The sequence below is a fragment of the Eleftheria terrae genome, from assembly GCF_030419005.1.
GTDB classification, from domain to species: Bacteria; Pseudomonadota; Gammaproteobacteria; order Burkholderiales; family Burkholderiaceae_C; genus Caldimonas; species Caldimonas terrae.
The window spans coordinates 857885-971252 of record NZ_CP106951.1 but is presented as its reverse complement, the minus strand read 5'-3'; the positions used below and the strand labels follow the sequence as shown (position 1 = coordinate 971252).

General features: G+C 71.5%; 93 protein-coding genes, 2 pseudogenes and 2 riboswitches (2 of these 97 cut by a window edge). Of the genes and pseudogenes, 33 read left to right on the top strand and 62 right to left on the bottom strand.

Annotated elements, in window-relative coordinates; genetic code table 11:
* From clpB to N7L95_RS04320, 3 genes are all read left to right on the top strand, one after another.
* A protein-coding gene (gene clpB / locus N7L95_RS04330; protein WP_301258592.1) for an ATP-dependent chaperone ClpB crosses the window boundary here: on the top strand, positions 1-79 show its 3' portion. It extends 2522 nt beyond the left edge of the window; only the last 79 of its 2601 coding nucleotides appear in the window; the start codon falls outside the window, past its left edge; it ends in the stop codon at positions 77-79.
* Positions 80-375: 296 nt separating this feature from the next.
* Positions 376-2013, top strand: a complete 1638-nt coding sequence (gene nadB / locus N7L95_RS04325) for an L-aspartate oxidase (RefSeq protein ID WP_301258591.1) — start codon at positions 376-378, stop codon at positions 2011-2013.
* 312 nt (positions 2014-2325) lie between these two features.
* On the top strand, positions 2326-4596 hold the full coding sequence (locus tag N7L95_RS04320; RefSeq protein ID WP_301258590.1) for an ATP-binding protein: 2271 nt from the start codon (positions 2326-2328) through the stop codon (positions 4594-4596).
* Positions 4597-4611: 15 nt separating this feature from the next.
* On the opposite strand, the gene N7L95_RS04315 is transcribed toward N7L95_RS04320, so the two are convergent.
* Positions 4612-4902, bottom strand: coding sequence for a late competence development ComFB family protein (locus tag N7L95_RS04315; protein WP_301258589.1), 291 nt, complete (start codon positions 4900-4902; stop codon positions 4612-4614).
* A 155-nt stretch (positions 4903-5057) separates the two neighbouring features.
* Here N7L95_RS04315 and N7L95_RS04310 point away from each other — a divergent pair, with 155 nt between their 5' ends.
* From N7L95_RS04310 to N7L95_RS04300, 3 genes are all read left to right on the top strand, one after another.
* A complete protein-coding gene (locus N7L95_RS04310; protein ID WP_301258588.1) occupies positions 5058-6260 on the top strand; it encodes a GGDEF domain-containing protein in 1203 nt (400 codons plus the stop codon).
* An 84-nt stretch (positions 6261-6344) separates the two neighbouring features.
* Entirely contained in the window at positions 6345-7148 is an 804-nt protein-coding gene (locus N7L95_RS04305) for an alpha/beta fold hydrolase (protein WP_301258587.1), read from the top strand.
* 3 nt (positions 7149-7151) lie between these two features.
* Positions 7152-8774: a hybrid sensor histidine kinase/response regulator gene (locus tag N7L95_RS04300; protein ID WP_301258586.1), complete on the top strand. Its 1623-nt coding sequence runs from the start codon at positions 7152-7154 to the stop codon at positions 8772-8774.
* 10 nt (positions 8775-8784) lie between these two features.
* Here N7L95_RS04300 and hutI read toward each other — a convergent pair whose 3' ends face one another.
* From hutI to hutC, 5 genes are read right to left on the bottom strand one after another with little or no spacing between them, the layout of a single operon-like run.
* Positions 8785-10005 (bottom strand): imidazolonepropionase, encoded by a 1221-nt coding sequence (gene hutI, locus N7L95_RS04295; protein ID WP_301258585.1) that lies wholly within the window; start codon positions 10003-10005, stop codon positions 8785-8787.
* The gene (gene hutG / locus N7L95_RS04290; protein WP_301258584.1) at positions 10002-10970 is read right to left on the bottom strand and encodes a formimidoylglutamase; all 969 of its coding nucleotides are present in this window, start codon (positions 10968-10970) and stop codon (positions 10002-10004) included. The genes hutI and hutG overlap by 4 nt, the downstream gene beginning before the upstream one ends.
* Positions 10967-12514, bottom strand: coding sequence for a histidine ammonia-lyase (gene hutH / locus N7L95_RS04285; RefSeq protein WP_301258583.1), 1548 nt, complete (start codon positions 12512-12514; stop codon positions 10967-10969). Before hutH ends, hutG begins: the two co-directional genes overlap by 4 nt.
* Complete coding sequence (hutU, locus tag N7L95_RS04280; RefSeq protein WP_301258582.1) at positions 12511-14199, bottom strand: urocanate hydratase; 1689 nt, start codon at positions 14197-14199, stop codon at positions 12511-12513. Before hutU ends, hutH begins: the two co-directional genes overlap by 4 nt.
* A gap of 27 nt (positions 14200-14226) precedes the next feature.
* A complete protein-coding gene (hutC, locus tag N7L95_RS04275; protein ID WP_301258581.1) occupies positions 14227-14958 on the bottom strand; it encodes a histidine utilization transcriptional repressor HutC in 732 nt (243 codons plus the stop codon).
* A 280-nt stretch (positions 14959-15238) separates the two neighbouring features.
* On the opposite strand from hutC, the gene N7L95_RS04270 reads away from it, so the two are divergent.
* Entirely contained in the window at positions 15239-15697 is a 459-nt protein-coding gene (locus tag N7L95_RS04270; protein WP_301258580.1) for a DUF4304 domain-containing protein, read from the top strand.
* Positions 15698-15733: 36 nt separating this feature from the next.
* On the opposite strand, the gene N7L95_RS04265 is transcribed toward N7L95_RS04270, so the two are convergent.
* From N7L95_RS04265 to N7L95_RS04225, 9 genes are all read right to left on the bottom strand, one after another.
* Positions 15734-17872 (bottom strand): FUSC family protein, encoded by a 2139-nt coding sequence (locus tag N7L95_RS04265; RefSeq protein ID WP_301258579.1) that lies wholly within the window; start codon positions 17870-17872, stop codon positions 15734-15736.
* Positions 17873-17983: 111 nt separating this feature from the next.
* Complete coding sequence (locus N7L95_RS04260) at positions 17984-18532, bottom strand: hypothetical protein (protein ID WP_301258578.1); 549 nt, start codon at positions 18530-18532, stop codon at positions 17984-17986.
* A gap of 9 nt (positions 18533-18541) precedes the next feature.
* Complete coding sequence (locus N7L95_RS04255; protein WP_301258577.1) at positions 18542-19177, bottom strand: YbhB/YbcL family Raf kinase inhibitor-like protein; 636 nt, start codon at positions 19175-19177, stop codon at positions 18542-18544.
* 131 nt (positions 19178-19308) lie between these two features.
* Positions 19309-19434 carry a hypothetical protein gene (locus tag N7L95_RS04250; protein WP_301258576.1) on the bottom strand — a complete coding sequence of 42 codons (126 nt, stop codon included), beginning with the start codon at positions 19432-19434 and terminating at the stop codon, positions 19309-19311.
* 80 nt (positions 19435-19514) lie between these two features.
* Positions 19515-20894 (bottom strand): sensor histidine kinase, encoded by a 1380-nt coding sequence (locus N7L95_RS04245; RefSeq protein WP_301258575.1) that lies wholly within the window; start codon positions 20892-20894, stop codon positions 19515-19517.
* Entirely contained in the window at positions 20891-21556 is a 666-nt protein-coding gene (locus N7L95_RS04240) for a response regulator (RefSeq protein WP_301258574.1), read from the bottom strand. Before N7L95_RS04240 ends, N7L95_RS04245 begins: the two co-directional genes overlap by 4 nt.
* 49 nt (positions 21557-21605) lie before the next feature.
* Positions 21606-22328 carry a phytanoyl-CoA dioxygenase family protein gene (locus N7L95_RS04235; RefSeq protein WP_301258573.1) on the bottom strand — a complete coding sequence of 241 codons (723 nt, stop codon included), beginning with the start codon at positions 22326-22328 and terminating at the stop codon, positions 21606-21608.
* Positions 22329-22335: 7 nt separating this feature from the next.
* Positions 22336-22896: a hypothetical protein gene (locus N7L95_RS04230; protein WP_301258572.1), complete on the bottom strand. Its 561-nt coding sequence runs from the start codon at positions 22894-22896 to the stop codon at positions 22336-22338.
* Positions 22896-23276 carry a YfeK family protein gene (locus N7L95_RS04225; protein ID WP_301258571.1) on the bottom strand — a complete coding sequence of 127 codons (381 nt, stop codon included), beginning with the start codon at positions 23274-23276 and terminating at the stop codon, positions 22896-22898. The genes N7L95_RS04230 and N7L95_RS04225 overlap by 1 nt, the downstream gene beginning before the upstream one ends.
* A 104-nt stretch (positions 23277-23380) precedes the next feature.
* Between N7L95_RS04225 and N7L95_RS04220 the strand changes: the two genes are divergently transcribed.
* A complete protein-coding gene (locus tag N7L95_RS04220) occupies positions 23381-24184 on the top strand; it encodes a substrate-binding periplasmic protein (protein ID WP_301258570.1) in 804 nt (267 codons plus the stop codon).
* A 32-nt stretch (positions 24185-24216) separates the two neighbouring features.
* On the opposite strand, the gene N7L95_RS04215 is transcribed toward N7L95_RS04220, so the two are convergent.
* On the bottom strand, positions 24217-26100 hold the full coding sequence (locus N7L95_RS04215) for a sensor histidine kinase (RefSeq protein ID WP_301258569.1): 1884 nt from the start codon (positions 26098-26100) through the stop codon (positions 24217-24219).
* A gap of 275 nt (positions 26101-26375) precedes the next feature.
* On the opposite strand from N7L95_RS04215, the gene N7L95_RS04210 reads away from it, so the two are divergent.
* On the top strand, positions 26376-28889 hold the full coding sequence (locus tag N7L95_RS04210) for a PAS domain S-box protein (protein WP_301258568.1): 2514 nt from the start codon (positions 26376-26378) through the stop codon (positions 28887-28889).
* Positions 28890-28987: 98 nt separating this feature from the next.
* On the opposite strand, the gene N7L95_RS04205 is transcribed toward N7L95_RS04210, so the two are convergent.
* From N7L95_RS04205 to N7L95_RS04190, 4 genes are all read right to left on the bottom strand, one after another.
* Positions 28988-29410 carry a GFA family protein gene (locus tag N7L95_RS04205; protein ID WP_301258567.1) on the bottom strand — a complete coding sequence of 141 codons (423 nt, stop codon included), beginning with the start codon at positions 29408-29410 and terminating at the stop codon, positions 28988-28990.
* An 88-nt stretch (positions 29411-29498) separates the two neighbouring features.
* Positions 29499-31742 carry a xanthine dehydrogenase family protein molybdopterin-binding subunit gene (locus N7L95_RS04200; protein WP_301258566.1) on the bottom strand — a complete coding sequence of 748 codons (2244 nt, stop codon included), beginning with the start codon at positions 31740-31742 and terminating at the stop codon, positions 29499-29501.
* 11 nt (positions 31743-31753) lie between these two features.
* On the bottom strand, positions 31754-32755 hold the full coding sequence (locus tag N7L95_RS04195) for an FAD binding domain-containing protein (protein ID WP_301258565.1): 1002 nt from the start codon (positions 32753-32755) through the stop codon (positions 31754-31756).
* 10 nt (positions 32756-32765) lie between these two features.
* Positions 32766-33326 (bottom strand): 2Fe-2S iron-sulfur cluster-binding protein, encoded by a 561-nt coding sequence (locus N7L95_RS04190; protein ID WP_301258564.1) that lies wholly within the window; start codon positions 33324-33326, stop codon positions 32766-32768.
* Between the two features lie 259 nt (positions 33327-33585).
* Here N7L95_RS04190 and N7L95_RS04185 point away from each other — a divergent pair, with 259 nt between their 5' ends.
* Complete coding sequence (locus N7L95_RS04185; RefSeq protein WP_301258563.1) at positions 33586-34401, top strand: hypothetical protein; 816 nt, start codon at positions 33586-33588, stop codon at positions 34399-34401.
* Positions 34402-34574: 173 nt separating this feature from the next.
* Positions 34575-36728: a PAS domain-containing protein gene (locus N7L95_RS04180; protein ID WP_301258562.1), complete on the top strand. Its 2154-nt coding sequence runs from the start codon at positions 34575-34577 to the stop codon at positions 36726-36728.
* A 542-nt stretch (positions 36729-37270) separates the two neighbouring features.
* Here N7L95_RS04180 and N7L95_RS04175 read toward each other — a convergent pair.
* On the bottom strand, positions 37271-39283 hold the full coding sequence (locus N7L95_RS04175) for a DUF1266 domain-containing protein (protein ID WP_301258561.1): 2013 nt from the start codon (positions 39281-39283) through the stop codon (positions 37271-37273).
* Positions 39284-39442: 159 nt separating this feature from the next.
* On the opposite strand from N7L95_RS04175, the gene N7L95_RS04170 reads away from it, so the two are divergent.
* Positions 39443-39778 (top strand): metalloregulator ArsR/SmtB family transcription factor, encoded by a 336-nt coding sequence (locus N7L95_RS04170; RefSeq protein WP_301258560.1) that lies wholly within the window; start codon positions 39443-39445, stop codon positions 39776-39778.
* Positions 39779-39800: 22 nt separating this feature from the next.
* On the top strand, positions 39801-42104 hold the full coding sequence (locus N7L95_RS04165) for an ATP-dependent DNA helicase (RefSeq protein WP_301258559.1): 2304 nt from the start codon (positions 39801-39803) through the stop codon (positions 42102-42104).
* A gap of 111 nt (positions 42105-42215) precedes the next feature.
* Here N7L95_RS04165 and N7L95_RS04160 read toward each other — a convergent pair whose 3' ends face one another.
* The 4 genes from N7L95_RS04160 to N7L95_RS04145 all read right to left on the bottom strand — a co-directional run bounded on the left by N7L95_RS04160 (position 42216) and on the right by N7L95_RS04145 (position 47248).
* Positions 42216-43010: an APH(3') family aminoglycoside O-phosphotransferase gene (locus N7L95_RS04160; RefSeq protein ID WP_301258558.1), complete on the bottom strand. Its 795-nt coding sequence runs from the start codon at positions 43008-43010 to the stop codon at positions 42216-42218.
* Between the two features lie 452 nt (positions 43011-43462).
* Complete coding sequence (locus N7L95_RS04155; protein WP_301260063.1) at positions 43463-44497, bottom strand: DUF1338 domain-containing protein; 1035 nt, start codon at positions 44495-44497, stop codon at positions 43463-43465.
* 132 nt (positions 44498-44629) lie between these two features.
* Complete coding sequence (gene amaB / locus N7L95_RS04150; RefSeq protein ID WP_301258557.1) at positions 44630-46135, bottom strand: L-piperidine-6-carboxylate dehydrogenase; 1506 nt, start codon at positions 46133-46135, stop codon at positions 44630-44632.
* An 18-nt stretch (positions 46136-46153) separates the two neighbouring features.
* The gene (locus tag N7L95_RS04145; protein WP_301258556.1) at positions 46154-47248 is read right to left on the bottom strand and encodes a saccharopine dehydrogenase family protein; all 1095 of its coding nucleotides are present in this window, start codon (positions 47246-47248) and stop codon (positions 46154-46156) included.
* A 163-nt stretch (positions 47249-47411) separates the two neighbouring features.
* Between N7L95_RS04145 and N7L95_RS04140 the strand changes: the two genes are divergently transcribed.
* Both N7L95_RS04140 and N7L95_RS04135 read left to right on the top strand, forming a co-directional pair.
* Complete coding sequence (locus N7L95_RS04140) at positions 47412-47888, top strand: Lrp/AsnC family transcriptional regulator (protein ID WP_301260062.1); 477 nt, start codon at positions 47412-47414, stop codon at positions 47886-47888.
* Positions 47889-48042: 154 nt separating this feature from the next.
* Entirely contained in the window at positions 48043-48564 is a 522-nt protein-coding gene (locus N7L95_RS04135) for a cupin domain-containing protein (protein ID WP_301258555.1), read from the top strand.
* A 16-nt stretch (positions 48565-48580) separates the two neighbouring features.
* Here N7L95_RS04135 and N7L95_RS04130 read toward each other — a convergent pair whose 3' ends face one another.
* The 9 genes and pseudogenes from N7L95_RS04130 to N7L95_RS04085 all read right to left on the bottom strand — a co-directional run bounded on the left by N7L95_RS04130 (position 48581) and on the right by N7L95_RS04085 (position 61809).
* Positions 48581-49249: a hypothetical protein gene (locus N7L95_RS04130; RefSeq protein ID WP_301258554.1), complete on the bottom strand. Its 669-nt coding sequence runs from the start codon at positions 49247-49249 to the stop codon at positions 48581-48583.
* Between the two features lie 369 nt (positions 49250-49618).
* On the bottom strand, positions 49619-50101 hold the full coding sequence (locus N7L95_RS04125; protein ID WP_301258553.1) for a DUF3597 domain-containing protein: 483 nt from the start codon (positions 50099-50101) through the stop codon (positions 49619-49621).
* Positions 50098-51305: pseudogene (locus N7L95_RS04115) on the bottom strand (methyl-accepting chemotaxis protein); the annotation flags it as partial. The gene N7L95_RS04125 and the pseudogene N7L95_RS04115, both read right to left, overlap by 4 nt.
* A gap of 296 nt (positions 51306-51601) precedes the next feature.
* On the bottom strand, positions 51602-52897 hold the full coding sequence (locus N7L95_RS04110; protein ID WP_301258552.1) for a phospholipase D-like domain-containing protein: 1296 nt from the start codon (positions 52895-52897) through the stop codon (positions 51602-51604).
* A gap of 580 nt (positions 52898-53477) precedes the next feature.
* Positions 53478-55835, bottom strand: coding sequence for a penicillin acylase family protein (locus tag N7L95_RS04105; protein ID WP_301258551.1), 2358 nt, complete (start codon positions 55833-55835; stop codon positions 53478-53480).
* A gap of 11 nt (positions 55836-55846) precedes the next feature.
* Positions 55847-56497, bottom strand: a complete 651-nt coding sequence (locus N7L95_RS04100) for an outer membrane beta-barrel protein (protein ID WP_301258550.1) — start codon at positions 56495-56497, stop codon at positions 55847-55849.
* Positions 56498-56593: 96 nt separating this feature from the next.
* Entirely contained in the window at positions 56594-58249 is a 1656-nt protein-coding gene (locus tag N7L95_RS04095; RefSeq protein WP_301258549.1) for a PepSY domain-containing protein, read from the bottom strand.
* Between the two features lie 8 nt (positions 58250-58257).
* Positions 58258-60435 (bottom strand): TonB-dependent receptor, encoded by a 2178-nt coding sequence (locus N7L95_RS04090; protein WP_301258548.1) that lies wholly within the window; start codon positions 60433-60435, stop codon positions 58258-58260.
* A gap of 155 nt (positions 60436-60590) precedes the next feature.
* Positions 60591-60836: riboswitch (cobalamin riboswitch) on the bottom strand.
* Between the two features lie 85 nt (positions 60837-60921).
* Complete coding sequence (locus N7L95_RS04085) at positions 60922-61809, bottom strand: LysR family transcriptional regulator (RefSeq protein ID WP_301258547.1); 888 nt, start codon at positions 61807-61809, stop codon at positions 60922-60924.
* 68 nt (positions 61810-61877) lie between these two features.
* On the opposite strand from N7L95_RS04085, the gene N7L95_RS04080 reads away from it, so the two are divergent.
* Both N7L95_RS04080 and N7L95_RS04075 read left to right on the top strand, forming a co-directional pair.
* Complete coding sequence (locus N7L95_RS04080) at positions 61878-63128, top strand: YbfB/YjiJ family MFS transporter (RefSeq protein WP_301258546.1); 1251 nt, start codon at positions 61878-61880, stop codon at positions 63126-63128.
* Positions 63129-63138: 10 nt separating this feature from the next.
* Positions 63139-63726 (top strand): carboxymuconolactone decarboxylase family protein, encoded by a 588-nt coding sequence (locus N7L95_RS04075; protein ID WP_301258545.1) that lies wholly within the window; start codon positions 63139-63141, stop codon positions 63724-63726.
* A 445-nt stretch (positions 63727-64171) separates the two neighbouring features.
* On the opposite strand, the gene N7L95_RS04070 is transcribed toward N7L95_RS04075, so the two are convergent.
* The 15 genes and pseudogenes from N7L95_RS04070 to N7L95_RS04000 all read right to left on the bottom strand — a co-directional run bounded on the left by N7L95_RS04070 (position 64172) and on the right by N7L95_RS04000 (position 78854).
* The gene (locus tag N7L95_RS04070; RefSeq protein WP_301258544.1) at positions 64172-66373 is read right to left on the bottom strand and encodes a hypothetical protein; all 2202 of its coding nucleotides are present in this window, start codon (positions 66371-66373) and stop codon (positions 64172-64174) included.
* A gap of 240 nt (positions 66374-66613) precedes the next feature.
* Positions 66614-67249, bottom strand: a complete 636-nt coding sequence (bluB, locus tag N7L95_RS29720; protein ID WP_301260061.1) for a 5,6-dimethylbenzimidazole synthase — start codon at positions 67247-67249, stop codon at positions 66614-66616.
* A 201-nt stretch (positions 67250-67450) separates the two neighbouring features.
* Positions 67451-68143, bottom strand: a pseudogene (cobA, locus tag N7L95_RS29715) (uroporphyrinogen-III C-methyltransferase); the annotation flags it as partial.
* On the bottom strand, positions 68133-68507 hold the full coding sequence (locus tag N7L95_RS04055; RefSeq protein WP_301258543.1) for a (2Fe-2S) ferredoxin domain-containing protein: 375 nt from the start codon (positions 68505-68507) through the stop codon (positions 68133-68135). The gene N7L95_RS04055 and the pseudogene cobA, both read right to left, overlap by 11 nt.
* Complete coding sequence (gene cobJ / locus N7L95_RS04050) at positions 68504-69463, bottom strand: precorrin-3B C(17)-methyltransferase (protein WP_301260060.1); 960 nt, start codon at positions 69461-69463, stop codon at positions 68504-68506. Before cobJ ends, N7L95_RS04055 begins: the two co-directional genes overlap by 4 nt.
* Before the next feature lie 35 nt (positions 69464-69498).
* Positions 69499-69939 carry a cobalamin biosynthesis protein gene (locus N7L95_RS04045; protein ID WP_301258542.1) on the bottom strand — a complete coding sequence of 147 codons (441 nt, stop codon included), beginning with the start codon at positions 69937-69939 and terminating at the stop codon, positions 69499-69501.
* Positions 69936-70691, bottom strand: a complete 756-nt coding sequence (locus N7L95_RS04040) for a cobalamin biosynthesis central domain-containing protein (protein WP_301258541.1) — start codon at positions 70689-70691, stop codon at positions 69936-69938. The genes N7L95_RS04045 and N7L95_RS04040 overlap by 4 nt, the downstream gene beginning before the upstream one ends.
* Complete coding sequence (cobI, locus tag N7L95_RS04035; RefSeq protein ID WP_301258540.1) at positions 70675-71487, bottom strand: precorrin-2 C(20)-methyltransferase; 813 nt, start codon at positions 71485-71487, stop codon at positions 70675-70677. Before cobI ends, N7L95_RS04040 begins: the two co-directional genes overlap by 17 nt.
* Positions 71480-72805, bottom strand: coding sequence for a precorrin-6y C5,15-methyltransferase (decarboxylating) subunit CbiE (cbiE, locus tag N7L95_RS04030; RefSeq protein WP_301258539.1), 1326 nt, complete (start codon positions 72803-72805; stop codon positions 71480-71482). Before cbiE ends, cobI begins: the two co-directional genes overlap by 8 nt.
* Positions 72802-73920 (bottom strand): cobalt-precorrin-5B (C(1))-methyltransferase, encoded by a 1119-nt coding sequence (locus N7L95_RS04025; RefSeq protein WP_301258538.1) that lies wholly within the window; start codon positions 73918-73920, stop codon positions 72802-72804. The genes cbiE and N7L95_RS04025 overlap by 4 nt, the downstream gene beginning before the upstream one ends.
* Before the next feature lie 27 nt (positions 73921-73947).
* Positions 73948-74634 carry a precorrin-8X methylmutase gene (locus N7L95_RS04020; protein ID WP_301258537.1) on the bottom strand — a complete coding sequence of 229 codons (687 nt, stop codon included), beginning with the start codon at positions 74632-74634 and terminating at the stop codon, positions 73948-73950.
* Positions 74631-75686 carry a sirohydrochlorin chelatase gene (locus tag N7L95_RS04015; RefSeq protein WP_301258536.1) on the bottom strand — a complete coding sequence of 352 codons (1056 nt, stop codon included), beginning with the start codon at positions 75684-75686 and terminating at the stop codon, positions 74631-74633. Before N7L95_RS04015 ends, N7L95_RS04020 begins: the two co-directional genes overlap by 4 nt.
* A complete protein-coding gene (gene cobM / locus N7L95_RS04010; protein ID WP_301258535.1) occupies positions 75683-76480 on the bottom strand; it encodes a precorrin-4 C(11)-methyltransferase in 798 nt (265 codons plus the stop codon). Before cobM ends, N7L95_RS04015 begins: the two co-directional genes overlap by 4 nt.
* Positions 76481-76484: 4 nt before the next feature.
* A complete protein-coding gene (locus N7L95_RS04005; RefSeq protein WP_301258534.1) occupies positions 76485-77114 on the bottom strand; it encodes an energy-coupling factor ABC transporter permease in 630 nt (209 codons plus the stop codon).
* A gap of 242 nt (positions 77115-77356) precedes the next feature.
* Positions 77357-77589, bottom strand: a riboswitch (cobalamin riboswitch).
* 77 nt (positions 77590-77666) lie between these two features.
* Positions 77667-78854, bottom strand: coding sequence for a calcium-binding protein (locus tag N7L95_RS04000; RefSeq protein WP_301258533.1), 1188 nt, complete (start codon positions 78852-78854; stop codon positions 77667-77669).
* A 500-nt stretch (positions 78855-79354) separates the two neighbouring features.
* Here N7L95_RS04000 and N7L95_RS03995 point away from each other — a divergent pair, with 500 nt between their 5' ends.
* Genes N7L95_RS03995 through N7L95_RS03985 form a run of 3 tightly spaced genes read left to right on the top strand, consistent with a single transcriptional unit; the run spans position 79355 to position 85093 of the window.
* On the top strand, positions 79355-80788 hold the full coding sequence (locus N7L95_RS03995; RefSeq protein ID WP_301258532.1) for a Wadjet anti-phage system protein JetA family protein: 1434 nt from the start codon (positions 79355-79357) through the stop codon (positions 80786-80788).
* A 4-nt stretch (positions 80789-80792) separates the two neighbouring features.
* Entirely contained in the window at positions 80793-81470 is a 678-nt protein-coding gene (locus N7L95_RS03990; RefSeq protein ID WP_301258531.1) for a DUF4194 domain-containing protein, read from the top strand.
* Entirely contained in the window at positions 81467-85093 is a 3627-nt protein-coding gene (locus N7L95_RS03985) for an ATP-binding protein (RefSeq protein ID WP_301258530.1), read from the top strand. The genes N7L95_RS03990 and N7L95_RS03985 overlap by 4 nt, the downstream gene beginning before the upstream one ends.
* Before the next feature lie 19 nt (positions 85094-85112).
* Here N7L95_RS03985 and N7L95_RS03980 read toward each other — a convergent pair whose 3' ends face one another.
* Positions 85113-85910: a flagellar brake protein gene (locus N7L95_RS03980; RefSeq protein ID WP_301258529.1), complete on the bottom strand. Its 798-nt coding sequence runs from the start codon at positions 85908-85910 to the stop codon at positions 85113-85115.
* A 115-nt stretch (positions 85911-86025) separates the two neighbouring features.
* Positions 86026-87030 carry a chemotaxis protein CheB gene (locus N7L95_RS03975; RefSeq protein ID WP_301258528.1) on the bottom strand — a complete coding sequence of 335 codons (1005 nt, stop codon included), beginning with the start codon at positions 87028-87030 and terminating at the stop codon, positions 86026-86028.
* Positions 87031-87491: 461 nt separating this feature from the next.
* Here N7L95_RS03975 and N7L95_RS03970 point away from each other — a divergent pair, with 461 nt between their 5' ends.
* The 3 genes from N7L95_RS03970 to N7L95_RS03960 all read left to right on the top strand — a co-directional run bounded on the left by N7L95_RS03970 (position 87492) and on the right by N7L95_RS03960 (position 89192).
* Complete coding sequence (locus N7L95_RS03970) at positions 87492-87797, top strand: HU family DNA-binding protein (RefSeq protein ID WP_301258527.1); 306 nt, start codon at positions 87492-87494, stop codon at positions 87795-87797.
* Between the two features lie 138 nt (positions 87798-87935).
* On the top strand, positions 87936-88754 hold the full coding sequence (locus N7L95_RS03965; RefSeq protein WP_301258526.1) for an NYN domain-containing protein: 819 nt from the start codon (positions 87936-87938) through the stop codon (positions 88752-88754).
* A gap of 207 nt (positions 88755-88961) precedes the next feature.
* On the top strand, positions 88962-89192 hold the full coding sequence (locus N7L95_RS03960; protein ID WP_301258525.1) for a hypothetical protein: 231 nt from the start codon (positions 88962-88964) through the stop codon (positions 89190-89192).
* Between the two features lie 72 nt (positions 89193-89264).
* On the opposite strand, the gene N7L95_RS03955 is transcribed toward N7L95_RS03960, so the two are convergent.
* The 6 genes from N7L95_RS03955 to N7L95_RS03930 are packed head-to-tail and all read right to left on the bottom strand — an operon-like array spanning position 89265 to position 95159.
* Positions 89265-90455 (bottom strand): sterol desaturase family protein, encoded by a 1191-nt coding sequence (locus N7L95_RS03955; protein WP_301258524.1) that lies wholly within the window; start codon positions 90453-90455, stop codon positions 89265-89267.
* Entirely contained in the window at positions 90452-91093 is a 642-nt protein-coding gene (locus N7L95_RS03950) for a phosphatase PAP2 family protein (protein ID WP_301258523.1), read from the bottom strand. Before N7L95_RS03950 ends, N7L95_RS03955 begins: the two co-directional genes overlap by 4 nt.
* A complete protein-coding gene (locus tag N7L95_RS03945; protein ID WP_301258522.1) occupies positions 91090-92385 on the bottom strand; it encodes a F390 synthetase-related protein in 1296 nt (431 codons plus the stop codon). Before N7L95_RS03945 ends, N7L95_RS03950 begins: the two co-directional genes overlap by 4 nt.
* Positions 92382-93188: an MBL fold metallo-hydrolase gene (locus tag N7L95_RS03940; protein WP_301258521.1), complete on the bottom strand. Its 807-nt coding sequence runs from the start codon at positions 93186-93188 to the stop codon at positions 92382-92384. Before N7L95_RS03940 ends, N7L95_RS03945 begins: the two co-directional genes overlap by 4 nt.
* Entirely contained in the window at positions 93166-94182 is a 1017-nt protein-coding gene (locus N7L95_RS03935; RefSeq protein WP_301258520.1) for an NAD-dependent epimerase/dehydratase family protein, read from the bottom strand. The genes N7L95_RS03940 and N7L95_RS03935 overlap by 23 nt, the downstream gene beginning before the upstream one ends.
* Positions 94179-95159, bottom strand: a complete 981-nt coding sequence (locus N7L95_RS03930; RefSeq protein WP_301258519.1) for a 3-oxoacyl-[acyl-carrier-protein] synthase III C-terminal domain-containing protein — start codon at positions 95157-95159, stop codon at positions 94179-94181. The genes N7L95_RS03935 and N7L95_RS03930 overlap by 4 nt, the downstream gene beginning before the upstream one ends.
* 698 nt (positions 95160-95857) lie before the next feature.
* Here N7L95_RS03930 and N7L95_RS03925 point away from each other — a divergent pair.
* Both N7L95_RS03925 and N7L95_RS03920 read left to right on the top strand, forming a co-directional pair.
* Positions 95858-96889: an endonuclease/exonuclease/phosphatase family protein gene (locus N7L95_RS03925; protein WP_301258518.1), complete on the top strand. Its 1032-nt coding sequence runs from the start codon at positions 95858-95860 to the stop codon at positions 96887-96889.
* A 105-nt stretch (positions 96890-96994) separates the two neighbouring features.
* On the top strand, positions 96995-97339 hold the full coding sequence (locus tag N7L95_RS03920) for a hypothetical protein (protein ID WP_301258517.1): 345 nt from the start codon (positions 96995-96997) through the stop codon (positions 97337-97339).
* 31 nt (positions 97340-97370) lie between these two features.
* On the opposite strand, the gene N7L95_RS03915 is transcribed toward N7L95_RS03920, so the two are convergent.
* Positions 97371-97892, bottom strand: coding sequence for a hypothetical protein (locus tag N7L95_RS03915; RefSeq protein WP_301258516.1), 522 nt, complete (start codon positions 97890-97892; stop codon positions 97371-97373).
* A gap of 459 nt (positions 97893-98351) precedes the next feature.
* Between N7L95_RS03915 and N7L95_RS03910 the strand changes: the two genes are divergently transcribed.
* Positions 98352-99734: a sigma-54-dependent transcriptional regulator gene (locus N7L95_RS03910; protein ID WP_301258515.1), complete on the top strand. Its 1383-nt coding sequence runs from the start codon at positions 98352-98354 to the stop codon at positions 99732-99734.
* Between the two features lie 98 nt (positions 99735-99832).
* Positions 99833-100072 (top strand): hypothetical protein, encoded by a 240-nt coding sequence (locus tag N7L95_RS03905; RefSeq protein WP_301258514.1) that lies wholly within the window; start codon positions 99833-99835, stop codon positions 100070-100072.
* Positions 100073-100095: 23 nt separating this feature from the next.
* Here N7L95_RS03905 and N7L95_RS03900 read toward each other — a convergent pair whose 3' ends face one another.
* Both N7L95_RS03900 and N7L95_RS03895 read right to left on the bottom strand, forming a co-directional pair.
* The gene (locus tag N7L95_RS03900) at positions 100096-101829 is read right to left on the bottom strand and encodes a chitosanase (protein WP_301258513.1); all 1734 of its coding nucleotides are present in this window, start codon (positions 101827-101829) and stop codon (positions 100096-100098) included.
* 222 nt (positions 101830-102051) lie between these two features.
* Positions 102052-103164: an AAA family ATPase gene (locus N7L95_RS03895; protein WP_301258512.1), complete on the bottom strand. Its 1113-nt coding sequence runs from the start codon at positions 103162-103164 to the stop codon at positions 102052-102054.
* 368 nt (positions 103165-103532) lie between these two features.
* Here N7L95_RS03895 and N7L95_RS03890 point away from each other — a divergent pair, with 368 nt between their 5' ends.
* From N7L95_RS03890 to N7L95_RS03875, 4 genes are all read left to right on the top strand, one after another.
* On the top strand, positions 103533-104906 hold the full coding sequence (locus tag N7L95_RS03890; protein ID WP_301258511.1) for a pyridoxal-phosphate dependent enzyme: 1374 nt from the start codon (positions 103533-103535) through the stop codon (positions 104904-104906).
* Complete coding sequence (locus N7L95_RS03885; protein WP_301258509.1) at positions 104903-106096, top strand: trans-sulfuration enzyme family protein; 1194 nt, start codon at positions 104903-104905, stop codon at positions 106094-106096. The genes N7L95_RS03890 and N7L95_RS03885 overlap by 4 nt, the downstream gene beginning before the upstream one ends.
* A 302-nt stretch (positions 106097-106398) precedes the next feature.
* Positions 106399-107904, top strand: a complete 1506-nt coding sequence (locus N7L95_RS03880) for a S8 family serine peptidase (protein WP_301258508.1) — start codon at positions 106399-106401, stop codon at positions 107902-107904.
* A 47-nt stretch (positions 107905-107951) separates the two neighbouring features.
* Positions 107952-108365 (top strand): hypothetical protein, encoded by a 414-nt coding sequence (locus tag N7L95_RS03875; RefSeq protein WP_301258507.1) that lies wholly within the window; start codon positions 107952-107954, stop codon positions 108363-108365.
* A gap of 170 nt (positions 108366-108535) precedes the next feature.
* Here N7L95_RS03875 and N7L95_RS03870 read toward each other — a convergent pair whose 3' ends face one another.
* Entirely contained in the window at positions 108536-109741 is a 1206-nt protein-coding gene (locus N7L95_RS03870; RefSeq protein ID WP_301258506.1) for an acyltransferase family protein, read from the bottom strand.
* Between the two features lie 401 nt (positions 109742-110142).
* Positions 110143-111675 (bottom strand): TolC family outer membrane protein, encoded by a 1533-nt coding sequence (locus N7L95_RS03865; RefSeq protein ID WP_301258505.1) that lies wholly within the window; start codon positions 111673-111675, stop codon positions 110143-110145.
* Between the two features lie 369 nt (positions 111676-112044).
* Between N7L95_RS03865 and N7L95_RS03860 the strand changes: the two genes are divergently transcribed.
* The gene (locus N7L95_RS03860; protein WP_301258504.1) at positions 112045-112680 is read left to right on the top strand and encodes a transglutaminase-like cysteine peptidase; all 636 of its coding nucleotides are present in this window, start codon (positions 112045-112047) and stop codon (positions 112678-112680) included.
* Positions 112681-112699: 19 nt separating this feature from the next.
* Positions 112700-113368: the start of a bifunctional diguanylate cyclase/phosphodiesterase gene (locus N7L95_RS03855; RefSeq protein WP_301258503.1), read on the top strand. It continues 1260 nt past the right edge of the window; only the first 669 of its 1929 coding nucleotides appear in the window; the start codon lies at positions 112700-112702; its stop codon lies off the right edge, out of view.

Below are 113368 nucleotides of genomic sequence, written 5' to 3'. Positions count from 1 at the left end.
CGCCAAGGACGTCATCCCGGTGGATGTCGAGCTGGGCGAGCAGGGGCCGAGCTTCTCCTTCGAGCGCGTGGTGCACTGAGCCGCGCCGGGCCTTCGCGTGCCAGCCGCCGCGCCTCCTGGGGCCCGGCGGCTTTTTCATGCTGCCGATAGAATCGACCGGCGACTGCCCGGGGGGAGGGCGAGGCCGCACCCGGGCCCTTTTCGTCCTGCCGCGGCAAGGGCAGGGGCGCGGCGGCCGAACAGGAAACGCAAGGACCTGAAGGACCTCTGCGGCCTTGGCGTCTGTGCGTGCCTCCCTGCGTTCCCCGCCTGCAGCGCGAGAAGGATTCGGCAGACGTCCGGGTGGACCCGGCAGCATCGAGCAACAGGACAGGCATGCAAGCGAACACTGAAGCGCCCGTGGTGATCATCGGAGCCGGCCTGGCCGGCCTCACCGTGGCGCTGCACCTGGCCGAGCACCGCCCGGTGGTGGTGCTGGCCAAGCGCAACTTCGAGGAGGCGGCGACCGCCTGGGCACAGGGCGGCATCGTCGGTGTGCTGGGCACCGACGACAGCATCGACAGCCATGTGCGCGACACGCAGGACGCCGGCGCCGGCATCGTCGACGAGCACACCGCCCGCTTCATCGCCGAGCACAGCGCCGACGCGGTCGAGTGGCTGGTGCAGCGCGGCGTGCCGTTCTCGCCCGACCCGAGCGGCCCGCTGGGCCTGCACTTGACGCGCGAAGGCGGCCATGCGGTGCGCCGCATCGCGCATGCGGCCGATGCCACCGGCAAGGCCATCCACGACGTGCTGCTGGCCGAGGTGAGGGCGAACCGCAACATCCGGCTGCTGGAGCGCTGGATGGCGGTGGATTTGATCACCTCCCGCCACCTCAAGCGCGACGAGCCGCCGCGCTGCTACGGCGTCTATGCGCTGGACATCGATGCCGGCCGCGTCGAGACGCTGGCGGCCGCCTCGGTGGTGCTGGCCACCGGCGGCGTCGGCAAGGTCTATCGCTACACCAGCAACCCCGACACGGCCACTGGCGACGGCATCGCGATGGCCTGGCGGGCCGGCTGCCGGGTGGGCAACATGGAGTTCATCCAGTTCCACCCGACCTGCCTCTACCACCCGCAGGAGCGCAGCTTCCTCATCACCGAGGCCTTGCGCGGCGAAGGGGCCCACCTGAAGCTGCCCGACGGCACCCGCTTCATGGCCGCCCACGACCCGCGCGGCGAGCTGGCGCCGCGCGACATCGTGGCCCGCGCGATCGACTTCGAGATGAAGAAGCACGGCGTGGACCACGTGTGGCTGGACGCCACCCACCTGGGCGCCGAGTTCCTGAAGGAGCACTTCCCGACCATCCATGCCCGCTGCCTGCGGCTGGGCATCGACATCACGCGCCAACCCATCCCGGTGGTGCCGGCAGCCCACTACACCTGCGGCGGGGTGGTCACCGACCTGCACGGGCGCACCGACCTGCCGGGCCTCTACGCGGCCGGCGAGGCCACCTACACCGGCCTGCACGGGGCCAACCGGCTGGCCAGCAACTCGCTGCTCGAATGCGTGGTGCTCGGCCGCACGGTGGCCGAGCACATCCGGAGCCATGCGGCGGTGCAGGCCACCACGCTGCCACCCTGGGACGAAAGCCAGGTGGAGGACGCCGACGAGCAGGTGGTGATCGCGCACAACTGGGACGAACTGCGGCTCTTGATGTGGAACTATGTCGGCATCGTGCGCACCACCCGCCGGCTGGAGCGGGCCTTGCACCGCATCAAGCTGCTGCGCACCGAGATTGACGACTACTACGCCAACTTCCGCGTCAGCCGCGACCTGCTGGAGCTGCGCAACCTGGTCGACTGCGCCGAGCTGATCGTGCGCTCGGCCCTGGTGCGGCACGAGAGCCGGGGCCTGCACTACAGCCGCGACTTCCCGCAAACCCTGCCGGTGAGTTTCCCGACCATCCTCGTGCGGCCGGCCGTTCGGCGTGGCGGCAACGGTGCCCCGGCACCCAGCTTCCCCGGCTTCTAGTCGGCGCGTCGAACCGGGCCCGGCCTTCATCTTCATCAAGGCAGTCGGGCCTCGTGCCGCCGGGCTCGCCATCCTCCGTGAAGGGGCGATGTTGTCAACGCCCCTGCACTTGCATGTAATCCAGAGCGAAGGCTGCCGGCGGTGGGCGTTGCCCGACGACCGCTCCAACCGCCGGCTTCAAGCAGGTGCCGCGAGGTACCCAGGGAGGCACAGTGATGCGACCAGGCGAGCCGGAGGCCATGTCCTTCGCCCGATATGGGCAGCGGTGGCTGCAACTGCCCATGGCCAGACGGCTTCAGGGAGGCTGATGCCATGACGGATTTCCTCGACAGTCGCCTGTCCCCCGTCGATCTCGCGCGCTGTGCGACGGAGCCCATCCATGTGCCGGGGGCCATACAGCCGCACGGGCACTTGCTGGCGTGTTCCGAGCCGGACCTGCTGCTGCGGCATGCCAGCGCCGCGCTCGGCCCGCTGCTCGGGCAGCCGCTCGCAGGGCTGCTTGGGCGCGCGCTGGAGGACGTGCTGGGCACCGATGCCGCCGCCGCAGTGCGCGCCGCGCTGATGGACCTGCCTGCCGGGCAGACCTGTGTCGCGAAGATCAAGGTGGCCACTCGGGCCTTCGATGCGACGGTGCATCGCTGGGACGGGCTGGCCATCGTCGAGCTCGAAGATCCGGCTGGCGACCGCCTCGACGCAGGCCTGCTGAACCGGGTGCTCGCGCGCCTGCGGACGGCCAGGACGCTGACCGCGTTGCAGCAGGCAGCGGTGACGGGCCTCAGGGAAATGACCGGCTTCGATCGCGTGATGCTCTACCGCTTCCACCCGGACGAGCATGGCGAAGTGGTGGCCGAGGCCAAGGCCGACGATATCGAACCCTTCCTGGGCCTGCACTATCCGGCGTCGGACATCCCGCGCCAGGCGCGCCAGCTGTACCGCATGAACTGGCTCCGGGTGATTCCCGACGCCAGCTACGAGCCGGTGGCGCTCGAGCCGCCGTTGCGGCCGGATACCGGCGCGCCGGTGGACCTGAGCCACTCGGTGTTGCGCAGTGTCTCGCCGGTGCACCGCGAGTACCTGCGCAACATGGGCCTGCGGGCTTCGATGAGCATCTCCCTGCTGCAGGAAGAACGCTTGTGGGGCCTGGTCGCCTGCGGACATCGCACGCCGCGGCGGCTGTCGGTGGAAGACCGGCTGGCTTGCGAGGCGGTCGGCCGCATGCTCTCCCTGTCGATCGGCGCCTGCGAGACGGTCGAAAACCGCCAGCGCCGCGCCGCCAAGGCGGAGGTGGTCACGGGCGTTTGCGCCGGCATGCGCATGTGCAACGAGAACGCCTGGCAGGCCATGATGCGCTGGCCGCAGGACCTGCTGTCACTGCTCTCGGCCGACGGGGTGGCGGCGCTGGTGGACGGCCATGTCGTGCGGTACGGCCGCTGCCCGGGCGCGGACACCCTGCGGCGCCTGGGCCAGTGGGTGCATGCAGACGCCTTCAGCGAGGAGCCGCTGCAGCTGACGCGGCTGCAGGGCTCATGGCCGGCGGCGGCGGACGCGGCCGACGACACTGGCGGCTGCTGCGGATTGCTTGCGATCACGCTGCCGCGGCCGGAGGCGAACGCGCTGATGTGGTTCCGGCCGGAGGTGGGCAGCACCGTGAACTGGGCCGGCGACCCGTCCAAGAGCGCCCAGCCCGCCAGCGGGGCGCCCGAGGGCATCCTTCGCCCGCGCACTTCCTTCGCCTTGTGGAAGGAGCAGGTGCGAGGCCATAGCGCGCCGTGGCGCGACGACGAGGTCTGGGTCGCGAGCGAACTGCGGCGTTGCGCGGTGGAGCACGACCTGGAGCGGCAGGTGCGGCTGGCCGCTGCGGCGATGGCCGCGCGTGAACGCACGCTCGCCGCCGTCTCGCATGACCTGGTCAACCCGGTGTCGGCGGTCCTGATGAACACCACCCTGGTGCAGCGGGTGGTGAGGCAGGGGGCGCAGCTGTCCAGCGAATCCGTGGCCACCGCCCTGGACGGCATCCTGTACGCGGCCAACCGCATGAAGGTGCTGCTGGGCGATCTGCGCGACTTCGGCAAGCTCGAGGGCGGCGAGTTCGATGCGCGTCCGCAGGCGGTGGACGTGGGGCCGCTGCTGCAGGACGTCTGCCAGATGCACCGGCCGATGGCCACCGGGCAAGGCCAGGCGCTGTCGTGCTCGGCCGAGCCCGGCCTGGTCGCGCATGCCGACCCGGAATGCCTGTTCCGCGTCTTGACCAACCTGATCGGCAACGCCATCAAGTTCTCGCCGCCTGGCGGGCTGGTGCGGGTGTCTGCCGTCCGCCATGGCGCCAGTGTGCGGTTCGACGTCAAGGACACGGGCCGGGGCATCGCCGCTGACCAGTTGCCGCATGTCTTCGAGCTGCACTGGCAGCACGAGGAGACCGCCGCGCAGGGAAGCGGGCTGGGCCTCTACATTGCCCGCGGCATCGTGGAAGCGCATGGCGGGCGGATCTGGGCCAGCAGCGAGCCTGGCCGGGGCAGCGTCTTCAGCTTCACCCTGCCGCTGGGCATGCCGTTGCCGGCCAGCGGGCCCGGCGCGGTGCCCTGACAGCGGCCGCCCGGTTCAGCGCCGCGCCCGCATCGCGACGCGGGCCTGCACGAACTCGTAGGCGAAGCTCACCGCCTCGGCCATGGCCGTCTCCATCTCGGCGCGCTCGCGCTCGGTCAGATAGAAGACCAGATCCACTTCATGGCGGATGTAGCGCGGCGGCAGGCGGTTGAGGGCCACGCATACCACGTCGGGCAGCAAGGCGCTGCCGACATTGGGATATTGCGGGCTGGCCTCGGCCACCGCTTCCATCACCGGGCGCTCGTAGTAGTTGCGGATCGATTCGAAATCGTCGGCACTGCTCATCTGGACTCCTCGACTGCCCCCGCAGTATCGCCCGCCATGCGGGGCCGTCAACCACGGGTAAGCCCATGGCGAGCGCCGGGTGGCTGGTTTGCTTCATTCGCTCCGGGGCCGCTGCCTGCTGGGCCCGCCACCTTCCCACTGCCCAACTGCCTTCCGTGGATTTCCAGGACTACGCCTCCACTTTTGCCGATTGCACGCTCGCCCTGGCGCTGCTGGGCCTGCTGGTCTACCTGAGCCGCATTGCGCCCGGCCTGCGCGGCGTGGCGGGCTGGGGCTGGGGCCATTTCGGCTACACCGTGGGCGCTGCGCTGCGCGGCATCGCCTCTGCCGACCTGCAGCTGGGGCCCGCTCCGCAGAGCGTGGAGCTGCTTGTGCTGGCCGGTGCCGTGCTGGCCTGCTGCTGCCTGGCGACGCTGGCCTGGTCGGCCGCGACCTTCGTGCGGCAGCGCGCGCTGGCGCCGCGCCACCGCCTGGCCCTGTGTGCGGTGGCGGCGGCAGCGGTCAGCGCCACGCTGGCGGCCCACCTCAGCCGCAACTGGGTGCTGCCGCAGGCGGTGCAGACCGCCACCGAGATGGTGATGCTGAGCTGGATCGCCTGGGAGCTGAGGCGGCTGCAGCGGCATCCCTGGCGGGTGCCCGCCCGCACGATGCAGGCCGCCGCGCTGGCACTGACCCTGCTGTATGCCCTGGAATGGCTGGCCAACTCGCGCCAGTTGCCGGAGCAGTTCCTGGTCAACTCGTTCTGGCTGCACCTGGATGTGAGCCTGTGGTTCCTGCTCAACTTCTGCATGCTGATGCTGGGCAGCTTCCGTGCGATCGAGTCCTACCAGCGCACCGCCAATGTCGACCCGCTCACCGGGCTGCTCAACCGCCGCGGCCTGCAGGCGGCGCTGGGGGCGCATGCGGACGGCCGCCCGCGCGTGCGCGGCGAGCCGGACGGCCTGGCGATGCTGGCCTTCGACCTCGATCATTTCAAGCGCATCAACGACAGCCTGGGCCACGAGGCGGGCGACCGGGTGCTGCGCGGTGTCGCGCGCTGCCTGGGTGGCTGCGTGCGCAGCGACGACCTGGTGGCCCGGCTGGGTGGCGAGGAATTCCTGGTGGTCTGCGCCGAGATCGAGCTCGCCGCGGCACTGCAACTGGCCGAACGGGTACGCAGCCAGGTGGCTGCCTTGCAGTTCGCCGGCCTGCCGCCGCAGTTGCAGGTGACGGTCAGTGTCGGCGTGGCGCGCGGTGTGCGCGGCGAGTGGAACGCGGTGCTGCGGAGCGCCGACGCCGCGCTCTACCAGGCCAAGAAGCAGGGCCGCAACCGGGTGGAGGCGGCCGCCGATCCAGAGCCAGCGTTGCGAAAGCCCTGATACAGCGCCTCACCTTCGCCGACCGACTGCGTTGTTCAGCTGTGAAACAATGCGTTCGATATTGACTGATTTCAAGGAATCTGCATGAGCGTAGCACGACGCAACCATGTGCACGTGGCCGGCCAGGGGGCTGTGACCATGGTGTTCGCCCATGGCTTCGGCTGCGACCAGAACATGTGGCGCTACTTGGCCCCCGCCTTCCAGGACCGCTACAGGACCGTGCTGTTCGACCTGGTGGGCAGCGGCTCCTCCGACCTGCAGGCCTACGACCGGGAGAAGTACTCCACGCTGCACGGCCATGCCGCCGACGTGCTGGAGATCGTCGAGGAGTTCGCCGAAGGGCCGGTGGTCTTCGTCGGGCATTCGGTCAGCGCGATGATCGGCCTGCTGGCCTCCATCCGGGCGCCACAGCGCTTCGCCGCCCAGGTGATGGTGGGACCGTCGCCGTGCTACATCAACGACGGCGACTATGTCGGTGGCTTTACCCGTCAGGACATCGAGGGCCTGTTGGACACGCTGGAGAGCAACTACCTGGGCTGGTCGAGCACCATGGCACCGGCCATCATGGGCGCGCCAGAGCAACCGGAGCTAGGGGTCGAACTTACCAACAGCTTCTGCCGTACCGATCCGGAGATCGCTAAGCATTTTGCGCGGGTCACCTTTCTGTCGGACCACCGTGCCGACCTGGCGCGCTCCAGCGTGCCGGCGCTCATCCTGCAGTGTAGCGATGACCTGATCGCGCCCTGCGCGGTAGGCGAGTACATGCAACGGACGATGCCGAACAGCACCCTCCACATCATCGACAACGTCGGCCATTGTCCGCACATGAGCGCGCCCGACGCAAGCACCGTCGCCATGCGCGAGTTCTTTCAACGGCTGGGCATTTGAGGCATGCAGTACGCGGACGACGGGCTGCCGGCGGCCGAGGTACTGTTTGAGCAGGCGGCGTGTGGACTGCTGCTGAGCGCGGCGGACGGGCGCATCCTTCGCGCTAATGCAACCTGCTGCCGCTGGCTCGGTTACCACGCCAGCGAACTGTCGGGCGGCATGCGCGTGCAAGACCTGCTCACCATGGGCGGCCGCGTCTTCCATCAGACCCACTGGGCACCGCTGCTGCAGATGCAGGGCTCGGTTGCCGAGGTGAAGCTGGACCTGCTGCACCGAGATGGCCACACAGTGCCGATGCTGCTGAACGCGGTTCGTCGCGAGCACGCCGGCACGGTCTGCCACGAGCTGGCGCTGATGGTGGTGAACGATCGGCACCGGTACGAGCGCGAGCTGTTGCAGGCCCGCAAGAATGCCGAATCGGCTCTGGCAGCGCATCGCGAGGCGGAGAAGGCACTGCAGGAAAGTCGCGACGTGCTGGCGCAGGCTGACCGACGCAAGGACGAATTCTTGGCCACCTTGGCGCATGAGCTGCGCAACCCGCTCGCGCCGATGCGTAACGTGCTGGAGATCCTCCGCCGCAAGCAGCTCGCAGACGCGCAGCTACTCTGGTGCCGTGACGTGCTGGAGCGCCAGCTGCGGCATATGACCCACTTGGTGGACGACCTGCTGGAGGTGTCACGCATCACTCAGGGCAAGCTGGCTCTGCGTCGCCAGCCGGTGGAGCTGGCGACCGCGGTGCAGGGCGCAGTGGAGGCGGCCCGCCCGATGATCGAGGCGGCCTCGCATCAGCTGCAGCTGGAGATGCCCGACGAGACCCTCGTGCTCGATGCGGATCCTACGCGGCTGACCCAGGTCATCCTGAACCTGCTGACCAATGCTGCCAAGTACACCCCAGCGGGCGGGCACATCAGCTTGCGGGTCTGGCGCGAGGGGGGCGAGGTGGTGCTGTCCGTGCGCGACTCCGGCATCGGCATTCCGCGCCAGCACCTGGCGAGCGTCTTCGAGATGTTCTCGCAGCTCGCGCCGGCGCTGGAGCGCTCGCAGGGAGGCCTGGGCATCGGCCTGGCGCTGGTGCGCGGGCTGGTCCAGCTGCACGGTGGCACCATCCATGCGGAGAGCGAGGGGCCAGGTCGGGGCAGCGAGTTTCTTGTGCGCCTGCCACTGAGTCCGCAAGCGAGTCCTCCGCCGCAAAGCGCGCAGGCTGCGCGCTTTGCGGCGGAGGCGCGCCGACGGGTGCTGGTGGTGGACGACAACGAGGACGCCGCCCGCAGCCTGGCCATGGTGCTGGAGCTGCAGGGGCACCACGTCTGCACCGCCAACGACGGCGCCGACGCCATACGCATGGTGCGCAGCTTCTCGCCCGAGCTGGTGCTGCTGGACATTGGCCTGCCGCAGCTCAATGGCTACGAGGTGGCGCGCCACCTGCGCCGCCAGGACTGGGGGCGCAGCCTGTGCCTGGTTGCGCTGACCGGTTGGGGCCAGCAGCAGGACAAGCGGCTGGCGGCGGAGGCCGGCTTCGACCAGCATCTGACCAAACCGGTGGAACCAGATGCGCTGGCTGCCATCCTCGCACAGCTGCCATCGCAGGGGGGGCCGGCTGGTGCACCGGACACGCCCCTGGGCTGAATTGCGGCGCTCAGCCCGCCACGGCCTGCCCGCCGGCCCAGGACGCCAGCCGCGGCTGGAAGCCGAACTGGCAGGCCAGGTCGCGCGGGTGGTCGACCGCCCACAGCGCCAGGTCGGCCCGCAGGCCGACGCTCAGCCGTCCGCATTCGTCCTGCAGGCCGAGGGCCCGCGCAGCATGCCGCGTGACGCCGTGCAGCGCTTCGGCCGGCGTCAGCCCGAACAGGGTGCAGCCCATGTGCAGCATCAACAGCAGCGAGGTGCAGGGGCTGGTGCCCGGGTTGCAGTCGGTCGACAAGGCCATCGGCACGCCGTGCCGGCGCAGCGCCTCGACCGGCGGGCGCCGGGTCTCGCGCAGGCAGTAGTAGGCGCCCGGGAGCAGCACGGCCACCGTGCCGGCCCGCGCCATCGCCTGGACCGAAGCCTCGCTGGTGTACTCGACGTGGTCGGCCGACAGGCCACCGAACTCCGCCGCCAGCGCGGCACCGCCCAGGTCGGACAACTGGTCGGCGTGCAGCTTCACCGGCAGGCCCAGCGCGCGTGCCGCCTCGAACACCCGGCGGGTCTGCGCCGGGCTGAAGCCGATGCCTTCGCAGAAGGCGTCCACCGCGTCGACCAGGCCTTGGGCATGGGCCGCGGGCAGCATCTCGCGGCACACCAGCTCGATGTAGTCGTCGCCGCGGCCGCGGTATTCCGGCGGCAGGGCATGGGCTGCTAGGAAAGTGGTGCGCACCTGCACGCCGGCCTGCTGGCCCAGGCGGCGCGCCACCCGTAGCAGGCGCAGCTCGGTCTCGGTGTCCAGGCCGTAGCCGGACTTGATCTCGACGGTGGTCACGCCGTCACGCAGCAGGGCCTGCAGGCGCGGCCGGCTGGCCGCGAGCAGGGCCGCCTCGTCGGCCGCACGGGTCGCCTGCACGGTGGAGACGATGCCGCCGCCACTGCGGGCGATCTCCTCATAGCTGGCACCCTGCCAGCGGCGCTCGATCTCGGCCGCGCGACTGCCGGCCCACACCAGGTGGGTGTGGCAGTCGAGCAGGCCGGGCGTCAGCCAGCCGCCCTGGCCGTCGTGCTCGCGGGCCGCCTGCAGGCCGGCGGGCAGGGCGCTGCGCGGGCCCAGCCAGGCAATGCGGCCGGCCTGCACCAGCAGGGCGGCGTCGCGCAGCTCGCCCCAGCCGCCGGCGGGGTCGTCCAGCGTGGCCAGGTGCACATGGTGGATCAACAGGTCGGCCTTCATGCGGCGGGCCCTCCGTCGCGGGCGGCCTGCCAGGCCGAGACGATCTGCCAGGCCAGCCGGGCCGCGGTGCGGGCGGTGCGATGGTCGATGTCATGCGGTGGGCACAGCTCGGCGATGTCGGCCACCCGCAGGCGGCCGCAGCCGGCCACCGCCTTCACCAGCGGCTCCAGCACCTCGAGCCCCACACCGCGTGCGGCCGGCGCGCTCACGCCGGGTGCCACCGGCGCTGGCAGCACGTCCAGGCACAGCGTCAGGTAGACGTGGTCGAAGCCTTGCAGCCACTGGGCAAGTGCCTCGGCATGCTGCGGCAGGGTGTGCGCGGCCAGCGTGTCGTCGGCCAGCCAGCGCACGCCGCGGCTTTCGGCATGGCTGAACAGGGCGCGGGTGTTGGCGGCGGCGCTGATGCCCACGCAGTGGTAGGCCACCGTGCGGCCGCCGGCCTCGGCATGGTCGAGCGCCTGCCGGAACGGGGTGCCCGAGCTGGCCTGGGGCGCCAGGCGCAGGTCGAAATGCGCGTCGAAGTTGACGATGGCCAGCGAGCCGCCGGCGGCCCAGGCCGCGCTGCGGCTGAACGCCTGGTAGCTGGCCCAGCCGATTTCGTGGCCGCCGCCCAGGCCCAGCAGCAGCTGGCCGTCGTCCAGCACGGCGGCACCCTGGCGGGCGTAGGTGTCCTGGGCGGCTTCGAGCTGGCCGTCGGTGCAGGGCACGTCGCCGGCGTCGTACAGCGGCAGCGGGCGGTGCACCGGCAGGTTGGCCAGCATGCGGCGCAGGGCCTGCGGCCCCAGGGCCGCGCCGGGGCGGCCCTGGTTGCGGCGCACCCCCTCGTCGCTGGCCAGGCCCAGCAGCGCGACACCGGGGCGGCCGCCCGCCTGCCAGGGCTCCACCACCTGGTGCCAGCGCCAGCCGGCCTCGCCGTCGAGCGCATCGACGCGGCCCTGCCAGGGCAGGCGCCAGTCGGGCGTCACTGCTCGCTCCAGGACGGCAGCACGCTGCCGGCGTAGCGGGTCAGGGTGCCGGCCTCGATGAGCTGCTCGGCTGCCGCGATGTCGGGCGCGAAGTAGCGGTCCTGCGCATAGTGCGGCACCTTGGCGCGGATGGCCGCATGTGCTTCCTCCAGCGCGCTGGAGCTGCGCAGCGGGCGGTGGAAGTCGATGCCCTGGGCCGCGGCCAGCAGCTCGATGGCGATGATGTGGCGCACGTTGGTCGCCATGTCGGCCAGCTTGCGCGCGGCGAAGGTGGCCATGCTGACATGGTCTTCCTGGTTGGCCGAGGTGGGCAGCGAATCGACGCTGGCCGGGTGGGCCAGGGTCTTGTTCTCGCTGGCCAGGGCGGCGGCCGTGACGTGCGCGATCATGAAGCCGGAGTTGAGCCCTGGCTCGGCCACCAGGAAGGGCGGCAGGCCCGACAGCGTCGCGTCGATCAGCAGCGCGATGCGGCGCTCCGACAGCGCGCCCACTTCGGCGATGGCCAGCGCCAGCGTGTCGGCTGCAAAGGCCACCGGCTCCGCGTGGAAGTTGCCGCCCGACAGCACCTCGCCGGTGTCAGCGAACACCAGCGGGTTGTCCGACACGGCGTTGGCCTCGGTCACCAAGGTGCGGGCGGCGTTGCGGATCAGCTCCAGGCAGGCGCCCATGACCTGCGGCTGGCAGCGCAGCGAATAGGGGTCTTGCACGCGGTCGTCGCCAACCCGGTGCGAGGCGCGGATCTCGCTGCCCGCGAGCAGGTCGCGGTAGAGCTTGGCCACGTCCATCTGGCCGGCATGGCCGCGCACTTCATGGATGCGGGCGTCGAACGGCGAGTCGGAGCCCTTGGCCGCATCGACGCTCAGGGCGCCGGCCACCACCGCGGCGGCAAACACCTGCTCGGCCCGCAGCAGGCCCATCAGCGCGATGCCGGTCGACACCTGGGTGCCGTTGAGCAGCGCCAGGCCTTCCTTGGCGGCGAATTGCAGCGGCCGCAGGCCAGCGCGCTGCAGTGCGACGGCGGCGTCCATCACCTGGCCGTCGAAGCGCACCTGGCCTTCGCCCATCAGCGGCAGGCTCAGGTGGGCCAGCGGCGCCAGGTCGCCGGAGGCGCCGACCGAGCCCTGGCTGGGAATGCAGGGCCAGATCTGCGCGTTGTACATGGCCACCGCGGCGTCGATCACCTCGGGCCGCACGCCCGAGTAGCCACGCGCCAGCGAGGCGATCTTGAGCGCAAGGATCAGGCGCACCGTGTCGTCGTCCAGCAGCGGGCCGACGCCCACGGCATGCGAGCGCACCAGGTTGGCCTGCAGCTCGGCCAGCTGGTGGCCGGGGATCTGCACCTTGGCCAGCAGGCCAAAGCCGGTGTTGATGCCGTAGGCCGGCTGGTTGCCCGCCGAGATGCGCTGCACGGCGGCAGCGCTGGCGGCGATGCCGGCGCGGCATTCCAGGTCCAGCTCGATCGGCTGGAAGCCGGCGGCAATGGCGCGCAGGTCGAGCAGGCCCAGGCGGCCGGGATGCAGGGTGAAGGTGGAAGCGGGCGTCACTGCGCGTCTCCTTGGACAGCGATGGAGGGGATCTTCACGCCCTGTCGGCGGGCGGTCTCGATGGCGAGTTCGTAGCCGGCATCGGCATGCCGCACCACGCCCATCGCCGGGTCGTTCCAGAGCACGCGGGCCAGGCGGGCATCGGCCTCGGCCGTGCCATCGCAGACGATGACGACGCCGGAGTGCTGCGAATACCCCATGCCGACGCCGCCGCCATGGTGCAGGCTGACCCAGGTGGCACCGCCGGCGGTGGCCGACAGCGCGTTCAGCAGCGGCCAGTCGCTCACCGCGTCGGAGCCGTCGCGCATGGCTTCGGTCTCGCGGTTGGGGCTGGCGACCGAGCCGCAGTCGAGGTGGTCGCGGCCGATCACGATGGGCGCCTTCAGCTCGCCGCGGCGCACCATCTCGTTGAAGGCCAGCGCCGCCTTGTGGCGCTCGCCCAGGCCCAGCCAGCAGATGCGCGCAGGCAGGCCTTGGAAGGCGATGCGCTCGCGCGCCTGGTCGAGCCAGCGGTGCAGGTGCGCGTTGTCGGGGAACAGCTCCTTGACCTTCGCGTCAGTCTTGTAGATGTCTTCCGGGTCGCCCGACAGCGCCACCCAGCGGAAGGGGCCCTTGCCCTCGCAGAACAGCGGCCGGATGCAGGCCGGCACGAAACCGGGGAAGGCGAAGGCGTCCGCCACGCCCTGGTCGAGCGCGACCTGGCGGATGTTATTGCCGTAGTCGATCGTCGGCACGCCCATGCGGTGGAAGTCCAGCATGGCCTGCACATGCTCGGCGCAGGACGCGGCGGCCGCCTCGGCCAGCCGCAGCCGCTCGGCGTCGCCGCTGGCGCGTGCGGCTTCCCACTGCGCCACGCTCCAGCCGCGCGGCAGGTAGCCGTTGACTAGGTCGTGGGCCGAGGTCTGGTCGGTCACCGCTGCGGGACGGGGGCCGCCTTGGCGGGCCCGCTCGACGAACTGCGGCAGCAGCTCGGCCGCATTGCCCAGCAGGCCCACCGAGGTGGGCTTATCGGCGCGGCGGATGATCTCCAGTGCCTCATCGATGCTGTGGGCCTTGTGGTCCACATAGCGGGTGCGCAGGCGGAAGTCGATGCGCGACTCCTGGCACTCCACCACGATGCAGTGCGCGCCGGCCAGCACCGCCGCCAGCGGCTGGGCGCCGCCCATGCCGCCCAGGCCGGCGGTCAGGATGAACTTGCCGGACCAGTCGCCGCCGTAGTGCTGGCGGCCCAGCTCGACGAAGGTCTCGTAGGTGCCCTGCACGATGCCCTGCGTGCCGATGTAGATCCAGGAGCCGGCCGTCATCTGGCCGTACATCATCAGGCCCTGGCGGTCGAGTTCGTGGAAGTGCTCCCAGGTGGCCCACTTGGGCACCAGGTTGGAGTTGGCCAGCAGCACGCGCGGCGCATCCGCATGGGTGCGGAACACCGCCACCGGCTTGCCGGACTGCACGATCAGGGTCTGGTCGGCCTCCAGCTCGCGCAGCGCCTGCAGGATGGCGTCGAAGGCCGGCCAGTTGCGGGCCGCCTTGCCGATGCCGCCGTAGACCACCAGGTCGTCCGGCCGCTCGGCCACCTCGGGGTCGAGGTTGTTCTGGATCATGCGGTAGGCCGCCTCGATCAGCCAGTTCTTGCAATGCAGCTGGCTGCCGCGCGGTGCACGGACGGTGCGTGCGGTCGAAGTCATGGGGTGGTCTCCTCGGGGTCGGGGCGTTCAGCCGTGCTGCGGCTGGGCGAATGAAAAACGGCCGCTCAGCCGGTAGCGGCGAGCCGGGTGGATGAGGCGGGCGACGCTGACGACCCGGCCATGCGACCAGGTGCGCCGGTTCAGGATCAGCACCGGGTCGTCAGGCTGCAGCTGCAGCTGGCGGGCTACCTCGTCGGAGGCGGCATCGGCCTCGATGATGTGCTCGGCCTGCTCCAGCGGCGCCACCCGCGACAGGTAGTGGTGCGGCGTGTCGGCGGTGAAGTCCTGCTGCAGGTAGTCGGGCGCGCTGGGCGGGTGCACATGGCGGTCTTCCAGCTGCAGCGGCTGGCCGTCGGCAAAGTGCAGCAGCCGCGAGTGGAACAGCGGGCTGCCCGGCGCCACGCCGAAGGCGGTGGCCAGCAGGGCGTCGGCCGTCACTGCCTCGAGCCGCAGCACCTGGGCATGGTGGGCCTGGCCGCGCTGGCGGATCTCGTCGCGGATGCCGTGCACCTCGACCAGGGTCGACTCGGCCTTGGGGCCGGCGACGAAGGAGCCCACGCCCTGCACCCGCGTGATGGCGCCGCTGGCCGCCAGCTCGCGCAGCGCGCGGTTGACCGTCATGCGCGACAGGCCGAACTCGCGCGTCAGCTCGCCTTCGCTGGGGATGCGGTCGCCGGCGCGCCAGTCGCCGGCGGCGATGCGGGCCAGGATGTGGCGCTTGATCTTCAGGTATTCGGGCGCGGCGGCCGGGGTGGTCATGAGCAGGGCGGGGCGGCTGGAATGTTTCGCATCATAGTCAGTTGTCTATACAGGTCAATACAGCCATGGCGTGGAGGCTGGAATCCCAGGGTTTTCCCTGGAAATGCAGCCTGCCGGGCGGGCCGGCGTGCGGGCCCGGCTGGTGTTGAGGCAGCATGCGGGCCTTGGCGCCCTGGGTCGCTGCCGGTGGTCTGCAGCGGCGGCGCGGGTGGCGCCCTGTGCCGGCGCCGCGGCCTGCCGCGGGCGGCGTCCGTTGTCGTTCCACCTTGTCGGCTCATCGATGTCTCGCGAAGGCGATCTGATGCGGCGGGCGTTCAAGCGCCTGCTCCTTCCTGCGCTGCAGGACCTTGGCTTCCACGGCCGCGGCTCGACGTTCCAGCGGGCGCTGCCGCAATCCCTCGACCTGCTGTCGATCCAGTACTGGAAGTACGGCGGCGAGTTCCTGCTCGAATGCGCCCGGCGGGAGCGCGGGCCCCTGCACACGAGCTGGGGTGAGGTGGTGCCCGAGGAGAAGCTGGACGTTGCCTATGTCGATCCACGCCAGCGCGCCCGCCTGGAGCAGCGCGGTCCCACGGCCGGCCCGGGGTTCCAGGGCTTCTGCTTCGCCGGCTTCGGCGAGGACGTGGCCCGCTACGAGGGCCTCGCGGCCCAGGTGGTGGCGCTGCTGCCGGAAGTGGATGCCTGGCTGGCGCACGGCCGGGCTGGCACGCACCTGCGGCCGTATTTCAATGCAAGCTGAGCCCGGAGGCCCGGGCGCGAAGCCGCCGGCCCTGCGTCAGCCGGCCTGCAGCCGCTGCCGCGCGGCCCGGGCGGCGCCGGCCACCTGGGAGGCGTCGAACACGCTCACTTGCAGCCGGCGCACCAGCCAGGGCAGGGCGGCGCTGGCCAGGTCCTCCGCGGGCAGCTGGTCGAGGCCGTGCGCCGGTGGCGGCTGGCCGCCGTCGGGCGGCGGGGCGTCCAGGTCCAGCCAGGCCTGCACCGCGTCGCTGGCCTGCCGCAGGGCGGCTGTGGCGGGCTCTCCCCGCAGGTCGTCGCTGCGGTGCCTGATCATCAGGCGAATCACCGACAGGTGGGCCATCAGCCGCAGGCCATGGTCGAGCAGGGCCATCAGCTCGCCGGTGGGCAGGCGGACGTGGCGGGGTTCCACCTCGCTGCGCTGCACGGCGGCCGCCAGTGCGGCCAGCGTGTCGTAGGCCTGGCGGCGCGCCAGCCGCTGCGCCAGCGGGGCCGTGGCGTCGCCGGCCAGCGCCAGGCCGGCATAGCTGCGCAGCGCCTGCACCACCCGCTCGACCGCCTGCGGCACGCTGCGGCGCTCCCAACTGGGCAACACGTAGCTGAACAGCCAGCCCAGCCCGGCGCCCAGCAGCGTGTCGGCCATGCGCTCGGCCACCGCGAAGCCGGCCGCCGGGTCGGCCGCATGGGACTGCAGCAGCGCCATCACCGCGCCGGCGGCCGCCGTGACGGCATAGCGCACGTTCACGAAGCCATGCGCCAGCCCCACCGCCACGGTGAACGCCAGGCCCAGCAGCAGTGGCGAGGCCAGCGGTGCCAGCAGCAGCACCAGGGCGCAGCCGGCCAGCGTGCCGAGCACCCGCGCGTTGCGCCGCTGCAGTGTCTGTTCCAGGTTGCCGCGCAGCACCACCGCCACGCTCAGCACCACCCACCAGGGATGCGAGGCCCATGGCAAGGCCCGCGCGGCCAGGTAGGCGCAGCCCAGGGCCAGGCCGGTCCGCAGCGCGTGGCGCAAGGCCGGCGCGCGCAACGAGAGCTGCTGCCGCAGCACCGCCAGTGGCCAGCCCTCGGGGCCGACGAAGGCGCGCAGCTCGCCGTGCTGCAGTGGCAGGGCGGGTGGCGGGCCGCCAGACAGCAGGGCGTCGATCTCGGCCACCTCCGCCGCCAGCCGTTGCAGCCGGCTGGTCAAGGCCGGCTGCAGGCGCAGGCGGGCGTCGCCGGCAGGCAAGCGCGATGCGCCGAGCACGTCGCCCTGCAGCAGCGCGGCAAGCCGGTCGGCCGGCATGGCCTTGCCGCTGCTGACCGCCAGGCCGGCCAGCTCCAGCGTCGAGGCCATGTGCCGGAGGCTGGCGGCGATGCCGCGGCGCATCGCCGTGCCGGCCGCATCGTTGCCGAGCAGGTCGAGGTCCAGCCGGGTGGCAAGGAACAGGTCGCGCAGGTCGACCAGGCGCAGCAGGATGGCGATGTCACGCTGCATGCCGGCGCGCCGTGCCGCTGGGAACAACAGGTCGCGGGCCGCCTGCAGCCGCTCGGCCAAACTGGCTTCGCCCTGGGTCCAGTCGCGCATCGAGGCGGTGTCGCCCGGCCCCGGCGGTGGCGCCTCGATGTCGCCGGCACGCAGGCTCAGCAGCCGGGCTGCCGCCGTCAGCGCCGATGCCAGCGCGAGCCGGCCGTAGTGGCGCTGCAGCAGCGTGGCGCTGGCGATGGACCACGGCAGGTAGCACAAGGCGCCCAGCAGGTTCCAGCCGAGGCGCACCGGAGGCGGCGCTGCCTCGGCCGGCACGCCCATGGCGAACACCAGGGCCAGCACCGCCGCGAAGGACACCGGTGCGGCGCGCGGCCCCCAGGCCAGCGCCAGCGTTGCGGCAAAGCCGATGCCGACCACGCCCAGGCCGAGGGCCGCCGGATGCGGCTGCAGCCAGGCCACCAGTGCCGCCGCCAGCACGCCCAGCAGGCCGGCTGCCAGCACACGGTGCCAGCCACGCCGCACGGTGGCGGGTAGGTCGGCCAGGCTGGCGCAGACGGCGCCTGCCATGGCCAGCTGGGCCGCATGCGGCCCGGCCAGGGCCTGGAAGACGGCATGCAGCACGCCGATGCCCAGCGCCACCGACAAGCCGTTGACGACATGGGCCGGCAGGCTGCGCAGCCAGCGCAGCGGCAGCGAAGGCGGGGCGCTGCCCATCAGGCAGGAAGGCAAGTCAGCAGGAGTGGCACGCGCCGGAGCATACCGCGGCGCTGAGCCGGCTGCAGGCCGCGGGGCGGCGGCGTTGTGCTGGCCGGCCGGCACGGGGGCTCAAGCCAGGCAGGCGTCGCCGTCGCCGGCCAGCAGCCGCTGCGGCAGCTGGCGCAGTGCCGGCGGGTGCATGCCGGGCGTGAGGAGCCAGGTGATGTCGAAGCGGTCCTCGGGCCACTCCGGCACCTGGCACTGCCCGCCGAGCAGTGCCCTCGCCAGCGGCGGCAGCTCCCGGTGGCGCCAGCACACCAGCACCGGGCCCGGCGCCGCGAGCAGGCGGGCGGCGGTCTGCTCCGGCGGGTCTTCGCTGGCGCAATCGAGGCACACCGGCAGCTGCAACCGGCGGGCCAGCGGTGCCAGGGTCAGCGCGGGGCGCCGGCTCGGGCGGCGGGCCGAGTGCGCGGCGGCGAACAGGCTGGCGGGCGCCGGCAGGCCGCTGCCCGCTGCCGGGCCCGCGAAGAAGCGCACCAGCGCCCCGGCACGCTGCCAGCCGGGCACGCTGAGGGCGTGCGCATCCTCCCGCCCGTTGTCGTCCACGCCGCCGCAGCCGGGCAGCGGCTTCTCCGCATGACGGATCAGCACGATGGTGGCAGCACCGGTGCCGGCCATGCAGTCCGCTCAGGCGGTGCCGCCAGGCAGGTCGGGGGCGCGGCCGGCGCTGCCGACCTTCTGCAGGCCGTCCGGCCGCTCATAGACGCCGATCAGGCAGCCGCAGGCGACCGCGCTGTCTTCGATGGCCTGCAGCACCTCCTCCCGCCCCGGCTTGCCGGAGAAGTCCGGCGCGCCGGCCAGGGCGAAGACCTGGAAGGCGTAGCGGTGCTGGCCATGGCCGGGCGGTGGGTCGGGTGGCAGCCAGCCGGTCTGCAAGTAGGAGTTGCGGCCGAGGTGCAGCGCCGGTTCGGTGCCGGGCGCGCGTTGCAGCGCGCCGGCCGGCAGCGAGCCGTCGCCCGGTTCCAGGCCGACCGCGATGGCATGCACTAGCGGGCGCGGCGTCGGGGAGTCGGCGTCCTCCACCAGGACGACCACCGAGGTGGCCGAGGCCGGCACGCCGGTCCACTGCAGCGGCGGCGACAGGCCGGCGCCATCGGCGGTGTACTCGGCCGGGATGGATTCCTGGTCGGCAAAGGCCAGGCTGCGCACGTCCAGCGTGGTGGCGGAGCGGCTGGCACCGGTGCGATGCATGGCCAGCTGGGCCAGGCCGGCGCGCTGCTCGCGCAAGGCATGGCCCACGGCTTCGGGAAGTTTTTCAAGCATGGCGATGGTCCGGTAGCGGCGGGATCCCTGCTGTGCAGCAGGAGCCGTACCTGGCGCCGTCCTGCCCCGCTGTCCAGGGCAACGGCCGGGCCACCGGGCACCCCGCGATACGGGGCAGCGTCGTCAGAACGTCAGTGGAACAACAGCACCAGCGTGCCATAGCCGACGGCGAGGCACAGCAGCGCGCGGCCGAGCGCCAGCGGCAGGCGGCGCAGGCGCGGAGGCAGGGAAGTCGGACGAAGGGCAAGCGACAGCATGGCGGCGACACCGGTGATGGACGGGAAGCACACCTTAAGAGCCCGGCACTTAAGCCACACTTAAGCGGCGCAGCTACCCGTCAGCCCGGGAAGCGCACCTCGACCAGCAGGCCCGGGCCGCCGCCTGGAGGATCGAGCAGGGCCACCTCGGCACCGTGGCGCTGCGCGACGGCCCGCACGATGGCCAGGCCCAGGCCGCTGCCCGCGGCGTCGCTGCCCGCCTGCACGCCGGCGCCGCGGTAGAAGCGGTCGAACACCCGCTCCCGCTCGGCCGGTGGAATGCCGGGGCCGTTGTCCTGCACCTGCAGCCGCAGGCCATGGACGTCGGCACCTGCCCGCACATCGACCACGCTGCCGGCCGGCGAGTAGCGGATGGCGTTTTCCACCAGGTTGCCAAGCAGCACCCGCAGCTGCTCACGGTCGCCGGGCAGGCAGGCGGGTTCGGCGGCGTCGGCGCCCAGGTCGATGCCGCGGTGCTCGGCCCGCACGCTCGCCTCGGCCACCACTTCACGTGCCAGCTCGGCCAGGTCGACCGTTTCCCGGCCGGGCGCCGGCGCATCGGGCTCGACCCGCGAGAGCTGCAACAACTGCTGCACCAGGTGCTGCGAGCGCTCGATGCCGGCACGCAGCTGCGCCAGCGCGGCGGCGCGCTGCACCTCGTCCCGGCTGCGTTCCAGCAACTGCAGCTGCAGCCGCAGGGCAGTGATCGGCGTGCGCAGCTCGTGGGCGGCATCGGCAACGAACTGGCCCTGGGTGCGGAAGGCCTGCGAGAGCCGCTGCATCAGGCCGTCGATGGCGCGCACCAGCGGATGGATCTCGCGCGGGAAGCCGGCAGTGCCAATGGCTTCGAGCGATCGTTCGCTGCGCGCGGCCACCGAGTCGGCCGCCCGCTGCAGCGGCTGCAGGCCGCGGCGCAGTGCCACCACGAGCAGGGCGCCAGTGAGCAGGATGACCAGCGCTGCCGGCAGCAGCATGTGCACCGTGGTCTCCACCGCGAGCAGGTGGCGCGAGGCGACCCGCTGCGCGGCCTGCGCGATGCCCCGTGGCGTGGCCACCGTGTACACATGCCACGACTCGCCCGAGGCCTCCAGCACGGACAGCCCGTTGCGCTGCAGGACGGGGATCTGCACCGTCGGGTCGGAGGCGAAGCGGCGCTCGCCCGCGGCGGTCCAGGCCTGCGTCACGTAGTCGAACTTGGCGCGCCGGCGCACCGGCTCGGGCAGCGGTGGCAGCTCGTAGCGCTCGGGCAGGGCGGGCAGCTCGCCGCGTGTGCGGGGCGTGTAGTCGACCCCGAAGGCATGGTGGCTGGCCACGGCCAGGGCCACCTGCTTGAGGTTCTCGTCGAACACCTCGTCCAGCTCCTCCAGCGTCACGAGGTAGGAAGCGCCCAGCAGCACGGCAGCGCCGGCGCTGAGGGCGCCCAGGGCCCACAGCAGCAGGTGGCGGCGGATGGACTTCATGGCAGCTCGCCGGCGAGCCGGTAGCCCACGCCCCGCACGTTGCGGATGGTGTGCGCGCCGAGCTTCTTGCGCAGGTGGTGCAGGTGCACCTCGATCGCGTTGCTGCCGACTTCCTGCGACCAGCCGTACACCGCCTCTTCCAGGCGCTGGCGGGACAGTACCGCGCCGGGCTTGATCATCAGCGCCTCCAGCAGCGAGAACTCGCGCGCTGACAGCGCCACCGGCTCGCCGCGCAGCCGCACCTCCTTGCGCACCGGGTCGAGCACGATCTCGCCACAACGGTAGACGGGCGAGGCGCTGCCCGCATGCCGGCGCAGCAGGGCGCGGATGCGGGCGGCCAGCTCGTCGAGGTCGAAGGGCTTGAGCACATAGTCGTCGGCGCCGGCGTTCAGCCCGGCGATGCGGTCGCTCACCGCGTCGCGTGCGGTGGCGATCAGTACCGGCAGCATGTCGCCGCGGCTGCGCAGGTCCTGCAGCACCGCCATGCCGTCCTTGCGCGGCAGGCCCAGGTCGAGCACCGCCAGGTCATAGACGCCATTGGCCAGCGACAGCTCGGCGGCTCGGCCGTCGCGCACCCAGTCGACCGAGAAGCCGGCGTCGCCCAGCCCCTGGCGCACGGCCTTGCCAATCATGGTGTCGTCTTCGATCAGGAGGATGCGCATGCGCCAGGCAGGAGAAGGCGGCGGCTTGGCCGGTGGCGCGGATTATCGGCTAGGCCCTGCGGCGCCACTGCAGCCCGTGCGGTGCGATGGGCGGGGCAAACAGGAAATGCAGCACGCGGCGCGCTCCATGCCCGGTGGCCTTGGACGAGGCATGCAGCAGCAGCGGCCGCATCAGCATCACGCCGCCCCGCGGCACGGGGCACTCAGCCTCGGGCCCGTCGCGCCGGGCGGCACTGGCGGCCGCTGGCGCCAGCAGCCCGCCGAGGTGGGAGGCCGCCACGACGCGCAGCGGCCCGTCCTCCAGCCCGCAGGCATCCAGGTGCAGCCGCACCGCCACCATCTGCTCCAGCAGATCGCGCGGCGCCTGCACGAAACACTCGCCTTCCTTCTCCGACCAGCCCTGCAGCGCCGGATGGTCGACGCGGCCGGCCACCGGCACGCTGAGGTCCTGGTGCACCGGCACGAGCCAGTTGCGGGCCAGCGACTTCTGGAAGTAGGAGCACTGCACCGCCACCAGCCCGCGGTCCAGCACCGGCGCGAGCAGGGCATGCCGGCGCAGGCGCCGGGCCAGGGTGCGGCACCATGGCTGCGCCAGCAGGCAGCGGCTGCCGGTGGTGCTGCCGGGGGCGGGCAGGCGGCGGCTCAGCGCCGCACAGTCGGCCGCCGGCAACAGGCGCGGCAGCACGGCGTAGCCGTCGGCGTCAAGGCGGGCCAGGGCAGGGGCCGAGGGGCTGCAGGAAGGGCCAGAGCCGGACGGCGGGTGCGTCCGCATGGCCGCCTCAGGCCCGGCCGGCCAGCGCGGCGCGCGGGCGCTGCCCGGGCGCCGCCTGGCGCAGGCGCTCCACCATCGCCTGGTAGCGCGGCTCGGACACCTGCAGGCAGCGCAGCCAGTTCGCGAAGTAGCGCACCAGGGTGGCGCTGTTCGGATGGTGGCCCAGGTGGTGGGCCTCGAAGTCCTTGCGGTTCTGCACCTTGTCGGCCACGAGCAGCTGGTTCACCTCGGGCAGCGGGCTGAGCGCGATGGCGTCGTCATCGCCGCGGCAGTGCTGCGAGAGGTAGGCATTGGCGACGGCGCGGTATTCCATTGCCAGCAGCAGCGCTTGCGGGTCGGGCCGGTGCTGCCACCAGGGCGCATCGGCGGCCAGGGCGGCCTGCAGGCTGGTGTCGTCCTGCAGCAGCGGATGCAGGCACCAGGCCTGGCGGGCGCGCAACGAGGCGCCGAGCAGGTCGAGCAGGTACAGGCCCTCGTCGATGTGCCGCATCAGCGGCACCCCCGAGCGCGCGGCGGTTCGGTTCCCGTAGTGCTGCGCGATGGCCGCGTAGTGCCGGTCGTCCTGCATCAGGGCCTGGCGGCGTTGCTGCGGCGGCGGTTCAGCGCCTGGCCGAGCCAGGCCGCGCTTTCCTGTGGCGGGGCGTTGCCGCACTGCACCAGGTAGGGCTGGCCACTCGCACTGCTGCGGCTGGCAGCGCGCTCGATGAAGGACTCGGTGCTGCTGACCAGCTTGCGGTCCTGCAGGTAACGGTACTTCTTCTGCAGGTGCTCCTGTGCTTCGGCGGCGCTGTACCAGCTGCCGTTGCGGTTGAAACGGCAGCCGGACTGGCCGAGGTGGCTCAACAGGCCGGCCACCTCGGCAGCGACGGCGGCGGAAGGCTCGTCGGCGGAGGCGGCGAGGGGCGCTGCCAGGGCCAGCGCCAGGGCCCAGGATGTCAGGTATCGCATGACAGTCATTTTCTTGCATTTGCCGGCGGTCGTTGTTCCCCCGCGAGGGGGGGCGCCCGGGGCCTTGATGGCTATGATGCCCTTCAACAATTGCCAGTAGACGGATGCACGGACACCTATTCTCCATTCTGGCCGCCGTCTTGCTGCTGGCCGGCCGGGCGGGCGGTGCGGCGGCCGCGGGCGAGCCCGTGCTGCGCATCGCCACCGGCGAGCTGCCGCCCTATGCCACCGCCTCGCGCGCCGACCAGGGCGTGGCACTGGCCATCGTGAGGCGCGCCTTCGAACTGCAGGGCTGGCGGGTGCACTACACCTTCCTGCCATGGTCCCGCGCGCTGCGCGAGAGCCGGGCTGGCCGCTGGGACGGCACCGCCTACTGGGGGCGCGCGGCGGAGCGGGAACAGGGCTTCCTGCTCAGCGATGTGGTGTTGACGGAGGAATGGGTGTTCCTCTACCGGCAGGACTCCGGCTTCGACTGGCAGGTGCCGGCCGACCTGCGGCGCTGGCGCATGGCGCTGATCCGCGACTACACCTACACCCCTGAGATGCGCGGCCTGATCGAGGCCGGCGAGCTGAAGGGCGATGCGACGCCCGACGACCTGACCGCCTTGCGCAAGCTGGTGCGCGGGCGGGTGGACGTGGTGCCGGTCGAGCGCCACGTGGCCTGCGAGCTGGTGCAGCGCCACTTCAGCCAGGCCCAGGCCGAGGGCCTGCGCGCGCATCCCCGGCCGATGACGCCGCGGTTCACGACCCACCTGATGCTGCCGCGCCAGCTGCCGGACAGCGCGCGTCGCCTGGCCGCCTTCAACCGCGGGCTGGGCCAGCTGCGCAACAGCGGGGAATACGAGCGGCTGCGCCAGGCGCCGCGCTGCCCCTATGCGTGGGGCAGGGCGCCAGCCGGCGGGCAGTGAAGTGACCCGCCCGGGCACCGGCCGCGCCGCACTCAAGGTGCCAGCGGCAGGGTGATGCTCACGACGGTGCCTTCGCCGGGCGTGCTGAGGAAGTCGAGCGTGCCATCCATCATCGTGACCAGCTGGCGTGTCAGTGCCAGGCCCAGGCCCACGCCTTCGATGGGGCCCTTCTCCTGCCCCAGCCGGTTGAAGGGCTCGAACACCTGGGCCAGGCGGTCGGGCGACACGCCGACGCCGGTGTCCTTCACCGCGATCGTCGCGGTGCCGGCCCGCAGGCACTGCACCGCGATCTCGACCCGGCCCTGCGGGCGGTTGTACTTGATGGCGTTGGTCAGCAGGTTCACCAGGCTCTGGCGCAGCCGGGTCGCGTCGGCCAGCACCGCTGGAGGCGGATCAGGCCAGGGCTGCACTTCGACGCTCACCTCCTTCTGCGCCGCCAGCGCATCGATCAGCGGCAGGCATTCGGCCACCAGCCCCCGCAGCGGGACTGGCCGCAAGTCCACCTGCAGCCGGCCGGCCTCGATCAGGCTCTTGTCGAGCAGGTCGCGGATCAGGGACAGCAGGTGCTGCCCGGCGTCGAAGATCAGCGAGGCGTGCTTGCGCTGGGCTTCGGTCAGGGTCTTGCCGGTGTCGATCAGCAGCAGCTGCGAGAAGCCGAGGATCGCATTGAGCGGTGTGCGCAGCTCATGGCTCATGCGCGACAGGAAGGCCGTCTTGGCCCGGTCGGCGGCTTCGGCCGCGGCGCGCTGGCGGCGCGCTTCCTCCAGGGCCACCCAGTCCGACACATCGCGCAGCAGCAGCACCCGCAGCGGCTGGCCGTTGGCCACGCTGCGGGTGTCGGAGATCTCGACCAGCACGCGGCTGCCGTCGGCCCGCAGGGCGCGGGTGGTTCCATGGCGGGCCGCGCCGTCGGCGGCGCGCGTCGGGCCATAGACCGGCGGCCCGGGCGCTTCGCCATGGGCCAGCTCGGGCAGCAGCTCGGCCAGCGGGCGGCCTTCCAGCTCACCGGGCGCACGGCCGAACAGCTGCCCGGCGGCCGGGTTGGCGCTCAGCACACGGTCGGCGGCGTCGAGCGTGACGATGCCTTCGAGCAGCGATTCGATCAGCGCCGAGATGCGGGCCTCGTTCGCCGCCAGGTCCTGCCCGGCCTGCTGCACCTTGGCTTCGGCCTCGCGCACGCGCTCGACATGCCGCCCGAACTGGCAGAACAGGGCGCCGATCTCGCTGTGCTCGTGGCCGGGCGGCGGCTGCAAGGTGTCGCCCAGCTCGGCGCCGGACAAGGTCTGTGCGGCACGCACCAGCGGCCGGGTGATGGTGTAGTAGAAGACCGCCGCCACCACACCGATCAACACCGCCAGCATCAGCATCGACATCAGCAGGGCCAGCAGCAGGCGTTCGAAGAAGTCGATCTCGATGCTGCGCAGATCCAGCTCGACCCACAGCACGCCCACCCGCTGGCGGTCGTGCGGGTCCAGCAGCGGCCGCTCGTCGGCCGCCAGGGGGCCGAGCAGGTGCACCAGGGCGGCGCCCAGCACCGGCGGGCGGGCCGGGCGTTGCGCCTGGGCCAGGGGCCGGCCCTCATCGTCGAGCAGGCTCACCCTGGCGTAGCGGTGCGAGGCCCACAGCCCCGCCACCACCACCTGGGCCAGCTCCGGGTTGAGTTCGTAAGCCGCCTGGCGGGCCGGGCCGGTGGCGGCGTCCAGCGACTGGCGCAGCGTGAGGCGCAGTTGCTCGCCCTCGACCCGTGCCTGGCCCAGCACCAGCATCACCGACAGCAGCAGCACCGCCGCGACGCCGGCCAGCAGCAGGCTGCGCAGCTGCCGCCAGAGGATGGAGTTGCGCCAATGGACCGATGCGGGCGCGGTGGAGACCGCCGGGCCGGGGCCGGCAGCGGGGCGAGAGGGCGGTGCAGGCATGAGGGCTGGTGTGATGCAAGGCAAGAAGACATCCGCAGGGGGACGCTCGGAAGACGACACGTCCTGCCGCGCCGCACGGGCCGGACACTGCCTGCCCGCGAGCCAACGCGGGGCCGACAGCTTCCGGCAGGGCACCCGCCACCGGGGGCGGCGCATGGGCCCTGGCCGAACGCAAGCCGGGACCGACTATAGGGGAAGGACCGGCCACCGCAAAACGCGGGGCAGGGCGCTGGCCGGGCACGCGCCCTGCTGATCCTCGTCAATTCCGTCCCGCAATGTCCAGCCCGTCCCCGCCCCTGCCGCCGGACGCCGAGTTCGGCGCCGCCGTAGCGCGCCTGCAGGCGCACTACCTGCGGGCGGCCGAGCCGCGCACCGTGTTCGACGCGCTGCTGCCCGACCTGCTCCAGCTGACCGGCAGCGAGTACGGCTTCATTGCCGAAGTCTGGACCGATGCCGACGGGCAGCCCTACCTCAAGCTGTTCACCCTGACCGACATCGCCTGGGACGAGGCCAGCCGCCGGATGCTCGACGAACACCGCGACAGCGGGCTGGAGTTCCGCAACCTGCGGTCGCTGCTGGGCGTGCCCTTGACCACCGGCGAGCCGGTGATTTCCAACCAGCCGGCCGCGGACCCGCGCCGTGGTGGCATGCCGCCCGGGCATCCGGCGCTGCGTGCCTACCTGGGCATGCCGGTGCGCCATGGCGGCGCGCTGGTGGGCGTGGTGGGGCTGGCCAACCGACCCGGCGGCTATGACAGCGACCTGCTGCGCCGGCTCGATCCCCTGTTTTCGGCGGTCGGCGCCGTCATGGGCCAGGTGCAGCTGGAGCGCGAGCGCCGGCAGGCCGAGGAAGCCTTGCGGCGCAGCGAGGCCCTGTACCGCACCATCTTCGAAAGCAGCCAGGTCGGCATTGCGCACGTCGACCTGCAGGGCCGGCTGCTGGATGCCAACCCGCGGCTGTGCCAGATGCTGGGCCGCCCGGCCGAGGAGCTGCGCCAGCTGCGCTTCCACGAGATCTCGCATGCCGACGACCTGCCGCGCGACCTGGCCCTGCTGGAGGAACTGCTGGCCGGCCAGCGGGCCAGCTATGCGCTGGACAAGCGCTTCCTGCGGCCCGACGGCAGCGTGGTGTGGACGCTGCTCACCGTCGGCCTGGTGCGTGATGCGGCCGGCCGGCCGTTGCACCTGGTGTCGTCGCTGCAGGACATCGGCGAGCGCAAGCAGGCCGAAGCGGCCTTGCGTGAAAGCCGGGAACGGCTGCGCAAGCTCACCGACGGCATCGATGGCGCGATCTTCATGGTGCAGCTGGAGGCCGACGGCGCGATGCGGCTGCTGCATGCCAGCCGCGGCATCCGGCGCCTGTTCCGCCTGCCTGAGGATGCGGCCGGCGAGCCGCCCGACCTGGGCCTGCTGATGCAGCGGGTGGAGCCCGAGGACCTGGCGCAGGTGTTGCAGCAATTGCGGGCGGTGTACCAGAGCCTGGAGCCGCTGCACGAGGTGTACCGCGTGCACCTGGAGGACGGCCTGCACTGGCACGAGACGCGGGCCACCGCCGAACGTGATGCCGATGGCCGGGTGCTGTTGTACGGCTTCACCTTCGACGTGACCGAGCGCAAGCAATACGAGCAGGCCCTGATGGCGGCGGAAGCCGCCGAGCGGGCCAACCGTGCGAAGACGGAATTCCTCTCGCGCATGAGCCATGAGCTGCGCACCCCGCTGAACGCGGTGCTCGGTTTCTCGCAGCTGCTGCAGCTGGACGTGCAGCTGCCCCTCACCGCCACCCAGCGCAGCCGCGTGGAGCACATCGAGCGGGCTGGCCAGCACCTGCTGGCGATGATCAACGACGTGCTCGACCTGTCGCGCATCGAGCAGGGCGCCCTGGCCTTGCACCCGGAGGTGCTCCCGGTGGCGCAGAGCGTGCAGGAGGCCAGTGAGCTGCTCGAGACCCTGGCGCGCGACACCGGCATCCGCCTGCTGCCGCCTTGCGGCGATGCCGCGGCCACCGTGCGGGGCGACCGGCTGCGCCTGCGCCAGGCGCTGGTCAACCTGCTCAGCAATGCGATCAAGTACAACCGGCCGGGCGGCGAGGTGGGCGTGTCCTGGCAGGACGATGCACAGCGCCCCGGCTGGCTGCGCATCAGCGTGCGCGACACCGGGCGAGGCCTGAGCGAAGCGCAGCGCGGGCGGCTGTTCGAGCCCTTCAACCGGCTCGGGGCCGAGCGCACCGCGGTGCAGGGCACGGGCATCGGCCTGTTGATCACGCAGCGGCTGGTGCAGCTGATGAACGGCGAGCTGCAGGTCGACAGCACGGCGGGCGTCGGTTCCTGCTTCACCATCGTGCTGCCGCTGGCTGACGCGGCGGCCACCGCCCCGCTGCCACTGGCCAGCGAGCCCGACCCGCCTCCGCCGGCCCACGCGAGCACCGTGCTGTACGCCGAAGACAACCTGCACAACGCCGCGCTGGTGCGGGAGCTGATGCGGTTGCGGCCGCAGGTGCGCCTGCTGGTGGTGCCGAAGGGCCACGATGTGCTGCGGCTGGCCCGGGAACAGCCCCCCTGCCTGTTGCTGATCGACTGGCACCTGGGGGATGCAGCGGCCCAGGCGCTGTGCCGGCAGCTCGATGCCGACCCCGCGCTGGCGCGCTGCCCGCGGGTGGCCCTGTCGGCCGACGCAACGCCCGAGCGGGCGGGGGCGGCCGGCTGCGGCTTCGTCGCCTACCTCACCAAGCCGCTGGAGATGCGGCCGTTCCTGGAGTGCCTCGACCGGTTCGCCGGGCCGGCGGCGGGCTGAGGCGGCTTCGACCGGGCACCGCCGGGTCGTTACCACCGGCTGGTCGTTCCCGGGGCAAGCGGTGGCGCTGGCCGGTTTCCAGCCCGGGCAGCGCCACGCTAGTCGAACTCCGCGTGCTGTGGCAGCCCGTCGGTGATCTCGAACCACGGTGCCTTCGAGCCGACGAAGATGTGGGCGGTGGGCCGGATCCCCGGCGCATCGGCCAGGCTGCCGAGCGCAAGGTGCAGCCATTCCCCGTTGCGCACCACCGAGTACAGAAAGGAGCCGCAGGACCGGCAGCGCACGTCATGGGCGGCGGCGTCGCCGAAGGTCAGCAAGCGGTCCTGGCCCTGCGTGATCGCCAGCTCCGTGCGGCGAATGCCGGCGAAGGCCTTGAAGGCCGAGCCGGTGGCTCGCCGGCACATCGAGCAATGGCAGTTCAAGGCGTACTCGAAGCGGTCGGCCACCCGGTAGCGCACTTCGCCGCACAGGCAGCCGCCGTCGAGCAGGCGGGCATCGGGAGGGGGGGCGGGCTGGTCCATGGGCAAGCGCTCCTGCGGTGGGGAAGGACACCGGCTCTTGTGGCAATGCGCTGGCAGTATGCGCCCGCGCCGGGTCCACGGCGCTGCGCTACAGCAGGTGCTCCACCCGTATCGGCAGTTCCCTCACGCGCTTGCCGGTGGCATGCCAGACCGCGTTCGCCACCGCGGCTGCCACGCCGGTGATGCCGATCTCGCCCACGCCCTTGGCGCCCAGCGGGTTCACATGGACATCGTCCTCGGGCACCACGATGACCTCGATGTCGGCCACGTCGGCATTCACCGGCAGGTGGTATTCGGCCAGGTTGGCGTTGGCGATGCGCCCGTAGCGCGGGTCGCGCAGGCTGTGCTCGTGCAGCGCCATCGAGACGCCCCAGACGATGCCACCCATCAGCTGGCTGCGCCCGGTCTTGGCGTTCAACAGCCGGCCCACCGCATAGGCGCCGACGATGCGCGGCACGCGGATCTCACCCAGCGTGCGGTCGATGCGCACCTCGGCGAACACCGCGCCAAACGCCTGCCTGGCGTGGCGCTCGTCGGCGGGCGCCGATCGGCTCTGGGCACGGGCTTCCAGCGGCCGGCCGCCGTGGCGTGCCAGCAGCGCCTCCACCGGCTCGCCGCGGCCGGCTGCGCCGCAGGCCTGCAGGCGGCCGCCGCCGAGTGCCACCTGCTCATGCGGCAGTTGGTACACCGGGGAGTCGGCATCGGCCACGGCCAATGCCACCAGCCGCTCGCGCAGTGCCAGGCAGGCCGCCTGCACCGCCGATCCCACGCTGGCCACCGTCATCGAACCGCCGGACACCGGCGCCCGCGGCAGGTCGCTGTCGCCAATCTCCACCGTCACGCGCTGCGGCGGCAGGCCCAGCGTGTCGGCCGCCACCTGGGTCAGCACGGTGTAGGTGCCGGTGCCCAGGTCGTGGCTGGCGCATTGCACCCGCAGCCGCCCGTTTGGCTCCCAGCGGGCCAGCGCTTCGGCCGGCATGCGGTTGGCAGGGTAGGTGGCGGTCGCCATGCCCCAGCCCACCTGCCAGTCGCCATCGGTCCATGGCCGGGGCGCCTGGGGCCGGCGCTGCCAGCCGAAGCGCTCGGCCGCCTGCCGATAGCAGGCGACGAGTGATTTGCTCGAGTACGGCAGGCCCTTGTCGGCATCCTCAGCGGCATGGTTGCGCAGGCGGAACTCCAGCGGGTCGAGGCCGGCGGCCACGGCCAGCTCGTCGATGGCGCATTCCAGCGCGAAGCTCCCGGTGGACTCCCCCGGTGCGCGCATGAAGGTGGGCACCGCAATGTCCAGCGGCACGAGCCGATGCGAGGTGCCCACATGCTCGCAGGCATAGAGGGAGCGGGTCAGCAACGCGGCTGATTCGGTCCAGTCCTCGACCCGGGCGGTTTCGGCATGCACCTGGTGCTCGATCGCCGTGAGCCGGCCGCCGGCGTCGGCGCCCAGCCGCAAGCGCTGCTCGGTGGCCGGGCGGTGGCCCACCGGGCCGAACATCTGCGGGCGCTCGAGCACCAGCCGCACCGGCCGGCCCACCTGGCGGGCCGCCATTGCAGCCAGCACCACGTGGGACCACGCCGAGCCCTTGCAGCCGAAGGCGCCGCCCACGTAGGCGTTGATCACCTGCACCTGCCCGGGTGGCAGGCCGAGCCGCTGTGCCACGCTGTCGCGCACGCCCTGCACGTACTGGGTCGTGTCGTGAAGGACGAGCCGGTCGCCTTGCCACTCGGCAAGCGTCGCATGCGTCTCCAGCGGGTTGTGGTGCTCGGTCGGGGTGGCATAGCTTGCCTCCACCCGATGAACGGCCTGCTGCCAGCCGAGCTGCAGATCGCCGCGCAGGCTGTCCGCCGGGCGGCCTTGCACCGCCTTGGGCGCATGCGCGGCGGCACGGCCGGCGACCGGGTCCAGGCAGGCCGGCGCCGGCTCGTAGCGCACCTGGACCCGCTGCGCTGCCTCGCGGGCGGCTTCCAGCGTCTCGGCCACCACCACCGCGATCGGCTGACGATCATGATGGACCTGGTCGTCCTGCAGCAGGAACAGCGTGCGGCCAGCCGGTGGCTTCATGCCGGCGCGCCCACCGTCCGGCACGCGTGGCGCGTTCTCGTGGGTCATGACGGCCAGCACGCCGGGCAGGGCCAGCGCGGCGCTGCTGTCGAGGCCGGCCACGCGGCCGCGCGCGATGCTGCTCAACAGCAGGACCGCATGCGCCATCCCGGGCCGCTGCAGGTCGCCGACATAGTGGGCCTGGCCGCAGACCTTGAGCGGTCCGTCCACACGATCGATCGGCTGGCCCAGCACAGCGGTTGCGGGGGCGCGTTCAGGGCGGGATTCGGCATTCATCGGCAGCGGCCTCATGCGTCGGGGGAGTCGTTGCCAGCGGCCCGGGTGATGGCCCGGGTGATGGCCCGGCGGGCCAGCTCGATCTTGAAATCGTTGTGGCCGTGGCCGCGCGCTCCGTCCAGCAGCAAGCCGGCCGCATCGGCCGCGGCTGCAGCGTCGGGACGGCGACCCAGCAGGGCCTGCTCGGCGGCCGGCACCCGCCACGGCTTGTGAGCGACGCCGCCGAGCGCCAACCCGGCGTCACGCACCCGGCCGTCATCGTCCAGCTCGAGCGCCGCAGCGACCGACACCAGCGCAAAGGAAAAGCTGGCCCGGTCGCGCACCTTGAGATAGTGGCAATGCCGGGCAAATGGCAGTGGCGGCAGCTCGACGGCGAGCACCAGCTCGCCCTCGCGCAGTTCGGTATCGCGCTCGGGCGTGTCACCGGGCAGGCGGTGGAAATCGGCGAGGGCCAGGCGGCGCTCGTCCGCCGCGCTGCGCAAGCGCAGCCGGGCCCGCAAGGCGGCCAGTGCCACTGCCATGTCCGACGGATGGGTGGCAATGCAGTGCTCGCTCGTGCCCAGCACCGCATGCTGGCGGTTGTGCCCTTGCAATGCATCGCAGCCCGACCCCGGTGCCCGCTTGTTGCAGCGGGGAAAGCCGTTGTCGTAGAAGTAGTGGCAGCGGGTGCGCTGCAACAGGTTGCCGCCCACGGTGGCCATGTTGCGCAACTGCGGCGATGCCCCGGCGAGCAGGGCCCGGGCCAGCAGCGGGTGGCGCCGCCGCACCTCGGGGTGGTCGGCCAGGTCGCTGTTGCGCACGCCGGCGCCAATGCTCAGGCTGCCGTCGTCCAGCGGCTCCACCGCATTCCAGGGCAGGCGGCTCACGTCCACCAGGCAGCGGGGCCGGGCAATGCCGCCCTTCATGAGGTCCACCAGCTGGGTGCCGCCGGCGATGAAGACGGCGCCGGGTTCCGCAATCCATTGCAAGGCATCCTCGATCGAGGTGGCGCGGTGGTAGTGCAAGCCTTCCATCCCCGGCCCCTCAGCGCGAGCCCTGGGCGCACACCCGGAGCACCGCCCGCACGATGTGGGGGTAGGCGCCGCAGCGGCACAGGTTGCCGCTCATGCGTTCGCGGATCTCGGCTTCGTCGAGCGCCTGCGGTCCCTGTGGCCACCGGCGGGTGACGGCACTGGCGCAGCCGGCTTCCGCTTCCTGGAGCAGCGCCGCCGCCGAGCAGATCTGCCCCGGCGTGCAGTAGCCGCACTGGAAGGCATCCTCGGCCACGAAGGCCGCCTGCAGCGGGTGCAGCGACTGCGGTGTGCCCAGGCCCTCGATCGTGGTGATGCTGCAGCCGTCCTGCATCACGGCCAGGCTCAGGCAGGCATTGATGCGCCGCCCCTCGCACAGCACCGTGCAGGCTCCGCACTGGCCGCGGTCACAGCCCTTCTTGCTGCCGGTCAGTCCCAGCTGCTCGCGCAGGGCGTCGAGCAGGCTGGTGCGGGCCTCCACCTGCAGTTCGTGTCGCTGACCATTGACCTGCAGCGTGATGGAATAGGTCGGGGGCGGGCCGGCAGGCGGGGAGGGTGGAAGGCGGGCAGTCATGCAGGGTGGGGCAGAAGGGACGGATCGACGCACGGCCGGCGGCCATGCAGCACCTTGCCTTTTTCAGCAAGCGACATTCCCGTCGTGCCGGCGGCGGTGCGCCAGCCATGCAGCAAGGCGGTGCGCGGCCGCCTCCCTGGCCTTGCACTTGCCATGGCGGCCCTTCCACCGCGCCCGTGCAGGGCTGTTGCGGCAGGGCGCCCGGCAGGCGTTATCGTTCACCCATGAACATTGGCATGGCTTGTCCGCGGAGCGCCTCGTGATCGACAAGGAGGCCGTCTTCGTGCTCGGCGCACAGGACCCCGAGATGCGGGAAATCGAACAGGTGCTGACCGACGCTCGGCGGACGGCCCTGCATGCGGCGCACAAGGGCCGCCGCTGCACCGCGCAGAATGCCTATGCGGCAAACGGCGTGGTGCGCGTCGGCCCGGACCAGGTGCACCGGCCCGCCCTGTTGCTGCCCAAGGCGCCGGCAGTCTGGGTGGAATGCGGCTTGGCCGGGCGGGAGCCGGTGTTCCGCGTCGACCACCACCACCCCGGCGACGCCGGCTACACCGTGCCGCCCGAGCACTACCTGCGCGGCTCTTCGCTGGGGCAGGTGCTGGCGCTGCTGGAGCGGGAACCGACCCCGACCCAGCGCCTGCTGGCCGCTGGCGACCATTGCCTGACCGCCGCCTACCAGGGCGCCTGCCCGGGCGTGGACCCCGGCGAGCTGCTGTTCCTGCGCGCCGCCTGGCGGGCCAAGATGAGCGGCCGCACGCTGAGCGATGTGGTCGAAGGCATCCTCGACGCGGCCCGGCGGGTGCGGCAGCACCACGACAGCGAATTCGGCGAAAGCCGCTTCCTCGACCCCACCCAAGTGCCGCTCGACCTCGCCGAGGGCGCTGCCTATGCCGGCCTGCCGGTGCGCTACCGCGCGCTGCTGCCCGAGGGCGTGCTCAAGGAGATGTTCAAGGGCGGCCGGCCCGAGGCGGTGGAGGCCTTCATGGCCGAGCACCGCGATGCCGGCCGCCCGGTGTACGGCAATCCCCACCGCGGCTATGCCGGTACCTACTGGGAGGCGGCAGCCCGCTGAGCCGCCGCAGGCAGCCGGCGCTGCAGGGCGGGCGCCTACAATGTTGGCGCACCCGCCCGCCGGGCTGGTGCCACCCGGCGAGCCGCCGCACGCAGAGCGAGTGCCTTATGCGCCGACGGCGCTGCCGGCCTCGCTCGCCCGCTGCGGCGCTGCGCCTCCTACGCAAGCGCTACATGCCGCACAGAATCAATCACACCGCGCTGTTCAGCCTGTCGCCCAACCCTTACATGGTGCTGGACCTGGCCTGGACCATCGTCGATGCCAACCAGGCCTACCTGGCCGCCACCGGACGCCGCCGCGACGACATCATCGGCCGCAACCTGTTCGAGGCCTTTCCCGGCAACCCGGACGATCCCGACGATGCCAGCGTCGTGCAGCTGCGCCAGTCGCTCGAGCAGGCAGTGCGCGAGCGGCGGCCCCACCATCTGGCGCTGATCCGCTATGCCATCGCGAGCGAGGTGGACGGTCGCACCGTGTTTCGCGAACGCTACTGGAGCGCCACCCACACACCGGTGATGAACGAGGCCGGGCAGGTGGTGGCGGTGTTGCAGCACACGGTGGACGTGACCGAGCTGCAGACGCTGAAGAAGGCGGTGCGCGCGGCAGAGCAGGCGCGTCGCAACGAGATCGAGGCGAGCGTGCTGCAGCGCGCGCAGGCAGTCCAGGCGGCGCACCGTACGCTGGACGTGCAGCACCGCCAGCTGCGCCGGCTGTTCGAGCAGGCCCCTGGTTTCATCGCCGTGTTGCGCGGGCCCTTGCATGTGTTCGACCTGGTCAACCAGGCCTACTACCAGTTGGTGGGCCACCGCGACATCCTCGGCAAGCCGGTGCGCGAGGCCTTGCCGGAGGTGGCCGGCCAGGGCTTCTTCGAGCTGCTCGACCGGGTGCTGGAGACCGGCGAGGCCTTCGTCGGCCGCGGGATGCGGGTGCAGGTGCAGCCCGAGCCGGGCGGGCCGCTGCAGGAACGCTATGTGGACCTGGTGTACCAGCCGGTGCTGGAGGCGGACGGTTCCGTCTCGGGCATCTTCGCGCAGGGGCACGACATCACCGAGCAGCGCCGCGCCGAGGAGGAGCGCGAACGCTACCGCTGCCGGCTGGAAACCCTGGTGCACGAGCGTACCGCCGCGCTGGAGCGCAGCCAGGCCGAGCACGCGCAGACTCAGGCCCAGCTGCAGCACGTGCAGAAGCTGGAGGCGCTGGGCCGCCTCACCGGCGGGGTGGCGCACGACTTCAACAACCTGCTGCAGGTCATCGGCAACAGCCTGCAGCTGCTGCAGCGCCTGACGGCCGGCAATGCCACCGCGCAACGCTGGATCGACGTGGCGAGCAATGCGGTGGCCAATGGCTCCAAGCTGACCGGCCAGCTGCTCGCCTTCGCGCGGCGCCAGCCGCTGGAGCCGCGCACCGTCAACATGGGCCGGCTGGTGCAGGGCATGGACGACCTGCTCAAGCGCGTGCTCGGCGAGACCATCGAGCTGCAGGCGAGTGCGCAGGACGGCTTGTGGAACACCTTCGCCGATCCCTACCAGCTCGAGAACGTGGTGCTGAACCTCGCCATCAACGCGCGTGACGCCATGGGCGAGGCCGGCCGCCTCAGCATCGCGGCCAGCAACACCGTGCTCGACGAGGACGCGGCGCGACGCCACGACGTGGCGCCCGGGCCGTATGTGCTGCTGTCGGTCTCCGACACCGGCAGCGGCATGCCGCCGGAAGTGCTGGAGCGGGCCTTCGAGCCCTTTTTCTCCACCAAGCCGGAGGGCGTGGGCACCGGCCTGGGACTGAGCATGGTCTATGGCTTCGTCAAGCAGAGCGGCGGCCATGTGCAGATCGACAGCGAAGTGGGCCGCGGCACCTGCGTGCGCATCTACCTGCCACGCGCGACCGAGGCCGAGGTGAAACCGCCCGAGCCGGTGGGCGGTGGTGCGGTGCGTGGCGGCGACGAGACCATCCTGGTGGTGGAGGACAACCCGGAGGTGCTGGCCACCACGGTCGAGACGCTGTCCGAGCTGGGCTATCGCGTGCTGAAGGCGCATGACGGCCAGAGCGCGCTGGCCATCGTGCAGAGCGGCCTGCCGATCGACCTGCTGTTCAGCGACGTCGTGATGCCCGGGCCGCTGCGCAGCCACGAGATGGCGCGCCAGGCGCAGGCCCTGCTGCCGCAGATGCGGGTGCTGTTCACCTCCGGCTATACCGAGGACGCCATCGTGCACGGCGGTCGGCTGGACCCCGGCGTGCACCTGCTCAGCAAGCCTTACCGGCGTGAGGACCTGGCGCGCCGCATCCGGCAGTTGCTGCCGACGAAGAACGGGGAGACGGCGTCCGCTTGAGCCCGCACCGCGGGCAAGCGGCCGCCTGGCGGCAAAGTACCAACTTGCGTCGGCGCCGCCCGGCGATGGCCACCCCGACACCTTCTCGGCCTGCAGCCCGGTGCGGCTCGCCGCGACGCGAGGCGCGTCGCCCGCCGCGGCACCGGGCGGCGCAGTGCAGCAGCGTGGCACGGCCCTCGACAGGGACACCGAGGTGGCCCTTGGCGCATGGGGGAATCGAAATCGGTGCGAGTTGACCTGCTTGCCGCCTGGGGGCCTCTCGACGGTGCAGGGAGAAACAACCGCCTGGCCAGGCGATGGCAGGGCGCACGGCACCGCAGGACACGAGCCGGCTCTGGGGCTCGCCTCCCGCAGGGCGGCGGTGTCCGGCCCACGCCGGCGACACGAGCCGCTGACAGCCAATCTATCGATCGCCCGCCTCGACAGGGGGCCTTCCCGGCAGCGATCTGCCGACCTCCGGGGCCACCCGGTGTGAACGCGGCTGGCGGGGCCGGGCGGCCGCAAGCGGTGCCGATGCCGACCTGCCGCCTATGCCGGCCGCCTCAATGCAAGGCGCGGCTGTGCGCCACCCCATGGTGCGGCATGCCGTCCTGGCCGTCGTCCAGTTCCTCCGCGTACCGGTCGAGCCGGACCTCCAGGCCCGCCAGGTCGGCGTCGCTCGCGCGGCGGGCGACGATGCCGGCCAGCACCGACCGCATCTCATGTGCCTCGCTCGGCAGCTCTTCTTGCAGGTAGGTGCGAGCCATGTTGTAGGTGGCCGCGCCATGCGAGCGGGCCAGCGACAGGTCGCCCGGGAAGCGCTGCGCCAGCAGGGCGATGTGGTTGTACATGTCGCGCGCCTTGTGCAGCCGGTCGGCCGCCAGGTGGGCCGACTGGACACACAGCGCGATCGACCCCAGCTTCTGCGCCACCAGCAGGTCGCCCGGGTGGCGTGCTTCCATCTCGGCGGCCAGCTGGAACAGCGCCTGGGCAGCACCCGGGTGCTCGGCCTGGTGGTACAGCAGCACCAGGTCGGCCGCGATGCCACACACCAGGCCGGCGCACACCGGGTCGTGCGGGAAGCGGCGGGCGCTTCGCTCGGCGAGCCGCAGCAGGGCCGAGAGTTCGTCGACGCGCTGCGCCGCACTGTCGCTGCCAGCCAGCTCACGCGCCAGGTGGGCGGCGGCCAGGGCGAGGTTGCGGCCGGCCTGGGCCGACTCGGGGTGGCGGGTGCACAGCAGCTCCAGCCGCTCGCAGGTCTGCGCCGCCTCGCTGGTCTGCGCGGCGCGCACCTGCGCGTGGCACAGCTCTTTCAGGGCCCAGGCGTGCAGGCCGATGACGCGCGGCTGCCCGGCATGGCGCTCGGACAGTTGCGCCAGCATCTCCAGCAGGGCCTGGCTCTGCGCCGCCTCGCCGCTGTGCATCAGCTCCACGCAGAGCGAGGCCAGCGCCCAGGCCTGGCCATCGATCACCTCGGGTGCACCGCCCCAGCGCTCGGCATGCCATGGCACTGGCTGCGCAGCGGCGCGCAGCCCGGGCAAGGCCTGCTGCTTCCACTGCTGGTGGCGGCGTTGCCGGTAGCGGCTCAGCGCAGCGGCGAAGTCGGCGGCGTTGACCCCCAGCCAGATGCCGCGCCCGTACAGCAGCGACAGGAGGTAGGTGTCCCAGTCGGCGAAGCGCTGCGCGGCCAGGCCCACGCGCTGCAGGTAGCACCACGCTTCGCGCGGATGCAGATAGCCCAGGTTGGTGCAGACGCGCGCCAGGTAGGCGGCGCGCTCCAGGTCGTAGGCAGCGGTGCTCAGTTCGCCGGGTGGCAGGCGCTGGCCAACGGTCGCCGGGGCGAGCCGGTGCGCCTGCTCGGTGGCGCTGGCCGCCTGCGCCAGGTGCTCGCGGGCTTGCGCCAGGCTCGCGCAGCCGCGTTGCAGCAGCAGGAAGTTGGCCAGCCCGGCGGCCGCGGCCGCGTCTGCTGGCGGAATGCGGCCGCTGCGGGCGGCTTCCTCGTCGCTGAAGGCGTCGGGCGGCTCCAGGCCGGTGGCCGCCGCGTCGATGTAGCCGCGCTGGCCATAGAGCTCGGCCAACCAGGATTGCAGTTCGGCCAGCGGCCGGCCACTGCACAGCAGCGCCAGCAGGCGGTCCTGGCCGCGCTCGGGTTCGCGGGCGGCGTCGACCAGGTCGTCGATATGGCGGCGGGCGCCGTCTCCGTCGGTGATGCCCCAGCCGTTTTGCAGCGCCTGCTTCATCTCGTCCTGGGGCAGCCGCATGCGCAGGCGGGAAGTGTCGAGGCCGGCGTTCTCCAGCATCACCGCTCCCAGGCCGAGCAGCGGCCGCGACCCGGGCGGCGCCTGCCAGGCGTCGCGCGGCCACGGGGCGACCCTGCGGCGCTGCCGCAGGGACCGGCCCAGCTGCCACAGCGCGTAGCTGCAGCCCAGCGCCAGGAGGCCGCCCGCCGCCAGCAGGTTCAGCTGCGCCTGGTTCAGCCATGGTGCCGCCACGGCACCGGAGCAGGCGGTGCCCAGGGCCAGGGCCGCGGCGAGCGGCCGCGGGCGCAGGCTCAGGCGCAGGAAGGAAAGCTTCATGAGGCGGCTCGACAGACGTCAGGGGAGGGCAGGGGCCGCCGGCGGCCCCTGCACGTGCCCGGCCATTGTCGGCCCTCGGCGGGGGCCGCGGTCCCCCCTGCTGGGGGGTGTTTGCACTGCTATCATGACCGGTGCATTAGCTAATTAGCTAACAAGAGCATGAACATCGACAGTGTTTTCGCCGCCCTGGCCTCCACCCCGCGCCGCAAGATCCTGGCCCTGCTGTCGGCCACCTCGCTGACGGCCGGCGAAATCGCCGCGCGGTTCGACATGACCAAGCCCTCGCTCAGCAAGCACTTGAAGGTGCTCGAGCATGCGGGGCTGGTGCGCAGCGAGAAGAAGGGCCAGTTCGTGCATTACAGCCTGGCCGACGACAACCTGCTCGGCACCCTGCATAACTACCTTGCCACCTTCTGCCCGGTGGGCGGGCCGCTGAAGAAGGAAAGCGCGGCGCTCGCCAAGGCACGTGCCGGTCAGCCGGCAGGGGACGCCTGAGGCCGGTGTCGCCTTAGCCAGCATGCAGTACGTCATCGCGGTCCGCGCCTTGTGCGAGTTCACCGCCAAGCAGGGCGACCTCGACCTGCGCTTCACGCCTTCGCCTTCGGCGCAGGAAGGGGTGGCGGGCCATGGCGTGGTGGCGGGCCGGCGCGGCCCGGGCTACCAGGCCGAGCTGGCCCTGGCCGGCGACTACCGCCACCTGACGGTGCGCGGCCGCGCCGACGGTTGGGACCCCGGCCGCGGCGTGCTGGAGGAAATCAAGACCCACCGCGGCGACCTGGCCCGCCAGCCGGCCAACCACCGGCTGCTGCACTGGGCGCAGCTCAAGGTCTATGGCGCGCTGCTGTGCCGCCAGCTGGGCCTGGCCGAGTTGCAGCTCGCGCTGGTGTACTTCGACATCGGTACCCAGCGCGAGACCGTGCTGGCTGAGCAGCACAGCGCCGAGGCACTGCAGGCCTTCTTCGAGGATCAGTGCGAGCGTTTCCTGCAATGGGCCGACCAGGAGCTGGCCCATCGCGCACGGCGCGACGCGGCCCTGGCGGCGTTGCGCTTTCCACATGCCGACTTCCGCCCCGGGCAGCGCGAGCTGGCCGAAGCGGTGTACCGCGGCGCCGGCACCGGGCGCTGCGTGGTGGCCCAGGCGCCGACCGGCATCGGCAAGACGGTGGGCACGCTGTTTCCGCTGCTCAAGGCCTGCCCCGGGCAGGCGCTGGACAAGATCTACTTCCTCACCGCCAAGACGCCTGGCCGGCAGCTGGCCCTGGATGCGCTGCACCTGCTGGGCAGCGGGCCGGGCGGCCTGCCGCTGCGGGTGCTGGAGCTGGTCGCGCGCGACAAGGCGTGCGAGCACCCCGACAAGGCCTGCCATGGCGACGCCTGCCCGCTGGCCCAGGGCTTCTATGACCGGCTGCCGGCGGCGCGCAGCACCGCCGTGGCGTGCGGCAGGCTGGACAAGGCCGGCCTGCGCGCGGTGGCCCAGGCGCACCGCGTCTGCCCCTACTACCTGGGGCAGGAGCTGGCCCGCTGGAGCGACGTGGTGGTGGGCGACTACAACCACTTCTACGATTCCAGTGCGCTGCTGCACAGCCTGGCCCAGGCCAACCAGTGGCGGGTGGCGGTGCTGGTGGACGAGGCGCACAACCTGGTGGAGCGCGCCCGCCGCATGTACAGCGCCCAGCTCCACAAGGCCGGCTTCGATGCGGTGCGTGCCGCGGCGCCCGCGGCGCTGAAGCCGGCGTTCGACCGGCTGAATCGGGCCTGGAATGCCATCCACAAGGACCAGGCGGCGCCCTACCTGGCGCACCCGGCGATTCCCGAGCGCTGGCGCGAGGCGCTGGACCGGGCGCTCGCCGCCATGACCGAGCACCTGGCCGAGTCGGCCGCCAGCCCCGATGCCAGGCTGCAGGACTTCTACTTCGCCGCGTTGCAGTTCAGCCGGCTGGCCGAGACGTTCGATACGCATTCGATCTTCGACGTGACGCTGGACGAGGCGGCCCGGGCGCGCCGGCGCCAGTCGGTGCTGGCGGTGCGCAATGTGGTGCCGGCGCCCTTTCTGAAGCCGCGGCTGGCCAGTGCACGCTCCACCGCCCTGTTCTCGGCGACGCTGCAGCCGTCGGCCTACTACCGGGACATGCTCGGCCTGCCGGAGGACACCGCCTGGGTGGAGGTGGCGTCGCCTTTCCGGGCCGAGCAGCTGGAGGTGTGGATCGCCGACCACATCTCGACCCGCTATGCCGATCGCGCCCGCTCGTTGCCGGCCATCGTCGCCTTGATGGCTGCGCAGTATGCCGCTCAGCCAGGCAACTACCTGGCCTTCTTCAGCAGCTTTGACTACATGCGCCAGGCGGCCGCTGCATTGCGCGAGCAGCACCCCGCGCTGCCGGTGTGGGAGCAGTCGTCCGGCATGGACGAAGCGGCGCGGGAGCAGTTCCTGGCTCGCTTCACACCAGAGGGCTGCGGCATCGCCTTCGCGGTGCTCGGCGGTGCCTTTGCCGAAGGGGTGGATCTGCCGGGCAAGCGGCTGGTGGGGGCCTTCGTGGCAACACTCGGGCTGCCGCAGGTCAATGTCGTCAACGAACAGGTGAAGCGCTGCATCGACGAGCGCCTGGGTGCGGGCCAGGACTACACCTACCTCTATCCGGGGCTGCAAAAGGTGGTGCAGGCGGCCGGCCGCGTCATTCGCACCACCGAGGACCGGGGGGTGGTCTACCTGATGGACGACCGCTTCGCCCAGCCCCGCGTGCAGCGGTTGCTGCCGTCGTGGTGGGCCGTGCGGCGCATCTCGCGGCGGCTCCAGCCGGCGGTGCTGGCCGACCAAGCATGAGGGCGGCGGCGTGCCTGGGCCACCGCGCGGGCGCTGGGTGAACCGCCTGGCGCGCGCGGCGCGGTCGTGCAGATGAACGGTGCCTGGGCGCCGGGGCCTGGCCGCCTCACCTCAGAAGAACTCGTCCAGCAGCCGGTAGTAGGCGAGCTTGTGCTCGTCGCCCACCGGCAGGCCATACGCTGCCAGGAAACGCCGGCCCCAGGCGTCGCCGAAGTCGGAAACGATCTCGCGGTGGGCGATGGCCAGGTCCTGGTAGCGGTCGGCCACCCCCAGGCGGGCGCAGTCGATGAAGCCGGCGAAGCGGCCGCCGTCCACCATCAGGTTGTCGGGCGTCGCATCGCCATGCACGACCACCAGGTCTTCGGCCGCCGGCCGGCGTGCCAGCAGCTCGGCATGCAGGGCGCGGGCGCTCTTGCCCAGGTGGGCGTCGTCGAAGTCGTCCTCGTCGACCTGGCCGCTGTCGACGCGGCGCGACGCATCCTCGATGCGCCGCGACAGCCGCATGTCGAAGGGGCAGCTGGCCGCGTCCTGCCGATGCAGGGCCAGCAGCGCCTGCGCCAGGATCTCCACCTGCTGCTGCGGCGGCAGCCCGGCCTCGGCCAGCGAGCAGCCGGGCAGGGCCGTCATCAGCAGCCAGGCATGGCCCGCATGCGGGCCGGCCTCGACCACCTGGGGCGCCGGCAGACCCCGGGCCTGCAGCCAGCGCAGGCGGAGCGCCTCGTCGGCCAGTTCGGCATGACCCTCGATCGGCTCGCGCTTGGCATAGAGCGCCGGGCGGTTTGCGGCGTCGAGGCGGAACACCTCGGCCGAGGAACAGCCGGTGGCGACCGCCGTCCAGCGGTAACCGGCGCACAGAGCAGGCCAGGAGGGGGGAAGTTCGGCATCAAGCAGGGGCAGGTTCGACATGCCGGCAGGATAGCAGCGGCATGCCGGGTGGGGGCGGCGACGGCGACCCTCTGCATGGCGTACCGACTCGACCGGCCACGTCACCGGCAGCGAATGCGCACACCCCCAGCGAATGCGCACACGCCCAGCGAATGCGGCCGCCGCCGGCGAATGCGGACGCTTGAGCGGCGGGTTGCTCCGCCGCGGCCCCCAGTGACGAGACCCCGGCCACCCACTCAAACTTAACTTCGAACTAACGCCATAGGGATAGTTCACCTGTGAGGGTCCTAGAGTCGCAGGGGGGCCGATTTTCGCGCGCGGCAGGGGGAGGTTTGCGCGAATGTGGGAGGTGTCCTGGCCCTGGGTGGGGCTCGGATCAGGGGGGCGGTGGGGAGGGCACCGCGGGGGAGGGAGGTGGCGAGGCAGGGCGGTGCCTGCAAGGCGAAGCCGCCCTGCCCAGCGAATGGGGCGCCTCAGGCCAGGGCCGCTTCCTTGCGTGTCATCTGGAAGATGCCGGTCGCATTGGCGGCGTCGAAGGCCAGGTCCAGGCCCGGTGGCTGGCCGCTGGCCGGCTCGGCGGGCAGGGGATGGCGCTCGATGAACTCGTAGAACGAGCCGGGCACGCCCAGGCGCACCACGCCCGCGGGTGTGAGGAACTCGCGCTCCACCTCGGCGGCGCGGAAGGCGGTCTGGCGGACACGGCCGGTGGCCGACACCTCGATGCTGTCCTTCAGCGGCCGGCCCCGCTCGCGCTGGGCGCGCGCCAAGGCTTCGAGGTCGGCGACGCGGTCCGTGGCATGGTTGAAGGCATTGCCCTCGGTCGAGATCCAGGCCATCTCGGCCGACTCGGCCAGCAGGAGGTGGTAGTCGTCCAGCGCGAACAGCTCATGCTGGCGGCCAAAGCAGCGCAGCAGGCGTGGCAGCAGCGCACGCGCTTCTGCCCAGGGCAGGCTGCCCTCCTGCTGCAGGCGTTGCAGCAAGCCGAGGTCGCCCGGCGAGAGAGGATCGCGGGAGGCCCCGACCACCCGGCTGACCGCCGCCTGGAAGGGCGCCGAAAACCGTTCCGGGTGCAGTTCGGAGACGAAGAACTGCGCGATGTCCTGCGGCACGTCCTGGTGCCGCCAGGCGCGACCGGTCATGCGCAGGCGCGGCAGTGGATAGGTGGCGGCCGGCTCGAAGCCGAGCGGGCGCAGCACCCGGGCGATGGCCGCCTCGCCCGCGGGCAGGCTGCCACAGTCCCAGGCCACCGTGCGCAGCGCGCCATGGTCGAACACCACCTTGTAGCCGGCCGCCTGCAGCTCGGCGACATAGGCCGCGCCGACCGGCACACGCTTGAGCAGGTCGACGAACAGCGCCATGTTGAGCGCCTGCGCGAGCTCGGCCCGGCTGAGCGTGTCGGCGGGCGGCCGCAGCAGCGCGGGTGCGATGGTCAGCTGCGCAAAGGCGAGCGAGGCGCCGGCCGGGCCGAGGAGGTCGGAGACGAGGCGGGACAAGCCGGTGTCGGCCATGAGAAAGCTCCAGGTGTCGGGAAGTCGAAAGCAGGCGGGACGCAGCAGTGCGCCGGCCGCGATGGCGGCCGGCATGCTGCCGGTGTGCTGCCGGTGTGCGGGAAGCCCGCGGCGCCTGGCCGCGGGGCAGGCTCAGACGTCGAACCTGACGCCCTGGGCCAGGGGCAGTGCGCGCGAGTAGTTCACCGTGTTGGTGGCCCGGCGCATGTAGGCACGCCAGGCATCGGAGCCGGACTCGCGGCCACCGCCGCTGTCCTTGTCGCCGCCGAAGGCGCCGCCGATCTCGGCCCCCGAGGTGCCGATGTTGACGTTGGCGATGCCGCAGTCCGAGCCGCGCGCCGAGAGGAAGGTCTCGGCCTCGCGCAGGTCGTTGGTGAAGATGGCCGAGGACAGGCCCTGCGGCACGTCGTTCTGCAGCGCCAGCGCCTCGTCGAACTCGCGGTAGCGCAGCACGTAGAGGATGGGGGCGAAGGTTTCCTCGCGCACCACCGCGGTCTGGGCCGGCATGCGCACCAGCGCCGGCTCGGCATACCAGGCGTCGGGATGGCGGTCGGCCAGAGCACGGGCGCCGCCGCTGACCTCGCCGCCCTCGGCGCGGGCGCGTTCCAGGGCGTGCTGCATGGCCTCGAAGGCGGCACGGTCCACCAGCGGGCCCACCAGGGTGCCGGCTTCGAGCGGGTCGCCGATGCGCAGCTGGGTGCGCACGCGCTCCAGGCGCTGCACCAGCTCGTCATGCACGCTCTCGTGCACGATGACGCGGCGGGTGGTGGTGCAGCGCTGGCCGGCCGTGCCGTAGGCGCCGAAGACGATGCCGCGCACCGCCAGCTCCAGGTCGGCCGAAGCGCTCACGATGATGGCGTTGTTGCCACCCAGCTCCAGCAGGCAGCGGCCGAAGCGCGCCGCCACGCGGGGCGCCACCGCCCGGCCCATGCGGGTGCTGCCGGTGGCCGAGAGCAGCGCCACCTTGGGATGGTCGGCCAGCACTTCGCCGAGTGCGGCGCGGCCGATCAGCACCTGCGACAGGCCCTCGGGCGCGTCGGCACCGAAGCGTTGCAGCGCGCGCTCCAGCAGGGCCTGCGTGGCCAGCGCGGTCAGCGGTGTCTTCTCCGACGGCTTCCAGATCACCGGGTCGCCGCAGACCAGCGCGAGCGCTGCATTCCACGACCACACCGCGACGGGGAAGTTGAAGGCACTGATGATGCCGACGACGCCCAGCGGATGCCATTGCTCCATCATCCGGTGGCCCGGCCGCTCGGAGGCAATGGTGAGGCCGTGCAGCTGGCGCGACAGGCCGACCGCGAAGTCGCAGATGTCGATCATCTCCTGCACTTCGCCTTCACCCTCGCTGGCGATCTTGCCGACCTCGATCGAGACCAGCCGGCCCAGCTCGGCCTTGTGGCGGCGCAGTTCCTCGCCCAGCAGGCGCACCAGCTCGCCGCGCCGCGGCGCCGGCACCTGGCGCCAGGCGCTGAAGGCGGTGTGGGCGCGCTCGATGGCGGCGTGCATCTGCTCAGGGGTGGACTCGTGCACCTGGGCCAGGGCCGAGCCGTCGATGGGGGAGCGCACCGGCAGCGTGCCGCCGGCGAGGGCCGCGGCGGGAACGCCGAGGGCCTGGAGTAGCTCGTGTGCGTGTTTCATCATCATGGCTCCGGGAAATCAGGCGATCGACTCTACATGGCGCGACTGCTGGTAGGCGCAGCCGAAGCGGTTGGCCAGGAAGTCGGGCAGGGCCACTTGTTCCTGGCGGATGAAGCCGGTGCGTGGCAGCTTGCCTTCGCGGAACAGGTCGACCGCGGCACAGATGCCGGCGGCGGTGGTGATCTGGATGGCCGACAGTGCGGCGCCTTCGGTGCGGTCGGCGAAGATCTTGCGCGCGAACACCTCCTGCACCAGCGAGCCGTTGCGCAGGCCGCTCACCGTGACGAAGACCAGCACCACGTCCTGCATGGTGCTCGGCACCGACTTGCGCAGGATGTCCTTCAAGGTCTCCTGCTCATCCTTGAGCTGCAGCTCTTCGAGCAGCATCTTCATCAGGTCGCGGTGGCCGGGGTAGCGCACCGACTTGTAGTCCAGCGTGCGCACGCGGCCTTCCAGCGTCTCGCACAGCGTGCCAAGGCCGCCGGAGGTGTTGAAGGCCTCGTACTCGACGCCGTCGAGCGAGAAATGCTCCATGCCTTCCAGCGGCAGCAGCTCCAGGCGGCGGCGGTCGCGGATGGCTTCACAGGGGTGGCAGTACTCGTTGATGAGTCCGTCCACGCTCCAGGTGAGGTTGTACTTCAGCGAGTTGGTCGGGAAGGCCGGCAGCGCACCGACGCGCATCTTGACGTCGTGCAGCGTCTCGAACTGGCTGGCCAGGTGGTGCGCGACGATGCCGACGAAGCCCGGCGCCAGGCCGCACTGCGGCATGAAGGCGGTGCTGGCGCCTTCGGCCAGGCGCTTGATCTCGCGGGTGGCGGCCACGTCCTCGGTCAGGTCGAAGTAGTGGCAGCCGGCTTCACGGGCCTGCGTCGCCGCGGTGATGGCCAGGTGGTAGGGCAGGGCGTTGATGACGGCATCGTGGCCCCGCATGGCGGCCAGCAGCTGGCGGGCATCGGCAGTGTCGGCCACCTGGGTGGCGACGTTGAGGGCGGCCAGCTTGGCCAGGGCCGGCTCGCTCTTGTCGACCACCGTCACCTGGTAGTCGCCGCTCTCGCTCAACAGGCGGGCAATGGTCTGGCCGATGTGGCCGGCACCGAGAAGAACCACTCGCATATCGTCTCCCGAATCGATGTTGTCGGTTGAAGGAATGCGGCTGAGTCTAGGGAGGGGTGCTGACGAAAAAAAGCGCGAGTTCGACGATACGCGCAGTGTTGCCGACGAAATGTCGCGCGCTATGATGCATTTCGTCATCAATGCCCATCACTTGCCCATTGCCATGCCCAAGTCACCCGCTGCGCCGCCCGCGCCCTTGCCTGTGGCCAAGGACCAGCTCGACCGCGACCTGCTGGCCCTGTTGCAGGCCAACGCGCGCGAGAGCACCGCCAACCTGGCCCGCAAGCTCGGCGTGGCCCGCACCACGGTGCTGGCCCGGCTGTCGCGGCTGGAGCGCGAGGGGGTGATCGTCGGCTACACGGTGCGCCTGGGCCAGGACCTGGCCGACCGCTCGGTGCATGCCTATGTGGGCATCACCACCGAACCGAAGTCCGGCCGGGACGTGACCCGTCGCCTGGCCCGGCTGCCGGAGCTGCGCCAGCTGTGCTCGGTGAGCGGGGAGTTCGACTACATCGCGCAGCTGCGGGCCGATTCGATGTCGCGGCTGGATGCCTTGCTGGACGAGATTGGCGAAATCGACGGCGTGACGAAAACCACCACCTCGGTGGTGCTGGCCGTGCGCACTGACCGCACGGCGTAGCGCACGGCTGGTCGGCAGGACTGGGGCCGTGAACCTGCCGCCAGCGTTCCTGCGCCTCATCGGTCGTGCCAGGCTGAGCTGGCCGGGCCGGCAGGCGTGCGTCGGGACGCGTGAGCCGCTGCACAATGCTGGCTTTTGCCCCCGGAGTCCAATGATGAGTGATGCTGGTGTGACCGCTGCGCCGCTGCCTTCGTCGCGGGCCAGCGACCTGATCCGGCTGCTGCACCTGCAGCCGCACCCGGAAGGCGGGCACTACCGGGAGGTGCATCGGTCGCCGGCGACCGTGCAGCCCGACGATGGCCGCCCGCCTCGTTCAGCGCTCACGACCATCGACTTCCTGCTGGCCGCGGGCCAGCGCTCGGCCTGGCACCGGGTGGTGTCCGACGAGGTGTGGCACCTGCTCGAAGGCGGGCCGCTGCGGCTGTGGCTGCTGACGCCGGCGCTCGACCGCGTCCATTCGGTGGAACTGGCGCCGGCCAGTGCGGCTGGCATGCCGCGCCAGGTGGTGCCGGCGGGCTGGTGGCAGGCGGCGGAGCCCCTGGGCGAATTCGCCTACGTCGGCGCCACGGTCGGACCGGGCTTCGACTTCGCCGACTTCTCCTTCCTGCGCGACGACGCGCCCGCGGTGGAGGCGCTCGGCCGCTTGCAGCCCGACCTGTTGCGGCTGCTGCGCTAGTGCCGGGCGGCCGGCTTCACTCGGTGGTCTGCACCGCCACCAGCTTGCCGCTGGGCGTCTCGAACTCGCAGCGGTAGCTGAACGGGATGGAGCTCATGCCGGGCGCGCGTTGCACACCGCCCTGGCCTTCCAGGCTGGCCCGGTGCTCGGCGGTCGGGCGCAGCCGCCGCGAGTCGGAGCCGAAGGCAATGCGGCCCACGCGCGGGTACTTCTGCTTGAGTGCCGCCGCCGTGGCGGTCTCGCAGGCCTCGGTGGAGATGTGGTGGATGTCGGCTTCGCGCAGCTTCGGCGCGGCGGCCGCGGTGCGCTTGCCGGTCTCGCGGAACACCACGCCGGAGGTGGCGCCACTGGTGGCGTTGTAGGCGCAGCTGTAGGTGAAGGGCATGGCGCCGGCGGTGCCCTGGTAGCGACCTTCGCCCTTCACGCCGGTGTCATCGCCGCTCATGGGCGTCAGCACCCGTTTGGCGGCGGTGAACTGCACGTCTTCGGCGTCCTGGCCGCGCATGGTGCGGATGGTCTCGGCCACGGCGGCCTCGCAGCGTTCGGCAGCGGCGCCGTGGTCCTTGGCAGTCGAGGGGCGGCCGGCAGCGGCGCTGGCGGCGGGCGGGATGTCAGCCGACGACGTCTGTGCCAGGGCGGGGCCCGACAACAGCGCAATGCCGGCAAGGAGGAGGCGAAGCTTCATGGAGAGGCATTGTCGCGGCAAACGAAACGCTACATCTTGTCGCGTTTGCCGGCCGGCGGCAAGGCGCCGGGCTGCCGTCTGTCTTGCAGCGGGCTACCGCTGGTAGGCCGCGCCTCGCGGCCAGGGGACTGCGCTGCGGTGTGGCGGGTCGTGGCCCGCGTGGCGCTGTTCGTCATGGACTTCTTCCGCCAGGTGCCGCGTGCAGCGAGGGCCGGGGTATCCGTATCGCCGTGCCGATCCCGTGGCTGCCCGGGTCGGGCCCGAGCGGGCCACACCGCGGCCGGAGCGCCAGGCGGCCAGCGCCGGCCGCTGGCCCGCGGGGCGACGCTGCCCCGGCCACCGGGAGGGCAGCGGTGCGGCGGGACGGGCTCAGTCCTTCAGGTCGGCCGGCACCTGGCCGCCGTTGTCCGCCAGCTTCTTCATCACCTGCTTGTGCAGCCAGATGTTCATCGTGGCGGAGTCGCCGGTGTCGCCGCTGTAGTGGAGTTCCTCCGCCAGCGCCTTGCGGGCTGCCAGGCTGCTGTCGAGCTGGAGCAGCTTCAGCAGGTCAACGATGGAGGTGCGCCAGTTCAGCTTCTCGGTGCTTCTGCCGTTCATGGCGTCGAGGATGGCCGCGACATCCACCGGTGCGCTCGCTGCGGCCGGCATCACGCCCGGCGTGGCAGCCGCGCCGGGCGGGCTGGCGGGACTGGCCGCCTGGGCAGGCGCCGGCGCGGGCGAGCCCTGTGCGGGGGAGGGGGCAGGCACCGCCGCGGCCGGCGAGGGCGCCGGGGTCGCCTGGGCCGGCACGGGGGTGGGCGCCGCATGCGCGGCCGGGAAGATCTTCTTGAGGATGTCCTTGAGCAGACTCATTCCGTCTCCTGGGAAGGCGGCGCCGACATGGCGCCGCATGCCCGCAGCACCTTAGCGGCTGCCGGGCCCCGCTTCTGTAGGAGAAACGGCAGCCGCACCGCCCGGTGCGGGCCCGGCGGCAGCGCACGGTGTGCCGCACCCTGGCGCCCGGGAAAGGTCGGGCACTCCACGCGGCTCGGCGCCGGGCAGGAGGCGGCCTGCGGGAGCCCGTCGCGCATGGCTTGCCACCGCATGAGGGTGCGGTCCAGCGGCTTCGCTGCCAGCCCGGCGGTGCAATGCGCTCAGGCCGGCGCGAGCTTGAACACGCTCACTGCGCGCACCAGGTCTTCCGCCTGATGGCGCAGGCTCTCGGCGGCGGCTGCGCTTTCCTCGACGAGGGCGGCGTTCTGCTGGGTGGTCTGGTCCATCTGCGCGACGGCGGTGCCGACCTGGGCCACGCCGCTGCTCTGCTCGGCGCTGGCGGCGCTGATCTCGTCCACGATGTGGCTGACACGGCCGATGGACTGCACCACCTCTTCCATCGTGCTGCCGGCCTGCGCCACCAGGGCGCTGCCTTGCTCGACCCGCTGTGCGCTGACGGTGATCAATGCCTTGATCTGCCGGGCTGCCTCGGCGCTGCGCTGTGCCAGGCCGCGCACCTCGCCAGCCACCACCGCGAAGCCGCGGCCTTGCTCGCCGGCCCGGGCCGCCTCGACGGTGGCGTTCAGGGCCAGCAGCTTGGTCTGGAACGCGATGCCTTCGATCACGCCGATGATGTCGGCCACCTGCCGCGCGCTGTCGTCGATGCCGCGCATGGTGCTCACGACCTGGCTCACCACCGCGCCGCCACGCGCTGCGACGTCGCTCGCGCCGCACGCCAGCGCGCTGGCCTGGCGCGCGTGGTCGGCGTTCTGCCGCACGGTGACCCCAGCTGCTCCATCGACGAGGCGGTTGGCTGCAGCGCGCTGGCCTGCTCCTCGCTGCGTTGCGAAAGGTCGAGGTTGCCTTGCGAGATCTCGGTGCTGGCGGTGGCCACGCTGTCCGCATTGCTGCGCACGCGGCCCACCACCTGTGCCAGGCTGGCGTTCATCGCGGCCAGCGCATGCAGCAGCTCGCCCACCTCGTCGCGCCCGGTGACCGACACCTGCCGGCTGAGGTCACCCGCCGCGACCGCCTGCGCCAGCTGCCGCGCCTGGCGCACCGACCGGGTGGTGGCCCGGTTCACCTCGCGCTGCGCACGCTGGATGGCTTGCAGGTCCGAGCGCAACAGCAGGCTGGCGGGCAGCGCCAGCATGCTCACGGCCAGCAGGCCAAGGAGCAGGAACTTGTGGAAGAAGCGGAGGTTGCCGATGAAGGAAGTCATGCGCGGTGTGGCCCAGGCGCCGGCCATGGGGATCGATGTCGGGGTGCCTTCTTGCCGCTGTCCGCCCAGGGCGGGCTGCAGCGGCGCTCAGCATTCCTCATCGGCGCGCACCCGGCCGGCTTGAGGCGAAACCGGCCGGTGGCCCGGCCCCGCTTGATTCACATCAATTCATTGAACATGAACAAGGCCTTGTCCTTCAGCTGGTGCCACCGCCCGCGCCGGGCCCAGCTGGCAGCGTCGAGCTCGACGCAGTGCCGGGCGTCGCGCTCGAAGACGGCCTCGAAGTGCCGGGCCAGTGCAGCATCATGCAGGCCGATGGTGATCTCGTCGTTGGTCTCGAGCGAGCGGTCGTCGAAGTTGCTGGAGCCAATGGCGCACCAGACGCCGTCCACCGTCAGCACCTTCTGGTGCAGCAGGGTGGTCTGGTATTCGAAGATGCGCACGCCGGCATCCAGCAGCTTGCCGAAGTTGCGGTGGGCGGCATGCTGCACCAGCGGCATGTCGGACGCTTCGGCCGCGGGCACCATGATGCGCACGTCCACGCCGCGGGCCACTGCGCGGCCGAAGGCCTCGATGGCTTCCGCGTCCGGCAGGAAATAGGGGTTCTGGATCCATAGCCGCTGCCGTGCCAGGCAGATCACCAGGTGGTGCAGGATCTTCACTGCCGGCGGCGAGCCTTCGGGTTTGACGCAGGCCACGTGCACGGCGACGTTGCCGGCGTCCGGCAGTGGCGGAAAGACCGCCTCGCCGACAAACAGCTCGCCGGTCTCCTCGATCCAGTTCTCGCTGAAGGCGTACTGCAGCGTGCGCACGGCCGGCCCCCGGATGCGCACCCCGATGTCGCGGAAGTGGTCGCGGTCCTGCGCCTCGCCAAGCCACTGGTCGACGATGCAATGCCCGCCCAGCAAGGCCACCTGCCCGTCGACCACCACCAGCTTGCGATGGTCGCGTTCGTTGAACACGCCGATGTTGCGGATGTGGCTCGGGTGGTGCATCTCGAACTTGCAGCCGGCGTCGCACAGCCGGCGCTGGGCGGCCTTGCCCATCTTGCGTCCGCCGCGGGCATCGACCAGCACCCGCACCTCCACCCCGGCGCGGCGCCGCTCGACGAGCGCGTCGACCAGGCGCCGGGCGAGCACCCCGTCCTTCCACAGGAAGGTCTCGAAGTGCACCGAGTGGCGGGCCGCGGCGATGGTCTCGAACAAGGCCTCGAAGAAGGCGCCGTTCTCGAACACCTCGACTGCGTTGCCGCCGATGATGGGCCCGTGGGTGAGGCCGGCCAGCGAGTCGATGAGTTGCGCCATGGGGGCGTCGCAGTCCACCGCCAGGCGCGGGTCGCGGTGCCGCTTGATGGACCAGATGAACAGCACCAGCAGCACCACTGCCAGCAGCAGCACCCCGGTGAGCAGGCCGGGGCCGTCGGGCCGCAGCGCGTCGAACCAGTGGTCGGCCATGGCTCAACGGCGGGTGCGGAAGGCGCCGCTGCGCGGCCGCGGCACGGCTTGTCTGGCGAATGCGCGCGGGGCGCCGGGGCGATCGGTGGCGGTGGATGACGTGCTGCAGGCAGGCGCAGCGGCGGCGCGCTGGGGCATGGGCGGTCCTCGGCGAACGGATCGCCCGATGCTAGCCAGCGGGAGCGCCGCGGAAAGTCGGCCAAATGCCGACGCACGGCCCGGGCACCACGGACCGTTGCGACGGCGGTGCAGCGCATGCAGCCAAGGCAGCGCCGCGGGCCGTGCCACCCCGGGCAGGCCGCGCTCGATGCCAGGCAGGGAAAGCCTGCCTGCCGGCCGGCCGCCCTGCCTGCCGGCCGGCCGCCCTGCCTGCCGGCCGGCCGCCCTGCCTGCCGGCCGGCCGCCCTGCCTGCCGGCCGGCCGCCCTGCCTGCGGCGATCGCTGCGGCGCCCCGGCGCGCAGCCGCCCCTTCAGGCCGGCGCCCGGGTCCGCCGTGTGGCGAGCCCCGGGCGAAGCAGGGCCTAGAGCCGCTGCCGGGAGCCACTGCAGCGCGGCTGCAGCGGGGACCGGGCGGCCTTGCCTATTGTTTCAACACCAGTCGCCGGTAGCCGGGGTCGGACCGGATCTGCTCCTCGGTGAAGGGCAGCACGATCCAGTCCTTGCGGCTGAACCGCTCGGTCTGGTCCTTGAAGTGCGGCGAGTCGGGATTGTCCGACTGCGAGTAGGCGAGCAAGGCTTGTGCATGCGGGCCGTCGGCGTCGAAGCCCACCGCCTGCAGGTAGCTGGCACCCTCCAGCACCTCCCGCTCGCCCGGCGCCGAGGCCTCGGCGTACATGGCGTTGTAGATCCCCAGCAGCTCGCTGCCACCGTGCACCGGCACGCGCACGCCACCGCGTGTCGCGCCCTGCACCTCACCCCAGGTGCGGCCCGGTGTCCAGCCCGCAGCATGGGTCTGTGCCACTGCCTCGCGCAGGGCCGCCTGCAGGGCGCTGGCAACGGCGGCGTCGTCCACCTTCAGGCCGCGCGGTGTGTGCAGGGGGTCCTGTGGATCGTAGGGCAGGCGCCAGACCTCCGGGTGATCCTGAAGATAGGGCTGCAGGGCCTCGAAATAACCGTAGCCGATGCCGGCGTCCAGCTCGGCCCGCCGGTGCCAGGCGGCAAGCGCCGGGCAGGGGCTGCCGGCCTCCGTGGCGAGCGGCTGGCCGGGGCGGCAGAGCTGCAGCAGGTCGTCAAGCACCAGCTCCGCCAGATGGACGCGGTTGTTCATCACCAGGTCCTGCACCTGCCGCAGCGAGATGCGACGGCCGGGCTGGCCGTCGCGCCCGGCCAGGCGGTCTTCGATCTGGGTGAGCCCGCTGCGGGTGCGCAGGCTCGGCGGCTGGCCCACGAGGTTGGCCACCGGGGTCGGGCCGACCAGCGGTGCCGCCGGCTGGGTGAGCCAGGCGCTGTCGTTGGCGTTGTGCACATAGTCGTCGCGCTCCAGCACCGGCAACTGGTCCGCGGGCAGCACGCCGGGCTGGGGCGCCCGAGGGTCTTGGTCCCAGTGGCAGGCTGCAGTGCGACCGTCCAGCACCCAGATGCCTGCGGGCACCAAGGATTCGAATTCGGGCACCTGGCAGTCGGCCAGCTTGCGTGCCGGCAGGTTGGGCACCGGGGTGACGTCCATGAACAGCGTGCGGCCGTCCTTGTCGGCGGCCAGCGTGGTGTTCCACGGGTTGCCGACGATGCGCAGGTTGGCCGCCTTCAGCTCTGCCAGCGAACGGGCCCGGTTCATCGCATGCCATTGCGCCACCATGCGGTGGTTATCGACATTCATGTCGCGCATGGCATAGGCGGCAGTGGCGCTCCAGTCCATGGTTCCCGCCACCACCACCACCGGGCCGAACTCGGTGGCGTAGAAGTCGCGCGCCTGCCGCACCAGCCGGCCGTCGGCGCCAAGCACCTCGATCTCGACATGGCGCCGCACCATCGGCTTGCTGATGCCGTCGACCCGATAGCGGGTGGCATCGGCCGGGTCCAGCTCGAGCCGGTAGAAGGTGGAGCGTGCGGCATTGCTGGTCGTGTGGGTCCAGGCGAAATCGCGGGTGAAGCCGATGCCCACCGCCGGCAGGCCGGGCAGGGTGGCCCCCATCACATCCATCCTGCCGGGCAGTGTCAGGTGCAGTTGGTACATGCGCTCGATGCCCGACCACGGGAAGTGCGGGTTGCCAAGCAGCAGGCCACGGCCGTTCTCACTCGCGGCGCGCCCGAAGGCGACGCCGTTGCTGGCCGTGCGGGGGCGCCGCGGCAGCGCCTGGGCAAGGCGCGGTTCGCGGCGGGCGGCGGCCTTGGCCTCTGCCACTGCGGGCTCGGCGCCCGGCGGCTGTGCGGCGGCGAGCGCCGCGGGCTGGCCGCTGAGGCCATTGAGCGTGGCGTAGTAGCGCATCAGCCGCACCAGGTCGGTGTGGTCGATCTCGCGCACCCAGGCAGCGTTGCGGCAGGCGGCGGGCAGGCCGCCGGGGCCGCTGTCCTTCAGGAAGCGGTTGTAGCCCGCCACCCAGCCGGTGTGCAGGGCGCGGACCTCGGGGGTCTGGGCCTGCCAGTAGGCCTGCACGGCGCCGTCATGCTGAATGAGGCGCTGGGCATAGTCGGAGGCGATGTTCTCCGGCAACGGTGCCTGCGCGTCCTGCTTGCCCGGGCCGAAGTGGCGCGAGCGCTCGCCGCGCAAGCTCATGAATTTCTCGGCAATGCTGCAGACGTTGTCTTGTGCATAGGCATAGGCGATGCCGAAGCCGAGGCTGGCCTCGTCGTCGGCCACCACGTGGGGAATGCCCCAGGAGGTGCGGCGGATCTCTGCCTGGTAGGACGTCTTGTTGTCGTTGTCGTTGTCGTGGCCGTCGCCGCTGCAGGCGGCGAGCAGCAGCACGGCGATGGCGGCGGGGGTGGAGCGGGCGGACATGGCGACCTCGCTCAGAAGCGGTAGAACAGGCTGGCCGAGACCAGATGGGCCGAGGCCCGCCCGGGGGCCTGCTTGCGGCCGATGCCCTGGAAGGTCTCCAGCTCGGTGCGCAGGCCGTAGTGCTCGTTGATGCGGTATTCCATGCCGATGCCGGCCGTCAGGCCGTGGCGCAGCTTGTTCTCGCGATCGTCGCGCAGGCCGCTGCGCCGGAGCTCCGAGCGGGCCCAGTGCAGCGAGGGCCCGCCCTTGGCGAAGAGGCTCAGCTGGTCGGTGACCGGCAGCCGGCCCACCGCGGTGAAGGACAGCGCAGCGGCCTCGTAGGTCTCGCGCGCGCCGCCGCTGTACTTCAGCTCGGCACGGCCCAGGCAGGCGTACTGCATCTCCAGCGAGAGCGAGGGCAGCAGCTCGTAGCCGCCGAACAGCTTGCTGCAGATGTTCTTCTGGTCGATGCCACGCTGGCGGGCCTGGCCCGGCACGCTGAAGTCCTCGGTCTTCAGGCTCTGGTGCGGCCGGCCGATGCCGAAGCCGGCGTACCAGCGGCCGGCACTCTCGCTGAGGGGGGGACCGGACTGGGCCTGGGCAGGCAGCGAAGCCAGGAGGTGGCCGGCCAGGACGGAGAGGGCGGCCGCCAGGCCGCGGTGGCGGGCAAGGGAGAGGGACATGAGCGTTGTTTCCTGTGGCTGGGGGAATGTGCAGGGCCGGGCCTTGCAACGGTCGCCAGTGTGGGCAGCCGGGCAGCAAACACGCAGTGCCGGAAGTCATGTGCCGCGCGGGGCAGGCGCGATGGTCGCGGGGGGAGCCGTTGCCTGGTGGCGCGGCACCCCCCGCCCGGGCTCGACGGGCGGAGGTCCCGCGGCCCCGCCAGCGCCGGGCGGCTCTGGGCCTGCCGGGCCGCGGCATCCCCGCCGGCACTGGCGCCGGCGGCTGGCCCGCAGGCGACGCCAACCGATCACCACGCCGCTGGCAGACACGACCAGGCCCGCTGCACAGGCCGCCCACATCACCAGGTCCCAGGCCGGGCGCCGCTGGATCAGCCAGGGAAAATCGAGGCTGTGCGCGCCGTTGAAGAGCCAGCGGCGCAGGCGGCCGCGGTCGTCGCTGCTGCCCAGCACCTGGCCGCTGGCCGGGTCGATGTGCAGCCAGGTGCGCCGTGCATCGGCCAGCACCACCCGCCACACCGGCAGGCGGCGCGGCCGGTGGTGGCCATACCAGTGCGCGTCTTCCCGGGTGAGCCAGTCGATGCGCGCGACGGGGGCGCCCGGCACCAGGCGCTGCACCGCCTGCCGCAGCTCTGCAGCGGTGAGGGCCGGCGCCGGTGCGGCGCGCACCGCGTCCACCACCTGGCTGCGGCCGAGGCCGTCGCGCCACTGCAGCAGCGGCCGGCCCGCAATCCACAGCAGCTGCAGCTCGCGCGCATCCGGTGGTGCGGCCGGCGGCCAGCGCAGGGCATCGGTGCGGCCTGCCGCGTGGTAGCGCGCCAGTGCCTCGGCGCCGAGCGCGCTGCGCTCGAACCAGCGATTGGGGTCGATCGAGAGCCAACCGCTGGCGATCCAGCCCAGCAGCAGCACGCCGCCCAGCAAGCCCGCCAGATGGTGCCAGGCCAGCCAGCCGCCGTAAGGCGTGATGTGCCCGGCCCGGTAGCGCCGGCGCAGCCGCATCCGCAGCACGCCGATGACGAGGCCGCTGGCCGCGGCCACGATGCCGGCGCCCGACACCCAGAGCACCACCTGGCGCCATAGCGGCGCGTCGGCCCGCAGCGGCGTGAAGTACAGCCAGTGCGGCACCGCGCCCAGCCAGTTCCAGGCGCGCTCGCGGCGCGTGGTGTCGCGCACGACTTCGCCGCTGACCGAGGACACGTACAGCTCGGTGCCCGCGGCGTCCGCCACTTCGACCCGGTGCAGCGGGCGCAAGGCGTCGAGGCTGCCCGACACGGTCCACTGGTCTCGCTCCAGCGTCTCCACCGCGCGGACCGGGGCGCCGCCTGCGAAGGCCGATGCGATGGTGGCTGCCTCGCGGGCACCGAGCGGCGCCAGTGCCGCGCCGTCGCGGGCCGAGACGGCATGCCGGCCACCGTGCGCGTCCACCACCCGCCATACCGGGCCGGCCTGCGGCCCGGCAGCCAGCATCTCCAGGCCCATGCGCCGGGGCGCTGCGGCCCGCGCTCCGGCGGGCAGCGCAGCCAGCGCCGCGGCGGGGCCAAGCCGGGCCTCGTGCAGGTGCAGCGGGCGCAAGCCGCGCAGGCGTTCCTCGTCGTCCAGCGACGGAAAGCCGATGTACATCATCACCAGGCCACTGGCGAACCACATCACGAACAGCAGGCAGCCGGCGATGCCGAGCCAGCGGTGCGTGGCGTACAGCGCGCGCCTGCAAGGCGGCCAGAGGCGGCGTGCCAGCGGCCCCGGGAAGTGCCCCATGGCCGGCCTCAGAAGCGCAGGTGGGCCGACAGCTCGACCGAGCGCGGCCGGCCCAGCAGCCATTGCTGCCCGTCGTTGGAGGTGGACAGCGCATGGTCGCGGTCGAACACGTTGTCCACCTGCAGGGTGACTTCCAGGTCGCCCCGGGGCAGCCAGGCCAGCGCCGCGTCGACCACCGTGTAGGCGCCGAGCTGCCGGCTGTTGGCGGTGTCGACCTGCCGGCGACCCACATGGCGAAGGCCCGAGCGGGCCTGCCAGCCGGGCGCCGGCCGCCAGTGCAGCCAGAGGTTGGCCGCTTGCTGCGGCACGCCGGGGGGCGTCTTGCCGGCGCGCGAGATGACGGCGCGGCCCACTTTTTCGTCGAAGTCGTCGTAGCGGGCATGCAGCCGGGCGAGGTTGGCCTCCAGCCGCAGCGTGCGCGCCAGTGCCAGCTCCACGGTGGCCTCGACGCCTTGCGACGACTGCTGGCCGATCTGCTGCTGCAGGGCGGGGTTGTGCGGATCGCGCGAGAGCAGCTTGCGCTTCTCGATGCGATAGAGCGCCACCGACCAGGCGCCGCGCCCCTGATCCAGCAGCTGCTTGTAGCCCAGCTCCAGCTGGCGGCCGGTGGTGAGGTCGTAGTGCGCCATCGACGGAGACAGCGACACCAGCCCGCCCAGCGGGTCCACCGCCCGGGCGAGCTGGGCATACACCGACTGCGCCGCGCTCGGCGCCCACACCACGCCGAGCCGGCCGGTGGTGTAGGCAAAGGTCTTGTCGAAGCTGCCGGCCGGCTGGGCGAGGTCGTGGCGTTCGACGTCGACATGGTCGCGCCGCAGGCCGCCCACCAGCGACCAGTGGTCGTCGATCACGAGGCGGTCTTCCATGAACAGCGCGACAGTGCGGGTGCGTGTGCGAAAGCGCGGCCGGTAGCTCGACGGCGAGGCATACCGGCCGGGGTCGAAGCGCTCGAGATCGACCGTCGACTGCCCGCCATAGGGCGCATCGGTGGCATGCCGGAACTGGATGCGGTTGAGGTCCAGGCCCAGCACCGCCCGGTGGCTGTAGCGGCCCAGCGGATGCGCCAACGCCACGTCAAGCCGGTTGCCGACTTGTTCCTGGTCATGGCCGATCTGCAGGTAGTCCTCGCGCAGCACGTGGCCGCTGTCGGGCAGGTGGGCATAGCTTTCGGTGTTGCGCCAGTGGCGCCGGCTTTCCAGGCGGTAGAGCTGGTTGCGCAGCCGGAGCTGCTCGTTCAGTGCCCAGTCGGCTTCCAGGCGGGTCCAGCGGTCGCGGTAGCGGATGGCGGCGTCTTCGACGTTGTAGTTGAGCCGCCGGTTGCGCTCGTCGAGCCGGCCGTTGACGAGCGGCACGCCGAAGTAGCGCTGCGGCCGCTGGTGTCCCTCGTCGTGCGAGAGCCGCAGGCCCAGCGTGGGCGACAGGTCCCATTGCAGGCTGCCGCCGGCGGCCAGGCTGCGGGCGTCGCCGCGGTCCATGAAGCCGCTGCTGCGGTGGTGGCTGATGTCGAGGCGGTAGGACCAGCGCTCATCGAGTGCGCCACCGCTGCCGAAGGCCGCACGCCGCGTGCTGTCACTGCCGACAGCCAGCAGGGCCTCATGGGCGGCCGGCTGGCGGGATGGCTTCTTGGGCACGATGTTGACTGCCGCGCCAATGGCCCCTTCGCCGAACAGCACCGAAGCCGCGCCGCGCAGCACCTCGATGCGCTCGATGGACCAGGCGTCGAAGGGAAAGGTGACGGTGCCTGCGCCGACCTGCAGCCGGGTGCCGTCGAACAGCTGCATCACCGACCCATGGCCGCCGAAGCCGCGGGCGGACAGGGCGCTGCCGCCATTGCCGGGGGCGGGCGAGGCGGTGATGCCGGTGGCCCGGCTGACCGCCTCCAGCACCGAGGTGTCGCCCCGTTCGCGCACGGCGTCGCCAGACAGCACTTCGATGCTGGCCGGCGTCTGCAGCGGCGTCAGCTCGAGCCGGCTGCCGGTGCGGGTCGGTTGGTCCAGCGCCCCGGCGCTGGCGCGGCGGGCTTGCACCTTGATGTCGGGCAGGGTGGCCGGCGTGGTCTCATGCGCGCGGCTCGCCGGGGCGGCGGCGCCGGCCAGGGCGGCTGTCAGCACGGCGGCCGGGGGGAAGGCACTGGAGTGGAACGCACGGGAGTGGAGAACCCCGGTGCGGCGCGGTTGGTCGTTCATGGCCCAGCTCTCTGGCGGGCCGCGTCCCCGCAGCCCGCCTTGCATTGCATTGCAGGAAGAAGCCGGGGAGGGCGACGCACGGGCGGCACCGGGCGGCCTGCGGGCAGTCGCACCGGTGTGCCGGTCTGCCGCACGCCCGCAGCTTCCGGGATGGGCGAAGGCCGGTATCCGGGCTGGCGGAGTGTGGCGCTCGGGGCCCCGAGGGGCCGCTGGCGCCACGGAGGTTTCGCCTTCCCACGCACTCTCGTGCGCAGTGGCTGGGGCGCCTGCTGGCGCCCGCATGAAACCGTCCCGATCCGCTCACCGTTGCGGGGGCAGCACAGGAGTTGCGCTGCAGCGTCTGCAGCACGCACCTGTTTCCCGTTTAACCCGCGTCGCGAGGGGCAACGCGGGCACCTTCGTCCGCGAGCCGCGGGCAGCGATGCCGTCCGTGGCGGGAGCGGATTCTAGAGGGCTGCCGGCCAAGGCGGCCAGGGGTGGCTGCGTTCAGGCCGCGGTGCGCCGCCTGGCGCGCGGCGGCGGCAGCATCTCCATCAAGGCCCGCAGGGGCGCGCTCGCCTCGCCCTGCCACACCAGGTGCGTGCGATTGACGCGCAGCCGCGCGGGCAGCGGATGGCGCTGCACCGAGCTGCCGAGCACGGCCTGGTCGAGCACTTCGGCCGGCACGATGGCCACACCGGCGCCGGCCGCTACGCAGGCGACGATCGCGTGGTACGAACCCAGGTCGAGGATGCGGCCGGGCGAGGCGCCGCCTTCGGCCGCCCATTCCAGGAGCCGGCGCCGGTACGAGCAGCCGTGCGGAAAGGCCAGCAGGGTGCGGCCGTCCAGATCGGCCGCACGGCGAGGGGCGGGCGCCTGCTTGGCGGTGATCAGCACCAGTTCCTCGTCGAAGGCCGGCACGCTGCGGAGGCGGCCCTTCTCCAGCGGCTCGGACACGAAGGCGGCCTCCACCTCGAAGCGCTCCAGCCGGCGCAGCAGTGCGGTGGACGTGCCGGTTTGCAGCTCGATCGACACCTCCGGGTAGCGGGCATGGAAGGCCGACAGGACCGGCGGCAGCCGGGCGCCGGCGGCGCTTTCGAGGGAGCCGAGCCGCAGCGCCCCGCGCACGACACCGCTGCGCAGTTCCTGCTCGGCCAGGTCGGCCATCTGCAGCAGCCGCTCGGCATGGCCGAGCACGGTGCGGCCCGCATCGGTGAGCACCAGGCGGCGACCCTGGCGCTGGAACAGGGCCAGGCCCAGGCGCTCCTCGAACTGCTTGATGCGGGTGGTGACGTTGGAAGGCACCCGGTGCAGCTGGCTGGCGGCGCGGGTGACGCCGCCTTCCCTCACCACGCAGCGGAAGATGTGGAGGTCGTCCAGGTCCATCATTCTCATGCGGAGAATTGTATGTCTCCACAATTCAGTATTCAGAATGCCTTTGCGGGTGTCCAATCCTCCACACGATGCGTACCGACCCCTCCCTTGCTCACCGGCCGCCTGACCTGACGGCGGCGTCGATCACCGTGGCCGGCCTTGTCGCGTTGGCGGTGGCAATGGGCATCGGCCGCTTTGCCTTCACGCCGCTGCTGCCGCTGATGCTGCGCGACGGCACGCTGAGCGCGGCCGCAGGCGCGGAATGGGCGGCCGCCAACTATGGCGGCTACCTGCTCGGCGCCATGACGGCGGCCTGGTTCTCCGGCCAGCCGCAGCGCGGCCTGCGTCTGGGCCTGCTCGGCGTGGCGCTGGCCACGCTGGCGGTGGCATGCATGGACGGCGCCGTGGCGCCCGGCTGGCTGGGCGCGCTGCTGCGCGCCGCAGCCGGCGTCTTCAGCGCCTGGGTCATGGTGTGCGCCAGCAGCTGGTGCCTGGCGGAGCTGGCCCGGCGGCAGGCGTCGCAGTGGGGCAGCTGGATGTATGTCGGCGTGGGCCTCGGCATCATGCTGGCCGGTGGGCTGGCGTGGCTCGGCGGGCGGCAGCCGGCCCGATGGTTGTGGCTCGAGCTGGGCGGGCTTGCGGTGCTGGGCGCGGTGTTCGCGCTGCGGCCGCTGCGAGGCAGCGGCCGCGTTGGCGCGTCTGCCGGGTGGCGCATGGCGCCACCGCCGGCTGCAGCGGCAGCCGCCTCGGGGGGGAAGCGCGGGCAGCCGGCGCTGGTGCTGTGCTATGGCCTGTTCGGGTTTGGCTATATCGTGCCGGCCACCTTCCTGCCCGCCATGGCGCGGCAGCAGGTGGCCGATCCGCTGGTGTTCGGGCTGATGTGGCCGTTGTTCGGGCTGGCCGCTGCCGTGTCGGTGGCGGCGGCGGCGCGCTGGCTGTCGGGCTGGCCGCGCAGGCGGGTCTGGGCGCTGGCGCAGGGCGTCATGGCGCTGGGTACCGCGCTGCCGCTGCTGGCCGCGCAGGGCCTGTGGGTGCTGGCGGTGTCGGCCGTGCTGGTGGGCGGCACCTTCATGGTGGCCACCATGGCGGGCCTGCAGCTGGCTCGCGAGCAGGCGCCGGCCCATGCGACCGCGCTGCTGGCGCGCATGACGATGGCCTTCGCCGCCGGGCAGATCGCCGGCCCGCTGCTGGTGCGTGTGCTCGGCGCCGGCCGCTGGGCCGGCTGGGACGCCCTGGCATGGGCCAATGCGGCAGCCACCGCGCTGCTGCTGATGTCGGCGGCCTGGCTGTGGCGCGCGCCTGCGCCGGCAGCCGTACCGGCAGCTTCACCTTCAACCTGAAGAGACCTCGATGACCCTTGCACCTTCCATGACCTCGGCGCTGACTTTTCCCGAAGCCGGCCTGCCCGAACGCCTGGCCCCCCCGGCGGTGCTCGACCCCGCGCAGCAGGAGGCGGCGGACGAGCTGATCAACGGCCCACGGCGCGGCGTCTACGGGCCGTTCCGCCCGCTGATGCACCGGCCGGCGCTGCTGAGTGCGGTGGCCAAGGTGGGTGAGAACCTGCGCTACCAAGGCAGCCTGGATGCGGCCTTGCGGGAGTGGACGATCTGCGTCGTCGCCCGCGAGCTGTCCAACGTCTTTGAATGGGACATGCACCTGCCGCTCGCGGCAGCGGCCGGTGTGCCGGCGGCGGCGCTGGCGGCGCTGGATGCCGGCGAGCCGTCACCGCCTGAACTGCGGGGCGACCTGGCGCTGGCGCGCAGCGTGGCCACGGAGCTGATCACCCATCACCGGCTGGGCGACGCCACCTACCAGGAGGCGCTCCAGCAATGGGGTGAGCCGACGCTGGTGGAGCTGCTCACCTTGATCGGCTATTTCGCGATGGTGTGCTGGCTGATGAACGTGGCGCGCACGCCGGGGCCGGCGCCGGCGCGCTGAGGGGGGCCTGGCAGGACGAGCCGCTTCCGCCGGCCAATGGCGGGCCCCGCGGGCGCATTGACGCGCCTGGCCGGGGAGACGCGCCAGGCGGTTGACGCCGTGCCTGCGCCCTCGATTCATCGACGACCTGCGGACGGCCGACCCTCGCAGGCCGGTGCGGCTGCCGGTGAGCGCGGGCGAGGGGGCCGTGCGCCTGCAGCGATTCGTGCAGAAGTCGCCTCCGGCGCCCGTCGGGCGCGGTGTTCGCGCTGCGGCCGCTGCGAGGCAGCGGCCGCGCTGGCGCGTCGGCCGGGTGGCGCTGCCCCTCAGCATTGCTTGCGGGGACCGGGACGCTTGCGGTGCAGCGACCATCCTGGTCTGCAGTGCCGGTCGCTGGCTGCCGGCCAGACAGGTTGCTGGCAGCCACGGCACGGGCTCCGTGGCGAGCCCGTGCAGCCCGCCGAGCTCAGTCGATGCGAACCACCAATTCCTTCTCTTCGCCCGACGCATCGGCCTTGCAGCGCACATAGGCCGTTTGCGAGCCGGTGGTGGCAAAGGTGGTGGTCTTGCTGTGCGAGAGGCCGTCGGCCGAGCGGCTCAGGTTGTCGTACATGGCGCCGTAGCTCGAGCCCGCCTGCGACGACCAGCGGCACTGTGCCGCCACGCTGCTGCTCAGCTTGAAGGTGGCGCTGTAGCCGCTGTGCGTGACCTGGCCGAGGACGATTGCCAGGGGGCCGCCGCCCGGCGTCGGCGTTGGCGTGCTGCTGCCGCCGCCGCTGCCGGTCGTGCCGACATAGACCCACGATGGCAGGCCGATCATGTAGCTGGAGGGCGGGCCCTGGTCGTTGAAGTTGGTCGCGAACAGCAGGCGCGAGCCATCGCGGCTGAGCGTGGCCTGGTGCTCGCCGAAGTAGGCCGTGCCTTCATTGGCGCTCAGGTACTGGTAGCGCTCCGCCGCGCGTGTGTGGGCCACCGCATGCTGCTTCCCGCCGGGCTTCAGCTCCACCAGCATCAGCTTGCGGTACATCGGCTCCATCGTGCTGTCGGGAAACACCTTGCCGTAGTTGGCGGAATCGCCATACGTGCTGACCAGCACCCAGCCCGGCTTGTTGAACGCCTGGCCGGAAATGTGCAAGGCATAGGCCGATCCCGAGCGCGGGTACAGCGGCATCAGGTTGAAGGCGTTGCCGTTGGCCATGTTGATGGCGCGCACCTGCTCGGCCGCCTGGTCGGCGACGACGTAGTAGTCTTCACCCGCCGGGCCCAGGGCCAGGTCGCTGTGTTCGCTCTGGGTGTTGAGCTGCCTGAAGCTGGAGAAGTCGAGCGTGTAGGCGCGGGTGCCCAGCTTGGGCGTGTAGGCCCACGACGGGACGGCGTACTTTCCACTCGGCGAGATGCTGATGTGATCCGGATAGACCCCGCCGAACTTGGACGCGTCGTAGGTGCCGATGATCTTGTCGTTGACCCGGTCCCAGGTGAACAGGCCGTCGATGGTCTTGGTCTGGGTGGCTTCGTTGTAGTGGGTCGCCATGAAGGCGAAGTAGCGGCCATCGGCCGAGGAGGTGCCCTCGCCACCGGTCCACACCGATGTGGTCGCCGGCCAGATCGCTCGCAGGCGGGCGGTGAAGTCGACCAGCACGGTGTCGGTGTCGGTCTCGACGTTCTTCTCGTACCAGACCAGGCTGCCGTTGCGGCCGGTGTACCAGAGCTTCTTCGGGTCGGTGGGATGCCAGATGGGCTCGCAGTCACCCACCATGCCCTTGAACGCCCCGGCGGTGCCCGACTTGGGCAGCACCTGGAAGGTGTCGGCGTTGTACAGCAGCCAGTGGCCGTCCATCGACTGCGCGAGGTAGCGCGAGTTGTCTGCGTTGAAGGCCTGGCGCCGGCTGTACTCGTGGCGCACATAGGCCGAGCCGGGGTAGTCGCTGGCCGCGGTCGCGCGGTAGACCCGGGTGCCGAAGACGGGGTCGATATAGCTCGCGACGCTGAGGCTGGTGGCCTTGGTCAGCGGCTTCGCCACCACCGGCGCCGGTTCGCGGCCGAGCGGCTTCAGCTGGAAGTCCGCCGCGTACAGGGAGTCGAAGGGGTTGGGCGAGTCGATGCTGACCGCATCGATGAAGGTCGTGTGGTCGCCCTGCCGGGTCGACGACAGGGCGATGGTGTACGTGCCGCTCGTGGTGATCGGGATGCTCACGCTGGAGTGGCGGGCAAACGCGGTCGAGGCCGGAGCGATCGGTGCACCCACCCGGCGGTTGTTCACCCAGACCTGGACCGGGTTCGTGCCGCTGGGGGCCGCGCGCCGGGCAGCCATGAACGACACCTTGTAGACGCCGGCGGGAAGGAAGACCGACTTGGAGATCCAGGCGTCATGGCCCTTGAGAAACACCGTTTGCTGGCCTTCGGGTGCGCTCGCCGCATGGAACGGGCTGCCGTTGCGCTGGATGCCGCGCCCGGTGGTGCCGCTGAAGTTCCAGGCCGCGCCGGTGGGCGTATAGGTGTGCGTATTGGCCGGCAGCGCAGGGGCTTCAAAGCCTTCCAGCGCAATGGCGCCAGCCGTCGGCGCCACCAGGCCGAGGATCGGGGCGCAGGCGAGGGTGCCGGCGGCGACCCAGCGTTGACGCGCGGAGAACGCCCCCCGATGAACGGCGGTGGAGCGGTGGTTTTTCATGTGGGCCTCCCTGGCTCTGTTGAACGCAGGCGGGAGTTTGCTGATCTTTTCCTCTTCAGAGCCGGAGTTGCACACAGAAACTCCGGCTGGCAGGCGGGGACGGACATGCGGTCGTGCCGGTGAGCGGCCACTGCCGGTCGGTCGGGTAGCCACTTGGCCGGATCCGTCCGCCATGTCGGCCGACCGGTGGACCGGGTGCCATTTCCGCTACCTGGCCAGTGGCACGGCAGCGCCCGGACGTCAGTCCATCGACGAGGGAGGTGCCGCTGACACGGTGCCCTCATCCTGCGCTGCGGCGACCGACCCCCAGCAGTTCTCGAAGAACACCTGCTCGGCACCGCGCGGCTGCCGCCAGCCGACCTGTTGCAGCATCGGTTCGGGATAGAACGTGTCCACCGGGCCCAGGCAGATCAGGGCCAGCGGCTCGGCACCGTCGGGCAGGCCCAGCGCCGCCTTGAGGGCCAGCGGGTCGAACAGCGACACCCAGCCCAGCCCCAGCTGCTCCACCCGGGCCGCAAGCCACAGGTTCTGGACCGCGCAAGCCAGCGAGCTGATGGCCATCTCGCGCGGCATGGTGCGGCGGCCGAACAAGGTGCCGTCGTCGGGGGCGAGCGCAGCCACCCACAGCTCGGCGCACTCCGACACGCCTTCGACCTTCAGGCGCAGGAACTCCGAGGCCCGTTCGCCCAGCGCCTGTGCTGTCGCGAGCCGCTCTTCCTCCACCAGCGCGGCAATGCGCCGGCGCAGCCCGGCATCGGTGATGCGCAGGAAGCGCCAGGGCTGCATCAGGCCCACCGAGGGCGCCTGGTGCGCGGCGTGCATCAGGCGTTCCAGCGTCGCGGGCGCCACCGTCGCGCCGGCACGGAAGTGCCGCATGTCGCGCCGGGCTGCCAGCAGGCGGTAGAAGCTCTCGCGCTCGGCGGCGTTGAAGCAGGCCGGCGTGCCGGCTGCCTGCGGCTCGGCGCTGGTGACTGGCGGCAGGCCGTCCACAGCCGGGGGCCCGGGGCGGAAGTGGGGCGAGAGGGCCACCGTTTCGCCGATGAACAGCAGCCCGGGCTGGCCGTCGTAGGCGGGCGCCTGCGGCAGCAAGGCCCGTAGCGTGGTGGCAATGACCGCCTGCCCCGGGCGGGTGCCGTCCATCACCACGGCGGCTGGCGTGTCGCCCGGCAAGCCGTGCGCCAGCAGGCGGCCGGCAATGTGCGTCAGGCGCTGCACGCCCATGTAGAACACGCGTGTCTGCCCGGGGCGGGCCAGGGCGGGCCAGTCGAGCTCCTGGCGGTCGTCGGCCAGGTGGCCGGGCAGCAGCACGCAGCTATTGGCCAGTTGTCGATGGGTGAGGGGAATGCCGGCCGCGGCGGCGCATCCGCCGGCAGCGGTGATGCCGGGCACCACCTCGGTGGCGATGCCGGCGGCAAGCAGGGCCTGCACTTCCTCGCCGCCCCGCCCGAAGACGAAGGGGTCGCCGCCCTTGAGCCGCACCACCCGCCGACCGGCGCGGGCCTGCTCGATCAACACCTGGTGGATGCCCGCCTGGGGCAACTCGTGACGGCCGGCGGCCTTGCCGACATAGATGCGCCGGGCCGCCGGCGGTGCCAGTGCCAGGATGTCGGGCGAGATCAGCCGGTCGTGCACCAGCACCTCGGCCTGCTGCAGGCGCTGCAGGGCGCGCACGGTGAGCAAGTCGGCTGCGCCGGGGCCGGCGCCCACGATGCAGACAGAACCGGCAGGCAGGCTGCCACCAGCGCCGAGGGCCGCTGCCTCAGCCGACATGGCCCGGCCCGCGGTGGAACACCAGCTCCTCCACCACCGTGTCGCCGACCAGGTGCTGGTCGATGATGCGGTCCATGTTGGCGGGGGTGACGTCGTAGTACCAGACACCGTCCGGCTGCACGCACATCACCGGCCCGCCCTTGCAGGCGGCGAAGCAGTTGACGCGGCTGCGCTTGACGCGCCGCTCGCCCTTGTCCAGGCCGGCCGCCTTGAACTTGTCGCCCAGGCTGTCGAACAGGGCCTGCGACTGGCCATCCTGCGTGCACCGGGGTCCGGTGCACACCAGCAGGTGGCGGCGGTAGTCGCCGATCTTGGGCTTCTGCACCGCGCCTTGCGGTGCCTGGGTTTCGGGCTGGTCGCTCATGTCTCGCTCACTTCCTCGGGCTCTGCAGGTTCGGCGGCGACCGGCTCGGCCAGGGTCGCCGCGATGTAGTCCTCCGGCAGCCGGTAGCGTGCCGCCAGGGCCGCCACGTCGTGGCCCTCCGCGTGCAGCTCTTGCAGCTGCTGCAGCCAGCCGTCCAGTCCGGTGGACAGCGAGCGTCCGGCACGCTCGCCTTCGCGCGCCTGGCCGCCGTCGGCCATGTCGTACTTGCTGGCATAGCCGCGCGGGGTCACCATCAGGCCATGCCGCACGAAGGTGTTGCTGTTGCCGATCAGCACGGTGCTGAGCATGCCGATCTCGCACTCGGCCATGTGCTGCAGCGTGGTGAACTCGATGCGTTCGCGCCGCCGGTAGGCCGACTTGACCACCGCCACCGGCGTGTCGGCGCGCCGATGGCGCAGGAACAGCCGCTGCGCCTCGACGATCTGCCGGGTGCGCCGTCCGCTCTTGGGGTTGTAGAGCGCCACCACGAAGTCGGCCAGCGCCGCCGCTTCCAGCCGCCTTGCAATGACCGGCCAGGGCGTCAGCAGGTCGGACAAGGAAATGGCGCAGAAGTCGTGCGTGAGCGGCGCTCCCACCAGGGCCGCGCAACTGTTGAGCGCCGACGCACCGGGCACCACCTCCACCTGCACATCGCCCTCGGGCTGCCAGCCGGCCTGGAACAGCACCTCGTAGGTGGGCCCGGCCATGCCATAGACGCCTGCGTCGCCCGAGGAGATGAGCGCCACCCGCTTGCCGGCGCGGGCCGCCTCCAGCGCGCTGACGGCGCGGTCGAGCTCCTCGGTCATCGACTTGCGGATGACCTCCTTGCCTTCGACCAGGTCGGCCACCAGCTTGATGTAGGTGACATAGCCGATGACCGTGTCCGCTTCGGCGATCGCCTCCCGGGCGCGCTGCGTCATGTGGGCCTCGTGGCCGGGGCCGATGCCCACCAGCATGATCTTGCCGGGCGGGGTGGGGAAGGGGGGGTGGGTCACGATCTCTCCTTGTGCTCGGTGTCATGCGCCGCGCCGGCCCGCACACGGGCGAGCGACACCGTGGCGTTGCGACCGCAGCTGCCGCGGTAGCGGTGTTTCTCGACCAGCAGGCTGCCGGTGTCCGTCTCGGCGGCCAGCAGGGCGGCCGCCTCGGACACCGATGGCGTGCCCATGAAGCGCAGCACGGTCGCCGAGGGGTTGGGCACCGGCACGCGGGCGAGTGCCTCGGCCGGGTAGAAGTGCAGTGGCCGCGCCAGTGCCTCGGCCAGCTGCAGGAAGGCCGGCTCGTCGGCCTTCGCGTCGATGGTGGCCAGCACGGCCACCTGGCCCCATTGCAGGCCCGCCTGCCGCAGGGCCTGCTCGATGGCCGTGCGCACCGTGGCCAGCGGCGTGCCGCGGTCGCAACCCAGGCCCACCGCCACGCTGAAGCTGCTCACTGGCCGGCCTCCTCGGCCAGCGGCGGGCGGTACACCACCAGCCGCTCGGGCAGCTGTTGCCAGTGCTCGGCCTGCAGCGGGCGGTGGGTGACCCACAGCACCGCGGCGAAGCGCTGCAGGTCCACGTCCTCGAAACGTTCGTAGCGGTGGATGTTGGCCGGCGGCGGCGTCGGCCGGGTCCACCAGGCGCGGCTGCCGGCTTCCTGCACGAAGGCGACCGGCTCGCCATTCACCACATGGGCCGACACCCGGGTGATGTTGATCTTGGGTGCCTCGACGCGCCAGCCCAGCTCGCGGCCGAGGATGTCCACCGGGATCGTGCGGCCCACGTCGGATGCGGTGGTGAGCACCGGCGTGGCCTTCAACAGCCCGGCGATGCGCAGCGCGCATTCGTTGGCCCCACCCACATGGCCGGAGAGCACCGGGATGACGAACTCGCCCGCATCGTCGACCACCGTCACGCCCGGGTCTTCGTCCTTGCTGCGCAGGTGCGGTGCGATGAGCCGCACCACCGCGCCGAGCGAGACGAAGAACACGATCTGGTCGTACTGCGCAAACAAGCCGCCGATCTCGTCCTTGAACGGCCCGCTGTAGACCTGCAGGCGCTCTTCGAACTCATGGAGCACGTCGGCGAACTTGGCGGACACGCACAGCCGTGCCCCGGGCAGCGCCCGGGCCAGGGTGGCCGCCTGGGCGGCGCCGTGGCGTGTGATGGCCACCAGCACGATGCTGGGTTCAGGCACGGGGGGCATCGGGTTCTCCTTGCATCTCCCGGCGCAGGCCGGGCTTGGGGCGGCAGCCGCGCACGCGTTCGCCGCGCAGCCGCCCGGGGTTCTTGACGATCAGCAGTGACAGGTAGTTCACCGCGGTCCCGGGGAGCTCGCGCAGGTCGCGCACCACCCGCTCGTCCGGCGCGCCGGCCTTCTCGATGAAGCAGCTGCCCGCGAGCAACCCGCGCCGTTCCAGCAGCGCAATCAGCGGATCCAGCAGTGGCTTGACCTTCAGCAGCACCAACGTGTCGAAGTCGTCCAGCAGTCGCTCCACCATGTCCACGCCATAGGCCGCCGGCACGATGGCCACCGTGTCGTCCTGCTCCGCCAGCGGCCATTGCAGGCGGGCGCAGCTGGCCAGGAAGCTGGCCACGCCGGGCACCACCTCGATGCCGACCTCCGGCTGCAGGCCACGCAGCGTGCGCGCCAGGTGGCCGAAGGTCGCGAAGGTCGAGGCATCGCCTTCCACCAGGAACATCACGTCGCGCCCCGCCTCCAGGTGCGCCAGCACCTGGCTGGCGCCGGCCAGCCAGTGGCGGGCCAGCTTCTCCGCGTCGTGGGTCATCGGGAACAGCAGCGCCTGGTGCAGCGGCGGCCGCGCCAGCCCGGCCCGCTCGGCAATGGCCAGCGCATAGCTCTCGCTGCGGGTGCTGCGCACCGGGTAGGTCCAGACCGCGTCCTGCCGCTGCAGCAGCGCATGCGCGCGGCGGGTCATCAGGTCGGGGTCGCCCGGGCCGAGCGAGACGCCCCACAGGCAGCCGCGGCGGTGGTCAGGCATGGGCCACTCCCCGGCTGGCACAGACCACCCATACCGGGTTTTCAGCGGCCAGGCGCTGCATCTGCAGGATGGGCTTGCTGCGCGAGGCCTGCAGCTGCAGCACGTCCCAGTGCAGCGGCAGGGCCTCGGCGGCCTCTTTCAGCGTGGCGAGTGCGGTGCCCAGGTTCTCGAAGGTGACGAAGTTCATCACCAGGCAGCCGTGCGGCTTGAGCCGCTGCAGCACGCGGTGGATGAGCTCGCCCAGCTCGCCGCCGGAGCCGCCGATGAAGACCGCGTCCGGGTCGGGCCAGTGCTCCAGGCCCGCCGGCGCCTTGCCGTGCACCAGGCTGTAGTTGCCCACGCCGAGCGCCTGGCGGTTGCGCAGGGCGATGGCATGGTCCTCCTCGTTCTTCTCGATGGCGTAGACATGGCCTTGCTCGCACAGGCGCGCGGCTTCCAGGCCCACCGCGCCGGAGCCGGCGCCGATGTCCCAGACGATGCTGTCGCGGCGCAACTGCAGCCGCGCCAGCGAGACGGCGCGCACCTCGTGCTTGGTGATCAGGCCCTTGTCGGGATGGCGCTGCTCGTAGCGGGCGTCGGGCAGCCCGAACAGCACCGGCTGCGGCTTGTCCTGCAAGCGCCACAGCAGCACCACGTTCGGATCGGCGAAACGGCGCTCGGCCAGCTCCTGCACCGACAGTGCGGCGCTGACCGCTTCCTCGGGCTGGCACAGCCGCTGTGCCACAGCGCACTGGAAGTCGGCGCCCAGGCCCTCGGCCAGCAGCAGGCGGCCGATGCGGTCGGGCGTGTTGTCCGGGCTGGTGAGCACCGCCAGCCGGGCATGTGCGTGGGCGGCACGGGCCAGCGCATAGAGCCCGTGCCGCGCGTCGGCGCCGGGCACCCATTCGCCGGCATCGCGGCTGTGCACCGAGACGATCCTGATGTCCTGCCACGGCAGGCCGACACGGGCGCAGGCCAGCTGCAGGGTGGACAGGTTGGGCAGGATCTCCAGCGCCTCGATGCACAGGCGCGAGGCCAGGTAGGCCGCGATGCCATGGCACAGCGGGTCGCCGGTGGCCAGCACCACGCAGCGCTGGCCGGCCTGCTGCGCCTCGGCCACCCAGCCGGGCACCTGCGAGAGTGCGCCGCCCAGGTCGAGCAGGCGCGCCTCCGGGTCGATGTGCTCGGCCAGCAGGCGCAAGGTGCGCTCGCCGCCGATCACGCAGTGGGCCTGCCGCAGGTGGGCCAGTGCCTGCGGATGCAGGCTGCGGGCGCCGTCGTCCAGCACGCCGATGACGCGGCACGGCTCGCCGCCGAAGCGGCCTCGGTCTTCTTTCATGGAGAGCTGCTTGCTTCGGCCAGCTTGCGACCGTCGAAGTCGCACACCAGCACGGTGAGTTGAAACTGTCCCGGGTAGCGGCCCGCCACGGTGGCCACCACCCGCTCGGCCAGCGCCTGGTGGAACTCGTGCACGAGGCCCAGGGCCTGCACGCGCTCGCTGGCATAGCGCGCGGTCTCGGCGTTGCGGATGTCCTCGCACACCTCGGGGGGCACGCCGATGCCGGCGCACAGCTCGGCCAGCAGGGCGGTGTCGACCTCGGCGCGGCCCGCATGGGTGATGGTCTCGCCCTGCGCGATCTTGGTCAGCTTGCCCACCATGCCGCCGATGACCACCCGCGGCAGCCGACAGGCCACCGCCGTGTCGAGTGCGTAACGCAGGAAGTCGCCCATCTGCACGAAGCAGGCCTGCGGCAGGTGGGGCAGTTCCTCCATCGCGAATTTCTCGGTGCGGCCGCCGGTGGTGAGCACCGCCACGCCACTGCCCGTCGTGGCGGCCACCTCCACGCCCTGCACCACGCTGGCCCGGTAGGCAGCGGTGGAGTAGGGCTTGACGATGCCGGTCGTGCCGAGGATGGAGATGCCGCCGAGGATGCCCAGGCGCGCGTTCAGGGTCTTCTTGGCCATCTCGATGCCCTGCGGCACCGACAGGGTCACCTCCAGCCCGGCCTGCTCCAGCAGCGGGGCGCCGGCCAGCCGCACGTTGGCCTCGATGTTGCGCCGGGGCACCGGGTTGATCGCGGGGCCGCCCACCTCCAGGCCCAGCCCGGGCATGGTTACCGTGCCGACACCGAAGCCGCCGAGCAGCAGCACCTCGCCCGGCCGCTGCGGCAGCAGGCGGACGTCGGCAGTCAGGTGGGCCTTGTCGGTGCAGTCGGGGTCGTCGCCGGCATCCTTGATGACCATGGCGTGGGCCCGGCGCTGCGCGCTGTCGCCTTCGCAGCAGCCGTCATTGACGGCGAAGACCACCTGCTGGCCGTTGGGCAGCAGGCATTCCACCCGCTCCGGCACCGCGCCGCAGACCAGCCCCAGCACCGCTGCCCGGGCCGCGGCCGCGGAGCAGGCACCGGTGGTGAAGCCGGTGCGGGTGCCGCGCTTGACGGTTTTCTCCATCATGGCCGGGGGTCCTGGGAGTGCCGCGGCTCAGCCGGCGGCGGTGCCCTGGCGCTGGCGGGCCTCGGCCAGCGCCAGCAGGGCATGGATCGCGGCCACCACCAGCGTGGAGCCGCCCTTGCGGCCGTCGATGACGATCCACGGCACGGCCTCCACCTCGGCCATCAGCGCCTTGGACTCGGCGGCCGAGACAAAACCCACCGGCATGCCGACCACCAGGGCGGGGCGCACGCCCGCTTCCCGCACCAGGCGCACCAGCTCGATCAGGGCCGTGGGCGCGTTGCCGATGCCGACGATGGCGCCGTCGAGCAAGCCCAGGCGGTGCGCCTTGCGCATGGCCTGGACGGCCCGCGTGCTGTCCTCGGCACGGGCGGCCTCGATCACGTCGGCATCGCTGATGAAGTGATGCGCCTGCACGCCGAAGTGCGCCAGGCGCGGCGCCGACAGCCCGCTGCAGATCATCTCCACATCGGCCACCAGCGGGGTGCCACCTCGCAGCAGCGCCTGCACGCCGGCTTCGACAGCGCGCGGGTGGAAGCGCGTCAGCCCGTTGAAGTCGAAGTCGGCATTGGCGTGGATCATGCGCCGCACGATGGGCCACTGCCCGGCATCGTAGGGATGCGGGCCGACCTCCGCATCGATGATGGCGAAGGAGTCGTGCTCGATGGCCTGGCCCGCGCGGGTCAGTTGCTCGGTGACGGTGTTGACGGTGCTCATGCGGCGGTGGCGGAGGTGGGCTCTGTGGCCGGCGCGTGGCCGGCATGCACCGGCCGGCCGCCGGCTGCCGTGGCGTGCTCGTGCAGGTGCTGGTGCTGGTGCTGGTGCTGGTGCTGGTGCGTGTGCTCGTGGGCGTGCCCGTGCGTGTGCATGTGCTCGTGCACCGGCACGGCTGACAGCGCCTGGGCAGCGCCCGGCGCGGCAGCAGGGTCATGCGGGTGGCCGTGGTGGTGGCTGTGCCCCAGGTCGTGCGCCAGCTCGCGGTACTTGCAGCCGTCGCAAGGCATGCGCGACTGCGGCAGGCCGGCCAGCAGCTCGGCCACCCGTTCGTCGAGCAGCCCGAACACCTCGGGCTCGAAGCCGAAGCAGTCGGTGTGGGCCAGCCTGAGCGTCGGGTACTGCACCCGCAGGTGGTCCACCTGGCGGGCAATGCGCTGCATCAGTGTGCCGGTGAACAGGTAGTAGGGCAGCACCACCACCTGCCGCATGCCGACCAGCGCCTGGCGCTGCACCACCCGTTCCAGCCGCGGCCAGGTGATGCCGGTGAAGGCCAGGTCCACCAGCTCGTGGTCGCTGTCTTCCTGCAGCCAGCGGGCCATCTTGGCCATCTCGCCATTGGCCTGCCGGTCGGACGAGCCGCGCCCCAGCAGCACCACGCCGGTGGTGCGCGGGTCGGGCATGTCCAGGGCCTGCATGGCCCCGCGCAGGCGCCGCCGCAGCACCTGCAACAGCGGGTCGCAGGCCGTCAGGTGCGGCGCGTAGAGGAAGCCGGTGCCGAGGCATTCCAGGCGGGCCTGCTCGATGGCTTCGGGAATCTCCATCTTGACGTGCCCGGCCGCGTTCAGGATCAGCGGCAGCACCAGGACCTGCGAGCTGCCGTGTGCCGCGGCGCGCAGCCCGGCCTGCAGGCCGGGCTCGCCGAATTCGATGAAGCACAGCTCGATGCGCCAATCCGGATGGGCAGCGCGCCAGCGGGCGGCGAAGCGGCGCACGTCTTCATTGCCCGACTCTTCACGCGAGCCGTGCCCGACGAGCAGGATGGTGTGATTCACGAAGGTTCTCCAGGAACGAGGGATGCGCGGCGGAAGCGGTGCGAGAAGGTGGCGTCGTACAGCTTGGACTTGGCCAGTTCCGGCCAGTCGCGGGCGCCGAGCGTGGGGCTGGCGATGATCATGGCCTGGCTGACGATGCCGGCATCGCGGCAACGCTGCTTGATGTCGTGCAGGGTGCCGCGGACGATGCGCTCCTCGCCCGGCCAGCTGGCCTTGTGCACCACCAGCACCGGCGCGTCCTCCGGCCAGCCGGCCTCGCGCAGGCCGTGCTCGACCTTGTGCAGCAGCGTGATGGACAGGAAGATGCACAAGGTGCAGCGGTGCCGGGCCAGCTCGGCCAGCGACTCGCCCGGTGGCATCGGCGTGCGGCCTTCCACCCGCGTGAAGATCACGCTCTGCGTGACCTCTGGCAGGGTGAAGCTCTCCACCGCCGCGGCCGCAGACGCCATGGCCGAGGACACGCCGGGCACCACCGCCAGCGGCACGCCGGCCGCGTCCAGGGCCTGCACCACTTCGATCAGCGTGCCGTAGAGCGCCGGGTCACCGGTTTGCAGCCGCACCACTGTCTCATGCTGCTGCGCCTGCGCCACCAGCCAGCGGCCCATCTGCTGCAGCGTCATGTCCTTCGAGTCGGCGATGGCGCAGCCGGCCGGCGCCCACCGTGTCGCGGCTTCGTTGACCAGCGAGCCGGCGAAGAGGATGGCCCCGGCGCGGGCGATCAGGTCGCGTCCCTTGACGGTGAGCAATTCGGGATCGCCCGGGCCGGCGCCCACGAACCACACGGTGCCCGGCATCGGGTCAACGCGCGGGCAGCGGAGCGAAGCAGGCGGTGCCCAGGCCGGTGTGCTGCACCCGGCGGATCAGGGCGAGCACTGCAATCGTGACGAGCGGCTCCAGCGCGACCACCGCGACGTAGGAAGCGGCGAAGTGCAGCCACTCGACCAGCGGCGTCTCGATCTCGCCCATGGCCAGCCAGAAACCCACCATGGCGGTGACGCCGGCGTAGTAGCGGCTGTCGAGCTTCAGCACGTCCAGCCAGCCGCGCAGCACCAGCGTGCGTCCGGCGGTGTAGTGCACCGCGACCAGCGGTACTGCCAGCGAGAGGGTGTTCACCGCCAGGTGCATCAGGTCCTGCGGCTCGAACAGCAGGCCCTGCGCCAGCAGGCCGAGCGCGAAGCCGAACAGTGTCGGCACGAAGCCGAAGGCCAGGTAGATCGGCATCGCGCCGATGAAGTGCAGCTCCGACGGGCCCACCTTCAGGTGGAAGGCCTGCATGAAGAGCGAGAAGAACAGGGCTGCCAGGCCGGTGCGCAGCCACAGCGACGGTTGCTTGAGCAGCGGCAGCAGATAGCCGCCGAGCAGCGCGGTGGCCGCGACCGAGGCCATCACCACCTTGGTGTGCGACAGGTAGCCGGGTTCGATGTGCATGGGTGTCCTGTGGAGTGAAGGGGTCAACGCGGGAGAGGGCGCATGTCGCTCAGGCCGGCTGGCAGCCGGGAGGCTGCAGGCGGAGCCGGCCTGGCCGGCGTGGTGCCGGCAGCCAGGGCAAGGCAGGCAAGGCACGGCCGAACACCGTCCGCCTGGGGAGCCAGGATGAGCAAGGCATGATGAAAAGCAGAAGATCGTCGCTTCGCCTGCTTCCCCGCAGGCGACACGTGCATGGCCGCGCGAACGCGACCGCCTGTTGGCCGGTATCCGGGCTGGCGGAGCGCCCGTGTCGTCCTTCCCAGACACCAGGGTGTCCAGTGGAGCGGGGAACACGAGTGAAGCGCAGGGCTTCGTCCGCTGACCGTTGCGGGGGCAGCTCAGGCAAGGGCAGGCTCGATGGGGCCTGCTCCTCCTGATTCCCGTTTAACTGCACCGGCGCAATGCCGGCGCGAGCACCAACGCGGCGGATCATAGACCACTGCCCATGCTCCGCTCAAGACGTCGGCGCAAAAAAGCGCCGACGCCAGGGCCGTGTGCCTGTGGCTTGGCCCCTCAGGCGCCCAGCACGAAGTCGGCGTTGGTCACGCTGGCGGCCACGCCGGTGTCCAGCGTGCCGAGCAGCAGGGCATCGCCGCCGGCCGCGGTGGTTGCGTTGTACCAGAGCTGCCCGTTGCTGGTATTGAGGTAGATGCCACTGCTGTTGCCTGCCGCGTTGCCGGTGAGGCCGGCTCCCTTGAAGAAGGAGCTGGCCTCCAGCACGCTGCCCACGCCGCCACCGAACGCCAGGCCCAGCACGCCCGGGTTGATGGCTCCTGGCAGGCCGGCGTCGAGCGAGTTGGCCAGCACCATGGTGTCGTCGGCCACCTCGTAGTCGACCAGGGTGTCGGCATGCGGTGCGCCAGCGATCGAGAAGACGAAACGGTCCATCCCGTTGCCACCCAGCAGCGTGTCGTTGCCGGCACCGCCGTCCAGGCTGTCGGCACCGTTGCCGCCGTCGAGGCCGTCGTTGCCGCTGCCGCCGAAGAGGGTGTCCTGGCCGTTGTTGCCTTCCAGGCTGTCGTTGCCGGCATTGCCGTTGAGTGTGTCGCCGCCGTTGGCGCCAATCAGCGTGTCAGCGCCGCCACCACCGGTGAGCAGGTCGTCGCCGGTGCCGCCGTCGAGGCGGTCGTCGCCGTCGCCGCCGTTGAGGGTGTCGGCGCCGTTGTCGCCGTCCAGCGTGTCGTTGCCGGCGTCGCCGTTGAGCAGGTCGGCGCCGTTGCCGCCGGACAAGGTGTCATTGCCGGCGCCGCCGTTGAGCAGGTCGATGCCGTTGCCGCCGGACAAGGTGTCGTCGCCGTTGCCGCCGTCCAGCGTGTCGGCCCCGTCGTTGCCCAGCAGGGTGTCGTTGCCGTCGAGCCCGGACAGCGTGTTGGCCGCGTCGTTGCCGGTCACCACGTTGTCCAGTGCATTGCCGGTGCCGTTGACGGCGGTGGGTGCGTCGGCCGGGAAGTTGTCGAGCGTCAGGTTCTCCAGATGGTCGCCGAGCGTGTAGCTGGCCAGGCGCGACACCACCGTGTCGCTGCCTTCGCCGGCGCGCTCGACGACGATGTCGCCGGCCGAGTTGACATGGTAGGTGTCGTCGCCGCCGAGGCCGACGAGCACGTCGTCACCCCCGGACCAGTTGGCGTTCAGTACCGAGCTCGGGTCGTCGCTGAAGTCGGCCAGCGCATCGCGTGCATCCGTGCCATTGATCATTGCCATCTCGATCTCCTGCGTTGAAGAACTACGGCCGGCCGGCCTCATGCCGGGGGCCACTCCCGGCCGCTTGGCGGCTCGGGGCAGTGCACGGTACGGCCGGCCCTGGGCATCGGCAAGGGCAACTTTGCCAGGGGCGCGGGGTAATGGCTGAGGCGGGCAGCTGTTGTATGGGGGCGGGCCGGTCGGGCTTGCTTGCGGGGTGGCGGCTCGCCCGCGGGGCGTTGCGGCCTCGCCGGCGCATCGTGCGCCGGTGGGTTCTGCCGGATTCCTGCGCGGCTGCGGCCGGCGTGCGGTCCGGCACGCTCGCCGCCTGGTTCACCTGAGGGGCGCGGCCGGGTTACTTCACATCTTGGGATAATGCGCGGTTCACCGCCGCCTCCGGGCGGCGTCCCGGTGCGTCGAGCCGCCCGCGCCGGGACGGCCGGCAGGTCGCCAGGACTGCCGGCGCAGCGCGCCGCGCGACCCGCCCGTGGGCGCCGGCCCTCGACCGAAGGATCAAGTGCATGAGTTCCATCGCGTTCTTCGAAGGAGAACGTCACAAGTTTTTCAGGCCCCTGCACAGCTCCCGGCGTGAGCTGGTGGTGGCCTGCCTGCGCGCCTTGTACGAGCGTCTGCACGGTCCGGCCGCTGACTATGCGCACAACCTCACTCGCGATGCCTTGAAGGAGTTGCTGCTGCCGGTGGTGCGCGAGCACCAGGACGCCGTGGAGGCCGATGGCGAGCCCGACGAGTTCAGCACGCCCGACAGCCGCGACCCGCAGCAGCTCACGGCGCTGCTGATCCGCGCACTGCTGCGTGACGGCTGGCTCGAGCAGTTCCCGGACCGCCAGGGCCTGGTGACGGCCTTCCGCTTCTCGCGCCCGGGGGTGCTGTTCGCCGAGGCCTTCTGGTCGCTCAACCGGCCGAGCCACAGCCGCCAGCGCAATATGCGCAGCTGCCGCAATTCGCTCGATGCGGCCCTTACCGAACGCGGCGATGCGCATGACCTGGTGGATGCGTACGAATATGCCGTGCAGGTGAACCGCGACCTGTCCGAAGGCATCGACTACTTCCAGGAGCTGCTGCGGCGGCTGATGCGCGAAGCCACGCTGCATTCACAGTGGGACGAGTTCGTGGAGTTCCTGGAGCGCTTCCGCCGCAACTACTCCAAGCAGCTCACTGCCGACAATGCGACGCTCAACCGCGAGGCGATCCGCCAGAAGCTGGAGAAGCTGCGGCTGTCGGCACCGGCCAAGCAGCAACGCATGGAGGCGCAGCTGCACGACATTGCGCAATGGGCCGTCAAGGAGCACACCGGCGCGACGGTGTACGACTGGCTCCTCGACCGCATCGACGACATCGTCAACGCCGCCTGCGAGTCCAAGCAGCCCGGCTTCATCAAGGCGATGGACAGCTACCTCAAGCGCGTGGCCGGCCTGGTGCAGCAATCGATGATGCTGCGCACCGGGCAGAACCGGCATGCCTGGCTGGCCGCGGTGCAGCGGGTGGCGCGCCTGGAGCCGGCACGGCAGGACCGGCTACTGGCCGCCATCGGCGACCGCCTGGCCTTCATCGAGCTGCGCCTGCTGGACCCCGCGAGCTTCAGGCTGCGCTCGGCGGCGCAGCGGCGCAAGGCGGTGACCGTCTCGATCCAGCCGCGGCCGAGCCGCGAGGCGAGGCTGGAGGCGGCGATGAAGCGGGCCGAGAACGAGGCCTTCGCCGTTGCCAACGAGGAACTGGCCGACAAGCTGCGCCGCGAGCTCGAGCTGTTCCGCCACCCCATCCGCCTGTCGGCCCTGCCGACACGCACGGCGCGCGAGCTGCTGGAGGTGCTGCAGACGGTGGAAGCCGTGCGCAACACCAAGGCGCGCGACCTGCAGGCCACGCGGCTGCCCACTCGCCATGACAACGAGTACTTCAGCGGCGCCGACTACGAAATCGACTTCAAGAAGCAGTGACGCCATGAGCCTCTCGTCTTCCGTGCAGGAACAGCTTGCACTGGCCAACATCTCGCGCGAGCGTTTCCGCGAACTGATCACCCGGCTGCTCACCTGGGGTGTGCTGGTCCGCGACGAGGACCGCACCGAGCAGCTGCTCTACGATGACGCACGCCGCGTCGAAGGCCTGCTGTCGGACTACTTCGACCTGGCCGGCCTGCTGCTGCACCACGACACCAACGTGCAGTTCTTTCGCCTCTACGCGCCCGGCGCGGTGGTGGACGGCCTGCCCGAGGACACGCTGGAGCCGGTGCCGTCGCTGAAGGCGCGCGTGTCGGCGGACTTCGTCGCGGCGGCCCTGGCCCTGCGCTTCCTCTACCAGGAGCGGCTCAACGGCGGCTACCTCGACCCGCATGGCGAGGCACTGGTGAGCTTCGAGGACCTGGCCGCCACGCTGCAGACCCAGCTCAAGCGCCAGCTGCCGCCCGGCACCACCGACCGCATGGCCCTGCTGGCCGAATTGAAGCGCCACCGGCTGCTGCGCTATTCGTCGACCTTCTCGATCGCCGACGAGGACGCCTACCTGGCCATCCGCCCGACCATCCTGGGCGTGGTGAGCAACGAGGCGCTGGCCGCTGCCCTGGAGGCCGATGACGCCGCGTTGGCCGGCGAGCCGCCTGCCGCGGAGGAGGTGCCGGCATGAAGCTCGACCGACTGGTGCTCGTGAACTGGGGCCAGATCCGCCCCGGCGACTACGACATGGGCAACATGACGCTGCTGACCGGCGAGACCGGCTCCGGCAAGTCCACGCTGCTCGACGCGCTGCAGACCGTGATGACGGCGGCCTACAAGGGCATCTTCAACTACAACCCGGGCCAGGACGAGGTGAGCCAGGACCAGCGGCGCGGCAAGTCCAAGCGCACGCTCGAGTCGTATGTGGTGGGGGCGGAGTACAGCAAGTTCTCGCGGCCGGCCGGCGCCCAGGGCTATGTGGCGGCGGTGTTCCGGCCCTGTCCCGACGAGGAGGACCTGAAGCCCTTCACCGCGCTGGTGGCGGTCTCGGCCCGTGTCGAGGGGCAGGCCGACCGCCGCCAGGCGCAGCTGGAGCGCATGGAGCTGCTGATCATCGACGACGCGGTGCTGAGCCATACCGACTTCCTGGCCGATGCCGATGCCGGCGAATGGGTGCCGGTGGACGGGGTGGTGCGGCGGCTGAAGGAGAAGTACCCGCGCGTCACGGCCTTCGGGCAGCTGAAGAAGGACTACCTTTGTGGCCTGTTCGGCCGCTTCCGCGGCCGCACCAGCACCACCTGGGACGAGGCGTCCACCGCGTCGCGCGCCTGGTGCCAGTCGATCGCCTACCGGCCCATCGGTTCCGTGCACGAGCTGGTGCGCGACGAGATCCTGGAGTTCGACGCCAAGCAGCTGCAGGAGAGCATCGAGCGCATCGGCGGGCTGATGCGCCAGGTCACCGGCCTCAAGCACGAAGGCAGCCGCCTGCAGGCCAGCGTGGGCCGCCTGCAGGCGCTGCAGGGACTGGTGCAGGAGACCACGGCGGCCTTCGAGGAACAGGTGCAGCACGAGCTGATGATGGCCCGGCTGCAGCTGCAACTGGACGACGAAACGGTGGCCGCGCGGCAGCAGCAGATCCGAGAGGACCAGGCGCTGATCGAGCACGAGGCCGCCCGCATCCGTGGCTGGCAGGCGCGCCGCGAGTCGCTCGACGGCAACCGCATCGCGCTGCAGGCCCGCAAGCTGGGCATTGCCGCGCACGGCCAGAAGGAAGACCTCGACAAGCAGCTGAAAGCCGGCACCGAGCTGGCCCGTGGCACGCTGGAGTCGCTCAGCCGCTCGCTGCTGGCGGCCGGCCTGCTCGACCAGAGCGCCCGTGAGCTGGCCGCCCGGCCGCTGCCCGCCGACCTGCCGCGGCTGCGTGCTGCGGTGCAGGCGGTGAAGGCCACGCTGGCGGCCACCGCGCTCGGCCGGCTGGGTGACTACCGCGATGCGGTCGCCGCGGCGGCGGCGGACGAGCCGCTCAACGTGGCCCGGCTGCAGCAGCTGGCCGGCGCCTTCGAAGGCGCCAATACCGGCATCGAGGCGCTGCATGCGGCGCTGGTCGGGCCGCAGGACAGCGTGTCGCTCACCGTGGCGGCGGAGGAGGTGGCGCTGGCGCAGCGGCTCGACGAAGCGCACCGTGCGGTGCGCGAGCTGGGCGCCAGGAAGGCGCGCCTGGCCAGCGGTGGCGGCAACTACCCGCCGCAGGTGGCACGCGCGCTCGACCTGCTGCGCGAGTCGCTGCCGCAGGCCAACGCGCAGGTGCTGTGCGACCTCATCGAGCCGCTGTCGCCCGAATGGCAGCCGGCCATCGAGGGCTACCTCGACCATGCGCGCTTCAACCTGGTGGTGGACACCGAGTGGGAGGGCCGCGCGATGGACTTCGTGCAGGCTCGCGGCCTGCGCTCGCGGGTCATCCAGGGGTCGCTGTGCCTGAAGCGGGCCAACCGCAGCCTGGTGCCGGAGGATTCCATCATCCGCGAGCTGAAGGCGGCCAACCCGATTGCCGAGGCCTATCTCATCGAGCAGTACGGCCCGGTCGTCAAGGTGCGCTCCACCGAGGAGCTGCGTCGCACCTCGCGCGGGCTGACCCGCGACGGCAAGGGCAGCGGCTCTCGCACCATGTTCACCTGCGAGCAGCGCGACCTGGTCTTTGGTCGCGGTGCGCGCGACGCGGCGCTGGCGCAGGTCGCCGCCGAGCTGGACAGGGCCGAGCAGGAGGTGCAGCGGCTGCAGGGCCTGCAGGCCGAGCTGTCGGCGGTGAAGCGGCAGCTGCAGCACCTGCGCGAGCCGCGCTTCGACGCGGCGCCGCTGCTGGCTGCTGCTCGCGACATCGATGCCGCCCGCCGTGGCCTGGCCCAGCTCGACCTGCAGGAGCTCAACGACCTGGAGGCCGAGATCGCCAAGGTGGCGCAGGAGATCCGCGGCCACGAGGCACAGATCGAGGCCGCCCGCAAGGAGATCACCCGGGCGGAGGCGCGCATCGAGGCGGCCGAGCAGGCCATCCAGGGCCTGCAGCAGGGGCGCGATGCGCGCTTCCAGGCACGTGACGCCCAGCTGGCTCGCCTCAAGCGCCTGTGCGAGGCCAACCCGCAGCTGACCTACACCGTGCTGTCGGCCCGTGTCGACGCGATGATGGCGGACGGCGCCGTCGACGCCGAGGCGCTGCGGCGCAAGCTGGAGGCGCTCGGCAAGAAGCCCGACCAGCTGCTGGGCGAGGTGCGCGAGGCGCTGGCCGAGTACAACAGCCAGTCGCGCCCGGAGGAGCGCTTCGCGGCCGCGCTGCCGCACCTGCACGAGGGCAGCAGCTTCGACCCCAACTACGCGCCGCTGGTGGCACTGTCGCAGTCGGTCGGCGCCACGCTGGACGGCTTGCGCAGCATCGGCCTGTACAACAACCGCAATGAGCTGGAGCAGGCCGAGAAGTCCTTCCACGACGTCTTCACGAAGCAGTTCTGCGTCGAGATCAAGAGCAAGGTGGAGGAGGGCATCCGCACCCTGCGCCAGCTCAACGCCGAGCTGCGCAACCTGAGCTTCGGGCCCGACCGCTTCGACATCGACTGGTCGCGCTGGGAGCCGGAGTTCGAGGACTACTACGGCTTCTTCAAGGCGGTGGCCGAGCTGGCCGATGCGCCGGAGACGGTGGACCTGTTCGGCGAGGTGGAGCTGTCGGCCAAGCATGTGCAGGTGCGCGACCGCCTGGTCAAGCTGCTGCTCGACGAGGACCACGAACGCGCCACGCGCGAGCTGATGCGCATTGCCGACTACCGCAACTACCGCCGCTACGAGATCTGGAACGAGTCTGACAGCGGCGGCCGCATCCGCCTCTCGGAATGGGGCACCGGCTCGGGCGGCCAGCTGGAGACGCCGGCCTACATCGTGCGCGCGGCGGTCGTCACCAACCGGCTCAAGCTGTTCGAGAAGGGCCCCAGCCTGAAGCTGCTGGCCAACGACGAATCGTTCTCCAAGATGGATGAGCCGCGCGCCCGCTCGGTGCTGGGTTTCCTGCGCGACAAGCTGGACCTGCAGGTGCTCAGCGCCATGCCGACGATGAAGGCCGGCAGCCTGCGCGACGAGTTCACCCGGGAGTACAGCTTCACCCGCCTGAAACCGGTGCCCAACGGCGAGCTGGACTTCATCTCCGACTGCGACGAGCGCGTGCTCAAGAGCGACCGCATGCGCGAGCTGTGGGTGCGCCAGCGTGAGCTGGCACGCGAGCAGGCCCGCCTGGCTTTCGATGCGCTGGAGCCCGCTGCCGGGCCAGGCGGCTGAGGGCGCGGGGCAGTGCCGCTCAGCGCCGCGGCGTGCGGCGCCCGCCCATCAGGGCCAGGCGCTCGCGCTCGAGCTGCGACAGCAGGCGCTTGAGTTCGGCCTGCTGCGCCGCCGCCTGGTCGAAGAAGCGGCAGCCGATGTGCAGCTGCTCGCCCAGCAGGTGCGAGCGGAAGGCCCGGCACAGCCGGATCTCCAGGCCCACCACCAGGCGCTGGTCGCGGCCGAGCTCCAGCGTCACCTTGGGCAGGCGGCGTCCCACGTGCAGGGCGGGCGCCTCGTGCGGCGAGGCCCGCAGGCCGACGCCGCCCAGCGAGAGGTCGTGCACGTTGAGGGTGTAGGCCTGGTCGTTGAGCACGAACTCGGCCAGGTAGGGGCGACCCAGCGGGGCGTCGAGCCGGCCGAATTCGCGCCGCTGCAGCCGTACCAGCTCCTCCGGCAGGGAGGCGGTCACCCGCCACGGTTGGCCGGCGCCGGCCTGCCAGTCGGGCGCCAGCAGGCACTGCAGCTTGATGCCCTGCAGGGCCGTCACGAGCAGCAGGGGGCCGGGATCTACCGGGCGCTGGGCGTCGGCCTCGAACACCAGGTGGCCGGCCGGCAGGTTCACGGCCGTCAGCCGGCCGATCCGGAAGCTGCCGGCTTCCAGCGAATACAGCGTGACCGCATGGCGGCCGGCAGCCACCGCCTGCAGGGCTGCGCCGATCGGTTGCGGGTCGGTCAACCGGTAGGGCGTGATGTCGACATCGTCGCCAATCGGCTCGCAGGGCACCGACGGCGACCCGCCGGCAGGCGGCGATGCGGGGACAGGAGGCTGGGACAAGGCGGTCGTCTCGTGGGGCGGGGGTCGGTCTGCGAGCTTAACCGCGGTGGCGCTGGTGATGCGTTGCACCGGGCGGCCGCAGTGCGCACTGCGTCACGCGGTGCTGCGCGGGGCCTCATCCGTTGGGCGCATCGGCGCCCACCATGCGCAGCAGCCGCTCGCCCAGGCTCTCGGCGCGCGCCATCGCGTCCCTGGCGCGGCTTTCCTCGGCCAGCGCTTCGGTGCTGCGGCCCAGTGCCTGCAGCGACCGGGCCATTTCCTTGGCCATCATGGCCTCTTCCTGCAGCGCCCGCACGGCGGCCCACAGCGCCGCCTCGGTGCTCTCGCGCTGCGACTCGCGCAAGCTCAGCTCGGAATAGGCGTGGCCGGTGTGGCAGCGGTATCGCAGCCGGCTGCCGTCTTCGACTTGCCACAGCGTACCGTGGCATTCCGGGCAGGTGAGTGACGACGGCTTGCCGATGAGTGGCATGCGGTTTTCCACGGCGCGTCCTTCCAGCAGGGTCATGTCGTTCTCGATCTTCACGATGTCGGGGACCTTCACGTCCGGCAGGGGCTGGTCTTCGCGCACCAGGCGGTCCAGCAGGGCGGGCAGCCTGGAGAGGGGCTCGACATGGTCCACCGCGGTGGTGGCCAGCGCGCTGCTGGGCATCTGCGGGGCGTAGGCGTCCTCGGGGTCCTGCACCACGGCCAGGCCGCCGCAGGCCTTGACCGCCGCGAGGCCGGCCGAGCCGTCGTCCAGATAGCCGGTGAGCACCACCCCGATGACGCGGGCCCGGCAGTCGACCGCCGCGGACCGCAGCAAGGGGTCGATGGCGGGGCGCGAGTGGTTTTCCTTCGGTCCGCGTGACAGCCGCAGGCTGCCCTGCGAGACCAGCAGGTGGCGGTCGGGTGGAGCCACGTAGATGCAGCCGGCGTGCATCGGCTCGCCGTGCACGGCATGCCGGGCCGGCAGCGGCCCGACCGACGCGAGCAGGCGCGGTAGCGCGCTGCGGTGCATGCCGATGTGCAGCACCACCAGCACCGCGGCCGGGAAGTCCGCCGGCAGGGCCGCGGCCAGGTGCTGCAAGGCCTGCACGCCGCCCGCCGAGGCGCCAATGGCCACCACGTCACGCCGACCCATCAAGGCGCTCCGGCAGGCGGGCAAGCCAGTCGCGCTGCGGTGGCAGCGGCCAGGGAGCGTCGGCGGGGGGCGCCCGCCACCCCTTCGGTGCCTGCGACGGGCGCGCACGCCTGGCGACGGCGGAAGCGGGGCAGGTCAGCGTGGGCGTGCATGGTGGGGTCCTTTCACGGCAGGCCGGCCTGCGGCCATGGCGGGCGGGCCCGGCCGGCGGGCGCGGGAAGAAGGGCGCGACATGGCGCTGCGGTCGCCACAGGCAGAGCAGCAGGCCCCGTGCCCGCGGGCGGCTTTGCGCAGCGCAAGGCCACTGCCAGGGCCCACTGCCGGCGCATGTTCGCGGGGGGTGGCGTGAAGAACTTCCGGCCTGGGCGGTGCGGGGCCGCTACACTCACGCCCGCTCCGCATACCGCGGAAGCCGCACTCCGCAGGGGCGGAGGCGAAGTCTCCAATTGGAAGTACGAAGAATGAATCGCGTCGAACTCATCGAAAAGATCGCCTCTGAGCATGAACTCACCAAGGCGGCCGCAGGGCGGATCCTGGACACGCTGGTGGACTCCATCGTGACGGCCGTGAAGAAAGGCGACACCGTGCAGCTGATCGGCTTCGGCACGTTCAAGCGCGCTGACCGTGCCGCTCGCACCGGCTTCAATCCCCAGGCCGGCAAGGCCATCAAGATCCCGGCGACCAAGGTGCCGAAGTTCGTCCCGGGCGCCAAGTTCAAGGCCGCCGTGGACCCCAAGGCAGCCAAGCGCAAGGCCGCTGCCAAGTAAGCTGATCCAGCAGGCCGCAGTGCGGCCGGCGGCCTGCCAGGGCCGCCGGTGGCCGCAGCGGCCCGCGGCCCCGCCCGGGGCCGCTGGGCAGGTAGGCTTTAGCATAGGCGCCAGCCGCCACTGCCAAGACCGATGCCCGTGAACCCCACCGCCTCGCTGCCTGACGAACCCCAGGGTGCCATCGCCCTCTACTGGGACTTCGAGAACCTGCATGCCAGCCTCTGCGAGGCGCGTCAGGGTGAAGGCAGCTACCACAAGCCCGATGCCCGCTTCCGGCTGCAGGAGCCGCTGATCGACGTGCAGGCCGTCGTCGACCTGGCCCATGCGCTGGGGCCGATCGCGGTCCACCGCGCCTACTGCAACTGGCAGTTCTTCGGCCGCTACCGCGACGTGCTGCTGCAAAACGCGATCGAGCTCATCCAGCTCTTCCCGCCCGGTGCTTCGGCCAAGAACGGCGCCGACATCCGCCTCTGCCTCGACGCGATGGAGGACCTGGGCCGCCAGCCGCACGTGGGCACCGTGATGGTGGTCGGCGGCGACAGCGACTTCATGCCGCTGGCGCAGAAGGTGAAGGCCGCCGGGCGCCGGCTGGTCGGCGTGGGCAGCCGCCGCACCACCAATCGGCACTGGGCGCGCAGCTGCCACGAATTCCGCTACTACGAGAGCCTGGTGGAAGAGGCGCCGCCGGGCCCGGCCGACGCCTCCGGCGTGCGTGAGGAGCCGCTGCCTGGCGGCCCCGCCGCCGAGCTGGTGCGACGCGCGCTGCGCGTGCTGGCCCTGCGCAGCGGCGAGCCGTGGGCCGAGCCGTCCGCGGTGGAGCGCATGGTGCGCCGGCTGGACGGGAGCTTCGACGTCCGCGAGCACGGCAGCGACACCTTCGACGCCCTGCTGGCCGGCCTGGCCGGCGGGCTCGCTTGGCGCGACGGGCCGTCGGGACGCGAGCTGCGCTGGCGTTGAATGCAGGGCCCTGCGGCCCCGCCTATCCGGGGGAAGGCGCGGTGCCGCCGCGGTCGCTATGCTGCGCGGCACTTGATTCGCTTCACCAGGATGTCCATGCCGCTGCCTTCGATGCCTTTGTTTGCCGAGACGGCCCCCCCTGGGGTGCCGGTGCGCGGGAATGGCACGCCGCCTGCGGTGCGCCCGCGCCGGCGGCCGGTGATGTGCGTGGCGGCCCTGCTGGTACCACTGGCCGGCTTCGCGCTGACGTTCGGGATGCTGCCCGAGCACGACGGCTGGGGCGCGCTGTTCGTGATGCTGTTCGGCGGGTGGCTGTCCTGCCTGGCGGGCGCACTCTGCGCAATGGTGGCGCTGCTGCGCCGGGAACGCTGGCGCATCGCCGGCTGGTTGCTGCTGTGTGCCAATGCCGTCCCGGTGCTTGGCATCCTCGGGCTCTGAGGCGGTTGGCTTGCCTCACACGCCGGCCGCGGCTTGCCGCTGTGCTGGCCGGGCCGGCGCGACGGGACGACCTTAACGCTCGGCCGCGGACGGGCCGGCGCCGCGCTGCGATGGCGTCAAGCCGGCAGGCAGGGCCACAGGCTCTGCGGGGGGCGGTGCGGTGTGGCGGCGCTGCCCGCGCCACCACCAGGCGCCCAGCGCCAGCGCATGCAGCCCCAGGGCCAGCATCACGGCGCAGCCGAACGGGTCACGCAACTGGTAGCGGCCGATGAACGCCAGCGGCAGCGCCAGGCCGAGCACACACCAGGCAGGCGCCGCCCAGGGGCGGCCATCGGAGAGTCCGCCCAGCACCAACGACAGCGCGATCACCAGGGCGAACAGCACCGCCTCCTGGCCCGGCGGCCAGCCGCCCTGGCGGTGCACGCAATAGATCACCACCGCAAACAGCGCGATGCCGCCGGCGCCCACCAGGCGCCCGAGCACCGTGCTGGCCGGTTGCTGGCGCAGTCGCGGGCCCGGCCAGCCCAGGTAGCGCAGCACCGGCAGGTGGCTGGCCCAGAACGGGTTGTGGCTGGCCGGCAGGCCGGGGGTGCCGTAGACGATGGGCACCTCGGGCAACGCCGGCTGGAAGGTGCCGAACAGCCGGTCCCACCACAGGAAGGTGCCGCCGAAGTTCTTGTCGATGTACTCGGGGTTGGCGCCATGGTGCACCCGGTGGTGCGACGGCGTCACCAGCACCTGCTCCAGCCAGCCGCAGCGGCCCACCCAGCCGTTGTGGTTGTAGAACTGGATGGAGTAGTGGACGCTGCTCACCACCATGAAGACCTCGGTCGGCACGCCCAGCACGGCCAGTGGCAGGAAGAAGGGAATCGACGCGAGCGACGAGTACCAGGAATTGCGGATGCCCAGCGACAGGTTGAAGTGCTCGCCCTGGTGGTGCACCACGTGAATGGCCCACATCCAGCCGATCTTGTGATGCACGCGGTGCAGGCAGTAGAAGCCCAGGTCCCAGGCCAGCACGGTGAAGAGCCAGAGTGCCGGCGCGGGCCAGTGCGACAGCCAGCCCAGGCTGGCATGCCCGGCCACCCAGGCAAACACGGCCACCTCCACACCGCGGAACAGCCACAGCACGAGCTGGCCGGAATGCAGGTTGAAGATCAGGTCGAGCCAGGGAATGGGCTGGCCGCGGCGCCACTTGAGCGCGAGCTGTTCGGCGAGCACCAGCACCAGCATCAGGGCCAGCGGCAAGGCAAGGGCGTTCATGGCGCGGTCGTCTCCGGCAAGGGGCAAAGGCTGGCGTGTGTGGCGGCGGGGCGGCACAGCCGGCCCGCGGCAAGGCCGAGCACCACACCGGCGCCGAGGTCGATGGACAAGTGGCGCCGCGCCTGCACGATGCTGTAGGCGATGGCCGCCGCCCACAGCACCACCAGCAGCGAGCGCAGGGGCCGTTCGCGCCACTGCAGCAGGGCCCAGGCGGCCAGCACGGTCAGCGCGCCGTGCAGCGAGGGCAGGCAGTTCTGCGCGGTGTCTGCCGCCGCCAGCCATTGCAGCAGCGTGGTGCTCCAGCCGCCGGCAGCCGGCAGCGCCGGGTAGGCCAGGGTGGTGGGCCAGGCGATGAAGGCGAGCCCGCTGGCAAGCGCGCAGCACTGCATGGCGCGGGTCAGCCAGGGCAGGCGTGCCGCCGGGCAGGCCAGGTAGCCAAGCGGCACCAGCAGGAAGAAGGACAAGTAGCACCAGACGCCGGCCGGGTCGAAGGGCAGCAGGCGGTCCAGCGCCGACTCGGTCAGCAGCGTGGCCGGCCGCTGCAGCAGGCCGCCAAGGCTGTAGGCCACGCCCACGCTGCCCCAGCCGAACAGCAGGTGGCGCAGCCGGGGCGGCAGTGCCTGCAGGAGCGCCCTCATGCCGGAGCCCGCCAGCCGACGATGCGGCGTCGCTTGACGGTGAAGTCGACCGCCACCGGCAAGCCGGCCGGCGCGTCCCAGTGCAGCGCCTCGGTGGCCACGCCCAGTCGGGCGAACACCTGGCCCAGGTGGGCCCGGCAGCGCTGGTGCACGTCCGCGTCAAGCGGTGCGATGGCCAGGCCCAGCGCCCGCGGGCCGCTTTGCACCAAGCGGTAGTCGGCGTCCAGCGGCAGCACCTGCGCCAGGGCGCGCGAGACCACATCGGCAAATACCGTCACCGGCGCGCCGGCCGCACCCGGCAGGCGAAGCACATCGTCACAGCGGCCTTCGATGCGGTCGATGGCCAGCTCGGGATTGCCGCAAGGGCAGGGCGCGGCGCGCGCCACCAGGATGTCGTCAAGCCGGTAGCGCACGATGGGCTGGGTGCTGCGGGTGAAGTCGGTCACCAGCGGCACGAAGCGCTTGTCGTCCAGCCATTGCGGCTCGATGCGCAGGAAGGACTCGTTCAGGTGCAGGCTGCCATGGCTGCAGCTACTGCCGAGGAAACCTTCGGTCGCCTGGTAGACCTCGCTGACCCGGCCGAAGACCTGTTGCAGCAGCCGCCGGTCCTGTGGCTCCAGCACCTCGGCCACCGAGATGACCCGCTCGGGCGCGATGTCCAGTTGCCCAGCCTGCACTCGCAGCGCCAGTGCCCGCAGCACCTGGGCAGGTGCCACGACGATGCTGGGCTGCATGGCGGCCAGCGGGCCGGCATGCGCCTCCAGCGGGCTGAACAGGTCGAAGAAGCGGAACTGCAGGCAGGGTGTGCGTACCGTGCGGTAGAGGTTGCTGTTGGCGCGCAGGAACAAGGCCACCCGCTGCCCCTGCAGCAGCCCGCCGGGCAGCAGGCGGCCCAGCATCACGCCGGCCCATTGCGCCCGTTCCTCGGGGCTGACCACGAAGACCCCGCGCCCGCCCGATGTGCCCGACGACAGGCCGACGCTGTAGCGGCCCAGCGTGGGGCTGAAGTCGCGCGTCTCCTCGGCAGCCCGGGCACAGGCCAGCACCTCGGCCAGCTTCAGGCCGGCGGTGTTCATCTCGTCGAAGTGCGCCATCATCAGCGCCTTGTTCATCTGCGGCCACTGGTCCAGCGGCTGCTCCAGCCAGGGCCGGAACCACGCGCTGCGCGGCAGCACGCGACGGCAGTAGCGCTGCCACTGCCGTTCCTGGTGGGCCAGCAGCGCGGCACGGTCAGGCCAGCTCAGCCGGCGGGTCTGGCGAAAGGCGCCAAGCAGGCGCAACAGCTGGGTCACAGGGCGCCCTCGTGGCTGAGCAGGATGGTGGCGCCACCGCCCTGGTGCAGCCGGTGCAGCTGCTGCAGGGTGTGGTGGTAGGCCGGCGTGTCATCAAGAATCAGGTGCGTCAGCGGCGACGGCCCGCGCAGGTCGCGATAGCCGTGCTCCGACCATGCCGCATCGGCGGCCAGCAGGGTCCAGCCCGCCTGCGTCTGCACCAGCGCGCCGATGTGGCCGGCCGCGTGGCCAGGCAGCTCCACCAGCAGCAGCTCGCCATCGCTGCCGGGCACCGCACGGGCGGTGGTGAAGGGCGCCAGGGTGGCCGGCAGCGGCACCGGCTCGAAGGACTCGATGAAGCTCAGGCGAGCCTCGAAGTCCGGCGGGATCAGCCCCGGCACGAAGCCGCGGCGCAACGCCGCCAGGCCGCGCCGGCGGCGCGTCTGCTGCCAGCCGGTGCCGCTGCAGATGCAGGGCAGGCCGGGAAAGTCGCGCAGGCCGGCGATGTGGTCGCCATGGAAGTGCGAGAGGATCAGCCCTGTCAGGTCGCCCGGCGCGTAGCCGCGCTCGCGCAGCTGGCGGCACAGCGCGTCGGCCGCGTCGAAGTGCACCGGGGTCACCTTGCGGTAGAGCGCGAACAGGCCCTCGCGGGTGTGGTCGAGGAAGTGGGAGGCGTAGCCGGTGTCCCACAGCCAGCGTCCACGGCGGGTTTCCACCAGCCAGGCACGTGCGGGGAAGGCGCAGGTGTGCCAGCCCGCGCCGCGCAGCGCCATGCAGGCCATGTGGGTGCAGTAGCCGGCTTCAAAGACCGTGAGGCGTGCCATGTGCTCGTATCCATGCGGCGGTGCGCCGGATGCCTTCATCCAGGTCGATCACCGGTTGCCAGCCCAGCTCGCGGCGGGCGCGGCCGGTGTCCAGCGTCATTTCGTAGTGCAGCGCGCCCATGCTGTAGCGCGTGAAGGGCGGCTCACGGCCGGTGAGCCGGCCGCCGGCCTCCAGCAGCCGGGCGACGCCGGCCAGCAGCGGGTAGGGCAGCGCGCGGATGCGCAGCGGCAGGCCCAGCTGGTCGACGAACAGGCGCTGCAGCAGGTCGGCCAGCGTGGTCGGCGCCTGGTTGGTGATGTTGTAGACCGAGCCGGAGCGCAGGCCCGGCACGCGGCTGGCCAGGTGCATGGCATGCACCACGTTGCCGACATAGGTCATGTCCATGCGGGCGCGACCGCCTCCTGGCAGCGGCAGCACGCCGCCACGCTGGCGCATCAGGGCCAGCAGGCGCGGCACGATGACCCGGTCATGCGGCCCGAAGATCGCACGCGGCCGCAGCATCACCACCGTGGTGCCGGCGTGGCGCGAGGCGATGCTCTGCAACACCGCCTCCGCCTCGCCCTTGGTGGCGGCATAGGCGTTCACCGGGCGGGCCGGGCGCCAGGCCTCGTCGATCTGCTGGCGGTGGCGGAAGTCGAAGTACAGCGACGGCGTCGAGATGTGCACGAAACGCCGCACGCCCTGGCGCACCGCCGCCTCGGCCAGCCGCCGGGTGGCTTCGACATTGGCCGCCTCGAAGGCGCGGCGCGGGCCCCATGGGGACGACAGTGCCGCGCAGTGCCACACCGTGTCGACGTCCCGCAGCAGGCGGTCGGCCTGCACCGGGGTGAGCAGCGACAGGTCGGCCGGCTCGAAGTCCACGCCCAGCTGCTGCAGCGCAGCGCCCTGCTGCAGGTTGCGCCCGGTGGCCCGCAGTGGCAGGCCGTGCTGCAGCAGGTCATCCACCGCGTTGCGCCCCAGGCCACTGGTGGCGCCGGTGACCAGGACCTTCATAGCACCAGCACCATGCCACCCAGGGTGAGGCCGGCCGCCGAGCCCAGCAGCAACACGCGCGAGCCAGGCCCGACGCGCCGGGTCTGGATGGCCTCGTGCAGTGCGGTCGGCAAGGACGCGCTGACCTGGTTGCCGTGCCGGGCATAGATATCCACCAGCGCATCGGCCGGAATGCCCAGGCGCTTGCGCAGGTGCGACATCGACAGGTGGCTGGCCTGGTGCGGCACCACCGCATCCATCTGGTCCAGGCGGTGGCCGCTGCCCTCGAACAGGCGCGCCAGGAAACCGTCCATCAGCCCGGCAGCCAGCTTGAAGACCCGCTTGCCATCCATAGAGAAGAGGTGGTCTGACGGCAGCAGCCCGACGCGTGGGTTGCGCCGCGTACCGCCGGCGCGCACTTCGCACCACGCCTTGCCCTGGGGATAGGTTTCCAGCCGCTGGGCGGCGATGCCGCAGCCGCCCGGGCCGGCTTCGACAATCGCTGCTGCAGCGCCGTCGCCGAAGATCAGCGAGGCTTCCGGCTCGTTCCAGTCCAGCCCGCGCGAGGCGAGGTCGCTGGCCACGATGGCGATGCGCCGGTACGCGCCGCTGGCCAGCAGGCCGGCTGCCACCTGCAGCGCGGCCAGGAAGCCCAGGCAGCTGGCATTGACGTCGAAGGCGGGCATGCCAATGCGCAAGCCGGCCGGCTCGACGATGCGGCAGGCGGTGGACGGCAAGGCCTGCTCGGCCACGCCACTGGCGGAGATCAACAAATCGATCGAGGCAGGCGCCACGCCGCCGCGTGCCATGGCGTCGCGCAACGCCGCAGCGGCCAGGCCGGACTGGCTGTCGTCGTTGCCGGCATGGAAGCGATGCACCACGCCGGACTTTTTCTCGACCTGGCCGGGACGCAAGCCCAGCCGGCCATCGAGTTCGGCCGAGGTGACGCAGTGGTCCGGCAGCGCCTTGCCGGTGGAGAGGATGTGCAACGGAATCATCGGGGAGCCTCGTGCGGCATTTCAAGCGATGGCCGCAGCAGGCAATGGGTCGCGCTCGCGCGGTGGCCGGCCGTGGGCAGCACCGCTGCCGACGGCCACGCCACACCGGCGCGGTGCCGCGCGGGCTGGCGGAGGCCGGGACCCTCCCTGGTGGGCAGCGCAGCGCGGCCCATACCGGCCGGATGCGTCACGCCTTGTTTCTTGTAAGGACGGCAGTGTAGCCAGCGCCGGCCGCTTGCAGTGGGGGCTCCCCCCGCATGGGGGTCTTCGTGGCGGGCACATTTCCACGGATTGCCGGGATGGCTGGGGGCTGGCGGCAGCACGGCCGGTGGGGTGGGCAACAACGGGGGGAGAGGGGGCATGCGCGATATCGCAAAACAGCAACGGTGCGCATGCTCGGTGAAAAGCCGCACGCCGGGAGCCAGGCGATGCGCCGGTCTCGCCGGGCGATACCCCCGGGCGCCAGCGGCGGTACGCAGCCGTGGCCATTGACGAGCGCCGAACGGGTAACGGGCAGCGGCCGTGGGGGGACGTCCAGCCTCAGCTGCCGCCCACCCGGCCGCGGTTCGGAGCCCGCCATGCAGGGCGGGATGCGGCGATCGCTCCGCCATGAGCGACACTGCCGGGCGAGACTGCCGGGCCGTCCTGCCGGCGGCGCGTTTCTGTCCTGCCGGCTTCCTTCCAACCGCACGTTTTCCATGCTTCGCCCTGCCTTGTCCTCCTTGCTGAACCGCTGGGGCCTGCGTCGCCCTGCGCCAGTCACTCCCCACCCGGGGCCCCTGGCCTCGGCAGCCCGCCTGCTCACCACCGGCTGTGCCGCTGCCAGCCTGAGCGCGGTCGCTGCTGAGCACTGGCCGATGCACTGGAGCGGCACCGTCGCCTGGCTGCTGGGGCTGGCCTCCCACTGGCAATGGCTCTACCTGGCCGTTGGTGGCCTGGCCGGTCTGCTCTGGCTGGTGCTGGGCCGCAAGCGCGCGCTGCTAGCGCTGGCGGTGCTGGTGTTCGCCTGGTCGCGCTACAGCCCCGCTGCGCCGGAGGCGGCGCCAGCGGCCGCCGGGGAGGCGGCTGTCTTGCGGGTGGGCAGCGCCAACCTGTATGTCGGCACCACCGATTTCACGGCCCTGCAGGCGTGGCTGCTGGGACCGGCGGCGCCCGACGTGGTGTTCTTGCAGGAATACACGCCGGCGGCGGAAGCCGCGGTGTCCACGCCCGGGGTGCTGGCCCGCTATCCCCACCGGCTGCTGGCGGCCGCAGAGGACCCCTTCGGCCTGGCCCTGCTGTCGCGTTTTCCGCTCGTGCAGGCGGCGCCTTTGCTGCCGAAGGACCGCCGGCACACCCGCCGTCTGCGCGCCGTGCTGGACTGGCAGGGGCGCCCGGTGGCCGTGTCGGCCGTGCACCCGATGCCGCCGTTCAACGCCGAGTTCATGGCGGCCCGCGATGCCGCATTCCGCGAAGAAGCCGGCTGGCTGCAAGCCACGTCCAGCCTGGCCGTGCTGGCCGGCGACCTGAACGACACACCGTGGTCCACCGGCATGCGAGGGGTGGCACCCGGCTTGCGCCGGGCGACCGGCCTCGCACCCACCTGGCCCAGCCTGGGCGGCTGGCTCAGCGTGCTGCCGCTGGACCATGTGCTGGTGAGCCCGGCCTGGCGCCGGGGAGCGCCCCAGGGCGGCGCGTCCCTGGGCTCCGACCACCGTGCGGTCGTGGTGGACCTGATGCCCTCGCTTTAGCCCGAACCGCCGCTCCCCGATCTCGGGGGAGCGGGGGTGCCGGCGCGGCTGGCCGAAGGTACAGTGCGGGTCGCAACGGAGTACAGGCGTGGGCGGGCGATCAGCATGACAAGGATAGTGGCGAGGCTGGAGTCTCCAGCCGATCTCGTGCAGGCCGCGTTTTTCATCCACCGCTTGACCGGCGCGCCGCTGCTGCAGTCCCGCCGGCGGCTGCAATGCGGCGCGGTGGTGGTGGAATTCCTGCTGTTCCACAACGATCACACGGTGGTGGCGCAACAGTTGCGCTATTTGATCGCGCATGCCCCTGGCTTCGGCCGATTGCGGCTGTACGAGCTGGGCGACGACCCGGCCACTTGCGTCGACCCCGACGACCCGCGCGAGATTGCCGCTGCCACGGCACTGCAGCTTCTGGCCCGGTTCGAGCGCGACCTGGCCCGCTGCGTCGGCTGAAGTCGCACGGCCGAACGGCCGGCGGACCGGCTCAGCAATGGCGCTGTGCCGGCAGCCGGGCCGCCGAGCCGAGCTCGCCCGCACCGCTGCTGGCCGCCACCGGCGCCAGCCTATGGGCCATCGGTGGGGCTGCCACCTCAGGCGCCACCAGGGTCTGCACCAGCCAGCGCGCCGCCTCCAGCGCGTCGGACGGGTGCAGGTAGCTGTGGGCGGTCCAGACCGGGCGCCGGCTGTCCGGCGGGGTGGCTGCGCCACCTTCGATGCGGGCGGCAGGGAAGTAGTCATGCCGGGCCCCGATGGCCAGCGGCACCAGGGTCAGGCCGGCCAGGCTGAAGGCCGGCCCCTCGATGATGTGGCTGGCCACGCTGGCATGTCGGGACGCATCTTCCCAACGCAGCTCTGCATTGGCCGCCGCCTCGGGATCGAGCTGCGACTGGTGCTCCCAGCGCTCGCTCGCCAGCCGCAAGGCCTGCTCGGACAGCAGGCTGGGCCGCAGCACCAGCAAACGGGCGGCACAACGTTCGATCCACGCCGTCTTTGCGCGGTGTGTCATGGACTTTCCTCGGGTTGTAGGGTGGCCGCGGTTCGGGATGAAGCTGCGTTGCAGCGCCGCGGGGAGCGGCAAGAACGGCCAATCAAGGACTGTACAAATATACAGTATTTTGAGCCGCAAGCAATTGTGTGCAGCGTCTGGGCGAGGGCGCGGCCTGCGGTCGCCCGCGGCTCGGCTGCTTGCCGCGTCAGGCGCGCCACAGGCCCGGGTCGTCGGGGCCGGCGAATCGCCCTGTGCATGTCAGGCGTCCCGGCGGCAGGGCTTTGGACGTCCCGTTCGGTCGTTCCCTGAGGACAGGTTCCCCCAGCCGCTCACAGGAACGAGCCTTGCCGCACTTCCAGCGCGCCCCGCAAGGTACGGCGGCGCCCTTCACGGGAGGTCATCGATGGAAGGCGTGTTCGACTCATGGCCACCGGGAGGCGCGGCAAACGTCCTGGCGGGCTTGCGGAGGAATCGGCGATGGTTCATGCATTGATCGTCGATGACGACCTCCAGGCCGCAGAGACGCTGGCCTCGCTGGTGGCGGCCGAGGGGTATTCCACCGCCACGGCCCACAGCTTGCACCATGCGCGGCGGCAGTTGGCATCGCGCGCGCCGGATGTTGTGTTGCTTGACCTGCACTTGCCTGACGGCAGCGGCATGGACTTGCTGCGGGAGGCGCCCGTCGCGTCCTCGAGGGTGGTGTTCATCACCGCGCACGCCAGCGTCGACACGTCTGTGGAAGCACTGCGGCGCGGCGCGGCCGACTACCTCACCAAGCCCTTGCGTTTCGCCGACCTGCAGCGCCTGCTGGGCGATATCGCCGCACGTGCCGAGGCGCCGGCGCCGCTGTCGGCGGCCGCGCGGCCGGACCGCACGGCCGCTGGCCAGCCACTCGGTCGCTCGGCCGGCTGGCTGGCGGTGTGCCACCAGGCGCGCCGGGTGGCGGGCAGCGACCTGACCGTGTTCATCACTGGCGAGACCGGCTGCGGCAAGGAGGTGCTGGCGCGCTTCGTTCATGGCCTCAGCCGGCGCCGCGAGGGGCCGTTTTGTGCGGTGCATTGCGGCTCGCTGTCGCCGCGCCTGGTCGAGAGCGAATTGTTCGGCCACGAGCGGGGCGCCTTCACCGGTGCGCACGAGCGCCGGCTCGGCATCTTCGAGCGGGCCGACCGTGGCACGCTCTTCCTCGACGACATCACCGAGATGCCGTTGGACATGCAGGTGCGCCTGCTGCGCGTGCTGGAAACCGGTTGCTTCCGGCGGGTCGGCGGCACCGTGGACATTGCGGTCGATGTCCGGGTGATCGCCGCTTCCAGCCAGGTGCCGCTTGAGGCCGCGCGTGCCGGCCGCGTGAGGGAAGACCTGCTGTACCGCCTCAACGTCTATCCGCTGCAGGTGCCGTCGCTGCTGGAGCGCATCGACGATGTGCCCTTGCTGGCCCGGGCCTTCCTGGCCGAATGCTGTGAGCGCGAAGGTGTCTCGCGGACCTTCTCTGCCGCCGCCATGCAGCGCCTGATGCAGCACAGCTGGCCGGGCAATGTGCGGGAGCTGCGCAATGTGGTGCAGCGTGCCTGCCTGATGGCCGAAGCCGAGGTGATCGAGGCGGAGCACCTCAGCCTGGGCGCGCCGCTGTTGCGCACTCCCTGCGGTGCTTCCCCGACCTGCGTGCGGCTGTCGGTCGGCATGGCCCTGGCAGACGCCCTGCAGGCGGTCACACTGGCCACCTACCGGATCTGTTGCGGCCACCGCGAGCGCACCGCTCGCTTGCTGGGCATCAGCAAGAAGACCCTGTACACGCGGCTGATCGAGTATGGCCTGCACGCCGGACTGGCGCCCGGGCCACCGGAGCCGGGCAGCCCTTGATGCAGCGCGCCCACGTCCTGGGCCGTCAGGCGGGTGCGCGCCTTGCTTGCCCTCGTGGGAACGGGGGCGTCCCCCGCATTGCTTTCACAGGAGCCGACATGGACCGCCAGCACAAGCTTCAGCAGACGCCGCCACGTGCGACACCGGGGGGCGGCCTGCCCGGTGTCGACGCTGGACAGGCACGTCCGGTCGACCTCGCCGAAGAGTCGGTCGCCGGTGAAGAGGACCCGGGCGCCGGCATGGACATGGCGGTTGGCCCGGGCGGGCTGTCACCGGCTGAGGCGGGCAACCTCGGCCCCGGGCCGCAGCCCCGCGTGCCCGGCGCCACCCCTCACTGAAGCGCGAGCGGCGGCCGGCCGCCTCACTGGGAGGGTGGCACGATCTCGCGCACCGAAGGCAGTGCGAAATCAATGCGCTGCCAGCCGTCCACCCGCAAGGTGGACAAGGGTCCGGCCCAGTTCACCAGCTTGCTGTACTGCCCGGTGCTCTGGCCCTCGACATCGACGTATTCGCTGAACAGGCGCCACTGGTTGCGCGGCTTGCCGGTGGCGGCGTCAAAGGGCGCGGTGTCGAGGTAGAGGCGGTTGACGACCCGCTTGCGGTTGCTCGGGTCGTTGTAGCTCACCAGCTTCAGGCCCAGCCAGGTGTTGTCGGCCAGCGCAGCCTGGAACTTCGGCGTCAGCTTCACATAGTCGTAGTTCGGGTGCGTCAGCTCCTTGCCGAAGCGGGCGACCCGGCTGCCGCCGGCCGGGCCGAGCGTCATCATCACGGCCGACGCGGCGTCGGGATTGCTGCTCGTGTGAGGGCCGCCCCGCACCTTCAGCTGCAGCTGCGCACGGTCGGCGTCGAGCAGCTGGTGCACGCGCATGAACACCGTGAACTCCTGGTTCTTGAAGTCATGCTTGGTGCTCAGGTAGCCCTTCTGGTTCTTCCAGGTGTAGTAGACCTTGTCTTCCTGGTGGGCGCGCATCTGCAGCCGCATGCTCCAGCCGCTGCCGCCGCTGGCATAGTCGAGCGGGAAGGCTTCGGTGGTCCAGTAGCGCAGCGCGCCTTCGTTCTCGGGCCACGCCTTCTGTTTCTTCTCGAGGTAGATGGTGGGGGTCGTGTTCGGATCGCGGGTGCCGAGGCGCAGCTGGCTGCCCTTGGGGGAAGAGGGCAGCAGCATCTGCACGCCGTCCTCGTCCACGCCCTGCGGTTGAGGCGTCGGGTCCGGCGGCGGGTTGCCGTCGGCCGCATCGATGCGGAAGCTGTCGCCGTAGACCTTCCATTCCAGCGGTGTCTTCAGGTCCAGGTTGCCCTTGCGCAGGAACACGCGCTGGGCGGTGTCGACGCGGCTGGTGTCGCTGTGCGCCTCCTCGGTTTTCATCGCGGCCACCCGGGCGTCGAGGAAGGCGTTCAGGTAGTCGACCTCGTTGCCGCCTTGCGACGGCGGCTTGGCCTTGCGCAGTGCCTTCTTGCGGATGCCGCCGAAGCTCACGCTGTCATTGCCGGGCCCGTGCATCACGATGGCGTCGTAGTAGATGAACTGGCCCAAGGCCCGCAGCCCGTCCTGCTTGGCCTGCTGCAGCGCCGGGTTGAAGTAGATGCTGTCCCGCATCGCGTCCTGGGCCTGGCGGAAAGCCGGGTCCTGGGCGGCCCGGATCCAGTCGGCGGTGAAGTTCGGGTCGAGCCCGTCATGAGAATCGGAGCCATAGAGCTGGCGCAGCGCCGGCAGGTAGTTGGCGAGCCGGTTGCCGGGCGATCGGCGGGCATAGTCCTCGACCACCATCAGCATGTCGCCGGTGCCCGAGCAGAAGCCGACGATGCCGGCGGTGTAGCCGCGGCCGTCGTCGATGTCTTCGATGTACTTGTACTGCTCGCGCCATTCGAGCGACGAGTTCTCCGCACTCGACACCAGCTGCATCGCGATGTCCTTCAGCCGCGGCTCGCTCAGGTCGGACCGCGCTGCGGCCGGCGCGACGGCGGTCGGCTGGGCCGCGGGGCCGCCGGCCGGCTGGGCCACGGCCTTGCCGCCTCCGGCCGCGAAGGCCGCGGCCAGCAGCAAGGTGAGCAGTGAGCGGTGGGGGGCGGTGCCTGTTGCGCTTCTTTCCGGCATGAAACACGGCCAGGCGGCGGGGGCTGCTGTGCGCGCCGGCCGCGCGCCACGCGCGGGGACGGCGGCAACGCGAGCCTGTGGGCCTGAGGACGAGGGCATCTCTTCTCCTGAGCTGATGGATGGGGCCGGTGCACCACGAGGTGCGCCAGTCGGGCCAGGATAGGGGGAGGGCAGAGGACGCCTGTGTCCTGATATATGCATCCTGATGTTGCAGCGGCCGGCTCAGCGGGCTTCGCCCGGGGCGGCGGCGGCCGACTTCAGCCAGGCGCGGAAGCCCTCGTCCTCGAAGGCATAGCGGCCCCGTTGCACCTTGCCGAGGATGCCCTGGGCTTCCAGCTGCTGGATGGCATTGGCCACCGAGGCAGGCGCCACCGGGTCGGCCAGGCCCAGTGCGGCAGCGACGCGCTCGCGGGTGGCTTTCGAGAACAGCTGCGGTGCCTCGCTGACCAGTTCGCGCAATACCGCTCGCTGCAGTGCGGTGCAGCCGGCGTAGACCTCCTCGAACAACTGGTCAGGGCTGTTGACCTGCTTGAAGCGGGCCAGCGCTTCGGCCGCATCGCGACCCGGGGCGTCGGTGATCCAGTAGCGCACGAAGTCGATCATCTCGCCGGGCCGGTGCAGCAATTGCGAGAACGCCCAGTCCAGCTCTGGCAGCGGCACCTCGCGCCGGCTGGCGGCGCGGTAGCGCTCGGCCACGAAGGCGACGAACTCCATGCCCAGCAGCGGGAAGTCCATGTGCGCGGCGAGCTTGAAGGCGGTCTTGCTGTGGTCGCCCACCAGGGACAGCAGTTGCGAGCGGGAAGAGCCAGTGAGTAGCAGCAGCAGGCCGTGGGGGTAGGCGTTGAACAGTGCGCGAATGGCCTTCATCGCGGCATCCCCGGCGCCGGACTTGCCGAGCGTCTGCGCTTCGTCCAGCATCAGCAGGACTGGCCGTTGCGGCTCCAGGCGGCGCAGCTCGGCGAACTGCGAGGCCAGCCAGGCCGCCGGGTCGCTGCCCGCGGGTAGCGCGGGCGGTGCCGCCAGGCCCACGCTCAGGCCGAAGGCGCCCACCCGCGTCACCGGGGTGCGCTGCAGCTTGCTGGTCAACTCGCGCAGGGCGGTGGCCAGCGCGGTGTTGATGGCGCCCAGCGGGTCCGGCTGGCTCCACAGGTCGACGTACAGCGGCCTCAGGTCCTGCTGCTCGGCCGCCTCGGTGAGGTCGTGCGTCAGGAAGTAGGTCTTGCCGATCTGCCGCGGTCCGAACACGGCCAGGGGCCGGCGCGGGGCGTCAGCCAGCAGGCCGAGGTAGTGGGCAGCGAGTTGCGGGCGCGGATAGCGCCAGGAGTCGATCCGCATTTCCTGATTTTTCCATACAGCTCGGAAATTTCCTAATACCCTGGAAATTCCCGGAAAAGCGCCGGTGCAGCCGCTGGGGTGAGCGAGTGTCGCCTGCCCTCACGTGGCAGCGCGCCTGATGGAGTCGTCAGGGCGTCATGACTTCGCTGCATGACCTCATTCGAATTGCGAGTTAGGCTGCCGACAGGCCTTCGCTTATCGTGGCGCCCTTCGCCACAAGCGGGGGCCGCGCTGCCGCAAAGACAGGGCGGCAGCGGGCGTGAAGGATGCGACCCCAGCAACCCTTTCGGCGCCGGTGTTCGCCCAAGCAGCGAACATCGGCCCAGCGCCACTCCCGTGTATCACACGTTCAAGCAGAGGAGGCTGTCATGCCCACATCCCAGCGACCGGCCGTGTTGGACCTCATCGGTCGCACGCCACTCCTGCCCGTCACGCGGTTGGAGACTGGCCCCTGCCAGCTGTTCCTGAAGCTGGAATCGCAGAATCCGGGCGGCTCCATCAAGGACCGCATTGCCTTGACGATGATCGAGGCCGCCGAACGCGACGGCCGCCTGCGAGAAGGTGGCACCGTGGTCGAGGCCACTGCGGGCAACACCGGCCTGGGCCTGGCCCTGGTGGCCCGTGCCAAGGGCTATCGGGTGGTGCTGGTGGTGCCCGACAAGATGTCCACTGAAAAGGTGCTGCACCTGAAGGCCCTGGGTGCCGAAGTGCACACCACCCGCTCGGATGTCGGCAAGGGCCATCCCGACTACTACCAGGACTATGCCGCCCGCCTGGCCCGGGACATTCCCGGCGCCTTCTATGCCGACCAGTTCAACAACCCGGCCAACCCGCTGGCGCACGAGCAGAGCACCGGGCCCGAGATCTGGGAGCAGGCGGGGCATGAAATCGACGCCATCGTCGTCGGTGTCGGCTCCGGCGGCACGCTGACCGGCCTGACGCGCTACTTCCGTCGCGTGCGGCCGGACGTCGAGTTCGTGCTTGCCGACCCGGTCGGCTCCATCCTGTGCGACCAGGTGCTGACCGGCCGCCATGGTGACGCCGGCTCGTGGGCGGTGGAGGGCATCGGCGAAGACTTCGTGCCCTCGATTGCCGACCTGAGCGGCGTCAAGCACGCCTACTCCATCTCCGACACCGAGAGCTTCGGGGCCGCGCGCGAATTGCTGCGGGCCGAAGGCATTGCCGGTGGCTCCTCCACCGGCACGCTGCTGGCGGCCGCGCTGCGCTACTGCCGTGCGCAGACCCAGCCCAAGCGCGTCGTCACCTTTGTCTGCGACACCGGCACGCGCTATCTGTCCAAGGTCTACAACGACAGCTGGATGATCGATGAAGGCCTGCTCAAGCGGCCGCTCTACGGCGACCTGCGCGACCTCATCGCCCGCCGGCTCGACGAAGGCACGGTGGTCAGCGTGGCGCCGCAGGACACCCTGCTCACCGCCTTCAAGCGCATGCGCCAGGCCGAGGTCTCCCAGCTGCCGGTGCTGGACGACGGCCGGCTGGTCGGCGTGATCGACGAATCCGACGTGCTGATCGACGTGCAGGAAGACCCCGCCCGCTATGGCCACAGCGTTGCCTCTGCCATGACCACCGAACTCGAGACCCTGGCGCCCAGTGCCGACCTGGCTGCGCTGCGTGCGGTGCTGGCCCGCGGGCTGGTCGCCATCATCGCGGACGGCGCGCAACTGCACGGCCTGATCACCCGCTTCGACCTGCTCAACCACCTGCGCAAGACCTTGTCATGACCCAAGACCGCATCGAACCCAGCGCCGACGCCCTCGGCTTCGCCACTCGCGTGATCCACGCCGGCCAGTCGCCCGACCCGTCGACCGGCGCCATCATGCCGCCCATCTATGCCACCTCCACCTACGTGCAGCAGAGCCCGGGGGTGCACAAGGGCCTGGATTACGGCCGCTCGCACAACCCGACCCGCTGGGCCCTGGAGCGGTGTGTCGCCGATCTGGAAGACGGCGTGCAGGCCTTTGCCTTCGCTTCGGGCCTGGCCGCCATCTCGACCGTCCTGGAACTGCTGGACGCCGGTGCGCACATCGTCGCCGGCGACGACCTCTACGGCGGCACCTACCGCTTGTTCGAGCGCGTGCGGCGGCGCAGCGCGGGTCACAGCTTCAGCTTTGTCGACCTGTCCGATCCGCAGCGCCTGGTCGATGCCCTGCGCCCCGAGACCCGCATGGTCTGGGTCGAAACGCCCAGCAACCCGCTGCTGAAGCTGGCCGACCTGGCCGCCATTGCCGAGGTCTGCCGCTCGCGGGGCATCATCACGGTGGCCGACAACACCTTTGCCAGCCCCTGGGTGCAGCGCCCCCTGTCGCTGGGCTTCGACATCGTGGTGCACTCGACCACCAAGTACCTGAACGGCCACTCCGATGTCATCGGCGGCATCGCGGTGGTGGGGCGCGAGGCGCGCCAGGCCGAATGGGCCGAGCGCCTGGGCTTCCTGCAGAACGCGGTTGGCGCCATCGCCGGGCCCTTCGACAGCTTCCTGGCATTGCGCGGCGTGAAGACGCTGGCACTGCGCATGGAGCGCCATTGCAGCAATGCCCTTCAGCTGGCGCAATGGCTGGAGAGCCAGCCCAAGGTGGCGCAGGTGCGCTACCCGGGCCTCACGTCGCATCCCCAGCATGAGCTGGCGCGCCGGCAGATGCGCGGCTTTGGCGGCATGATCTCGCTGGACCTGGCGACCGACGAGGCCGGTGCACGGCGCTTCCTGGAGCGCTGCGAGCTGTTCTCGCTGGCCGAGAGCCTGGGTGGCGTCGAGAGCCTGATCGAGCATCCGGCGATCATGACGCACGCCACCATTCCCGCGGAGCAACGCGCCCGTCTGGGCATCGGCGACGGCCTGGTGCGCCTGTCGGTCGGCATCGAGGACGCGGCCGACCTGAAGAACGACCTGGCGCAGGCGCTGGCGGCCATCTGAAGCTCCGACGGCAGGCCGCGGCGCAAGGGGCGCGCAAGGGGGCCGCCAAGCCGGTGGCGCGCTCCTTGGGCTGAGGCCTCCGGGCGGCTGGTCCCTGCCTGTTCGGCCGGACGCCAAGAGCGCGCCCAGCCCGGTGCCGCGTGTCGCCCGGGAAGGGGCGGCACGCCGGGCGAGCGCTGCCGCGGACCCGCCGCTGCTTGCGGCGGCGTCCGTCCCGCTGCTGCCCGCCGATGCAAGGACCCCGGCACACCAAGGCGGGGACTGCGGCATGATGCGCGGCTGGCCACCGCGAGAGCCTGCTCTTGAAAACAAGACAACTGAGACAACAGGTCGAGCGCATCCTCGACGAGAACCCCCAGCCAACCGTCAGCGTGATCGTGCAGGGCGAGCCGGCCGGCTTGCAGCAGGCGATCGCCCGCGCCGCGCGCGAGGCGCTGCAACGCCGCGCCACCACCCAGGCCGCCGACTTGCTGCCACCGCCCGTGCGGGAGCGCGCTGCGCTGGCCAGCGCACGCGGCGCCGGGCAGGCGGCAGCCGGCCGCCTGTCGGTGGCGGCCGTGCGGCGTGCCGGTGCCGCGGCGTTGCAGCCGATGCAGCAGGCCGCCTTCCTCAACAATTCGCGCCTGGCGCGCCGCTCGGATGCACACGGGCGACCGCGCCCCTTGCCGCTGGCCGGTGCGGCGGTGATGGAGATGGACCGCGACGACCTCGCCCAGCTGCCCCAAGCGCTGCCCGAGGCACTGGCCGTCTTCCTGAACCGGCGCATCCCAGTGCCGCCCCGCCTGCGGGCGCGTGAGCTGCCCGCCGAAGTGGGCCGCCGGCTGACGCATGCGTGGGGACTCGAAAGCACCGGTGCCCTGGCTTGCTGGGGCGCATTCGATGCCCGGGGCCAGGGCGTGCGGGTGGCGGTGCTCGACACGGGCGTGGAAGCACGCCATCCCGACCTGCAGGGCAAGGTGGCGCGTTTCGTCGAAATCGACGCCAAGGGCCGCCTGGTCAAGGAAGGCGTCGACCACGCCTGGGATGCCGACGGCCACGGCACCCATGTCTGCGGCACCATTGCCGGCGGCAATGCCAGTGGGCGCTGGATCGGCATGGCGCCCGACGCTCGTCTGATGGTGGCCAAGGTGCTCGGGCGCCATGGCGGCACCGACGAGCAGATCCTCAAAGGCATGGAATGGGCGGTGGCCAACGGTGCCGACGTGGTCAACCTGTCGCTCGGTGGCCTGTCCTTCGAAGCCGGCGTGCTGGACACCTACACCGCCGCCATCGTGTCCGCCCGCGCAGCCGGCGTGCCGGTGGTGGCCGCCATCGGCAACGACGGCGCCCAGACCACCGGTTCCCCCGGCAACGACTATTTCGCGGTGGCGGTGGGCGCGACGGACGTGCATGGCCGTGTTGCCGCCTTCAGCGGCGGCCGCACCCAGGTGGTGGAAGGCTCGGACGCCATCGATCCGGCCGATCTGCCGCTGGTGTATGCCAAGCCGGACCTCTCGGCGCCCGGCGTGCAGGTGTATTCCTCGATCGGCAAGGGCAAGTGGGAGCATCTCAACGGCACCTCGATGGCCACGCCGCATGTCTCGGGGGCCATGGCCTTGCTGCTCAGCCGCCCCCCGGCGGCCCGCCAGGGGGCGGCGCTGCGTGAGCTCAAGGGCGTGGAGCGCACCGAGGCGCTGGTGCAGCTGCTGCTCGGCAGCGTGCGGGACCTGGGGGAGAACGGGCAGGATCACCGTTATGGCTTCGGCGGCCTGGATGTGCTGGCCGCCTGCGGCAACGCGGTGGGCTTGGGTTATCGGCCGCGACCTTGAAAAGTGACCCTGCAGCCGTTACCCTGTCCGCCTGGACCCGCCTTCTCATGAGCCATTTGCCTGCCACAGCGCTACGCGACAACGATCTGCTCGACTTCGCCACCGAGGTCGGCTCGTCGCGCAAGACCTCGGTCATCATCGAGGCCCGCCGTGCACCGGTGCCGGCGGGACGGCATGGCGGCCGCAGCCCTGCCAGCGAGCCTCGCGACCTGCTGCCCGGGCCGCCGCCCGCCAGCCGCGCCGGCCATGCGCGAGACGCCGTGAAAACCGCGCTGGCCAGCACGATGCGGGAGCTGGAGGGCGTGTTGCAGAAGCTCGGCCTGGCCGCCTCCGCCCGCCGCAACGACCTGAGCGGGTCTTTTGTGGTCGAGGTCACGCCGCGCCAGCTGCGTGAACTGGCCACCACACCGGCCGTGCAGGCCATTCGCTGCAATCGCCGCCACCGTCGCTCGGTGGCCTGAATCTGCCGGGTCTCCCGGCTCCCACGTCGTTGTGCTGCTGCTCGACAGGCCCGCAGGCCTGCCTGGGCCAGAGCGTGTCGCCCGCCCGGTGCGTGGGGCCACGCACCCGTACTGTGGCTTGCCGGCCGGCAGCCCACGGTGGGCCGGCAGCCGGCGTGCCAGGCAGGCGCTCAACTGACGCGCGGTTCTGCCCTGGCGGGGCGGGGCGCGCTGGCGCGCGCCGTACTGATCGGCTCACCGTTGAAGAGCACCCGGTAGAGCGTGAAGCGGTTGAACAACTGGTGCACGCCCCAGGCTGCCAGCAACGAAGTCATGACGATCAGCAGGAACTCAAGCAGCACGGGCAGGTCGACGAAACAGAACGCCAACCCGGTCAGGAAGATCGGGATGATGTGGAACAGGTAGATGGAATAGGCGCTGTCGACCAGGTTCTGCACCAGCGGTGACGGCCGGTCCAGCCAGCGCGCGCAGGCGCCCAGCACCAGGTGCACGCCCGACCAGGCCGCTGCAGGCAGCAGGAACAGGCGCACCGCTTTCTGCCAGGCGGCGCCCTGTGCCGGCCATAGCGCGATCGCCAACAGCACCGCGACGCACAGCGGCACCGACCAGCGGCGCCAGGTGACCAAGCGGTCGAGCAGGCCGCGCTGAAGGAAACACGCGACGCCGAGTACGAAGAAGGGCAGGTTGTACAGCAGCTTCTGCGTCATCACGCCGCCCCACAGGAAGGTGGGCAGCGGCTGGCCGGTGAAGTTGTCGAAGGCGCCCACCACAATGCTGTACATCCCGTGCACGGCGATCGCGCCGGCCAGGGCCCAGGTGGGCCAGCCGGCCAGCCGGCTGCCGGCGCGTCGCAGCCACTCCAGCATGGCCGGCGTGGCGGCGAGGGCGAGCAGCGTGCTGTAGATGAGCAGGTCGATCAGGAACCAGAGCTGGGCCAGCCAGACGCGGCCGGCATCCGGCGGCAGGTGCCCGTCGACCAGGAAGCCGCGGGCCAGCGGGCCATGGGGCCCGGCATGGGTGCTGGCGATTTCGAGCAGGGCCACCTGCACCGGCGAGAGCACGAGCAGGCCCGTCACCAGCGGCACACCCAGGCGGAACAGCCGCCCGCGGAAAAAGCCCGCGCGGGAGCGCTTGGTGACCAGCAATGCGGCGAAGAAGCCAGCCACCAGGAAGAAGGCCGGCATGCGGAAGGCGCTCGACAGGGTACCCCAGGCTGTGAGCGCGGGCGACTTGTCGGGCGAGCTGAGTTCCCAGCCCTGCAGCGCGTAGACCAGGGCGGCGTGGAACGGCACGCCCAGCAGCATCAGGGAAGCTCTTGCGCCATCCAGCCAGTACAGGCGGCGTTGGGTGACCGGGCCCGCGTCGGTACGGCTCATGCGGTGATCCTCTAGTAGCGACAGGAAGCTCCAGCGGCACACCGGCCGGCGCGGAGTCCGGTGTGCGGTGGACAACGGTGGGAGCACGGCCGCGGCAAGCAGGGTCACTGCCGTGGCTCGTCTTCCCTTCGCTCGAAGGCTAACAAAGAGGGGGACGACCAGCTGAGCCGGCTGGTTACGAGATGAGTCACCCATCCGCCGGGAAAGCGCGTCGGCCCGTAAACAAGGTGTAGCAGGAATTCGACGCACAGCAAGCCGCAAGCCTGCTACGGCTGGTCGGCTTGTCAGGACGGCGGCACCAGGGGGCCCGCACCGTCAACGCGATCGGGCCGGCAAGGTGGCTGCCGGCTGGTTGGGTGAAAGCGGCGAACGGCCGCCGCTGGACGGCGGCGCGCGACAGCCTATCGGTTCGGCAGGCGTTGCGGTGCCGGGGCGGAGGCGGGTGCGGCCGGCGCAGTGACCGCGGCAGGAGGCGCCACGGAGGCGGGCGGCGGCAAAACCGGTGCGCTGTTGGCCAGCCGCTGCGCCCGCGCATCGAGCGCCGTGCGGGGGGTGGACTGGTATTCGGGGCCGGTGTTGGGGCAGCGCGCCGCGCGGTCTTCGCCGGCGCTCCACTGCTCGGCGTCGGAGCCGGCGCTTTCGGCCGGCGCCAAGCCCAGGGTGGAGAGCAGGGTGCTGGTGCCGGCATGCACCCGCGCGTACGCAATGCCGAGGTCGTATTCGGCATTGGCGTAGGAGCGGCGGGCCGTGTACAGCTCGTTCTCGGCGTTCAGCAGGTCAAGCAGGCTGCGCTGGCCGATGTCGAACTGTTTCCGGTAGGCGTCGCGCGCCTTCTCGATGGCCAGCTGGTTGGCATCGAGGTAGCGCAGCTGGTCGCGCAGCTTCTGCGTGTCGTTGAAGGCAATCGCCACCGTCTGTCGCAGGTCGCGGCAGGCTTTGTCGCGCAGGTCGGCGGCCTGGTTCACCAGGTCGGCCAGTTGGCGTGCGCGGGCGTCGTCGGAGCCACCGTTGTAGAGGTTCCAGTTCAGCACCACCTCGGCCACGGTGTCGTGGCGCTGGTCGCGCACGCTCTCGTAGTTGTGGCCGACGCCGGAGCGCAGCCGGGCCTCGACCCGTGGCTGGTAAGCGGCCTTGCGGCCCTCGGCCTGGGCGCGCACCGCCCGCAGGTTCTCGATGGCGGCGGTGACGGCACCACTGCGCGTCACTGCGGCTTCGATGGCGGCGGGGGCGGTCAGCGGCAGTCCTTGCTGCAGGGGCTCGGGCAGGCTGGCCGGCGGCGGCAGTTCGCCGACCAGCCGCTGATAGCGGGCCGACACGTCGTGCAGGTTGGCGATTTCGGTCGTCAGGTTGGACTCCGCCAGCGCGAGCCGGGCGGCCGCCTGCTCCAGGTCCACGCCGCGGCTGACACCGGCCTTGAAGCGAGCCTGGATCTGGTCGTGCGACGCCTTGTGCTGCACGTAGTTGTCTTCCGCCAGTTCGACCAGGCGCCGATAGCGCGCCACGTCGTAGTAGGCCCGCACCGCCTCCAGCGCGGTTTGTTCCGACACATCGGTGAACTCGAAGAATCGGCTCAGCCGTGCGTGGCCGAGGCGGTTCACCTCGCTGCGGACGGCCGCGCCGTCCCACAGCACCTGGGTGACGCTGAGGGTCGCTCCGGTGCGGCGCAGGCTGCTGCGCACCGGGTCGCGGGAGCTGACGCGGTCGCGTTCGTGGCCGGCGCTGGCGCTCAGGTCGAGTCGCGGTCGCCACCCTCCGCGGGCCGCATCGGCCTCGTCGCCTGCGGCGCGAAATGCGTTCAGCCGCGCGGTCACCTCCGGGTTGGACTCCAGCGCCTTGCGGGCCACCGACTGCAAGGCGCCCGTGGTCTGTGCTGCCGCGGGCAGGGCAGCGCCGAGCAACAGGGCCAGGGTGGTCAAGCGGGTCGTCAGGCTCATCGGCAGGCTTTCTCGTCGAAATCGGAAGATGGACAGCCACCCAGCGGCGGCAAGATCATTCAGGGACGGGCAGAGTGTATCCTTGTGTAATTTTGTCGGTACTCTGCTGCCCCTTGCTCGCTGGGAAACTTTGTCACCAATTGGCGTCGGGATTGTGGCGGGAATCGCTCGGGGCGTGTGCAACAACACCGTGCCCAGCGCCCACGGTCTCGAGAAGCAGCTTATCGGGGCAGCGCCGCCGGGGAGCGCCGAAATGGCGGGTGTTTCAAGGGGTGTTCCCAGGTTTTCGCCTGTCTCGATGCGCTAGCCTGCCGCCAGATGTTGTTGTCGCTGCCCGGTCCCTGTCGTGCATGCCGAGCTGCAAGGTGGTTGCTGTGCTGCCTGCTGCTCGGGCTTGGCTGCGCCGGTGCTGCCCTGGACAGCGACCGCCTGCAACGCGCGGCGCAGCGCCTGGGCCCGGCGGCCGTGGCGGCTGCCCGCGCGCTGCAGGGCGAGCTGGTGGAGCTGCAGGCGGGCGACGAACGCAGCCGGCTGCAGGGTGTCAACCAGTTCTTCAACCGCCGGCAGGGCTTTCGCGACGACCAGGTGGTGTGGAGCCAGCTCGACTACTGGGCCAGCCCGCTGGAGTTCCTCCAGCAGGGCGCCGGCGACTGCGAGGATTTCGCGATGGCCAAGTACTTCAGCCTGCTGGCCATCGGCACCCCGTCGGAGCGCATGCGCCTGGTGTATGTGAGGGCCGCCATTGGCGGCCCCGGCGGCGCCAGCCAGGCTCACATGGTGCTGGCCTACTACCCGACCCCGCAGGCCGAACCGCTCATTCTGGACAACCTGATCGGCGACATCCGGCCCGCGTCCCGCCGGCCGGACCTCACGCCGGTCTTCAGCTTCAATGCCGAGGGCTTGTGGCAGGGGGTCGGCGCCCTGTCGGCGGGCGACCCGACGGCCCGCCTGTCGCGTTGGCGGGAGGTGCTGGCGAAGGCCCGCGAAGAAGGATTCTTGCCATGAGCATGCAGAAGGAAGACCCATGTCCCTGATCCGCCAGATGTGGCTGGTGGTGGTGGCCACCGCGCTGATCGCCTTTGCCGGCAGCTTCACCGTCAATGTGGCGTCCGCCCGCCACTACCTGGAAGCCCAGCTGCGGGTGAAGAACAGCGACAACGCAGCGGCGCTGGCCCTGTCGCTGTCCCAGCAGAAAGGCGACCTGGAGTTGATGGAGCTGCTGCTGGCGGCGCAGTTCGACACCGGGTTCTACGAGCGCATTCGCTTCCAGGGCAGCAACGGCAAGGTCATCGAGCGGGTCGCCCGTGCGGTCGACCCGCAGGCGCCGCGCTGGTTCGTCGCATGGGTGCCGATCGAATCGGCGCCCGGTGTGGCGCAGGTCAGCGACGGTTGGCGTGCCCTCGGTTCGGTGCAGGTGGTGAGCCATGTCTCGTATGCCTACCGCGACCTCTGGCGCGGCTGCCTGCAGGCCGGTGCCTGGCTCGCGCTGGTGGGGCTGGTGGCCGGGGTGGTGGGCAACTTCATCGTGCAAGGCATACGTCGGCCCCTGAACTCGACCGTGACCCAGGCCCAGGCGCTCGTCAACGGCCAGTTCGTCACCGTGGCGGAGCCGCGGGTGCCGGAGCTGCAGCGGCTGACCCGGGCGATGAACGGCATGGTGCACCGCCTGAAGACGGCGTTCGACGAGCAGGCC

What these genes read in the sequence shown, in the direction of transcription:
- nadB (WP_301258591.1), top strand. Translation starts at nt 376, where the DNA reads ATGCAAGCGAACACTGAAGCGCCCGTGGTGATCATCGGAGCCGGCCTG.
- N7L95_RS04320 (WP_301258590.1), top strand. Translation starts at nt 2,326, where the DNA reads ATGACGGATTTCCTCGACAGTCGCCTGTCCCCCGTCGATCTCGCGCGC.
- N7L95_RS04315 (WP_301258589.1), bottom strand. Translation starts at nt 4,902, where the DNA reads ATGAGCAGTGCCGACGATTTCGAATCGATCCGCAACTACTACGAGCGC.
- N7L95_RS04305 (WP_301258587.1), top strand. Translation starts at nt 6,345, where the DNA reads ATGAGCGTAGCACGACGCAACCATGTGCACGTGGCCGGCCAGGGGGCT.
- N7L95_RS04300 (WP_301258586.1), top strand. Translation starts at nt 7,152, where the DNA reads ATGCAGTACGCGGACGACGGGCTGCCGGCGGCCGAGGTACTGTTTGAG.
- hutI (WP_301258585.1), bottom strand. Translation starts at nt 10,005, where the DNA reads ATGAAGGCCGACCTGTTGATCCACCATGTGCACCTGGCCACGCTGGAC.
- hutU (WP_301258582.1), bottom strand. Translation starts at nt 14,199, where the DNA reads ATGACTTCGACCGCACGCACCGTCCGTGCACCGCGCGGCAGCCAGCTG.
- hutC (WP_301258581.1), bottom strand. Translation starts at nt 14,958, where the DNA reads ATGACCACCCCGGCCGCCGCGCCCGAATACCTGAAGATCAAGCGCCAC.
- N7L95_RS04270 (WP_301258580.1), top strand. Translation starts at nt 15,239, where the DNA reads ATGTCTCGCGAAGGCGATCTGATGCGGCGGGCGTTCAAGCGCCTGCTC.
- N7L95_RS04265 (WP_301258579.1), bottom strand. Translation starts at nt 17,872, where the DNA reads ATGGGCAGCGCCCCGCCTTCGCTGCCGCTGCGCTGGCTGCGCAGCCTG.
- N7L95_RS04260 (WP_301258578.1), bottom strand. Translation starts at nt 18,532, where the DNA reads ATGGCCGGCACCGGTGCTGCCACCATCGTGCTGATCCGTCATGCGGAG.
- N7L95_RS04255 (WP_301258577.1), bottom strand. Translation starts at nt 19,177, where the DNA reads ATGCTTGAAAAACTTCCCGAAGCCGTGGGCCATGCCTTGCGCGAGCAG.
- N7L95_RS04250 (WP_301258576.1), bottom strand. Translation starts at nt 19,434, where the DNA reads ATGCTGTCGCTTGCCCTTCGTCCGACTTCCCTGCCTCCGCGCCTGCGC.
- N7L95_RS04245 (WP_301258575.1), bottom strand. Translation starts at nt 20,894, where the DNA reads ATGAAGTCCATCCGCCGCCACCTGCTGCTGTGGGCCCTGGGCGCCCTC.
- N7L95_RS04240 (WP_301258574.1), bottom strand. Translation starts at nt 21,556, where the DNA reads ATGCGCATCCTCCTGATCGAAGACGACACCATGATTGGCAAGGCCGTG.
- N7L95_RS04235 (WP_301258573.1), bottom strand. Translation starts at nt 22,328, where the DNA reads ATGCGGACGCACCCGCCGTCCGGCTCTGGCCCTTCCTGCAGCCCCTCG.
- N7L95_RS04230 (WP_301258572.1), bottom strand. Translation starts at nt 22,896, where the DNA reads ATGCAGGACGACCGGCACTACGCGGCCATCGCGCAGCACTACGGGAAC.
- N7L95_RS04225 (WP_301258571.1), bottom strand. Translation starts at nt 23,276, where the DNA reads ATGCGATACCTGACATCCTGGGCCCTGGCGCTGGCCCTGGCAGCGCCC.
- N7L95_RS04220 (WP_301258570.1), top strand. Translation starts at nt 23,381, where the DNA reads ATGCACGGACACCTATTCTCCATTCTGGCCGCCGTCTTGCTGCTGGCC.
- N7L95_RS04215 (WP_301258569.1), bottom strand. Translation starts at nt 26,100, where the DNA reads ATGCCTGCACCGCCCTCTCGCCCCGCTGCCGGCCCCGGCCCGGCGGTC.
- N7L95_RS04210 (WP_301258568.1), top strand. Translation starts at nt 26,376, where the DNA reads ATGTCCAGCCCGTCCCCGCCCCTGCCGCCGGACGCCGAGTTCGGCGCC.
- N7L95_RS04205 (WP_301258567.1), bottom strand. Translation starts at nt 29,410, where the DNA reads ATGGACCAGCCCGCCCCCCCTCCCGATGCCCGCCTGCTCGACGGCGGC.
- N7L95_RS04200 (WP_301258566.1), bottom strand. Translation starts at nt 31,742, where the DNA reads ATGAATGCCGAATCCCGCCCTGAACGCGCCCCCGCAACCGCTGTGCTG.
- N7L95_RS04195 (WP_301258565.1), bottom strand. Translation starts at nt 32,755, where the DNA reads ATGGAAGGCTTGCACTACCACCGCGCCACCTCGATCGAGGATGCCTTG.
- N7L95_RS04190 (WP_301258564.1), bottom strand. Translation starts at nt 33,326, where the DNA reads ATGACTGCCCGCCTTCCACCCTCCCCGCCTGCCGGCCCGCCCCCGACC.
- N7L95_RS04180 (WP_301258562.1), top strand. Translation starts at nt 34,575, where the DNA reads ATGCCGCACAGAATCAATCACACCGCGCTGTTCAGCCTGTCGCCCAAC.
- N7L95_RS04175 (WP_301258561.1), bottom strand. Translation starts at nt 39,283, where the DNA reads ATGAAGCTTTCCTTCCTGCGCCTGAGCCTGCGCCCGCGGCCGCTCGCC.
- N7L95_RS04170 (WP_301258560.1), top strand. Translation starts at nt 39,443, where the DNA reads ATGAACATCGACAGTGTTTTCGCCGCCCTGGCCTCCACCCCGCGCCGC.
- N7L95_RS04165 (WP_301258559.1), top strand. Translation starts at nt 39,801, where the DNA reads ATGCAGTACGTCATCGCGGTCCGCGCCTTGTGCGAGTTCACCGCCAAG.
- N7L95_RS04160 (WP_301258558.1), bottom strand. Translation starts at nt 43,010, where the DNA reads ATGTCGAACCTGCCCCTGCTTGATGCCGAACTTCCCCCCTCCTGGCCT.
- N7L95_RS04155 (WP_301260063.1), bottom strand. Translation starts at nt 44,497, where the DNA reads ATGGCCGACACCGGCTTGTCCCGCCTCGTCTCCGACCTCCTCGGCCCG.
- amaB (WP_301258557.1), bottom strand. Translation starts at nt 46,135, where the DNA reads ATGAAACACGCACACGAGCTACTCCAGGCCCTCGGCGTTCCCGCCGCG.
- N7L95_RS04145 (WP_301258556.1), bottom strand. Translation starts at nt 47,248, where the DNA reads ATGCGAGTGGTTCTTCTCGGTGCCGGCCACATCGGCCAGACCATTGCC.
- N7L95_RS04140 (WP_301260062.1), top strand. Translation starts at nt 47,412, where the DNA reads ATGCCCAAGTCACCCGCTGCGCCGCCCGCGCCCTTGCCTGTGGCCAAG.
- N7L95_RS04135 (WP_301258555.1), top strand. Translation starts at nt 48,043, where the DNA reads ATGAGTGATGCTGGTGTGACCGCTGCGCCGCTGCCTTCGTCGCGGGCC.
- N7L95_RS04130 (WP_301258554.1), bottom strand. Translation starts at nt 49,249, where the DNA reads ATGAAGCTTCGCCTCCTCCTTGCCGGCATTGCGCTGTTGTCGGGCCCC.
- N7L95_RS04125 (WP_301258553.1), bottom strand. Translation starts at nt 50,101, where the DNA reads ATGAGTCTGCTCAAGGACATCCTCAAGAAGATCTTCCCGGCCGCGCAT.
- N7L95_RS04110 (WP_301258552.1), bottom strand. Translation starts at nt 52,897, where the DNA reads ATGGCCGACCACTGGTTCGACGCGCTGCGGCCCGACGGCCCCGGCCTG.
- N7L95_RS04105 (WP_301258551.1), bottom strand. Translation starts at nt 55,835, where the DNA reads ATGTCCGCCCGCTCCACCCCCGCCGCCATCGCCGTGCTGCTGCTCGCC.
- N7L95_RS04100 (WP_301258550.1), bottom strand. Translation starts at nt 56,497, where the DNA reads ATGTCCCTCTCCCTTGCCCGCCACCGCGGCCTGGCGGCCGCCCTCTCC.
- N7L95_RS04095 (WP_301258549.1), bottom strand. Translation starts at nt 58,249, where the DNA reads ATGGGGCACTTCCCGGGGCCGCTGGCACGCCGCCTCTGGCCGCCTTGC.
- N7L95_RS04090 (WP_301258548.1), bottom strand. Translation starts at nt 60,435, where the DNA reads ATGAACGACCAACCGCGCCGCACCGGGGTTCTCCACTCCCGTGCGTTC.
- N7L95_RS04085 (WP_301258547.1), bottom strand. Translation starts at nt 61,809, where the DNA reads ATGAGAATGATGGACCTGGACGACCTCCACATCTTCCGCTGCGTGGTG.
- N7L95_RS04080 (WP_301258546.1), top strand. Translation starts at nt 61,878, where the DNA reads ATGCGTACCGACCCCTCCCTTGCTCACCGGCCGCCTGACCTGACGGCG.
- N7L95_RS04075 (WP_301258545.1), top strand. Translation starts at nt 63,139, where the DNA reads ATGACCCTTGCACCTTCCATGACCTCGGCGCTGACTTTTCCCGAAGCC.
- N7L95_RS04070 (WP_301258544.1), bottom strand. Translation starts at nt 66,373, where the DNA reads ATGAAAAACCACCGCTCCACCGCCGTTCATCGGGGGGCGTTCTCCGCG.
- bluB (WP_301260061.1), bottom strand. Translation starts at nt 67,249, where the DNA reads ATGCGGCACTTCCGTGCCGGCGCGACGGTGGCGCCCGCGACGCTGGAA.
- N7L95_RS04055 (WP_301258543.1), bottom strand. Translation starts at nt 68,507, where the DNA reads ATGAGCGACCAGCCCGAAACCCAGGCACCGCAAGGCGCGGTGCAGAAG.
- cobJ (WP_301260060.1), bottom strand. Translation starts at nt 69,463, where the DNA reads ATGCTGGTGGGCATCGGCCCCGGCCACGAGGCCCACATGACGCAGCGC.
- N7L95_RS04040 (WP_301258541.1), bottom strand. Translation starts at nt 70,691, where the DNA reads ATGCCCCCCGTGCCTGAACCCAGCATCGTGCTGGTGGCCATCACACGC.
- cobI (WP_301258540.1), bottom strand. Translation starts at nt 71,487, where the DNA reads ATGCCTGACCACCGCCGCGGCTGCCTGTGGGGCGTCTCGCTCGGCCCG.
- cbiE (WP_301258539.1), bottom strand. Translation starts at nt 72,805, where the DNA reads ATGAAAGAAGACCGAGGCCGCTTCGGCGGCGAGCCGTGCCGCGTCATC.
- N7L95_RS04025 (WP_301258538.1), bottom strand. Translation starts at nt 73,920, where the DNA reads ATGATGGAGAAAACCGTCAAGCGCGGCACCCGCACCGGCTTCACCACC.
- N7L95_RS04020 (WP_301258537.1), bottom strand. Translation starts at nt 74,634, where the DNA reads ATGAGCACCGTCAACACCGTCACCGAGCAACTGACCCGCGCGGGCCAG.
- cobM (WP_301258535.1), bottom strand. Translation starts at nt 76,480, where the DNA reads ATGCCGGGCACCGTGTGGTTCGTGGGCGCCGGCCCGGGCGATCCCGAA.
- N7L95_RS04005 (WP_301258534.1), bottom strand. Translation starts at nt 77,114, where the DNA reads ATGCACATCGAACCCGGCTACCTGTCGCACACCAAGGTGGTGATGGCC.
- N7L95_RS04000 (WP_301258533.1), bottom strand. Translation starts at nt 78,854, where the DNA reads ATGGCAATGATCAATGGCACGGATGCACGCGATGCGCTGGCCGACTTC.
- N7L95_RS03995 (WP_301258532.1), top strand. Translation starts at nt 79,355, where the DNA reads ATGAGTTCCATCGCGTTCTTCGAAGGAGAACGTCACAAGTTTTTCAGG.
- N7L95_RS03990 (WP_301258531.1), top strand. Translation starts at nt 80,793, where the DNA reads ATGAGCCTCTCGTCTTCCGTGCAGGAACAGCTTGCACTGGCCAACATC.
- N7L95_RS03985 (WP_301258530.1), top strand. Translation starts at nt 81,467, where the DNA reads ATGAAGCTCGACCGACTGGTGCTCGTGAACTGGGGCCAGATCCGCCCC.
- N7L95_RS03975 (WP_301258528.1), bottom strand. Translation starts at nt 87,030, where the DNA reads ATGGGTCGGCGTGACGTGGTGGCCATTGGCGCCTCGGCGGGCGGCGTG.
- N7L95_RS03970 (WP_301258527.1), top strand. Translation starts at nt 87,492, where the DNA reads ATGAATCGCGTCGAACTCATCGAAAAGATCGCCTCTGAGCATGAACTC.
- N7L95_RS03955 (WP_301258524.1), bottom strand. Translation starts at nt 90,455, where the DNA reads ATGAACGCCCTTGCCTTGCCGCTGGCCCTGATGCTGGTGCTGGTGCTC.
- N7L95_RS03950 (WP_301258523.1), bottom strand. Translation starts at nt 91,093, where the DNA reads ATGAGGGCGCTCCTGCAGGCACTGCCGCCCCGGCTGCGCCACCTGCTG.
- N7L95_RS03940 (WP_301258521.1), bottom strand. Translation starts at nt 93,188, where the DNA reads ATGGCACGCCTCACGGTCTTTGAAGCCGGCTACTGCACCCACATGGCC.
- N7L95_RS03935 (WP_301258520.1), bottom strand. Translation starts at nt 94,182, where the DNA reads ATGAAGGTCCTGGTCACCGGCGCCACCAGTGGCCTGGGGCGCAACGCG.
- N7L95_RS03930 (WP_301258519.1), bottom strand. Translation starts at nt 95,159, where the DNA reads ATGATTCCGTTGCACATCCTCTCCACCGGCAAGGCGCTGCCGGACCAC.
- N7L95_RS03925 (WP_301258518.1), top strand. Translation starts at nt 95,858, where the DNA reads ATGCTTCGCCCTGCCTTGTCCTCCTTGCTGAACCGCTGGGGCCTGCGT.
- N7L95_RS03920 (WP_301258517.1), top strand. Translation starts at nt 96,995, where the DNA reads ATGACAAGGATAGTGGCGAGGCTGGAGTCTCCAGCCGATCTCGTGCAG.
- N7L95_RS03915 (WP_301258516.1), bottom strand. Translation starts at nt 97,892, where the DNA reads ATGACACACCGCGCAAAGACGGCGTGGATCGAACGTTGTGCCGCCCGT.
- N7L95_RS03910 (WP_301258515.1), top strand. Translation starts at nt 98,352, where the DNA reads ATGGTTCATGCATTGATCGTCGATGACGACCTCCAGGCCGCAGAGACG.
- N7L95_RS03905 (WP_301258514.1), top strand. Translation starts at nt 99,833, where the DNA reads ATGGACCGCCAGCACAAGCTTCAGCAGACGCCGCCACGTGCGACACCG.
- N7L95_RS03900 (WP_301258513.1), bottom strand. Translation starts at nt 101,829, where the DNA reads ATGCCGGAAAGAAGCGCAACAGGCACCGCCCCCCACCGCTCACTGCTC.
- N7L95_RS03895 (WP_301258512.1), bottom strand. Translation starts at nt 103,164, where the DNA reads ATGCGGATCGACTCCTGGCGCTATCCGCGCCCGCAACTCGCTGCCCAC.
- N7L95_RS03890 (WP_301258511.1), top strand. Translation starts at nt 103,533, where the DNA reads ATGCCCACATCCCAGCGACCGGCCGTGTTGGACCTCATCGGTCGCACG.
- N7L95_RS03885 (WP_301258509.1), top strand. Translation starts at nt 104,903, where the DNA reads ATGACCCAAGACCGCATCGAACCCAGCGCCGACGCCCTCGGCTTCGCC.
- N7L95_RS03875 (WP_301258507.1), top strand. Translation starts at nt 107,952, where the DNA reads ATGAGCCATTTGCCTGCCACAGCGCTACGCGACAACGATCTGCTCGAC.
- N7L95_RS03870 (WP_301258506.1), bottom strand. Translation starts at nt 109,741, where the DNA reads ATGAGCCGTACCGACGCGGGCCCGGTCACCCAACGCCGCCTGTACTGG.
- N7L95_RS03865 (WP_301258505.1), bottom strand. Translation starts at nt 111,675, where the DNA reads ATGAGCCTGACGACCCGCTTGACCACCCTGGCCCTGTTGCTCGGCGCT.